This is a genomic window from Flexivirga caeni (assembly GCF_003724155.1).
GTDB lineage: Bacteria > Actinomycetota > Actinomycetes > Actinomycetales > Dermatophilaceae > Flexivirga > Flexivirga caeni.
In genome coordinates, this window is the sequence record NZ_RJJQ01000005.1 from 1 (window position 1) to 113,863 (window position 113,863).

Annotated in this window: 106 protein-coding genes, 1 other RNA gene and 1 pseudogene (1 of these 108 cut by a window edge); 61 read left to right on the forward strand and 47 right to left on the reverse strand. The window is 69.1% G+C overall.

What is annotated here, in order from left to right; genetic code table 11:
• Positions 1–80: 80 nt before the first annotated feature.
• Together EFY87_RS06825 and EFY87_RS06830 are read left to right on the forward strand one after the other, a co-directional pair.
• Positions 81–548 (forward strand): hypothetical protein, encoded by a 468-nt coding sequence (locus EFY87_RS06825; RefSeq protein ID WP_123270734.1) that lies wholly within the window; start codon positions 81–83, stop codon positions 546–548.
• Between the two features lie 150 nt (positions 549–698).
• On the forward strand, positions 699–1,370 hold the full coding sequence (locus tag EFY87_RS06830) for a phosphotransferase family protein (protein ID WP_245988514.1): 672 nt from the start codon (positions 699–701) through the stop codon (positions 1,368–1,370).
• A 24-nt stretch (positions 1,371–1,394) separates the two neighbouring features.
• Here EFY87_RS06830 and EFY87_RS06835 read toward each other — a convergent pair whose 3' ends face one another.
• Positions 1,395–2,018, reverse strand: coding sequence for a TMEM165/GDT1 family protein (locus EFY87_RS06835; RefSeq protein WP_123270883.1), 624 nt, complete (start codon positions 2,016–2,018; stop codon positions 1,395–1,397).
• 235 nt (positions 2,019–2,253) lie between these two features.
• Here EFY87_RS06835 and EFY87_RS20860 point away from each other — a divergent pair, with 235 nt between their 5' ends.
• The 3 genes from EFY87_RS20860 to EFY87_RS06850 are packed head-to-tail and all read left to right on the forward strand — an operon-like array spanning position 2,254 to position 5,728.
• A complete protein-coding gene (locus tag EFY87_RS20860; RefSeq protein ID WP_245988515.1) occupies positions 2,254–4,047 on the forward strand; it encodes a biotin--[acetyl-CoA-carboxylase] ligase in 1,794 nt (597 codons plus the stop codon).
• 10 nt (positions 4,048–4,057) lie between these two features.
• On the forward strand, positions 4,058–4,735 hold the full coding sequence (locus EFY87_RS06845) for a response regulator transcription factor (RefSeq protein WP_123270736.1): 678 nt from the start codon (positions 4,058–4,060) through the stop codon (positions 4,733–4,735).
• A gap of 6 nt (positions 4,736–4,741) precedes the next feature.
• Positions 4,742–5,728, forward strand: coding sequence for a sensor histidine kinase (locus EFY87_RS06850; RefSeq protein ID WP_245988516.1), 987 nt, complete (start codon positions 4,742–4,744; stop codon positions 5,726–5,728).
• A gap of 36 nt (positions 5,729–5,764) precedes the next feature.
• Here EFY87_RS06850 and EFY87_RS06855 read toward each other — a convergent pair whose 3' ends face one another.
• Positions 5,765–6,283: a GtrA family protein gene (locus tag EFY87_RS06855; RefSeq protein ID WP_245988517.1), complete on the reverse strand. Its 519-nt coding sequence runs from the start codon at positions 6,281–6,283 to the stop codon at positions 5,765–5,767.
• A 60-nt stretch (positions 6,284–6,343) separates the two neighbouring features.
• Between EFY87_RS06855 and EFY87_RS06860 the strand changes: the two genes are divergently transcribed.
• Together EFY87_RS06860 and purE are read left to right on the forward strand one after the other, a co-directional pair.
• Entirely contained in the window at positions 6,344–7,519 is a 1,176-nt protein-coding gene (locus tag EFY87_RS06860; RefSeq protein WP_123270737.1) for a 5-(carboxyamino)imidazole ribonucleotide synthase, read from the forward strand.
• Positions 7,516–8,046 carry a 5-(carboxyamino)imidazole ribonucleotide mutase gene (gene purE, locus EFY87_RS06865; protein WP_123270738.1) on the forward strand — a complete coding sequence of 177 codons (531 nt, stop codon included), beginning with the start codon at positions 7,516–7,518 and terminating at the stop codon, positions 8,044–8,046. The genes EFY87_RS06860 and purE overlap by 4 nt, the downstream gene beginning before the upstream one ends.
• Here purE and EFY87_RS06870 read toward each other — a convergent pair.
• A complete protein-coding gene (locus EFY87_RS06870) occupies positions 8,043–9,224 on the reverse strand; it encodes a nucleotide sugar dehydrogenase (protein ID WP_123270739.1) in 1,182 nt (393 codons plus the stop codon). The genes purE and EFY87_RS06870 overlap by 4 nt on opposite strands.
• A gap of 55 nt (positions 9,225–9,279) precedes the next feature.
• On the opposite strand from EFY87_RS06870, the gene EFY87_RS06875 reads away from it, so the two are divergent.
• The 5 genes from EFY87_RS06875 to EFY87_RS06895 all read left to right on the forward strand — a co-directional run bounded on the left by EFY87_RS06875 (position 9,280) and on the right by EFY87_RS06895 (position 12,769).
• Positions 9,280–10,290, forward strand: coding sequence for an LLM class F420-dependent oxidoreductase (locus EFY87_RS06875; protein ID WP_123270740.1), 1,011 nt, complete (start codon positions 9,280–9,282; stop codon positions 10,288–10,290).
• Positions 10,291–10,324: 34 nt separating this feature from the next.
• On the forward strand, positions 10,325–11,494 hold the full coding sequence (locus tag EFY87_RS06880; RefSeq protein ID WP_123270741.1) for an acyl-CoA dehydrogenase family protein: 1,170 nt from the start codon (positions 10,325–10,327) through the stop codon (positions 11,492–11,494).
• Positions 11,495–11,601: 107 nt separating this feature from the next.
• Positions 11,602–11,832 (forward strand): hypothetical protein, encoded by a 231-nt coding sequence (locus EFY87_RS06885; RefSeq protein ID WP_123270742.1) that lies wholly within the window; start codon positions 11,602–11,604, stop codon positions 11,830–11,832.
• Complete coding sequence (locus EFY87_RS06890; protein ID WP_123270743.1) at positions 11,829–12,233, forward strand: type II toxin-antitoxin system VapC family toxin; 405 nt, start codon at positions 11,829–11,831, stop codon at positions 12,231–12,233. Before EFY87_RS06885 ends, EFY87_RS06890 begins: the two co-directional genes overlap by 4 nt.
• A gap of 239 nt (positions 12,234–12,472) precedes the next feature.
• Positions 12,473–12,769, forward strand: coding sequence for a hypothetical protein (locus tag EFY87_RS06895; protein ID WP_148043273.1), 297 nt, complete (start codon positions 12,473–12,475; stop codon positions 12,767–12,769).
• A gap of 174 nt (positions 12,770–12,943) precedes the next feature.
• Here the strand turns inward: EFY87_RS06895 and EFY87_RS06900 are convergent, their stop codons facing one another.
• Positions 12,944–14,155, reverse strand: a complete 1,212-nt coding sequence (locus EFY87_RS06900; protein ID WP_181445461.1) for an LCP family protein — start codon at positions 14,153–14,155, stop codon at positions 12,944–12,946.
• Between the two features lie 94 nt (positions 14,156–14,249).
• Between EFY87_RS06900 and EFY87_RS06905 the strand changes: the two genes are divergently transcribed.
• Complete coding sequence (locus tag EFY87_RS06905) at positions 14,250–15,200, forward strand: glycosyltransferase family 2 protein (protein WP_123270887.1); 951 nt, start codon at positions 14,250–14,252, stop codon at positions 15,198–15,200.
• A gap of 14 nt (positions 15,201–15,214) precedes the next feature.
• On the opposite strand, the gene EFY87_RS06910 is transcribed toward EFY87_RS06905, so the two are convergent.
• From EFY87_RS06910 to EFY87_RS06920, 3 genes are read right to left on the reverse strand one after another with little or no spacing between them, the layout of a single operon-like run.
• Positions 15,215–15,841: a CoA transferase subunit B gene (locus tag EFY87_RS06910; RefSeq protein WP_123270745.1), complete on the reverse strand. Its 627-nt coding sequence runs from the start codon at positions 15,839–15,841 to the stop codon at positions 15,215–15,217.
• The gene (locus EFY87_RS06915) at positions 15,841–16,614 is read right to left on the reverse strand and encodes a CoA transferase subunit A (protein WP_123270746.1); all 774 of its coding nucleotides are present in this window, start codon (positions 16,612–16,614) and stop codon (positions 15,841–15,843) included. The genes EFY87_RS06910 and EFY87_RS06915 overlap by 1 nt, the downstream gene beginning before the upstream one ends.
• A 10-nt stretch (positions 16,615–16,624) precedes the next feature.
• On the reverse strand, positions 16,625–17,221 hold the full coding sequence (locus tag EFY87_RS06920) for a TIGR03089 family protein (protein WP_123270747.1): 597 nt from the start codon (positions 17,219–17,221) through the stop codon (positions 16,625–16,627).
• A 41-nt stretch (positions 17,222–17,262) separates the two neighbouring features.
• Between EFY87_RS06920 and EFY87_RS06925 the strand changes: the two genes are divergently transcribed.
• On the forward strand, positions 17,263–18,009 hold the full coding sequence (locus EFY87_RS06925) for a hypothetical protein (protein WP_148043274.1): 747 nt from the start codon (positions 17,263–17,265) through the stop codon (positions 18,007–18,009).
• Positions 18,006–18,944, forward strand: coding sequence for a DNA-3-methyladenine glycosylase family protein (locus tag EFY87_RS06930; protein WP_123270749.1), 939 nt, complete (start codon positions 18,006–18,008; stop codon positions 18,942–18,944). Before EFY87_RS06925 ends, EFY87_RS06930 begins: the two co-directional genes overlap by 4 nt.
• 1 nt (position 18,945) lies before the next feature.
• Here the strand turns inward: EFY87_RS06930 and EFY87_RS06935 are convergent, their stop codons facing one another.
• A complete protein-coding gene (locus EFY87_RS06935; protein ID WP_123270750.1) occupies positions 18,946–19,965 on the reverse strand; it encodes a coenzyme F420-0:L-glutamate ligase in 1,020 nt (339 codons plus the stop codon).
• A complete protein-coding gene (gene cofD, locus EFY87_RS06940; protein ID WP_123270751.1) occupies positions 19,962–20,930 on the reverse strand; it encodes a 2-phospho-L-lactate transferase in 969 nt (322 codons plus the stop codon). Before cofD ends, EFY87_RS06935 begins: the two co-directional genes overlap by 4 nt.
• 210 nt (positions 20,931–21,140) lie before the next feature.
• Between cofD and EFY87_RS06945 the strand changes: the two genes are divergently transcribed.
• From EFY87_RS06945 to EFY87_RS06955, 3 genes are read left to right on the forward strand one after another with little or no spacing between them, the layout of a single operon-like run.
• Complete coding sequence (locus EFY87_RS06945) at positions 21,141–21,404, forward strand: WhiB family transcriptional regulator (protein WP_123270888.1); 264 nt, start codon at positions 21,141–21,143, stop codon at positions 21,402–21,404.
• Between the two features lie 59 nt (positions 21,405–21,463).
• Entirely contained in the window at positions 21,464–24,649 is a 3,186-nt protein-coding gene (locus tag EFY87_RS06950; RefSeq protein WP_148043275.1) for a glycosyltransferase, read from the forward strand.
• Positions 24,646–26,058, forward strand: coding sequence for a DUF5719 family protein (locus tag EFY87_RS06955; protein ID WP_148043276.1), 1,413 nt, complete (start codon positions 24,646–24,648; stop codon positions 26,056–26,058). The genes EFY87_RS06950 and EFY87_RS06955 overlap by 4 nt, the downstream gene beginning before the upstream one ends.
• A 9-nt stretch (positions 26,059–26,067) precedes the next feature.
• Here the strand turns inward: EFY87_RS06955 and EFY87_RS06960 are convergent, their stop codons facing one another.
• Both EFY87_RS06960 and EFY87_RS06965 read right to left on the reverse strand, forming a co-directional pair.
• Positions 26,068–26,901 carry an SDR family oxidoreductase gene (locus tag EFY87_RS06960; protein ID WP_158607536.1) on the reverse strand — a complete coding sequence of 278 codons (834 nt, stop codon included), beginning with the start codon at positions 26,899–26,901 and terminating at the stop codon, positions 26,068–26,070.
• Position 26,902: 1 nt separating this feature from the next.
• Positions 26,903–27,295 carry a metallopeptidase family protein gene (locus EFY87_RS06965; protein WP_123270755.1) on the reverse strand — a complete coding sequence of 131 codons (393 nt, stop codon included), beginning with the start codon at positions 27,293–27,295 and terminating at the stop codon, positions 26,903–26,905.
• Between the two features lie 78 nt (positions 27,296–27,373).
• On the opposite strand from EFY87_RS06965, the gene EFY87_RS06970 reads away from it, so the two are divergent.
• From EFY87_RS06970 to EFY87_RS06980, 3 genes and pseudogenes are all read left to right on the forward strand, one after another.
• Positions 27,374–27,733 (forward strand): DUF3499 domain-containing protein, encoded by a 360-nt coding sequence (locus tag EFY87_RS06970; protein WP_245988518.1) that lies wholly within the window; start codon positions 27,374–27,376, stop codon positions 27,731–27,733.
• Positions 27,734–27,744: 11 nt separating this feature from the next.
• Positions 27,745–29,151, forward strand: a pseudogene (locus EFY87_RS06975) (phosphomannomutase/phosphoglucomutase); the annotation flags it as partial.
• Between the two features lie 247 nt (positions 29,152–29,398).
• Positions 29,399–30,580: an SIS domain-containing protein gene (locus EFY87_RS06980; RefSeq protein ID WP_123270757.1), complete on the forward strand. Its 1,182-nt coding sequence runs from the start codon at positions 29,399–29,401 to the stop codon at positions 30,578–30,580.
• On the opposite strand, the gene EFY87_RS06985 is transcribed toward EFY87_RS06980, so the two are convergent.
• On the reverse strand, positions 30,480–31,814 hold the full coding sequence (locus EFY87_RS06985) for an MFS transporter (RefSeq protein WP_123270758.1): 1,335 nt from the start codon (positions 31,812–31,814) through the stop codon (positions 30,480–30,482). The two genes, EFY87_RS06980 and EFY87_RS06985, sit on opposite strands and share 101 nt — an antisense overlap.
• A 208-nt stretch (positions 31,815–32,022) precedes the next feature.
• Between EFY87_RS06985 and mtr the strand changes: the two genes are divergently transcribed.
• The gene (gene mtr / locus EFY87_RS06990; protein ID WP_123270759.1) at positions 32,023–33,393 is read left to right on the forward strand and encodes a mycothione reductase; all 1,371 of its coding nucleotides are present in this window, start codon (positions 32,023–32,025) and stop codon (positions 33,391–33,393) included.
• Between the two features lie 18 nt (positions 33,394–33,411).
• Here the strand turns inward: mtr and nagB are convergent, their stop codons facing one another.
• From nagB to EFY87_RS07005, 3 genes are all read right to left on the reverse strand, one after another.
• Complete coding sequence (nagB, locus tag EFY87_RS06995; RefSeq protein WP_123270890.1) at positions 33,412–34,203, reverse strand: glucosamine-6-phosphate deaminase; 792 nt, start codon at positions 34,201–34,203, stop codon at positions 33,412–33,414.
• A 23-nt stretch (positions 34,204–34,226) separates the two neighbouring features.
• Positions 34,227–34,544 carry an NUDIX hydrolase gene (locus EFY87_RS07000; protein WP_158607537.1) on the reverse strand — a complete coding sequence of 106 codons (318 nt, stop codon included), beginning with the start codon at positions 34,542–34,544 and terminating at the stop codon, positions 34,227–34,229.
• Between the two features lie 129 nt (positions 34,545–34,673).
• Entirely contained in the window at positions 34,674–35,108 is a 435-nt protein-coding gene (locus EFY87_RS07005) for a protein-tyrosine phosphatase family protein (protein ID WP_123270761.1), read from the reverse strand.
• Between the two features lie 407 nt (positions 35,109–35,515).
• On the opposite strand from EFY87_RS07005, the gene EFY87_RS07010 reads away from it, so the two are divergent.
• Together EFY87_RS07010 and EFY87_RS07015 are read left to right on the forward strand one after the other, a co-directional pair.
• On the forward strand, positions 35,516–36,901 hold the full coding sequence (locus tag EFY87_RS07010; RefSeq protein WP_158607538.1) for an HNH endonuclease: 1,386 nt from the start codon (positions 35,516–35,518) through the stop codon (positions 36,899–36,901).
• A gap of 36 nt (positions 36,902–36,937) precedes the next feature.
• Positions 36,938–37,747 carry an acyl-CoA thioester hydrolase/BAAT C-terminal domain-containing protein gene (locus EFY87_RS07015; RefSeq protein WP_123270763.1) on the forward strand — a complete coding sequence of 270 codons (810 nt, stop codon included), beginning with the start codon at positions 36,938–36,940 and terminating at the stop codon, positions 37,745–37,747.
• A 35-nt stretch (positions 37,748–37,782) separates the two neighbouring features.
• Here the strand turns inward: EFY87_RS07015 and EFY87_RS07020 are convergent, their stop codons facing one another.
• Genes EFY87_RS07020 through EFY87_RS07030 form a run of 3 tightly spaced genes read right to left on the reverse strand, consistent with a single transcriptional unit; the run spans position 37,783 to position 39,626 of the window.
• Positions 37,783–38,223: a GNAT family N-acetyltransferase gene (locus EFY87_RS07020; RefSeq protein ID WP_123270764.1), complete on the reverse strand. Its 441-nt coding sequence runs from the start codon at positions 38,221–38,223 to the stop codon at positions 37,783–37,785.
• 25 nt (positions 38,224–38,248) lie between these two features.
• Positions 38,249–39,244, reverse strand: a complete 996-nt coding sequence (locus EFY87_RS07025) for a phosphotransferase (RefSeq protein WP_158607539.1) — start codon at positions 39,242–39,244, stop codon at positions 38,249–38,251.
• A 10-nt stretch (positions 39,245–39,254) separates the two neighbouring features.
• Entirely contained in the window at positions 39,255–39,626 is a 372-nt protein-coding gene (locus tag EFY87_RS07030; protein ID WP_158607540.1) for a nuclear transport factor 2 family protein, read from the reverse strand.
• A gap of 82 nt (positions 39,627–39,708) precedes the next feature.
• Here EFY87_RS07030 and EFY87_RS07035 point away from each other — a divergent pair, with 82 nt between their 5' ends.
• From EFY87_RS07035 to ahcY, 3 genes are all read left to right on the forward strand, one after another.
• Entirely contained in the window at positions 39,709–40,554 is an 846-nt protein-coding gene (locus EFY87_RS07035; protein WP_123270767.1) for an alpha/beta hydrolase, read from the forward strand.
• A gap of 29 nt (positions 40,555–40,583) precedes the next feature.
• Complete coding sequence (locus EFY87_RS07040) at positions 40,584–41,123, forward strand: DinB family protein (protein ID WP_123270768.1); 540 nt, start codon at positions 40,584–40,586, stop codon at positions 41,121–41,123.
• A gap of 101 nt (positions 41,124–41,224) precedes the next feature.
• Positions 41,225–42,661, forward strand: coding sequence for an adenosylhomocysteinase (gene ahcY / locus EFY87_RS07045; protein ID WP_123270769.1), 1,437 nt, complete (start codon positions 41,225–41,227; stop codon positions 42,659–42,661).
• Between the two features lie 153 nt (positions 42,662–42,814).
• Here ahcY and EFY87_RS07050 read toward each other — a convergent pair whose 3' ends face one another.
• On the reverse strand, positions 42,815–43,180 hold the full coding sequence (locus EFY87_RS07050) for a pyridoxamine 5'-phosphate oxidase family protein (RefSeq protein ID WP_148043277.1): 366 nt from the start codon (positions 43,178–43,180) through the stop codon (positions 42,815–42,817).
• A gap of 117 nt (positions 43,181–43,297) precedes the next feature.
• On the opposite strand from EFY87_RS07050, the gene mtrA reads away from it, so the two are divergent.
• The 6 genes from mtrA to EFY87_RS07080 all read left to right on the forward strand — a co-directional run bounded on the left by mtrA (position 43,298) and on the right by EFY87_RS07080 (position 49,850).
• Positions 43,298–43,981, forward strand: a complete 684-nt coding sequence (gene mtrA / locus EFY87_RS07055) for an MtrAB system response regulator MtrA (RefSeq protein WP_281276176.1) — start codon at positions 43,298–43,300, stop codon at positions 43,979–43,981.
• Positions 43,982–43,992: 11 nt separating this feature from the next.
• Positions 43,993–45,702: an MtrAB system histidine kinase MtrB gene (mtrB, locus tag EFY87_RS07060; protein ID WP_245988519.1), complete on the forward strand. Its 1,710-nt coding sequence runs from the start codon at positions 43,993–43,995 to the stop codon at positions 45,700–45,702.
• Positions 45,684–47,492 (forward strand): LpqB family beta-propeller domain-containing protein, encoded by a 1,809-nt coding sequence (locus EFY87_RS07065; protein WP_158607541.1) that lies wholly within the window; start codon positions 45,684–45,686, stop codon positions 47,490–47,492. The genes mtrB and EFY87_RS07065 overlap by 19 nt, the downstream gene beginning before the upstream one ends.
• A gap of 93 nt (positions 47,493–47,585) precedes the next feature.
• Positions 47,586–48,332 carry a ComF family protein gene (locus EFY87_RS07070; protein WP_123270772.1) on the forward strand — a complete coding sequence of 249 codons (747 nt, stop codon included), beginning with the start codon at positions 47,586–47,588 and terminating at the stop codon, positions 48,330–48,332.
• Positions 48,333–48,470: 138 nt separating this feature from the next.
• Complete coding sequence (gene hpf / locus EFY87_RS07075) at positions 48,471–49,112, forward strand: ribosome hibernation-promoting factor, HPF/YfiA family (RefSeq protein WP_123270773.1); 642 nt, start codon at positions 48,471–48,473, stop codon at positions 49,110–49,112.
• Between the two features lie 9 nt (positions 49,113–49,121).
• Positions 49,122–49,850: a response regulator gene (locus EFY87_RS07080; protein WP_245988520.1), complete on the forward strand. Its 729-nt coding sequence runs from the start codon at positions 49,122–49,124 to the stop codon at positions 49,848–49,850.
• Between the two features lie 5 nt (positions 49,851–49,855).
• Here the strand turns inward: EFY87_RS07080 and EFY87_RS07085 are convergent, their stop codons facing one another.
• Together EFY87_RS07085 and EFY87_RS07090 are read right to left on the reverse strand one after the other, a co-directional pair.
• Entirely contained in the window at positions 49,856–51,535 is a 1,680-nt protein-coding gene (locus EFY87_RS07085) for a GNAT family N-acetyltransferase (protein ID WP_123270774.1), read from the reverse strand.
• The gene (locus EFY87_RS07090; protein WP_123270775.1) at positions 51,528–53,228 is read right to left on the reverse strand and encodes a GNAT family N-acetyltransferase; all 1,701 of its coding nucleotides are present in this window, start codon (positions 53,226–53,228) and stop codon (positions 51,528–51,530) included. Before EFY87_RS07090 ends, EFY87_RS07085 begins: the two co-directional genes overlap by 8 nt.
• Before the next feature lie 268 nt (positions 53,229–53,496).
• On the opposite strand from EFY87_RS07090, the gene secA reads away from it, so the two are divergent.
• Positions 53,497–56,226, forward strand: a complete 2,730-nt coding sequence (gene secA / locus EFY87_RS07095) for a preprotein translocase subunit SecA (RefSeq protein WP_123270776.1) — start codon at positions 53,497–53,499, stop codon at positions 56,224–56,226.
• Between the two features lie 18 nt (positions 56,227–56,244).
• Here secA and EFY87_RS07100 read toward each other — a convergent pair whose 3' ends face one another.
• Together EFY87_RS07100 and EFY87_RS07105 are read right to left on the reverse strand one after the other, a co-directional pair.
• On the reverse strand, positions 56,245–56,787 hold the full coding sequence (locus tag EFY87_RS07100; protein ID WP_123270777.1) for an Rv3235 family protein: 543 nt from the start codon (positions 56,785–56,787) through the stop codon (positions 56,245–56,247).
• Entirely contained in the window at positions 56,784–57,578 is a 795-nt protein-coding gene (locus EFY87_RS07105; RefSeq protein ID WP_148043278.1) for a LysM peptidoglycan-binding domain-containing protein, read from the reverse strand. Before EFY87_RS07105 ends, EFY87_RS07100 begins: the two co-directional genes overlap by 4 nt.
• A gap of 139 nt (positions 57,579–57,717) precedes the next feature.
• Here EFY87_RS07105 and EFY87_RS07110 point away from each other — a divergent pair, with 139 nt between their 5' ends.
• A complete protein-coding gene (locus EFY87_RS07110) occupies positions 57,718–58,260 on the forward strand; it encodes a hypothetical protein (RefSeq protein WP_123270779.1) in 543 nt (180 codons plus the stop codon).
• Positions 58,261–58,278: 18 nt separating this feature from the next.
• Here EFY87_RS07110 and EFY87_RS07115 read toward each other — a convergent pair whose 3' ends face one another.
• Entirely contained in the window at positions 58,279–58,497 is a 219-nt protein-coding gene (locus tag EFY87_RS07115) for a helix-turn-helix domain-containing protein (protein WP_123270780.1), read from the reverse strand.
• 190 nt (positions 58,498–58,687) lie between these two features.
• Between EFY87_RS07115 and EFY87_RS07120 the strand changes: the two genes are divergently transcribed.
• Positions 58,688–59,371, forward strand: coding sequence for a CpaB family protein (locus EFY87_RS07120; protein ID WP_123270781.1), 684 nt, complete (start codon positions 58,688–58,690; stop codon positions 59,369–59,371).
• Complete coding sequence (locus EFY87_RS07125) at positions 59,371–60,705, forward strand: CpaE/TadZ family protein (protein ID WP_123270782.1); 1,335 nt, start codon at positions 59,371–59,373, stop codon at positions 60,703–60,705. Before EFY87_RS07120 ends, EFY87_RS07125 begins: the two co-directional genes overlap by 1 nt.
• A gap of 35 nt (positions 60,706–60,740) precedes the next feature.
• Here EFY87_RS07125 and EFY87_RS07130 read toward each other — a convergent pair whose 3' ends face one another.
• Together EFY87_RS07130 and EFY87_RS07135 are read right to left on the reverse strand one after the other, a co-directional pair.
• Positions 60,741–61,421, reverse strand: coding sequence for a hypothetical protein (locus tag EFY87_RS07130; RefSeq protein WP_123270783.1), 681 nt, complete (start codon positions 61,419–61,421; stop codon positions 60,741–60,743).
• Positions 61,418–61,939: a SigE family RNA polymerase sigma factor gene (locus tag EFY87_RS07135; RefSeq protein ID WP_123270784.1), complete on the reverse strand. Its 522-nt coding sequence runs from the start codon at positions 61,937–61,939 to the stop codon at positions 61,418–61,420. The genes EFY87_RS07130 and EFY87_RS07135 overlap by 4 nt, the downstream gene beginning before the upstream one ends.
• 114 nt (positions 61,940–62,053) lie before the next feature.
• On the opposite strand from EFY87_RS07135, the gene EFY87_RS07140 reads away from it, so the two are divergent.
• The 3 genes from EFY87_RS07140 (at position 62,054) to EFY87_RS07150 (ending at position 69,470) form a co-directional block, all read left to right on the forward strand.
• Positions 62,054–63,469: a WS/DGAT/MGAT family O-acyltransferase gene (locus EFY87_RS07140; protein ID WP_123270785.1), complete on the forward strand. Its 1,416-nt coding sequence runs from the start codon at positions 62,054–62,056 to the stop codon at positions 63,467–63,469.
• The gene (locus tag EFY87_RS07145; RefSeq protein ID WP_123270786.1) at positions 63,466–63,876 is read left to right on the forward strand and encodes a DUF6912 family protein; all 411 of its coding nucleotides are present in this window, start codon (positions 63,466–63,468) and stop codon (positions 63,874–63,876) included. The genes EFY87_RS07140 and EFY87_RS07145 overlap by 4 nt, the downstream gene beginning before the upstream one ends.
• An 89-nt stretch (positions 63,877–63,965) precedes the next feature.
• Entirely contained in the window at positions 63,966–69,470 is a 5,505-nt protein-coding gene (locus tag EFY87_RS07150) for an ATP-binding protein (protein ID WP_281276177.1), read from the forward strand.
• Between the two features lie 90 nt (positions 69,471–69,560).
• Here the strand turns inward: EFY87_RS07150 and EFY87_RS07155 are convergent, their stop codons facing one another.
• Positions 69,561–70,052, reverse strand: a complete 492-nt coding sequence (locus tag EFY87_RS07155; protein WP_123270788.1) for a DUF2505 domain-containing protein — start codon at positions 70,050–70,052, stop codon at positions 69,561–69,563.
• 19 nt (positions 70,053–70,071) lie between these two features.
• Complete coding sequence (locus tag EFY87_RS07160; protein ID WP_123270789.1) at positions 70,072–70,644, reverse strand: hypothetical protein; 573 nt, start codon at positions 70,642–70,644, stop codon at positions 70,072–70,074.
• A 145-nt stretch (positions 70,645–70,789) separates the two neighbouring features.
• On the opposite strand from EFY87_RS07160, the gene EFY87_RS07165 reads away from it, so the two are divergent.
• Both EFY87_RS07165 and EFY87_RS07170 read left to right on the forward strand, forming a co-directional pair.
• Positions 70,790–75,679: an NAD-glutamate dehydrogenase gene (locus EFY87_RS07165; RefSeq protein WP_123270790.1), complete on the forward strand. Its 4,890-nt coding sequence runs from the start codon at positions 70,790–70,792 to the stop codon at positions 75,677–75,679.
• Between the two features lie 19 nt (positions 75,680–75,698).
• Complete coding sequence (locus EFY87_RS07170) at positions 75,699–77,177, forward strand: sensor histidine kinase (protein ID WP_123270791.1); 1,479 nt, start codon at positions 75,699–75,701, stop codon at positions 77,175–77,177.
• A gap of 140 nt (positions 77,178–77,317) precedes the next feature.
• On the opposite strand, the gene EFY87_RS07175 is transcribed toward EFY87_RS07170, so the two are convergent.
• Complete coding sequence (locus tag EFY87_RS07175; protein ID WP_123270792.1) at positions 77,318–77,566, reverse strand: WhiB family transcriptional regulator; 249 nt, start codon at positions 77,564–77,566, stop codon at positions 77,318–77,320.
• 332 nt (positions 77,567–77,898) lie between these two features.
• Here EFY87_RS07175 and EFY87_RS07180 point away from each other — a divergent pair, with 332 nt between their 5' ends.
• Complete coding sequence (locus EFY87_RS07180; RefSeq protein WP_148043279.1) at positions 77,899–78,276, forward strand: hypothetical protein; 378 nt, start codon at positions 77,899–77,901, stop codon at positions 78,274–78,276.
• Positions 78,277–78,282: 6 nt separating this feature from the next.
• Here EFY87_RS07180 and EFY87_RS07185 read toward each other — a convergent pair whose 3' ends face one another.
• The 5 genes from EFY87_RS07185 to EFY87_RS07205 form a co-directional block, all read right to left on the reverse strand.
• The gene (locus tag EFY87_RS07185) at positions 78,283–79,065 is read right to left on the reverse strand and encodes a hypothetical protein (RefSeq protein WP_123270794.1); all 783 of its coding nucleotides are present in this window, start codon (positions 79,063–79,065) and stop codon (positions 78,283–78,285) included.
• Positions 79,062–79,898: a hypothetical protein gene (locus EFY87_RS07190; protein WP_148043280.1), complete on the reverse strand. Its 837-nt coding sequence runs from the start codon at positions 79,896–79,898 to the stop codon at positions 79,062–79,064. The genes EFY87_RS07185 and EFY87_RS07190 overlap by 4 nt, the downstream gene beginning before the upstream one ends.
• Complete coding sequence (locus EFY87_RS07195; RefSeq protein WP_123270796.1) at positions 79,891–80,628, reverse strand: hypothetical protein; 738 nt, start codon at positions 80,626–80,628, stop codon at positions 79,891–79,893. Before EFY87_RS07195 ends, EFY87_RS07190 begins: the two co-directional genes overlap by 8 nt.
• Positions 80,629–80,804: 176 nt before the next feature.
• Positions 80,805–82,358 (reverse strand): MFS transporter, encoded by a 1,554-nt coding sequence (locus EFY87_RS07200; protein ID WP_123270797.1) that lies wholly within the window; start codon positions 82,356–82,358, stop codon positions 80,805–80,807.
• 185 nt (positions 82,359–82,543) lie between these two features.
• Positions 82,544–83,179, reverse strand: coding sequence for a TetR/AcrR family transcriptional regulator (locus EFY87_RS07205; RefSeq protein WP_123270798.1), 636 nt, complete (start codon positions 83,177–83,179; stop codon positions 82,544–82,546).
• 228 nt (positions 83,180–83,407) lie between these two features.
• Here EFY87_RS07205 and EFY87_RS07210 point away from each other — a divergent pair, with 228 nt between their 5' ends.
• Both EFY87_RS07210 and EFY87_RS07215 read left to right on the forward strand, forming a co-directional pair.
• A complete protein-coding gene (locus EFY87_RS07210) occupies positions 83,408–84,805 on the forward strand; it encodes an FAD-binding oxidoreductase (RefSeq protein ID WP_245988522.1) in 1,398 nt (465 codons plus the stop codon).
• Complete coding sequence (locus EFY87_RS07215; RefSeq protein WP_123270799.1) at positions 84,802–86,088, forward strand: class I SAM-dependent methyltransferase; 1,287 nt, start codon at positions 84,802–84,804, stop codon at positions 86,086–86,088. The genes EFY87_RS07210 and EFY87_RS07215 overlap by 4 nt, the downstream gene beginning before the upstream one ends.
• A gap of 7 nt (positions 86,089–86,095) precedes the next feature.
• On the opposite strand, the gene EFY87_RS07220 is transcribed toward EFY87_RS07215, so the two are convergent.
• A complete protein-coding gene (locus EFY87_RS07220) occupies positions 86,096–86,539 on the reverse strand; it encodes a hypothetical protein (RefSeq protein WP_123270800.1) in 444 nt (147 codons plus the stop codon).
• A 189-nt stretch (positions 86,540–86,728) separates the two neighbouring features.
• On the opposite strand from EFY87_RS07220, the gene ssrA reads away from it, so the two are divergent.
• The 4 genes from ssrA (at position 86,729) to EFY87_RS07240 (ending at position 91,711) form a co-directional block, all read left to right on the forward strand.
• Positions 86,729–87,096, forward strand: a transfer-messenger RNA (tmRNA) gene (ssrA, locus tag EFY87_RS07225).
• 187 nt (positions 87,097–87,283) lie between these two features.
• Positions 87,284–88,807 carry a Re/Si-specific NAD(P)(+) transhydrogenase subunit alpha gene (locus EFY87_RS07230; RefSeq protein WP_123270801.1) on the forward strand — a complete coding sequence of 508 codons (1,524 nt, stop codon included), beginning with the start codon at positions 87,284–87,286 and terminating at the stop codon, positions 88,805–88,807.
• On the forward strand, positions 88,804–90,228 hold the full coding sequence (gene pntB, locus EFY87_RS07235; protein WP_123270802.1) for a Re/Si-specific NAD(P)(+) transhydrogenase subunit beta: 1,425 nt from the start codon (positions 88,804–88,806) through the stop codon (positions 90,226–90,228). The genes EFY87_RS07230 and pntB overlap by 4 nt, the downstream gene beginning before the upstream one ends.
• 64 nt (positions 90,229–90,292) lie before the next feature.
• The gene (locus EFY87_RS07240) at positions 90,293–91,711 is read left to right on the forward strand and encodes an NAD-dependent malic enzyme (RefSeq protein ID WP_123270803.1); all 1,419 of its coding nucleotides are present in this window, start codon (positions 90,293–90,295) and stop codon (positions 91,709–91,711) included.
• A 9-nt stretch (positions 91,712–91,720) separates the two neighbouring features.
• On the opposite strand, the gene EFY87_RS07245 is transcribed toward EFY87_RS07240, so the two are convergent.
• Entirely contained in the window at positions 91,721–92,365 is a 645-nt protein-coding gene (locus EFY87_RS07245; RefSeq protein WP_123270804.1) for a TetR/AcrR family transcriptional regulator, read from the reverse strand.
• Between the two features lie 20 nt (positions 92,366–92,385).
• Positions 92,386–92,631, reverse strand: a complete 246-nt coding sequence (locus EFY87_RS07250; RefSeq protein ID WP_123270805.1) for a hypothetical protein — start codon at positions 92,629–92,631, stop codon at positions 92,386–92,388.
• Positions 92,632–92,862: 231 nt separating this feature from the next.
• Between EFY87_RS07250 and EFY87_RS07255 the strand changes: the two genes are divergently transcribed.
• Genes EFY87_RS07255 through EFY87_RS07265 form a run of 3 tightly spaced genes read left to right on the forward strand, consistent with a single transcriptional unit; the run spans position 92,863 to position 95,921 of the window.
• On the forward strand, positions 92,863–94,977 hold the full coding sequence (locus EFY87_RS07255) for a DEAD/DEAH box helicase (protein ID WP_123270806.1): 2,115 nt from the start codon (positions 92,863–92,865) through the stop codon (positions 94,975–94,977).
• 44 nt (positions 94,978–95,021) lie between these two features.
• A complete protein-coding gene (locus tag EFY87_RS07260; protein WP_123270807.1) occupies positions 95,022–95,591 on the forward strand; it encodes a YqgE/AlgH family protein in 570 nt (189 codons plus the stop codon).
• A 21-nt stretch (positions 95,592–95,612) separates the two neighbouring features.
• Positions 95,613–95,921 carry a DUF3039 domain-containing protein gene (locus EFY87_RS07265; protein ID WP_123270808.1) on the forward strand — a complete coding sequence of 103 codons (309 nt, stop codon included), beginning with the start codon at positions 95,613–95,615 and terminating at the stop codon, positions 95,919–95,921.
• A 31-nt stretch (positions 95,922–95,952) separates the two neighbouring features.
• Here EFY87_RS07265 and EFY87_RS07270 read toward each other — a convergent pair whose 3' ends face one another.
• Both EFY87_RS07270 and EFY87_RS07275 read right to left on the reverse strand, forming a co-directional pair.
• Positions 95,953–96,369 carry a type II toxin-antitoxin system VapC family toxin gene (locus EFY87_RS07270; RefSeq protein ID WP_123270809.1) on the reverse strand — a complete coding sequence of 139 codons (417 nt, stop codon included), beginning with the start codon at positions 96,367–96,369 and terminating at the stop codon, positions 95,953–95,955.
• On the reverse strand, positions 96,363–96,614 hold the full coding sequence (locus EFY87_RS07275; RefSeq protein WP_123270810.1) for a type II toxin-antitoxin system Phd/YefM family antitoxin: 252 nt from the start codon (positions 96,612–96,614) through the stop codon (positions 96,363–96,365). The genes EFY87_RS07270 and EFY87_RS07275 overlap by 7 nt, the downstream gene beginning before the upstream one ends.
• Before the next feature lie 125 nt (positions 96,615–96,739).
• On the opposite strand from EFY87_RS07275, the gene EFY87_RS07280 reads away from it, so the two are divergent.
• Entirely contained in the window at positions 96,740–98,494 is a 1,755-nt protein-coding gene (locus EFY87_RS07280) for a DEAD/DEAH box helicase (RefSeq protein WP_123270811.1), read from the forward strand.
• A gap of 6 nt (positions 98,495–98,500) precedes the next feature.
• Here EFY87_RS07280 and EFY87_RS07285 read toward each other — a convergent pair whose 3' ends face one another.
• Positions 98,501–98,977, reverse strand: coding sequence for an Lrp/AsnC family transcriptional regulator (locus EFY87_RS07285; RefSeq protein WP_123270812.1), 477 nt, complete (start codon positions 98,975–98,977; stop codon positions 98,501–98,503).
• Positions 98,977–99,366 (reverse strand): GntR family transcriptional regulator, encoded by a 390-nt coding sequence (locus tag EFY87_RS07290; RefSeq protein ID WP_245988524.1) that lies wholly within the window; start codon positions 99,364–99,366, stop codon positions 98,977–98,979. Before EFY87_RS07290 ends, EFY87_RS07285 begins: the two co-directional genes overlap by 1 nt.
• Positions 99,367–99,491: 125 nt before the next feature.
• Here EFY87_RS07290 and hppD point away from each other — a divergent pair, with 125 nt between their 5' ends.
• The 3 genes from hppD (at position 99,492) to EFY87_RS07300 (ending at position 102,102) form a co-directional block, all read left to right on the forward strand.
• A complete protein-coding gene (hppD, locus tag EFY87_RS07295; RefSeq protein ID WP_123270814.1) occupies positions 99,492–100,697 on the forward strand; it encodes a 4-hydroxyphenylpyruvate dioxygenase in 1,206 nt (401 codons plus the stop codon).
• A gap of 104 nt (positions 100,698–100,801) precedes the next feature.
• Positions 100,802–100,933 (forward strand): hypothetical protein, encoded by a 132-nt coding sequence (locus EFY87_RS21115; RefSeq protein ID WP_281276179.1) that lies wholly within the window; start codon positions 100,802–100,804, stop codon positions 100,931–100,933.
• Positions 100,934–100,938: 5 nt separating this feature from the next.
• Complete coding sequence (locus tag EFY87_RS07300) at positions 100,939–102,102, forward strand: cation:proton antiporter (RefSeq protein ID WP_123270815.1); 1,164 nt, start codon at positions 100,939–100,941, stop codon at positions 102,100–102,102.
• An 18-nt stretch (positions 102,103–102,120) separates the two neighbouring features.
• Here the strand turns inward: EFY87_RS07300 and EFY87_RS07305 are convergent, their stop codons facing one another.
• Entirely contained in the window at positions 102,121–102,606 is a 486-nt protein-coding gene (locus EFY87_RS07305; RefSeq protein WP_123270816.1) for a hypothetical protein, read from the reverse strand.
• A 375-nt stretch (positions 102,607–102,981) separates the two neighbouring features.
• Between EFY87_RS07305 and EFY87_RS07310 the strand changes: the two genes are divergently transcribed.
• Positions 102,982–104,688, forward strand: a complete 1,707-nt coding sequence (locus EFY87_RS07310; protein WP_123270817.1) for an APC family permease — start codon at positions 102,982–102,984, stop codon at positions 104,686–104,688.
• A gap of 100 nt (positions 104,689–104,788) precedes the next feature.
• Entirely contained in the window at positions 104,789–105,673 is an 885-nt protein-coding gene (locus EFY87_RS07315; RefSeq protein WP_123270895.1) for an RDD family protein, read from the forward strand.
• Here the strand turns inward: EFY87_RS07315 and fahA are convergent.
• A complete protein-coding gene (fahA, locus tag EFY87_RS07320) occupies positions 105,670–106,866 on the reverse strand; it encodes a fumarylacetoacetase (protein ID WP_123270818.1) in 1,197 nt (398 codons plus the stop codon). The two genes, EFY87_RS07315 and fahA, sit on opposite strands and share 4 nt — an antisense overlap.
• A gap of 10 nt (positions 106,867–106,876) precedes the next feature.
• A complete protein-coding gene (locus EFY87_RS07325; RefSeq protein WP_123270819.1) occupies positions 106,877–107,674 on the reverse strand; it encodes a hypothetical protein in 798 nt (265 codons plus the stop codon).
• 72 nt (positions 107,675–107,746) lie between these two features.
• On the opposite strand from EFY87_RS07325, the gene EFY87_RS07330 reads away from it, so the two are divergent.
• Positions 107,747–108,976, forward strand: a complete 1,230-nt coding sequence (locus tag EFY87_RS07330; protein WP_123270820.1) for a homogentisate 1,2-dioxygenase — start codon at positions 107,747–107,749, stop codon at positions 108,974–108,976.
• A gap of 15 nt (positions 108,977–108,991) precedes the next feature.
• Here EFY87_RS07330 and EFY87_RS07335 read toward each other — a convergent pair whose 3' ends face one another.
• Positions 108,992–110,338, reverse strand: coding sequence for a ClC family H(+)/Cl(-) exchange transporter (locus tag EFY87_RS07335; protein WP_123270821.1), 1,347 nt, complete (start codon positions 110,336–110,338; stop codon positions 108,992–108,994).
• Between the two features lie 67 nt (positions 110,339–110,405).
• Between EFY87_RS07335 and EFY87_RS07340 the strand changes: the two genes are divergently transcribed.
• Positions 110,406–110,870 carry a MarR family winged helix-turn-helix transcriptional regulator gene (locus EFY87_RS07340; protein WP_123270822.1) on the forward strand — a complete coding sequence of 155 codons (465 nt, stop codon included), beginning with the start codon at positions 110,406–110,408 and terminating at the stop codon, positions 110,868–110,870.
• 107 nt (positions 110,871–110,977) lie between these two features.
• Positions 110,978–112,822 (forward strand): bifunctional metallophosphatase/5'-nucleotidase, encoded by a 1,845-nt coding sequence (locus EFY87_RS07345; protein ID WP_123270823.1) that lies wholly within the window; start codon positions 110,978–110,980, stop codon positions 112,820–112,822.
• Between the two features lie 101 nt (positions 112,823–112,923).
• On the opposite strand, the gene EFY87_RS07350 is transcribed toward EFY87_RS07345, so the two are convergent.
• Positions 112,924–113,688, reverse strand: coding sequence for an SCO family protein (locus EFY87_RS07350; RefSeq protein WP_123270824.1), 765 nt, complete (start codon positions 113,686–113,688; stop codon positions 112,924–112,926).
• A gap of 56 nt (positions 113,689–113,744) precedes the next feature.
• Positions 113,745–113,863: the 3' portion of an isochorismatase family protein gene (locus EFY87_RS07355; RefSeq protein ID WP_123270825.1), read on the reverse strand. The gene runs 445 nt beyond the window's last position; 119 of the gene's 564 nt are visible here — the last part of the coding sequence; the start codon falls outside the window, past its right edge; it ends in the stop codon at positions 113,745–113,747.

Below are 113,863 nucleotides of genomic sequence, written 5' to 3' on the forward strand. Positions count from 1 at the left end.
ACGCCTGGATCAACAAACCACCCGAGGAAGAACAGGAGGACCAACAACCAGCTGCTTAAGAACCGCTGGCCCCAAACATCTTGACAAATTCCGCCGAGGCGGACCTGGACCACGACACCGCATACACCCCCGGCGCGCAAACCCCGGCGGCTGGTGGGACGCACCCGCAGAACCTGCACGCCGCGCACCGGGGGCATCACCAAGCGAAAACAGGCCGGTTCTGGACCAGTGCGCAGCATGAGGATGCGTCGATCACCTGGCGAACCCTGACCCGGCGGGTGACCACGACCCCGTCCGATCACCACCGCCCAGAAAATCACCACCCGCCCCAGGTGAGTGAGATTGAGCAGGGATTCGGCATCCGCCTCGCGCTGCTGCGCGAACCGGACCTGCACCGGACCGTGTTCACCGACATCGACGACATGCGGGTGCTGACCGAGGTCATCGAAGAACAGCAACCGGACCGGCGGCTGATCCGCGGCAAGATCCAGTACGGCCGCTGCTACGGAGCCCGCGTCGAGTACCCCGAACCCCCACCACCCTTCTAACGACGGAACGCCCGGGCGATGCGCGCAGCGTGGCAAGGTGACGAAGTGCTCCGATTTAGCCATGCCGAGACTGTCGCTGCGGGCTCGCGATTGCTCGGGAGGAAGCTGCGGTTGCTGCGCGTGCTCACAGGCGGGTAGGACGCCGTCGCCGTGCTCACCACCGACGGTGCGGATTCCTATGTCATCCGGGCGTTTCCGCGCTCGTCGCTCGCCGTGGCGCACGAGCTCGAGGTCCTCGAACGACTGTATCCACTGGGCGAGCTGGTCCCGCGTCAGGTGGCACACGGGCGCGACGACGGCATACCGGTCATCGTCACCACAGCGCTCGGCGGGCACCACCCCGACCCGGACCTGCCGCCCGAGACAATCGCGGTGCAGATGGCCGACGCTCTCGCAAAGGTCCACCGTCTCGACGGGACCGGATTGCGGACGGAACCGCACACCGACGCGGCCGGCGAACGCGTGCTCACGCACTTCGACTTCTGGTGCGGCAACGCGCTGTGGGATGGCGATCGGCTGGTCGGCCTCGTCGACTGCAGTGGTGCGCGCCTGGCGCCCCGCGGCGTCGACGTCGCCTGGTGCCGACAAGACCTGGTCTTGCTCGGGTCACGCGACGCGGCCGACCTCTTCTTGCGGACCTACGAGGAGCGGTCCGGCCACGCCGTCGATGACATCCACGCATGGGACGTGCGGGCGGCCACCCAGGCCGGCCCAAGCGTCGAATCGTGGGACGTCAACTATTGCGGCATCGGTCGCACCGAACTCACCTCGGCTGTGCTACGCGAGCGGTTCGACGCCTGGACGGCCTCACTGCGCGGGTGATCTCGCCGCGATCCACCCCGCCCCTCACCCCCGCGCAGCCGACACGGCACTCAGCGCACCGAGCCCCACCATGACGGCGGCGGCGACCCGGGTGATCCAGGTGATCGGCAGCCAGCGCAGCAACGTCCGCCCACCCAGGATGGCGAGCAGGCCCACGGCCCACAAGCCCAGCGTGGCACCGATGCCGACGGACACCGGATCGTGATATTTCGCCGCGAGATTCGCGGTCAGGATCTGCGTCAGGTCGCCCCACTCGGCGACAAAGATCACGCCATACCCGAGCGAGGCGACCTTGACGAACCCGGCGCCGTCGAACCGGCCCGACGCCGCACCACCCGACTCCGCCTCGGCCTCGCCTGCAGCATCGACGTCCTCCGGGTGCGCTCCCTCCCGCCAGATGAGCCACGCACCGAGCAGGAAGAGTATGGCGACGAGCGCCTCCAGCAGCCGGCCCGGCAACAGGTGCAGCAACTCCCCGGCGCACACGGCGATCACCACATGCGTGAGGAAGGCCGCCGCGATGCCGGTGAACACCCACGGCCACGGGAAACGGGTGCCGAGCACCAGCCCGGCGACGGCGCTCTTGTCGGGCAGTTCGGCTACGAAGGCGAGCACGAAGACGGTGGCGATGATGCCGAGGTCGAACACGGGAGTTCCTGATCGTCTGGCCGGCCCGGCGCATCCGAAAAAGGACGAGCACGTCGAACCGGCAGCGGGTAGCTGGCATGGTTCGAACGTCTCGTCCGGTCACCGATGGCGACCCCGGACACCGGGCGGCGCGCCGCCAGTATGTCGACATCCGGTCGAGGGACTACTCCCGTTCGCAGGCGAGACTACCGGACGGTCATCGATGGGCTCAGGGCTGACCACTAACCTTGATGGGGTGAGCCATTTCCTCGATCGTGCCGAGATCAACGAGCGGCTCGCCGACAGCCCGTGGCAGGACGTCGACGTGGCCCCCGAAGTGGCGTCGACCAACGACGAACTCATGCGCGACGCCCGTCCGTGGCGCGCGCTGGTCACCGACAACCAGACCCAGGGACGGGGCCGGCTCGACCGCAGCTGGGTCGTGCCGCCCGGCCGGTCGATCGCGCTCTCCGCGACCTTGCCGCTGCCCCAGGATCCCGCCCGGTGGGGCTGGGTGCCGTTGCTCGTCGGCGTCGCCGTGCGGCGCGCGGTGCGCAACCTCACCGGTGCGTCGATCGGGCTGAAGTGGCCGAACGACGTGCTGGCCCGCCCGGACGCGCGCCAGCCCTGGGCGAAGCTGGCCGGCATCCTGTGCAACGCGACGGGCGGCGCGACGCCGACCGTCGTGGCCGGCATCGGCATCAACGTGCACCAGGAGCTCGATGAACTCCCCATCGACGCCGCAACCTCGCTGCGCCTCATCGGCCACGACGTCCGCTGCGAGGACCTCGTGGTCGGGGTGCTCCGCGAACTCGCGATCGTGCAGCAGGACTGGGACAGCACCGAACTCGACGATCTCTACCGCGCCGCGTGCGTGACGATCAGCCAGCACGTCCGGGTCGAGCTGTCCGGCGACGATGCCGTCATCGGCGAAGCCATGGACATCGACGCGATGGGCCGCCTCGTCGTCGACACGCCCGGGGGTCCGGTGCCGCACGCCGTCGGAGACGTCATACACATCCGTCCCGGCGACCACCGTCCGTCCGCCCCAGACAGCAATCCGCAGGAACGCGCCGCCTTCGTGGACTCGCTGGAGCAGCGGCTCCTCGGCGGGCCGCGCACGCTGCGGCGCGAGGACGTCGCCCGTGAGGCCGGGGTTAGCACCGACGAGACCCGTCGGCTCTGGCGGGCGCTCGGTTTCGTCAACGCGCGCGACGAGGACGTCGTGTTCACCGAAGCCGACGTCCGGGCGATGCGTGCGGTGGACCGCAGCGTCCGCGACGGTGAGCTGGACGAGGAGACCGTGCTCGGCCTGGCACGTGCGGTGGGCCGCTCCACCGACCGGCTCGCCATGTGGTCGCTGCAGGTCATCACCGACATGATCGTCGACAGCGACAGTCTCGGTGTGGACAGTCGCACCGCGCGCATCGCCGCCGAACGCGCCGTCGAGGTCGCGGACGACCTGAGCCCGCTGATCGATTACGTATGGCGCCGCAGTCTCGCCGTCGCGATCTCTCGACTGATCGCCGACTCCGAGCCGGAGTCGCACATCGGGGTGACCCGCACGATCGGTTTTGCCGACCTGGTCAACTTCACCCAGCTGGTCCGGCAACTCACCGAGCGCGAACTCGCAGCACTGGTGCAGCGTTTCGAGGCGCTCGCTTCCGACGTGATCGCTGCCCACGGCGGCGCGATCATCAAGACCGTCGGTGACGAGGTGCTCTTCTCGCACACCACGGTCGAGGGGGCGGTCGCGATCGCCTTCGACCTGCTCGACCAGGCGGCCGCCGACGATCTGGTCCCGCGGATGCGGGTCGGGCTGGCGACCGGACGCGTGCTGGCCCGGCTCGGCGACGTCTACGGCAACACCGTCAACCGGGCCGCCCGGCTCACCGGCGCCGCGGCCCCCGGCACCGTGCTGGCCGACACCGAGGTGGCGACTGCGCTCGCCGGCCGCAGCGACGTGCGCGCAGTCGCCCGGGAGGCGATTCACCTCGCCGGTATCGGACAGATCACCTCGTGGGTGCTATCGCGGCGCGCCGCCAACTAATATCGCCTCCATGACACGAGTGCTCCTCGCCGAGGACGACCCCGCCATCTCCGAACCGCTCGCGCGTGCGCTGCGTCGGGAGGGCTACGCGGTCGACGTTCGCGAAGACGGGCTGGCCGCTCTCGATGGTGCGCAGGGCGGTCCCGACCTGGTCATTCTCGACCTCGGCCTGCCGTCGATCGACGGGCTGGAGGTATGCCGGAGACTGCGCGGCACCGGCAGTTCCGTGCCGGTGCTGATCCTGACCGCACGCGCCGACGAGGTCGACACCGTCGTCGGACTCGACGCGGGTGCCGACGACTACGTCACTAAGCCGTTCCGGCTCGCCGAACTGCTCGCCCGTGCGCGGGCCCTGCTGCGCCGCACTCCGCCGGAGGAAACCGAGAGCGCACCGCTGGTGCGGCTCGACTCCGAGGCCAGGCGTGCCTTCGTCGGCGAAGACGAACTCCAGTTGACCGCAAAGGAATTCGAGCTGCTGCGGGTCCTGGTGCGGGAGCAGGGCAAGGTCGTCTCGCGCGAGCAGCTGATGCACGAGATCTGGGATACCGCCTGGCTTGGCTCGACCAAGACCCTCGATATGCATGTGTCCGTGCTGCGCCGCAAGCTCGGCGACGACGCCACCAGCCCGCGCTTCATCACCACCGTGCGCGGCGTCGGCTTCCGCTTCGAGCCGCCCGGCGGAGACTGATCGCCATTGCGCGCCAGACTCCTGCGGGCAGGCCCCCGGATCGCCGCGCCTGCGATCCTGTTCGTTCTGATTCCGGCGCTGATCCTCGTGCCCGGCTGGTGGCAGCGTGGGGTCCTGGTACTGGCCACGGCACTCGGTGCGGTCCTCGCATGGCGGATGACCAGGAAGGAAGCGGACCAGACCGCCGGTCCGATCGAGGAGCTGACCCGCCGGGCCGAGCAGGTTGAGGACGGTCCGGTCATCTTCGAGCCGATGCGCAGCGGCATCGATGAGATCGACCGGATATCACAGGTTTTCGAGGGGCGCGCGGCGGAGCTGACGGCCAACCTCGCCGCGGAGCGTGAGTTCGCCTCGGACGCCAGCCACCAGCTGCGGACACCACTGACCGCTCTGCTGATGCGGCTGGACGAAATCTCGATGAGCGACGACATCGAGCAGATTCACGAGGAGGCCACGGTCGGCATCGCGCAGGTCGAGCGGCTGACGACGGTGGTCGACAAGCTGCTGCAACGCGCTCGCGAGAGTCCGTCCGGGCCGTTGCCGACCATCTCCCTGGACTCGGTGATCGCCGAGCTGCAGCGCGAGTGGCAGCCGGCCTTCGCCGGCGCACGCCGCAGCGTGAAAGTCAGCGGCGAGCGAGGGCTGCAGGTCGTCGCGAGCCGCAACGGGTTGTCACAGATCCTCGCGACGCTGCTGGAGAACACCCTGCAGCACGGCACGGGTACGGTCGAGGTGATGGCCCGCCGCAACGGGCCGTCAGTCGTGGTGGAGGTCAGTGACCAGGGAAAAGGCGTCGACCCGGCCATCGCCCCGCACATCTTCAAACGCCGCGTGAGCACCGGCGGCACCGGGCTCGGTCTGGCGCTGGCGCGAGACCTCGCGGGGGCCAACGGCGGCCGGCTGGAGTTGCGCAGTGCGCAGCCTGCAGTCTTCGCGCTGTTCCTCTCGGAGGGCGAGGCCGCGCCGTCCGCGCTGCACCTGCCCGGCGTGTGAGGGCGGGCGCCATACGAGCGTATGGCGGTCGGCTCGTCAGACCGACTGCTCGCTGCGCCGGTCGCGCCGCTGTTCGTGCTCCAGCGGCTCGCTGATCGCCTCGCCGGCCGGCCGGTCGGTCACCGGCTCGTTGCGGAAGACGAACTTCTTGTAGGCCCAGAAGCGGAAGATCGTGCCCCAGCCGATGCCGATGATCGCATTGACGTTGAGCCACAGCTTGCCTTCCAGGCCGAGGCTGTAGTGCGCGAACGCCACCCAGATCGCGGACAGGCCGAGTGCGATGCCGTTGACGACGAAGAAGAGCAGGATCTCGTGATGCACCGGCCGGTTGCGCCGGTGCCGGAAGGTCCAGTAGCGGTTGCCGACCCAGGCGAACGCCGTCGCGACGGCGCCGCTGACGACCTTGGCCGCCGTGATCTTGCCCTGCATCGGACCGTCGATGAGCACGTTGTAGAGGCCCATGTCGATGACGATGTTGACGACGCCGACCACCCCGAACTTGGCCAGCTCACGCCACAGCGAGCGCACCAGGTCGACGATCTTCACCCCTATCACGCTGTGCAGCCTACGGTCCTGGCCCGGGGATTGTCTGGCTGGCCTCGGTAGGGTATCCGCGTGATATCCCCCAGGCGCGCTCCGGGCGGCTTCCCGGTGGTCGGCATCATCGGTGGCGGGCAACTCGCCCGCATGTGCCAGCCGCCCGCGGTCAATCTCGCGCTCACTCTCCATGTCCTTTCCGAATCTCCTGACGCCGCAGCGGCTCTCGTGGTTCCGTCGGCACCGGTCGGCTCGCATCTCGACGTCGGCCAGGTGCTCGCCTTCGCTCGCGACTGCGACGTGGTGACCTTCGACCACGAGCACGTGCCCGCCGAGGTGCTGCAGGCGCTGGTGGGCGCCGGTGTGCCGGTCCACCCGAAGCCGGAAGCGCTGCTCTTCGCCCAGGACAAGCTCGCCATGCGGGAGCGGCTGACCGATTTGGGCGTGCCGTGTCCCGCCTGGGTGCCGGTCCACGACGCCGCGGAACTCGCCGCCTTCGGCGACCTGCACGGCTGGCCGGTGGTGCTCAAGACACCACGCGGCGGGTATGACGGCAAGGGGGTCCGCGTGGTCTCCTCGGTGCAGGAGGCTGCGGACTGGCTGGCCCATGGGGAGGTGCTGCTCGCCGAGGAGTGCGTGCCGTTCACCCGCGAACTCGCCGTGCTCGCAGCCCGCAGCCCGTCCGGGCAGGCGGCGGTCTGGCCGACCGTGCAGACCGTGCAGACCAATGGCATCTGCACCGAGGTTCTCGCCCCGGCTCCGCAGCTGGATCCCGTTCTCGCAGCAAAGATTTCGCAGACCGCGCTGCTGCTCGCCGGTGAGCTCGACATCACCGGCGTCTTCGCGGTGGAGATCTTCGAGATCGCCGGAAAGGCTGGGACGGCACCGTCATACGTCGTCAACGAGCTGGCCATGCGGCCGCACAACAGCGGGCACTGGACGATCGACGGGTCGGTCACCTCGCAGTTCGAACAGCACCTGCGCGCGGTGCTCGACCTGCCGCTCGGCGAGGTGTCGGCTCGCGCGCCGTGGACGGTGATGGGGAATGTGCTGGGCGGCGACTATGACGAGCTCTATCCCACCTATCGGCACCTGCTGGCACGGGATCCCGGCCTGAAGGTCCACCTCTACGGCAAGGGTGTGCGGCCCGGCCGCAAGATCGGCCACGTCAATGTTTACGGCGACGACCTGGACGCGCTGCGGGTGCGGGCGCGGCACGCCGCCGACTACCTCGAAGGGACCGTGACCGAATGAGCGAATCTGCTTCTGCCGCACCCGCCGTCGGCATCGTGATGGGCAGCGACTCGGACTGGCCGGTGATGCGCGCGGCAGCCGAGGCGCTCGACGAGTTCGGCATCGACTACGAGGCCGACGTGGTCTCGGCACACCGCATGCCCGCCGAGATGATCGCGTATGGCGAGCAGGCCGCCGCGCGCAGCATCCGGGTGATCATCGCCGGAGCGGGAGGAGCGGCCCATCTGCCGGGCATGCTCGCGTCGGTGACGACGCTGCCGGTGATCGGGGTGCCGGTGCCGCTGAAGTACCTGGACGGCATGGACTCGCTGCTGTCGATCGTGCAGATGCCCGCCGGAGTGCCGGTCGCCACGGTGTCGATCGGTGGCGCCCGCAACGCCGGGTTGCTCGCCGCCCGCGTCCTGGCGTCCGCGCCGGACGAGGAGGGCGCGCGGCTGCGCGCGGCAATGCGCGACTTCCAGACCGACCTGCGCGACCAAGCGCACGCCAAGGGCGCGAAGCTGCGCGCCGAGGTGGCCGGGGCTTAGCTGTCGGATCCGAAAAGGTCTCGGGTGTATACCTTTTCGGGTACGTCCGCGAGATCTTCGGTGCGCCGGTTGGCGACGATCAGGTCGGATTCGCGCTTGAGTTCGTCGAGGTCATGGGTGACGCGGGAGCCGAAGAACTCCTCCTCGTCCAGCTCGGGCTCGTAGACGAGCACCTCGATGCCCTTGGCCTTGATGCGCTTCATGATGCCCTGCACGCTGCTGGCCCGGAAGTTGTCGGAGCCGGACTTCATGATCAGCCGGTGAATGCCCACGACCTTCGGCTCGCGGGCCACGATGTCGGCCGCCACGAAGTCCTTGCGGGTGGTGTTGGCGGAGACGATCGCGCCGATGAGCGTCTGCGGCACGTCGGTGTAGTTGGCCAGCAGCTGCTTGGTGTCCTTGGGGAGGCAGTAGCCGCCGTACCCGAACGACGGGTTGTTGTAGTGCCTTCCGATGCGCGGGTCGAGGCCGACGCCTTCGATGATCTGCCGGGTGTCGAGCCCGTGCAGCGAGGCGAAGGTGTCGAGTTCGTTGAAGTAGGCGACGCGCATCGCCAGGTAGGTGTTGGCGAAGAGCTTGATCGCCTCCGCTTCGGTCGACTCGGTGAGCAGCACCGGCACATCGGTATCCTCGGCGGCCTCGACGAGCAGGTCGGCGAAGCGCCGCGCGCGGTCACTCACTTCGCCCACGACGATGCGCGAGGGGTGCAGGTTGTCCCACAGTGCCCTGCCCTCGCGCAGGAACTCGGGGGAAAAGATGACGTTGCTGGTGCCGAGGCGTTTGCTGACATCCGCCGTGAAGCCGACCGGGATGGTCGACTTGATCACCATGGTCGCCGCCGGGTTCATCGCTGCGACGTCCGCGATCACGCCTTCGACCGTGGAGGTGTCGAAGTAGTTGGTCTCCGGGTCGTAGTTGGTCGGGGTGGCGATGACGACGAAGTCCGCCTCGTCATACGCCTCGCGCTTGTCGAGCGTGAAGCGCAGCGAGAGGTCCGTGGTCGCCAGCTGAGCCTCGATCTCGGCGTCGGTGATCGGGCTACGCCCCTGCTGCAGCAGCGCGATCCGTTCGGCGTCGATGTCGAAGGCGACGACGTCGGCGACCGAGCCGAAGAGGACTGCCATGGACAGGCCGACATAACCGGTGCCGACGACGGCGACCTTGGTGCGCGAAGACATGCGGCATACGCTACCGGCTGGCCGGAAAATCCCACTGCCGGAAGGCTGACATCACATGAAGTTCGGACTCTTCATCCCGCAGGGCTGGCGCTACGACCTGGTCGGCATCGACCCGGCGGATCACTGGTCGGTCATGAGCGACCTGGTGCGGTATGCAGATGCAACCCCTGCCTGGGAGTCGGTCTGGGTCTACGACCACTTCCACACCACGCCGCAGCCGTCCCAGGAGGCGACCCACGAGGCATGGTCGCTGATGGCCGGGTTCGCGGGCATCACCTCGCGGGTGCGCCTCGGGCAGATGTGCACCTGCATGAGCTACCGCCAGCCGACCTATCTCGCCAAGGTTGCCGCGACCATCGACCACATCAGCGGCGGCCGCATCGAGATGGGGATCGGCGGCGGCTGGTACGAGCACGAATGGCGCGCCTATGGTTACGGATTCCCCTCTGCCGGCGAGCGATTGGGCCGGTTGCGGGAAGGCGTGGAGATCTTCCGGCAGGCCTGGACGACCGGCTCCGCGACGCTGGACGGGAAGTACTACCAGGTCGACGGCGCGCTCTGCTACCCGCAGCCGCTGCAGACCACCAGCCCGGCGAACCGGATCCCGCTCTGGGTCGCCGGCGGCGGCCCGAAGGTCACCTTGAAGATCGCCGCGCAGTATGCCGACTACACCAACTACTTCGGGAACCCGGAGGAGTTCGCGGCGAAGACGGAGATCCTGCGCGGACACTGCCGGGACGTCGGGCGGGATTTCGAGGAGATCACCCTCACCGGCAACACCAACGTGATCATCGCGGACAACCAGGCGGAGCTGGACGACAAGCTGGCTGCGGTGGCGGACCGGATGATCGCCGGAGGTATGACGCAGGCCGACGCTCAGACGCACGTGGAGCGTTCGCTGCGGGGACAGGCGACCGTGGGCACGGCCGAGCAGGTGGCCGAGGGGTTGCGCACGATGCGGGACGCCGGGCTGACCTACGCGATCACCTACTTCCCGGATGCGGCATACGACCGGTCGACGATCGAACGCTTCGAGCGTGAGATCATGCCGGAGATCGATCGGTGAGCCAGACCGTAACTGATGAGCAGGAGCTTCAGCCGTGAGTTCTGACAGCGAATTCGACCTTTTCAGGACGTCCGAGGACCACGAGGCGCTGCGCGAAGCAGTGCGCGCTGTGGCCGAGGACAAGATCGCGCCGCACGCGGCGGAAGTGGACGAGAAGAGCGAGTTCCCGCGCGCCGCGCTGGAGGCACTCGTCGCGTCCGACTTCCACGCACCACACATCGCCGAGGAGTATGACGGGGTCGGCGCCGACGCGCTGGCGACCTGCATCGTAATCGAGGAGATCGCCCGGGTCGACGCATCGGCGTCACTGATCCCGGCGGTCAACAAGCTCGGCTCGATGCCGGTGATCCTGGCGGCGAACGACGACATCAAGCGCACCTACCTGCCGCCGGTCGCCCGCGGCGAGGCGATGTTCTCCTACGGCTTGTCCGAGCGAGAGGCCGGCTCGGACACTGCGTCGATGAAGTGCCGCGCCATCCAGGACGGCGACGACTTCGTGCTCAACGGCCAGAAGTCGTGGATCACCAACGCGGGGGAGTCGCAGTTCTACACCGTGCTCGCGGTGACCGACCCGGACGGCGAGCGCGGCCGCAACATCAGCGCCTTCGTCGTCGAGAAGTCCGACGAGGGTTTCGGGTTCGGCGAGAAGGAGCGCAAGCTCGGCATCAAGGGTTCGCCGACGCGTGAGCTGCACTTCGACCATTGCCGCATCCCGGGTGACCGGATGTTCGGCGAGCGCGGCGACGGGCTCAAGATCGCGCTGCGCACGCTCGACCACACCCGAGTGACCATCGGTGCGCAGGCGGTCGGCATCGCGCAGGGTGCGCTCGACTACGCGCTCGGCTACGTCAAGGAACGCAAGCAGTTCGGCAAGGCGATCGCGGAGTTCCAGGGTCTGCAGTTCATGCTCGCCGACATGGCGATGAAGCTCGAGGCGGCACGGCAGATGGTGTATGTCGCAGCGGCCAAGTCCGAGCGGGGCGACGCCGACCTGTCCTTCTTCGGCGCGGCCGCGAAGTGTTTCGCCTCCGACGTCGCGATGGAGGTCACCACTGACGCCGTGCAGCTGCTCGGCGGTGCCGGCTATGTCAAGGACCACCCGGTCGAGCGGATGATGCGCGACGCCAAGATCACTCAGATCTACGAGGGCACCAACCAGATCCAGCGGCTGGTGATGGCGCGCCAGCTACTCAAGCGCAAGTAGCGGCTGTCCGGGCGGCGTGGGCGATGGCGGACTGCGTATGCCGGCGCGGTGTTCTCTCCCGCTGCCCGCGCATGCGTTGTGCATGAATCCGGTCTATGGTGAAACGTATGGTCGGAGAAATCGTGCAGGTGCGCGATGTGCCCACCGAGGACGTCACGGAGTTGCGGACGCGGGCGGCGGCGCGTGGAGTGTCGCTGTCGCAATACTTGCGCGAGCTCATCCACGACGAGGTGTCTCGGCCGGCGATGGTCGATGTCGTTGATCGCATCGCCGCGCGTACCCCGATCGAAGTCGGCAGCAACGACGTGCGTGCGCACATCGCTGACGGTCGACGGTGACCGTTGTCGACGCGTCGATCGTCGTCCGGCTGCTGCAGGCCAGGGCCGCCGATCAGGGTTTGCGCGCACGGTTCGCTCGCGAGCGTCGGCTCCATGCGCCGGCGCTTGTCGATGCCGAGGTCACCTCAGCTTTCCGCGGGCTGCTGCTGTCCAGCAGGAGTTACGCGATCACGTCCAGCCGCGCAGCAGACATCCTGGAGGACTACGCCGACCTCCCGCTGGTGCGTCATCCGATGCTGCCGCTGCAGGCCAGAGTGCTGAAGTTGCGTGACCATTTCACGGCACACGACGCGTTCTATGTTGCCCTTGCCGAAGCACTGGACTTGCCACTGCTGACCGACGATCGGAAGTTTGCCGGTGCTCCTGGACATCACGCGACCATCGAGACGTGGCAGCGGTGAGCTTACGTCGGGCGCCGTGACGGAACTCGTGTGCGGCATACCGACTCCGGAGTGGGCGCAAGAGCGGTGGCCAGGCTGATTCGCGCCCGCGCAGTTGCCGTTCGTTGTCGACGCGTTGAGCGACTCGCAGCGGGCCGCGCTTCCGGCGCCTCTGGCTCACCCGGGGTGAATTCGACGGACTACCAACGGCATTGGGGCGTCAGTTGGTTTCCGCTCAGCGTGGCGAACACGAGGTTTGGGTGCACGGGCCCCGTGGCGGATTCGGGCCGTGGTGGGCCGAGGCGCTCGATGGCCGCCTCGATCCGATCGCCGAGTTCATCGAGCGCGACCGCGATCCGAGTCGCCACGCGGAAGTGAGCGAGGCGACCTGGGAAGGGGCTGGCGCCATACTCCCAGGGGCGCACGAACTGGCAGGCACGTTCGCCGAGAAGTCCGGCCCGAACTGCTTCGGCACCGTGATGGCGGCGGCCGGGGCGGAGGGCGCGACAGCGACGGCGTGGTCCAGCGGCAGACCCGCGAACCCGGCTGGCGGCTGAGCCGGCACCGGATCCTGACGTAAACCTCGACCGTCGAGGGTTGCGTACGCCCGGGGCGGCCCGCGGGGGCGGATCGAGCGGACCCCGAACGGATCGAGAGGACCCAAAATCCGGTGCGGATTTCGGGTCCCCTCGATGCGGTGTGGGTCCTCTCGATGAAGAGAGGTGGGAGCGTCAGTCGCCCGCGGGCGCGGTGACCGGCCGGTCGTTCCGCAGGTCGTCGAAGAGCTGGGTGGCGCGTGTCTTGTCCCACTCCACCGTCGACTGGCCGTCGACGAAGTAGTTGGGGTTGGCGACGGGCACCTGCACCGAGACGCCGTTGGTGGTGATGCCCTTGAGAGTCCACATGATCTTCAGCGCGCGAATGGGCGACATACCCTTGTCGACCGCGAGACCCTGGGCTGCCGAGTCGCCGATGCTCTTCAGCCGCCACGGCACCAGCACGTTGGAGGGCGAGGCGATCTTCTTCATCAGCGCCGCCAGGAACTCCCGCTGGTGCTCCGCGCGGGCGAGATCGCCCAGGGCGAAGGCGTGCCGCGATCGCACGTAGCCGAGCGCGTTGTGACCGTTGAGGTTCTGGCAGCCCTTCTTGAGGTCGATGTGCGCGTAGGAATCCTTGACGTTCTTGGGAATGCACATCCGCACCCCGCCGACGGCGTTGACGACACCGGCAAACCCGCCGAAGCCGATCTCCAGGTAGTTGTCGATCCGCAGCCCGGTTGCCTGCTCGACCGTCTGGATCAGCAGCTTGGGCCCGCCATAGGTGAACGCCGAGTTGATCTTGCCATGGCCGTGCCCGGGGATCGACACCCACGTATCGCGCTGGACACTCACCAGGACGGGCTTTCCACTGCCCTGGTGCAAGATCATGATCGAGTCGGTATGCGGGGCGCCGGCGGACACGTTGCTGCCGCCGGTGCCGAGGGCTCGGCCCTCGGCCGAGGTCAGACCGGCGCGTGAATCCGAGCCGACGAGAAGGGTGTTCGTGCCCTTGCCGGCCGACGGACGGTTGCCCGTCGGGAACGCGTCGACCTTGGCTACCTTGCCCCAGGCGGACAGCCCGGCCCAGACCAGCAGCCCGGCCCAGATGGCCACGATCACCACGAGAACCACCAGCACCCGCAGCCAGGTCCGCTTCCGGCGCCGCGGTCGTGCGGGCATCGGGCGCGCGCCCGGCTGTGGCCCGCGGGGTCCGGGACCTCCCGGTCCGCGGTCCTGCGGGTAACTCCGTTGGCCGGCCGGCATCACCCGGGTGGAGTCCCCGCCGTATGCCGGGCGGACCGGGATCTGCTGCGGCTCCTCCGCGGGGCGGCGGCGCGGGGCACGGCGCGGCGCGCCGGCACCCCTGCGGGTGTCGATCGTGATCGGCTCGTCGTCCTCGGGCATCGCACGAGGGTAACCCGCAGCACTGAGGACGCCGTGTAACCTGCCACGCGTGCCAGCACCCGACTCGCAACCGACCGACGGCATTTCGGTGATCATGCCGATCCTCAACGAGGAACGGCACCTGGCAGAGTCGGTGACTGCGATCCTGGCGCAGGACGTGCCCTGCCCGATCGAGGTGGTGCTCGCGCTGGGCCCGTCCAGCGACGCCACGGACGTCGTCGCCGAAGCGCTCCACCACGCCGACTCGCGCGTGCGGCTCGTCCGGAACCCGAGCGGGCGCACCCCTGACGCGCTCAATGCTGCGATCGCGGCCTCGTCATACGACGTCATCGCCCGCGTCGACGGCCACGGCATCCTGTCCGACGGCTACCTCGCGACCGCGCTGCGGACGCTTGAGGACACCGGCGCCGCCAATGTCGGCGGCATCATGGACGCCGAGGGCACCACCGACTTCGAGCGCGCGGTCGCCGTGGCGATGAAGTCGAAACTGGGGGTCGGCGGCGCGAAGTTCAAGCTGGGCGGCGCCGCCGGACCGGCCGAGACCGTCTATCTCGGGGTCTTCCGGCGCTCGTGGCTGGACCGGGTGGGTGGGTATGACGCCCGGTTCACCCGGGCACAGGACTGGGAGATGAACTTCCGCATCTGCGCGGCGGGCGGGCTGGTGTGGTTCACGCCGGACCTGACCGTGACCTACCGGCCGCGCGGATCGGTGCGTGCGCTGGCCCGGCAATACCGGCAGTACGGCCAGTGGCGTCGTGTCGTCGCGCGCCGGCACCCGGGCTCGATCAGCGCGCGCTACCTCGCTCCACCCGCAGCCGTCGCGGCGATCGCCGTCGGCACGGTCGGCGGCTTCGTCTGGCGGCCGCTCTGGGTCATCCCCGCCGGGTATGCAGGGGCGGTCACCATCGGCGGCCTCGCGATCTCCGCCGGCTCGCCGCCGGCCGTGCGGTTGCGGGTGCCCGCAGTGCTCGCCACGATGCACCTCACCTGGGGATTCGGCTTCCTGACCAGCCGGATCCGGATCGCGGACGGGCCCAGCGACTGAACTGAGCTCTCGGCTCAGTTCAGCGGTGCGCCGGTGGTGGCGCGTACTTCGTCCTCGGTGACATCGGGTGCGGTCTCGATGAGTGCGAGGCCGGCGGGGGTGACGTCGATGACTGCGAGGTCGGTGATGATGCGCTGCACGACTCGCTGACCGGTGAGGGGGAGGGTGCATTCGGGCAGGATCTTCGGCGAGCCGTCCCGGGCGACGTGTTCCATCAGCACGATGACCTTCTTCGCGCCGTGGACCAGGTCCATCGCGCCGCCCATGCCCTTGATCATCTTGCCGGGGATGGTCCAGTTGGCGATGTCGCCGGTCGCGGAGACCTGCATCGCGCCCAGGATCGCGGCGTCGATCTTGCCGCCGCGGATCATCCCGAAACTCGTCGCGGAGTCGAAGATCGACGCGCCGGGGCGCAGCGTGACGGTCTCCTTGCCGGCGTTGATCAGGTCGGGGTCGACGGCGTCCGCGGTCGGGTACGCGCCGAGGCCGAGCAGGCCGTTCTCGGACTGCAGCACCAGCTCGACGTCGTCGGGCACGTAGTTGGGCACGAGTGTCGGCAGGCCGATGCCCAGGTTGACGTAGTCGCCGTCGGACAGCTCCGCGGCTGCCCGGGCGGCCATCTGGCTGCGGGTGAGCGCCATCAGCTCGCCTCCCTCGTCGTGGTCTTCTCGATGCGTTTGTCGGTCGCCTGCTCGGGGGTCAATGCGACGACGCGGTGCACGTAGATGCCCGGTAGGTGGATCTGGTCGGGGTCCAGCTCGCCGGGTTCGACGAGCTCTTCGACCTCGGCGATGGTGACCTTGCCGGACATGGCGCACAACGGGTTGAAGTTGCGGGCGCTGGAGTGGAAGACCAGGTTGCCGTGCCGGTCGCCTTTCGCCGCGCGGACCAGGGCGTAGTCGGCGACGATCGCCTCCTCGAGAACGTAGGGTTTGGTGGTGCCGCCGAAGTCGAACTCGCGGGTCTGTTTCTCCGGCGACGCCAGCTGCACGGAACCGTCCTCGGCATACCGCCACGGCATCCCGCCGTCGGCGATCTGGGTGCCGACCCCGGTGGCGGTGTAGAAGGCCGGGATCCCGGCGCCGCCGGCGCGCAGCTTCTCGGCAAGGGTGCCCTGCGGGGTGAGTTCGACTTCGAGCTCGCCGTCCAGGTATTGCCGGGCGAACTCCTTGTTCTCCCCGACGTATGACGCGACGATCCGCCGGATCCGCTTGTCCTGCAACAGGATGCCCAGCCCCCAGTCATCGACGCCGCAGTTGTTGGAGATGACCTCCAGGTCGGTTGCCGAACCCTGGTGCAGGGCCTGGATCAGCACGGTGGGGATCCCGCACAACCCGAACCCGCCGACCGCGAGTGACGCACCGGAAGGGATGTCGGCGACGGCCTGCGCCGCCGAAGAGACGACTTTGTCCATGTGACGGAGGCTACAAGACGATGTTTACAGCCTCGGCAGCGCGCACGGCATCACGTGCCTGCGCGTCGGCACCGCGCACGACCAGCACAGAGCAGCCGTGCCCGATCAGCCCGGCGGTGAGGGCAGCTATCTGGTCGGCGGTCTGGTCGCCGAGCAGCACCCGCGACTCGGCGGGCAGGTCGGCCGGGAGTTGCGCGGCCCCGGTGGGTTCAGGTCCTGCCGGCGGTGGCATCGCGTCCGACATCGCCTGCAGCGGACTGCGCGCCAGGGCTGCGGCGGGCTCGGCCAGGTCTGCGGCATCGGGCTGGCCGACGAGCCCCACCACCGCGTCGGCATCGGTGCCGGGGATGACCGAGAGACCGCGTGTCCAGGCGGCCAGCGACCAGTAGATCGCGCGCCAGTGATCGCCCGGGATGGTCAGGCCCAGCACATCGCCGGGTGCGAGCGCCATCTCCAGATCGAGCCAGTTCGCCGCCTTGGCAACCCAATTGGCAAGGGTCTTGCCCGACAGGTCGATGCGTTCGCCGCTGTGCGCGTCATACCAGGTGAGCCGGGGGCGGGACAGATCGCCGGAAAGAAGCGCGGCGCGCAGCTCGTCGGAGTTCACGCTGGCGAGCCTAGACGCGGCCGAGAGGTTAGAGTCGAAGGGTGAGGGTTCACTCGTCGGCAGCTCGCATCTCCGGATCTCCCGCGGTGCAGCGCGCGGTCGGTCGCGCTCGGCAAGCAGCACGTGACACGGCGGCGAAGCTGCCCCGCCCCGCCGAGCAGAAGGTCTCGCTCAAGGCGACCGATTTCACGGGAGTGCGCACGACCGGCCTGCTGCTGGACGGTGACGAGGCGAGTCTGGCTCGCAAGGCCGCGCGGCGCCTCGGCCTGGCGCGCACGCTCGACGACACGAGCGCCTGGGCGGCGTTCGGAGCCGTGGCGGCATTGCTGCGCGTGGTCGACGACGGCAACCGGCGGTCCGTGGTCGTCGACACCGCGGGTCCGCGGTCGGTGTTCAGCCGCTGGGTCACCAAGATCGGTTTCGCACCCGTGGCAGTCGACGTGATGCGCCCGGAGGTGGTGGGCGACGCGATCGACGCCGGCTCGGTCGACCTCGTGGTGCGGTTGCACCCGCACTCCAGCGACCCGCTCACGGTTGACGAGGACCTGGCGCGTGGCACGGCGGCGCTGCGTCGTGGCGGGCTGATCATGATCACGCTGCGCCTCGGCCCGCGCGAAGCAGGCGGAGTCGCGGTCGCCGACCTGCGCTCGCTGATCGCCCGCGCCGACGAGCAGGGCCTGTCGCTGGTCGGCGACATCCCGCTCGAGGAGGGTCGCCAGGCCAATGTCGTCGCCGCGGGGGAGAGCGGCAACTTCGGGCTGGCGCTGCTGACTTTCCGGCGACGGTGAGCCCGTCCGGTCCACTCACGGCCGACTTCGCGCCCGGCCGCCCGGTGCCCCTCGGCGCCATCGTCGGGGTCTTCCAGCACGGGTCGGGCGACCCCGCCTTCCGCACCGACGCCCATGCCGTATGGCGGGCCGCCCGCACACCGGACGGGCCCGTGACGCTGCGCCTGCACCGCGAACCGGCCGGGACGGGTGACCGTGTCGTGGGACGGGCTTGGGGCCCGGGTGCGCAGTGGCAGCTGCAGCGGTTGCCGGAACTGCTCGGCGGTGCGGACGACCCGGCCGGGTTCGAGATCCACCACGAAACGCTGCAGCAGGTCGCCGCAGCCGAAAGGCACTGGCGCATCGCGAGATCCGGGCTCGTGATGGACAGTCTGGTGCCGGCGATCATCGAGCAGCGGGTCACCGGGAAGCAGGCGTTCGGCGCTTACCGGCAGTTGGTGCGCCGGTATGGCGAGACCGCCTCAGGCCCGGCGGACAGGATCGCCGCACTGCGGCTGGTCGTGCCGCCGAGTGTCGAGGCGTGGCGGCGCATCCCGAGCTGGGAGTGGCTGCGTGCCGGTGTCGACGCGAGCCGGTCGGACACCGCGCAGCGGGCGCTGTCGGTGGCGGCCCGGCTCGAGGAATGCTGCAATCTGCCGCGCGAAAAGGCCTGGCAGCGCTTGCGATCGGTGCCCGGCATCGGAGTCTGGACGGCCGCCGAGACCATGCAGCGAGCCGCCGGAGATGCCGACGCTGTCAGCTTCGGTGACTACCACGTCGCGAAGGACATCGGGCACGCGCTCGTCGGGGTCCCGGTCGACGACCGGCAGCTGGAGGCGCTGCTGCGGCCCTACGCGGGCCACCGCTATCGCGTCCAGCACCTGGTGACGGCCGGCCGGCTCGGAGCGCCGCGCCGCGGGTCGCGCCTCGCCATACCCACGCACCTGCCGGGGTGAGTCAGCCGGCGGTGAGCGTGACGTCAGTGGCGTCGCGGTGTGCGGTTGCCGACACGCGCTCGCCGGCCAGCGCAACCTCCAGACGGGCCCACACGCGTCCGAGGGCGACCGGGTCGCCGCCCTGCAGCCGTATGGCGAGGGCCGCTCCGCGTGCCGCCAGCTCCACCTCGACCGCGTCCCCGGCGCTGAGTGCGACTCGGACAGCGCGAGAAACCTTCTCGTGCAACGGTTCCGGGGCGACTGACTCGATGCCCGCCTCGGTCGCCGACGGAGTGCCCGGCGCGACGCCGAGAGCTGCGCGCACGGCCTCGGCGCGGCCGAGCCCGAACCAGTCGGACGGTCCGGTGCGCACCAGGCCGCAAGCACCCGGACCGTCCTCGGCCGTCACGTAGGCCGCCAGCCCGGACACCAGCGCCACCGGCACCCGGTCGACCTTGCCCTTCACCAGATCGGCAGCGGACGCCACTTCGTCGGCGATGTTGCGGATCGTCACCGCGAGGTCCCGGCCGGCGGTGTCCGGCAGCCCGCGCAGGTCGTCGATCGGCCGCAGCCCGGCCGCGCCGAGCGCGAAGTCGGTAAGCCCGGCACGCCAGGCGCGGCCCGACGTGTCGGACAGCAGGACTGCGAAATCCGCGGGGCGAGAAAGGAGTCCGGCGAGATGGGCGCGCAACTGCCGCGCGACGGCGTCGGCGTCGTCCGGCAGCAGCAGCAGTCGGTCGTCCCCGGCGTTCGACGCGTCGATGCCTGCCCCGGCCATCACCGGCCCAGCCGTGGCGTGCACCACGCGGGTGATGCCGCCGGACTCGGTCGCCCGCTCCGCCACGACCGCGCGGGCCTGGCGCAACACCAGGGCCTCGCGATCGGCCGATGCGGCATATAGCCCGAGCCACTTGGAGACGATTTTGCTGGTGACCACCAGGATGTCGCCGGGCTCGGGCCGCACCAGACCGGCCAGTAGTGCGGGCAGATCGACCTCCGGGGTCACCTCGGTCGTGAAGCCGACGGGTCGGATCGTGATCATGCGCGCAATGACAGGCCGAGTTCGATTGCCTCCGAGGCCATTTCGGCGGCAGCATTGACATCGGTCATCAGCAGCGGGATCGCCCGCACGGCGATCTGCGCACCTGCCATTGCAGCCTCGTCGGCCTTGTCGACCAGCCAGCCGTCGAGGAAGTCGGCATAGAGACCAGCAACGCCGTCGGGCGTGACCGGCACGCCGATCGCGGACAGGCAGGCGTCGGCGTGACCGCGCACCGGCGCTCCGCCCACCAGGGGGCTGACGCCCACGACGGGCGCCTGCGTGCCGCGCAGCGCGTCACGCACACCGGGCACCGACAGGATGATGCCGATCGACACGACCGGGTTGCTCGGCGGCAGCACCACCAGGTCGGCGGTGCGGATCGCGTCCAGGACACCCGGCGCCGCGACCGCCTTGTTGAGCCCGGCCACCACGAAGCGTTTCGCGGGCAGCGCGGCCTGGTGCTGCACCCACCACTGCTGGAAGTGGATCGCGCGCTCGCCGTCGCCGTCGTCGACCACCACGTGCGTCTCGACGGGCGTGTCGGTCATCGGCAGCAGCGTCACCCCCCCGGCGGGCAGACCCCACCGGCCGGCCAGGCGCCGAGTCACCTCGCTGAGCGTCATACCCTGCCCGAGCCACTGGCTGCGGGCGATGTGCGTGCCGAAGTCGCGGTCGCCCAGGCCGAACCACTGCGGTCCGACCCCGTATGCCGCGAGCTCGCCCTGCACCGCGAAGGTCTCGTCGGCCCGGCCCCAGCCCTGCGACTCGTGGATGCCGCCGCCGAAGGTGTAGAGGAGCGTATCGAGGTCCGGGCAGACGCGCAGTCCGAAGAGGGTGATGTCGTCGCCGGTGTTGCCGATGACCGTGAGGGAGTGCGGGCCGTCCGGCCATCCGGCCAGGTGATGGAGGAGGCCGCGCAGGAATCGGGCTCCGCCGACTCCGCCGGCGAGTGCGGTGATGCGCATCGCTCCATCGTCGCATGCGCCACCGGACCGCTCGCAGCGCCCGGCGGGCAACTGAAGTCGCCGCTCGAAGACGGCGAAAAGCGTTGCGGTCCCGACGTCTCACGCGCCTCCCGAGCAATTTGCGGGCTTGACGGATCTGAATGACACGCGTGTAATTAGCCCATCACGTCAGGCGAATGAGGAGGAGGAGCCGTGCAGGAGTTCACGCTTTTGACTTTTCTGCACGAGGGGCTCGAGCAAGTAGAGGACGAGACAGCGCTTTCGTGGCAGGAGCGCGCGTTGTGCGCGCAGACCGACCCCGAGGCGTTCTTCCCTGAGAAGGGTGGATCCACCCGAGAGGCCAAGAAGGTCTGCATCGGTTGCGAGGTCAAGGCCGAGTGCCTCGAATACGCACTCGCGCACGACGAACGCTTCGGCATCTGGGGCGGTTTGTCCGAGCGTGAGCGCCGGAAGCTGAAGAAGCGGGCGGTCTGACCACGATCGACGCCCGGGCCACCCGGCACGCAGCCGAGCTGACCAGTGCCGGGTACTTGGTGACGGATGAGGACACCACCAGCCTCGCCGTCACCGCACTCCTCGTCGTGCAGCACAGTGATCATCCACGGCTGAACGACACCCTCGATTCCCTCCTCACCGCCACCCGCCGTCCCGAGCGCCTGGTCGTCATCGATGCGACGCCAGGCCGCTGCCTGCCCGAGCTGCTGGCCGACCACCCCGCGATCGGCTCCGCCGACTGGGCGATCTCGGTGGTCACCGTTCCGGCCGGCACCCCGTTCGCCGAGATCATCGACACTGCGGTGACCGCACTTCCCGATCCCGGTGAGGACACGGTCGTCCCGCTGCGCTCGCGCCGCCGGGCCCGCCGTCACCCGGTCCGCCCGCGTGACCGCGACGAATGGCTGTGGCTGCTGCACGAGGACAGTGCCCCTGCGCCGGATGCGCTCGCCCAGCTGGTGACCGTCGCGTCGGCGAGCGACCGCATCGGCATCGCCGGCTGCAAGATCCTGGACAGCGACGACCCTCGCCGGCTGGTCAACGTCGGCATCGACCTGACTCGCACCGGCCGGCACGTCGGCTCCAGCATGCAGGGCGAACCCGACCAGGGTCAGCACGACGGACGCCGTGACGTGCTGGCCGTCAGCAGCGCGGGCATGCTCATCCGGCGGGACGTCTACCTGAGCCTCGGCGGTTTCGACCCGGCCTTCGACGGCGACGGCGACGGCCTCGACATCTCCTGGCGTGCGCACCTGATCGGCCGCCAGGTGATCGTCGTCCCGCGGGCCCGCGCCCATCAGGACCTGGTGGGCAAGGACAGCGACGTCGACCGTCCCGCGCCGCGCAGCCCGCGCACCATCCGCCGCCACCGGCAGGTCGCCCTGGCGCGGTGCTCCCTGCTCGGGCTGCCCTTCATGGCGCTGTGGATCCTGGTCAGCTGCACGCTGCTCTGCCTGCTCATGCTGGTGCTCAAGCGGCCGAGGCGAGCCTTCGCCGAATTCGCTCAGGCGACAGCGCCGCTCGGGGTCGCCCGCATCGTCGGCGCACGCTGGCGATTCGTCGGGCGAGCCACGACCCGGCGCCGCAACCTGCGGGGCGTCTTCGTGCCGTGGCGCGGCGCCGTCGAGCACGCGCTGACCTCCGTCGGCGACGCGATCGTGCTGGAGCCCACCCGCCGGGACATCCCGCAGACCGAGCCGGTCGAGACCGGCCCGGTCGGCGACGACGCGGAGTCCATGCCGGTGCTGTCTGGTCGCCAGGGCGTATGGCGCAACCCCGGCCTGTGGCTGGTGCTGGCGTTGCTCGCCGCAGCCGCCGTGAGCTGGCGTGACCTGATCACCGGGGGTGCGTTGCGGGGCGCCGGCAACGGCCTGACCGGCGGTGCCTTGCAGCCCTTCACCACCAATGCCGACGGCGTATGGCGGATGTGGCGCGACGCCTGGACCGGCCCGGGACTGGGTGCTGCTGCGACGCCCACGCCGTACCTCGTCGTGCTCGCGCCACTCGCCTGGGTCGCGCAGCAACTACCCGGTGTGCACGGCTCCGCGTCGGGTGCAGCGGTCGTCGCCTGGCTGCTCGTGCTGGCGATGCCGCTGTCCGGCCTGACCGCTTACCGCGCCGGACGCGTCGCGACCCACGCCCGCTGGCCGCGCGCTGCCGCAGCGCTCGCCTGGGCGAGCCTGCCGACGCTGACGACCGCTGTCGCGGGCGGCCGGCTGGGTCCGGTCGTCGGCCACATCCTCTTCCCGTTCGCGCTGGCCGGCTGCTTCGAGATCGCGCGCAGAAGGGCGAGCACGCCGGTCACCTGCGGCACCATCGCGGTGATCGCGGTGATCGGCGCGTTCGCACCGCCGCTGATGGTCCTGACGACGGTGATCGGCGTCGTGCTGCTGGTGATCGGCCCGGGCTGGGCCCGGCTGCGCGGGCTCGCGGTCGCGGTCGTCCCCTGGGCGCTGCTGGGCTGGTGGACCCGGTCCCTGCTGACCGATTGGCGACCGGTGCTCGCCGGACCGGGCGGCCTCGACACCGTGCATTCGACCCCGCCGTGGCATCTGCTGCTGCTCCAGCCGGGCGGCCCCGGCTCCTACTGGCTCTGGGCCGGGCTGCCGGTGCTGGCGCTCGGTGCCGCCGGGCTGGTGCGCACCGGGTTCGGGAAGGCCTCGACCGGCCTCGCGCTGGTCGGGCTGCTGGGCCTGGCGGCGGCTCTCGCGGCGAGTCACCTGCACCTGGTGCGGTGGTCCGATGGCGTGCGGACACCGTGGAGCGGTCTCGGACTCGACATCTTCGCCGCGGCCCTGATCGGCGCCGCACTGCTGGGTTTGCGCGGCGTGCTCGCCGAGCGGCCCGACCGCGGACCGCTCGCGAGGCGCCGCCTGGCGGTCGGTGTCACCACCGGCGCCGGGGTGGTGTTCGCGGCCGTGACGGCGCTCGCGGCCTGGCAGGGCACCCCCACCCCGTCGCTGGGCGCAGCACCGGCAGCGCCGTCGAGCGTGGTGTCCGCGCAGCTCACCGGGCCGAGTGCGGTCCGCTATCTGCAGCTGACGATCGCCGGCTCCGGCACCATCACCTATCAGCTGACCGGTCGCGAGACCGGCGCGCCCGCGACCGGCTTGCGCCAGCCCGTGCCGAGCGGCGGGCCGCTGACTGCGGCAGCGGCCCAGACCCTGCTGGAGCCCGACCGTGCGTCGCAGGCAGTCGCCGGATTGCGTTCATTGGCAGTGGGTTTCGTCGTCGTTGACGGTCCGGGCAATCGCGCGCCGGTGACCGCGATCCTGCAACAGGCCGCCGGGCTGACCCAGGTCTCCGGCGCCGCACGTGCGGCCGTATGGCGGGTTGACCCGGCAGCCTCGCCGGGCGGAGAAGTCGTGGCCAGCAGCAGAGTGTGGCTGTCACTGCACGGCTCTCCGGTCGGACAGCTGCCGTCGACCACCGCGCATGCCCGCTCCACCACCCGGCTCCCGGCCGGGCCGGCCGGACGCTATCTGGAGATCTCCGAGGGTCCGGGCTGGCGCGAGCTCGGACGCGTGACCATCGACGGGCATCCCGTGCCGGCCGTCGTGCGCGATGGGCTGCTGAGTTATCCGATGCCTGCGTCGGGCGGCCGGCTGGTCATCGACCCCGGTGTGGCGCATCGCCGGATCGCCCTCGGTCAGGGCGCCCTCGGCGCCCTCGTGCTCTTCCTCGCCATACCATTCGGCAACCGGCGGTCCCGGAGGATGTCATGAACCCCTGGGGAGTGGTGCGGGTGACGGTCGCCGCCCTCGCCGGCGCGGGTCTGGTCTGGGGCGCCACGCAGGCGACCGGCACGGCGGACGCCACGCGGCCACGCGACGTCCGGGCCGTCACCGTCGACAACACGTCCGGTCTGATCACTCAGCAGTCGCTGACGTGCACCGGCGCCGACGTGGTCGGCACACTGGCGGTTGCGTCGATGCCGTCGGGCTGGGTCAAGGCGTCGGGCCAGCGCGGCAGGCTCGAAGCGTCGGGCGTCACCGGACAGTTGTCCCTGCGGCCCGGCGGCACCGATGCGAGGGCACTCCTGTCGGGCACCGCCGGCCGGGTGGTTGCCAGCGGTGGGCTGGCAGCCGGTCTCGTCGCCGGGCAGTGGCAGCTCGACCGCGGCGCCTCGGCGCGCGGCCTGATGGTCAGCAGCTGCCCCGCTCCGGTGCAGAGTGGCTGGTTCTTCGGCGGTGGCCACGACGCGGGGCGGGTCGCCCGGCTGATCCTCGTCAATCCGGCCGAGACCCCCACCACGGTCGACGCGGCGGTGGTGGGCGCGTCCGGCACCGATCGCGCGGCGAGCGTCCAGGGCGTCGTGCTCGCGCCCGGTGAACGCAAGGTCGTCACGCTCGGCGACTTCGGTGGCGACCTGGCTGCCGCGGCGGTGCACGTCTCCGCGTCCGGGGCGGGCGTGGTCGCGTCGCTGACCGACGTCTGGCTCACCGGCGAGACACCCGTGGGCGAGAGCACGTCCGCCGATCCGGAGTCACCGGCGAAAGACATTCTGATCCCTGGGGTTTCGTCGACCAGCGCCACTCCGGTCGTCCGTCTTGCGGTGCCGGGTTCCGCGCCGGCGATCGTGCGGGTGCGGGTGATCGACGGTTCGGGTGCGGTGGTCGCCGACCGGGTCCAGACGGTCGCCGGCGGCACCGCTGCTGCGGTCGACCTCACGGGGCTGAAGACCGGCAGCTATGCCGTGCGGGTGACCGCGGATGAGTCGGTGGTGGCCGCGGCGTGGAGCCGCACGGCCAGCCATGGCACGACCGACATGGCGTGGTCGACGGCCGCGCCGTCGCTGACCGCACCGGCTGGTCTCGCGCTGCCCTCGGACATCCCGAGCGGGTCGGCGAGCCTGATGCTCGTGGCGACGGCGCCGGCATCGGTGGACGTGCTGACCGTCGGTGCGTCGGGTGCCGACAGCACCCGGGCAGTGACTGTTCCGGCGAATCAGCCGGTCGTCATACCGCTGCGGGACGCGGTCGCCGTCTGGCTGCGCCCGACCGGCCAGGGGGCGCTGCACGCGGCGGTCACGGTCACCGGTCACGACAAGTCCGGCGGCTACCTCGCGAGCGTGCCGGTGCAGCCGGCGATGCTCACCCAGGCGACGGCCCGGCTGCTGCCGGCTCGCGGCTGAACCTTCCCGTCACCGACTGTTCTGCCTGCCGGCCAGCCAGCGAGCGTATGGCGCGCCACCCCGGATCGCCTCGGGCCCGGGCAGATTCGACCCTTCCGCGAAGCGGCGCATGGTGCCGCCCAGTGCCGGCAGGCGCACGACGCGGGGAGCGCGCCGGCCCTCGACATGTGCGGTGAGGACCGCCAGCTCCCGCGCCGAGAGCACCTCGGGCCCGGCAAGCTCCAGGACACCTGGCGGCTCTTCGTCGAGCGCCAGGTCGACCAGCTGGGTTGCCAGCCAAGCGGATTCGACCGGCGCAAACCGCAGCCCCTGCACACCGACGCCGAACCCGGCGACCTGGCTGCCGACCAGTCGGTGCACGAGTTCATGCACCTGGGTGGCGCGCGCGGTCACGTGCGGGCAGCCGGAGTCGGTCACGACCGTCTCGGCCGCGGCCTTGGCACGGTAGTAGGGGAGCGGGTTGTCCCAGCAACCGACGATCGAGACGTTGACCAGCCGGGCGTCCGGATTGTGCTGCGCCAGCGTCATACACAGCCGTCGCGTGCCGTCGACGTCGACCTCCTGACTGTGCCGCGCATCGCTCGCGCAGTGGATGACGGTCTGCACTCCGTCGACCGCTTCGGCGAGGCCGGCGCCGGTCGTCAGGTCGCCGACGACCTCGCGGACCTCGTGCGGTGACCGACCCGGCGATCGGCTCAATACCGTTGTGGGCACACCGGACCGGAGCAGTTCGCGGACCACCTGCGAGCCGATCGTGCCCGTGCCGCCGGTGACCAGCACCGGCTGCCGGGCGATGCCGGGAAGGCCGGGCACGAAGCGGGGCGGGTCGGTCGCCTGCGACATGTCAGTCCTCCAGGTCGTCCGGATGTATGCCGATGACGTGTGCCACCTGTTCGGCCAGCACATCCCACACCAGATCGGCGAGTTCCCCGTCCTCGGACGCCCGTGACTCGATCGGGCGGCGATAGAGGACCACCCGGGCGGCGGTGCCGCGCCTGGCCGCGAAGGCGCGGCCTAAGGCGAGGTCGGCCTCCCAGGGCGGCGGGTCGGTGGCAGGCACGTCCTCGACCGCGAACTCGATGTCGTCCAGTTTCCGCTTCAGCCGGCGTTCGAGGCTTTCGACGCCGTCGAGCACGAGCTCGTCGAACTGGGCTGAGCGGCTGCGCATCGCCGGCACGGGCGGCCAGGCGAGCGGACCCCGGAAGCCACGGCCGTGCCGTTCGCTCCGGGAGTTCATGCCCCAACCCTAAGCCAGCGACGGCCGCGCGGCGCGCCGGAGGGCGACCCTCGGCGCGGTGGCCTACAGTCGAACATCGTGACCGGTCCCAGAGTGAAACGCCTGTGTTCTCGCACCGCCTGCAAGTCGCCCGCAGTCGCCACTCTGACCTATGTGCACGCCGATCAAACCGCAGTCCTCGGGCCGCTGGCGACCTACGCCGAGCCGCACACCTACGACCTGTGCGCCGACCACACCACCCGGCTGACGGCGCCGCGCGGCTGGACCGTCGTGCGGCTGGCGATCGATCTGAGCGAGCCGGAGCCCACCCCGGACGACCTGCTTGCCCTCGCCGACGCGGTGCGGGCCGCTGCCGCGCCGCCGCCCGCTCCCGCGGCGCCGGTGAGCAGCGGACGGCCGGTGCTGACCGTCCTCCCCGGCCTGGACCCGTCCCGGTAGGCTGCTCACTCGTGACTGCACCCCGGCTCGCCGACTTCTGCAAGGCGTATGACGTTCGCGGGCTGGTCCCCGACCAGTTGAACGAGGAGGTCGCGACCGCGATCGGTGCCGCGTTCGCCGAGGTGGTTGCCGCACCGGACGGTGCGAGCGCGGTGGTCATCGGGCACGACATGCGGCCGAGTTCACCCGCGCTGTCGCTGGCGTTCGCGCGCGGCGTCGCGTCGACCGGCCTCGACGTCGTGCAGATCGGGCTCTGCTCGACCGACGGGCTCTACTACGCGAGTGGCTCGCTCGGCCTGCCTGGCGCGATGTTCACCGCGAGCCACAACCCGGCGCAGTACAACGGGATCAAGTTGTGCCGATCGGGCGCGCGACCGGTGAGCAAGGTGACCGGCCTCGCCGAGATCACCCGGCTCGCGCAGGGCCGGCTGGACTCCCCGGCACACCGTGCTGCTGCAGCTGCCGAGGGTGAGATTACCGATCGCGATCTGCTCGGCGACTATGCGGCGTTCCTGCGCGGCCTGGTCGACTTGTCGGGCAGCCGCCGGCTCAAGGTCGTGGTCGACGCGGGCAACGGCATGGGCGGCTACACCGTGCCGGCCGTGCTCGGCATGGACGGGTTGCTGCCCGGGTTGCCGGTCGACGTCATACCGCTCTATTTCGAGCTGGACGGCACCTTCCCCAACCACGAGGCGAACCCGCTGGAGCCGGAGAACCTGTGTGACCTGCAGCGGGCCGTCGTCGAGCAGGGCGCGGACGCCGGCCTCGCCTTCGACGGCGACGCCGACCGCTGCTTCGTGGTGGACGAGCGCGGGGAGCCGGTCAGCCCGTCCGCCGTGACGGCACTGGTCGCGACCCGGGAGATCGCCAAGGCCGGTGAGGGCGCGCGCATCGTCTACAACCTGATCTCGTCGCGTGGGGTGCCCGAGATCATCGCGGAGTACGGCGGCGAGCCGGTCCGCACCCGCGTCGGGCACTCCTTCATCAAAGCCGAAATGGCCTCGCACCAGGCTGTTTTCGGCGGGGAGCACTCGGCGCACTACTACTTCAAGGACTTCTGGTATGCCGACACGGGCATGCTGGCCGCGATGCATGTGCTGGCGGCGCTGGGGGAGCAGGACGAGCCATTGTCGGCGCTGGCCGCGGCATACAGCCGGTATGCCGCCTCGGGCGAGATCAACTCGCGCGTGACCGACGGCGCGGCCGCGACCGAGCGGGTCCGCGCGTGGGCGGAGCGCCACGGGGACGTCACGGCAGACCTGCTCGACGGGCTGACACTCACCCATGACGCCGCGCCGATGTGGTGGCTCAACGTGCGCGCGAGCAACACCGAGCCGCTGCTGCGCCTCAACGTCGAGGCGGCGGACCGTGCCACCATGGAGTGGGTGCGCGACGGTGCCCTGCAGCAGATCCGCGAAGGAGAGACTCCGATGACTGCCAGTGCCGAACTCGGCGGCGTGATCGACCCGTGGTTGCGCGAGATCCTGCGGTGCCCAGTGGGGCTCCATGAGCTCGTCGACGCGACGGGCCCTGATGGCGGCGCCGAGTTGCAGTGCGCGGCCGACTGCGGAGGGCCGGGCCAGCGCCGGGGCTATCCCATCGAGGGCGGCGTCCCGGTGCTGTTGGCGGACGAATCCAGAGTGTTCACAGTCTGATCCGGCTGACATGCCCTACCTGGACGAGGCGACCCTCGACGACCCGGACGAACTGGCCCGACGCGATTCACGAGACTCGCTGCGCGCGCTGGCGACGGCGGGCGCGCAGGTGCGGGAGGCGGTCACGCTGTCCGAGGAAGGCGGAGTCGAACGCGTCAGTTATGGCGAGCGTCCCCGGTCGGTCGTGGTCGCGGCGCTGGGCGGCAGCGCGGTGGTGGCCGACGTGCTCGAGATGCTCGCCGAACCTTCGTCGCCCGTGCCGGTGACGGTGCGCCGCAACCTGCCGCTGCCGGGCTGGGTCGGCCCCCTCGACCTGGTCATCGCGGTGTCGCTGTCCGGGCGGGCGGAAGGACCGGTCGCAGTCGCCCGCGAGGCAGCGCGGCGTGGCTCCGCGCTGCTCACGGTGGGCGCCGAGGACTCGCCACTGGCCGAGCTCAGCCACCGCGCTCGCGGCGTGCACATCGGGGTCGGCCGAGGTCGCGCGTCGTCGCGAACCTCGTTGTGGTCGTTGCTGACTCCCGTGTTGATGGCCGGCGACGCACTCGGCCTGATCGACGTCCCGCGGTCGGTGCTGCCCGAGGTCGCCACGCGCCTCGATGAGCAGGCGGAGGCGTGCCGCCCGTCGTCCGAGGCGTTCGTCAACCCGGCGAAGCTGATCGCCGTGCAGGCTGCCGAGACCGTGCCGGTCGTGCTGGGCGACGGTGCCCTGGCCGGGGTGGCGGCACGTCGTGCGGCCGCCATGCTGGCGCAGACCGCGCGGATCCCGGCCACCTGGGGAGAACTGCCCGACGCAGCATCGCAGGTCGTCGCGTGCTTCGACGGCCCGTTCACTGCCGGAGGTGGCGTGGGCGCTGCAGCCGCCCGGCAGGCGGACATCTTCGCCGACCCGTTCCTCGATGCTCCGGCCCAGCCGAAACTGGGTGTCATGATGCTGCGCGACGCACCCGTGCAGCCGCCCAGCCCGGAGAGCGACGCCGCGCAGGCACTCACCGAGGCCGTGCTGACCACCGCGAGGGCCGCAGGTGCTCACGTGATCGAATCCACCGCAACGGCAGGGCATCCGGTCGCGCGGCTGGCCGAACTGATGGCGCTCACCGACTTCGCGGCGACCTATCTCGCACTCGGGCTCGGCGTGGACCCCGCCGTGTCGCCGCACGTCGCCGATCTGCGCGATCGCACGTCCGGGGCCTGATCAGGCGCCGGCCCGGCACCCGGCGGATGACCACCGCGTCCACAGCAGCGATTGCGAGCAGCACCACGGCGGTGATCACGAAGACCGCGCGCAGGCCGAGATGAGCACCGACATACCCACCCATCAGCGGGCCGGCGACCTGCCCGACGTACTGCGCCGACACCGAGAGACCGAGCACCCGGCCGACGACGTGGTCCGGCACCCGGTGCCGGATGGCGGCGGTGATGGCCGGCAGCAGGCCGCCGAGCGCGGCACCCATCAGCAGACGCAGGATCGCCAGCACGAGGACGTTGGGCGCGGCCGACTGCGCGAGCAGCAACAGGCCGGCGATGGTGAGTGAGCCGACGATCACGGTGAGATGACCGATGCGGTCGCCGAGTCTGCCCAGCCTGGGCGCCGAGACGATGCTGCCCGCGGCGCCGAGCGCCATGATCGCGCCGGCGGCGAATGACGCATGGCTGGTGCTGTGCAGCAGCTGCGCGACGAAGACGGTGATCGTGGGCTCCACCGACATGGTGGCGAAGAGCAGCAGGCTCGACGTGACGAGGAGCATGGCGACGATGGTCGGCTGCGGGAGCTGCGGCCAGGTCCGTTCGCGCCGGGTCTCCTTGGCGCGTGGCGGTTTCCGGTCCTCGTGCAGCAGCGTGGTGGTGGCCACGAAGGCGAGGAAGATGAGGCCGCCCGCCACGAAGAAGGTGGTGCGCACCCCGACGAGCTCAGGGGCGAAACCGCCGAAGAGCGGTCCGACGATGTTGCCGGCCATGACGCCTCCGGACAGGATCCCGAGGGCCCAGGCGCTGCGTTCCTTGGGGGTCTGCGCGGCGACTAGGATCGTCGATCCGGACGCATATCCGCCGAGCAGCCCGGTCAGGAGCCGGAGCGCGACCAGCTGCCAGACGTTCTGCGCCAGGCCGATGCACGACATCACGATCGCCATGCCGAGGCTGGCGCGGATGAGCATCGACTTGCGGCCGAAGCGGTCGCCGAGGGCGCCCCAGACCGGTGCGGTCAGTGCGGCGGTGAAGAAGGTCGCGCTGTAGGCGATGCCGGACCAGCGCAGCACGGATGCCTGGTTGTGCACGCCGAGTTGCTCGACGAAGATCGGCAGGTAGGGCACCAGCATGGTCATCGCCACGATGGTGGTGAACGAACCGCCAACGCACACAAAGAGATTGCGTCGCCAGTGGGTGTTCTCCAGGACGCCCGGCGGCGCGATGCTGGTCTGTTCACCCATGACCGACAGCGTGCTCCAGGCGCGGCGTTCGCGGCAGCGGGTGTCCGAATAATGGTCAATATGTCCACGATTCAGACACACTCCGTCTATTGACCGGCACACAAACCCATCGAGCGGCACAGAAAAACGGCGCGAATTGCTGTACCTCTCGATGCGTTGCTGTGCCTCTCGATGCGGGGAGAGTCGCGGTCCGGCATACGCTGGGCCGGTGACGCATTTCGACCTGGCCATCATCGGCACCGGCTCCGGCAACTCCCTGGTGACACCGGACTTCGACGACAAGCGGGTAGCGGTGATCGAGGAAGGCCTCTTCGGCGGCACCTGCCTCAACGTCGGGTGCATTCCGACCAAGATGTTCGTGTATGCCGCAGAGGTCGCCGACACGATCCGCGGCTCGGCGAAGTACGGAGTGGACGCGACCCTGGACGGTGTGCGGTGGCGTGACATCCGGGACCGCGTGTTCGGCCGCATCGACCCGATCGAGGCCGGGGGCCGCGAATACCGCGAGAACGGACCGAACACTACGGCGTACGAAGGGCATGCGGAGTTCGTCGGCCCGCGTGAACTGCGGGTGCAGGTCGGCGATGCGGTCGAGACGGTGACAGCGGACCAGATCGTCATTGCCACGGGTGCGCATTCCGTGGTGCCCGAGGTGATCTCGCAGTCCGGCGTGCCGTACCACACCAGCGACACCGTGATGCGCATGGACGAACTCCCTTCGTCCATGGTGATTCTCGGCGGCGGATTCATTGCCGCGGAGTTCGCGCACGTCTTCGGCGCTCTCGGCGTGGACGTGAGCATCGTCACGCGCGGTCCGCGGATGCTGCGCGCCGAGGACGACGAGATCAGTGCGGAGTTCACCGCGCTGGCGGCGCAGCAATGGGACGTGCACCTGAGCGCCAAGGTTGTCGGGGCCAAGAGCTCGGAACGCGAGGTGGCGTTGGAGCTCGACACCGGCGAGCTCGTGGCAGGTGAGGTGTTGCTGGTGGCAACTGGACGCCGCCCCAACACCGAGCGCCTCGGCCTCGAAAACGCCGGTGTGGCAACGGAGTCCGACGGGCGGGTGCGGGTCGATGAATTCGGTCGTACCACCGTCGACGGGGTGTGGTCGCTCGGCGACGCCAGCTCGGCATACCAGCTGAAGCACGTCGCGAATCACGAGGCACGTGTCGTCGCGCACAACCTGGTGCACCCGGAGGATCTGCGCGCGTTCGACCACCGTTTCGTGCCATCGGCGGTGTTCACCCACCCGCAGATTGCGTCGGTCGGTATGACGGAGGCGGTCGCGCGAGAGAGCGGACGCGAGATCACCATCAAGGTGCAGCGGTATGGCGACACGGCATACGGCTGGGCGATGGAGGACACCACGGGCATCTTCAAGGTGATCGCCGACCGGCAGACCCAGCAGCTGCTCGGTGCCCATGTGATGGGCCCGATGGCGAGCACACTCATCCAGCCGGTGATCCAGGCAATGAGCTTCGACCAGACCGCGCCCGACGTGGCACGCGGGCAGTACTGGATCCATCCCGCGCTCGCGGAGGTCGTCGAGAACGCTTTGCTCGGACTGGAATTCGACTGAGGTCTGGTCGCCCGGGGGTCAGTCGCGGTCGAACAGCTGCCAGTGCGGCTTGCTCCGGTAGGTGTAGCGGTAGTAGTCCGACAGCTTCAGCCCGGTGGCGGCCGCCTCGTCCACGATGACCGTCGCGTGTTCGTGGAGTTGCAGCGCCGACGCTGGCACGAACGAACTGAGCGGGCCCTCGACGGCGGCTGCGATGGCGTGGGCCTTGCCATCGCCCTGGGCGACGAGCAGCAGTTCCCGGGCGTCCAGGATGGTGCCCAGGCCTTGCGTCATACAGTGGGTCGGCACCTGGTCGAGTGAGTCGAAGAATCGTGAATTGTCTTCTCGCGTCTGCGGAGCCAGTGTCTTGACGCGCGTTCGGGAGGCGAAGGATGACGTCGGTTCGTTGAATCCGATGTGCCCGTTGGCGCCGATGCCGAGGATCTGGATGTCGACGCCGCCCGCGGCCGCGATCGCGCTGTCGTAGGACCGGGCGGCGAACTCCGGGTCGGCGGCCCGGCCGTCCGGCACGTGCACGCGATCCGGGTTGAAGCCGAGCGGCTCGACGACGTCCCGGCGGATCACACTGAGGTAGGACTGCGGGTGGTCGGCCGGGATGCCGAGGTATTCGTCGAGGGCGAAACCGCGGGCCAGGGCGAACGACAGCTCGCCGGCGTCGACCCGGCGCTTCAGGTCGGCATAGATGCCCTGCGGACTGGACCCGGTCGCGAGACCGATGACGGCAGTGGGCTTTTCGGTCACCCGTGAGGCGATCTTGGCGGCTGCGACGCGGCCGACCTCGGCCGCACTCGGCAGGATGATGACTTCGATGGCAATGCTCCGTTCAGGACGTATCAGTGCGCGACGGGGTCGGTCGGCGGGTGTGCTGCTTCGATGATGCCAGTTGTGGTCCGGCTGCCGAGCGCCGCGCCGAGCGTTGCCCACTCGGTGGTCGCCGGGGGCAGTGCGTCGACCGGGAACCAGCCGACCGCGTCGATCTCGTCGTCGTCCGGACTGGTTGGCTTCGGTGCGTCGTCGGGAAGCCCCGCGGCATACAGGATGCGGATGCCGTGCCGCTCGATGCCGTCGCGGGAAACGTAAGTGTTGGAATGGGTTCCGAGGATGGCGCCGAGCGTCGGGGTGAGCCCGGTCTCCTCCTCGCACTCGCGCACGGCGGCAGCGGCCCCCGGGCAGCGTCCACTTGCCCTGCGCGGGACCTTCGGCGACCTGATGGCAGAGGAGAATTCGGCCGTCGCGCACGCAGACGATATACGCGCAGACACGCACGCGACATCGTTCGGTCATTGCCGCTTCGCGAATTGCGCGACGTAGTGGGCCTGTTCGGGGGTTTCGATCGCCGCCGGGTCGTAGTGGGCACGAACGTGTGCGATGGCGTCGGCGGCCGTCATACCGTCGAGAACGGCGAGGCAGGCCAGGGCGGTGCCGGTGCGGCCGAGCCCGCCCATGCACGCGACCTCCACGCGTTCGTCGGCCGAGCGGTGCCAGGCGTCGGCGATCGCGTCGTCCGCCTCGCCGGGGTCGGTGGGTATGCCGAAGTCCGGCCAGTCGACCCAGCGGTGTTGCCACGGCACCCCGGTGACCGGGGTGCCGAGCAGGTAGACGCCGAAGTCGGGGTCGGGCGACAGCCCGGCGTGCGCGCCGAGCCCGCGGCCACGAACGCGCCGCCCGGACGGGAGCGTCAGCACGCGTTCGTCCGTCGCGTCCCAGGTGGTCATGGTTCAACCGTATGCCGTGAGCTGGCTCGTCGGGTGGTGCCCTGATCGGAGGAGCGGGATCGAGTCCGCGCCGAGCGGGGTAGTTACGCACCGAGCGGGGTACATCCACCGCGCGGATTCGCGTGGATATGTACCCCGGTCGGCGGTGAAGTACTCCGCTCGGCGGAGGATGGCTGGTTTCGATGGGTGGGCGGCCCAGGGCGGGCTCGCGTCGGCGTGCGCAACCCTCGACGGTCGAAGCTTCGGGACGCCTAATGCCGCGTCAGCGTACGCAACCTTCGACGGTCGAGGCTTCGGGACCCCCACCCCACGGCCTGTGCACAACCTGGCCGAAACGAGGGGGATGTGCACAACAAATTGTCGCGAAAACTGTTGCATTCAAACAGGATTCGGGTATACTCGAACACATGGACGACACCACCGGAAACAGCACAGGAGACGGCCGGGCCGTCTTCAGTACCGCTGTGGTGTCCGCGTTCCGCGAACGGCTGACCGCACCCATCACAGTGGGCAGCGACACGGACCTGCTGGCCGAACTACGGGCACTGGAGGAAGTGAAGAACGCGATCAGCGCCCGGCAAGCCCGGATCACCGTCCACCTGCACGAGCAGCAAACCTCCCGGGATGTTCCGCGCGGGATCGATGCCGCCGAAACCGCCCGCCTGGTCGGATCCCAAGTCGCACTCGCCCGCCGGTGTTCACCCCACCTCGGGTCCCGGCTGCTGGGTCTCGCCCGCGCCGTCGTCGAGGAAATGCCGCACACCCTGGCCGCACTCTCCTGCGGGGTGATCAGTGAATGGGACGCCACCACCCTGTGCCGGGAAACCGCGTGCCTTACGAAAGAGGACCGGGCCGTGGTGGACGCCGGGGTCGCCGACCAGTTGGGGGTGGTGAGTCACCGCCGCCTGGAAGCCACCGCCCGGGAACACGCCTACCGGGCCGACCCCGCCACCATCACCGCCCGGCGTGCACGGGCGGAAACCCAACGGCGGGTCACGCTGCGGCCCGCACCGGACTGCATGACCCAGCTCACCGCGCTCCTGCCGGTCAAGGACGGGGTCGCCTGCTACGCGGCACTCACCACCGCCGTCACTGAGTCCCGTGCCGACCCCGGCGACGACCGGTCCCAAGGGCAAGTCATGGCCGACACCCTGACCGAACGCGTCACCGGCCGGTCGCGCGCCGACGGGGTCGACATCCAGGTCAACCTGCTGATGCCCGTCGACACCCTGACCGGGGACACCCCAGCCCACCTACCCGGATACGGACCCATCCCCGCCGACCTCGCCCGCCAACTCGTGGACCACCCCGACACCGGCAAGGGCAAGGACACCAGGAAGGGCTCGGGCACCGGCACCAGCAAGGCCGTCCGGGTGCAGGTGCGCCGGTTGTTCACCCACCCCGGCACCGGCGACCTGATCGGCATGGAATCCCGGGCACGCACCTACCCCGGGTTACTCGCCCACCTCATCCGATTGCGGGATCAAACCTGCCGGACGCCGTACTGCAACGGGAAGATCCGCCACATCGACCACATCCGCTCCGTCGCCACCGGCGGCACCACCACCGAACGCGACGGCCAAGGACTCTGCGAACGCTGCAACTACCTCAAAGAACACCCCGACTACACCGTCACGGGCGATGCCGGAGAAACCACCACTTCGACCGGTGGCCTGGTCGCGACCAGTCACCCACCCTGTCCGCCCGGGCTACCGCCACCCACCCACTCATACTCCGAACGCACCCTCATCGACTTCATCTGGGTCGAGGGCATTTACCGAGAAGCCAGCTGAGCACGGCGGTCGGCTTGAGCTGACAGGGTGGGTTGCATGACACGGATTTCGGAGTCGGATCTCCACTGGGCGCGCGGCGGGAGCACCGGAGTGCTGGTGCTGGCGGGGTCAAGCGGACGACTTGACGTTGGACGAGCTGACGCACTTGCTGCAGCGGGCGCGACTGTCCTGGCGCTGCGCTGGTTCGGTGGGGTGGGGCAGCCGGCAACACCCTGCGAAGTCCCACTCGAAACCTTCACGGACGCCCTCGACCTGCTCGCCCGGGAGTGCGATCGCTTGGCGATCGTCGGGCTCTCGTATGGTGCCGAGGCTGCACTCCTGGTGGCGCTTCGTGACCCGAGAGTTGCGAGTGTTGTAGCGCTCGCACCGACAGATCTCGTGTGGGAAGGGGCGCATCTGGATGACGATGCGCCGCCACGAAGCAAGTGGACCTGGAAGGGCGCTCCCATACCCTTCGTCCCCGTCGACAGAGGCTGGGTCCAGGAGGCTAGACCGGCGTTCGCGCCGTACTACGAGCGAAGTCGGGCGACTGCGGACCCTGCCGTGATCGAAGCCGCGACCATTCCTGCGGAACGGTATGGCGGTGACCTGGTCCTGGTCGCCGGCGGCGACGATCACGTATGGCCAAGCGTGCCGGCTGCTCACGCCATTGTGCGCCGACGCGCGCGACACGGACTGGAAACCGTGCTTGTCGAGGACGCGAATGCGGTGCACCCGATCGTGCTGCCAGGAGAGACGCCACCGGACCCGACACGCCCCTATCAGGTTGGCGGAGATGAAGACGCGCCACAAAGACTGGGGGCTCTCGCATGGCCGGAGATCCAGAAAGCGTTGCTACTGAACTGATTACGCCGACGACAGCCACCGAGAAGCCAGCTGAACTACCCCGGCACGACCCGGTAGACGTTCGTATCCCGCAGCTCAAAACCCAGCCGTTGATACAGCCGGTTAGCTGCTGCCCGGTCCGGCCGTGACGTCAGATCGATCGTGCGCGCGCCGAGTGCTGCAGCCCGCTCGATTGCGGCGCGCACGAGATCGCTACCTGCGCCCGAGCCACGCGCATCCTCGGAGACCACGACGTCCTCGATCCAGGCTCGAACTCCTGTCGGGCAAGGGAACGTTGCGAGTGTGAGCATGCCGACGACGTCGGTCGAACGGACAGCGACGAACAGGTCGATCGCGTCGTGACTGACCAGATCGGTGAAGGCGTCATACGGCAACAGAGCGGCAGACGACGACAACTCTGAGATCAATCTCGTGACGGCGGAATGCAATTTGCGCGACGGGCGCGATACGTGCACGATCTCGACGGCTGCTGGCATGAGACCACCGTAGATCTTGGACCGGTCAGTCGATCGAAGACAGCCACCGCGGCAAGTCGGCCGCGATCGCGGTGCGGGCGGTGAGCGTGCGCAGCCCGCTCGCGGCCTGCTCCCGGGCCTCGGCGATCCGCTGCGGATCGGCCGGCAACAGACCCGACGCGATGCGAAGGCATCGGTCGAGCCAGTCGATGCTGATGCGCAAGTCAACCGCCAGCAGCCCCCCATCTGGCGGCGCCTCGTCCCCACCGGCCGCGGCGTATGCCGACAAGAAGTCCCCGGCCACGGCCGGGTCGGTCCAGTCGGCAAGGGACATTGCCGTGCGCAGCGCCTCCTCCGCCGACGCCCATGGCGCCGCAACATCCCAGTCAACCAGCCACGGGCCGCCACCGGAGAGCAGCAGATTCTTCTGGTCGACATCGCCGTGTGACATCACCGTCCGCTGCGACCGCGCCGGACGAGAGTCACAGCTGACCCGGACGAAATCAACTGCGCCCCAGACAGACTCAGCCGTCGCGGCAAGAGGGGAGCGCCGGCGCCGCAGCTCAGCCACCAACTGCGGCCAGCCCGAGCACGTTGCGGTGCTCGGTGCAGGAAAGATGTCGGTCCGGGTCGGCTCGACCCGTAGTGCGTGCATGGTCGCCAGGTCTCTCGCGACAGCCCGCGCGATCGGCATCGCAACCGGACCACCCGGACACGGCTCAGCATCGGCGATCCACTCGTGTGCCCGGAAGTGGCGTCCAGCGACCCTCACCACGGCCTCGCCCGACGGCGTCACCAGGAGCGCGGGCGCTCGGACTCCGGCCGCAATTGCCTTGCGCTCGAACGAAATAGCTTCGTCGAGCCAGAGTCGCCAGTGCGGGTCACCCCACGGATTCAGCAGCTCCTTCACCGCGACGTGCGCACCCGTCGTCCGCACCGACGACACCCGGTTGGACCACGCGCGGCCGACCTCATCAGTCGCCACGACCTCACCGGGTATGCCGAAGGCGCGTAGCACGTCGCCCAGCATCTCGGAGCCCATGCCGTCCTTCCTACTGCACGCGGGTCCCATCGGGTGGCGTCGCGTCGCAATCCGCCCACACCTCGACAAGCTCGGCGATGAGGCCGTCACGCTGCGTGATGAAGCCGGCCACCTGGAACTCCTCGTCGCTGCCTTGTGATCCTCCGACGACGCGAGCACGACACACCGCGCGGTTTCCGGAGGCGACCAGGTCGAGAAGCTCCAGCTGTTCGAAACCCGGATACTCCGCGTTGAACCGGACCCAGTCCGGACCGCCGAACTGCTCGCCGGTGTGCGCCAAACGGCATACGAACTCGGGATGCAGCAACCTGGCGAGCGCAGCCCAGTCGTGCGCGTCGATCCGGTCGCACAAGGCCCGAAGTAGTTCCTCTGCGGTCGCCATACGATGAACGTTAGGTGGCTGCGCCGACATCCCGAACGGCCGACAGTGGTCGGTCGACGAGCAGCACCGTAACCTCATGGGTATGACGGTCCGGATCCCGTATTTTCCGCTGCCGATTGACCAGTCCGACGTCACCTACGAGCACGGCCCCTACTCGGTGCGGCATGACGACGTGCAGCCAGGCATCACGTCGGAGTTCGTCCTGAACGACAGTGAGATCTACCCGGGTACCGAGCGAACCGTGTGGGTGCATCGTCCGGCGGACTCGTCCGCGGCGCCGTTGCCGGTGATGATCTTCCAGGACGGCTGGTGGTATCTCGACCCGGCCGATGGCGTCCGCGGGGCGATCGTTCTGGACAATCTGATCCACGCGGGGGCCATCCCGCCGATGATTGGCGTCTTCGTCGACCCGGGTGTCTTCCCGGACATTGACGATCCACGCAGGCGCAAGAACCGCAACGCCGAGTACGACGTCTTTGATGGTCGGTATGCAACCTTTCTGCTCGACGAGGTGCTGCCTCGCGTCCATGAGATTGCCCCGACCATCGATAACCCCACCGGGCGTGGCCTGTGCGGCGGGAGCAGCGGGGGCAACTGCGGTGTGACGGCCGCGTGGCACCGCCCGGACGCCTTCAGCAAGGTCATCGCCTTGGTGTCCAGCTTTGCGCAGATCCCTGGTGGCAATCCGTATCCGGAGTTGCTCCGGGCGACGGCCCGCAAGCCGCTGCGCATCTTCCTGCAGGAGAACCATCGCGACATTGGCTGGAACGAGCCGGAGGACAACTGGTTTGCCGAAAACCTCCGCACCGCAGCGGCACTCGCCGAAGCGGCATACGACTTCCGATTGGTGCTCGGCGAAGGTCCACACCTCGGAAACCAGGGCGGCGTGCTGCTGCCCGACGCGCTGCGCTGGCTCTGGCGCGACTGACGACGGCGCCGAAACCTCGAGGAGCACACATGACCGACACCATCGTCCCCGACGACAAGGACTGGACTTGGGTGATCGAACGCCGTTGTCCTGACTGCGGATTCGACGCATCGAAGGTCACCGGCGAGCAGCTCGGTGCGCAGATCCGGGCCGCCGCGGACCCGTGGGAGGACGTTCTCGCGAGGCCGGACGCCACAGTCCGCCGGACCCCGGGGAAGTGGTCCGATCTCGAATACGGCGCCCACGTGCGCGATGTATGCCGCGTCTTCGACGACCGCCTCACCCTGATGCTGACGAACGACGACGCCGTCTTCGACAACTGGGACCAGGACGCAGCGGCCGCAGCAGGCAACTACGCCCTGCAGGACCCGGTGTCGGTGGCGGACGCCATACACACGGGGGCCGGTGAACTTGCCGACGACTACGACGAGGTGCCCGACGACGCATGGCAGCGCCGCGGATTGCGCAGCAACGGCTCACACTTCACCGTGCTGACACTGGGGCAATACTGCCTGCACGACCTCGTCCACCACCTGCACGACGTCGGCGCAACTTCGCCGCACAGGTAGACTGCAGGTCGCACCGGCGTGGGTGATGACCCTTGCTCCGCAGCCCAGAAGGGCGCGCCGGCGAGGGAAGCCTGACAGCAACGCACAAGGAAGGGACACCCATGTCCTTCGACTTCAAGGTCAAAGATCTGAGCCTGCACGAGGCCGGACGTCACCAGTTGCGCCTCGCCGAGCACGAGATGCCCGGTCTGATGTCGCTGCGCGAGGAGTATGGCGCCAGCCAGCCGCTCAAGGGCGCCAAGATCGCTGGATCGCTGCACATGACCGTGCAGACCGCAGTGCTCATCGAGACGCTCACCGCGCTCGGCGCGCAGGTCCGCTGGGCCTCCTGCAACATCTACTCCACCCAGGACGAGGCCGCCGCCGCAGTCGTCGTCGGCCCGCACGGCACCCCCGAGGACCCGCAGGGTGTGCCGGTCTTCGCCTGGAAGGGCGAGACGCTCCCCGAATACTGGGACTGCACCAACCAGATCCTCACCTGGCCTGGCGGCGACGGCCCGAACATGATCCTGGACGATGGTGGCGACGCCACCATGCTCGTCCACAAGGGTGTCGAGTGGGAGGCGGCCGGGCAGGTCCCGGCCGCCAGTGACGAGGACTCCGAGGAGTTCGCCGTCTTCAAGGAACTCGTGCGCGGCACGCTCGCCGAGGACCCGCAGAAGTGGACCCGCATCGCCGCCCAGATCAAGGGCGTCACCGAAGAGACCACCACCGGCGTACACCGCCTCTACGAACTGGCCCAGTCCGGTGAGCTGCTCTTCCCCGCGATCAACGTCAACGACTCGGTCACCAAGTCCAAGTTCGACAACAAGTACGGCTGCCGCCACAGCCTCATCGACGGCATCAACCGCGCCACCGACGTGCTGATCGGTGGCAAGGTCGCCGTCGTCTGTGGGTATGGCGACGTCGGCAAGGGCTGCGCGGAGTCGCTCGCCGGCCAGGGCGCCCGCGTCATCGTCACCGAGATCGACCCGATCTGCGCGCTGCAGGCCGCCATGGAAGGCTTCCAGGTCGCCAAGCTGGAGAGCGTGATCGGCGAGGCCGACATCTTCGTCACCACCACCGGCAACTTCGACATCATCACTGCCGAGCACATGCAGCAGATGAAGAACAAGGCCATCGTCGGCAACATCGGTCACTTCGACAACGAGATCGACATGGCCGGCCTGGCCAAGGTGCCCGGCATCACCAAGACCGAGATCAAGCCGCAGGTGCACGAGTGGACCTTCGCGGACGGCCGCTCGATCATCGTGCTGTCCGAGGGCCGCTTGCTCAACCTGGGCAACGCCACCGGTCACCCGAGCTTCGTGATGTCCAACTCGTTCGCCAACCAGACCATCGCGCAGATCGAGCTGTTCACGAAGCAGGGCGACTACGACAAGCAGGTCTACGTGCTGCCCAAGCACCTCGACGAGAAGGTCGCCCGGCTGCACCTGGACGCCCTCGGCGTCGAGCTCACCGAGCTGACCAAGGCGCAGGCCGAGTACATCGGCGTCGACGTCGCCGGCCCCTACAAGCCGGAGCACTATCGCTATTGAGAAGACTCCTCGCAAGACTGCGGCCGGGTGCACTCACGAGTTCGTTGCACCCGGCCGCAGTCTTGGTCGTCGTCTTCTCGGGCGTCCGCTTGTCGTGCGGTCGCCTGGTCATGCCTGTTGCCGGGTCGCCGCTCGGCGAATCCCCGAACCGGCTCACAGGTGCCGGCAGTCGTCCTCGCAACCTCCGGGGGCGACCGGACCGTCCGCGTGCGCGGCCGGGCGGTGCAGCACCGCGCTCGTGGGCGCGAGCAGCAGCTCGGTGCCGGTGTCCTGCGCGTCGCCGTCCACGATGAGTGAGTAGCCGTGGTGTTCGGTCGGCGGGAACAGCAGGGTGATCGCCGGGTGGCTCTCGACGTTGAGCGCCGTATGGCGGCTGCGCGGCACGTGAAACACACCCTCCGCGAGCGTGACGTCAGCGCACACGGTGCGCACCTTCGTGCCGTCGGTCGACAGCACGTGCGCGCTGCCGAAGCCGGCAACCGTCTCGGCCAGCGCGTCCGGGTCCACTGCGATGCTCACGATCCCGACACTACTGCGCATCCGAGGGTGCGGCGCTGGAACAGCGTCACGACATACCCTTGGAGCGACGCCGCGACAATCGGGGATGTCCGGCCTGCACGCGAAAGGACCACACACGTGACCACTGGACGAGTTCTCGTCGTCGACGACGACCCATCGCTCGCGGAGATGCTCAGCATCATCCTCGAGGGCGAGGGCCTGGAGGTGACCGTCTGCGCCGCCGGCGACCTCGCCCTGCGTGCCTTCCGCGAGTCCAAGCCCGACGTCGTCCTGCTCGACGTCATGCTGCCGGGCATCGACGGCGTGGAGGTATGCCGGCAGATTCGCGCCGAGTCGACCGTCCCGATCGTGATGCTCACGGCACGCACCGACACCGTCGACGTGGTGCTCGGTCTCGAGTCCGGTGCGGACGATTACGTGACCAAGCCGTTCAAACCGCAGGAACTCGTCGCGCGTGTCCGCGCCCGGCTGCGGCGGGGCGACGACAACGCCGAGGCCGAGACACTGCAACTCGGCGACCTGACGATCGACGTGCCCGGCCACGTCGTCACTCGGGAGGGCAGCACCATCTTGCTCACCCCGCTCGAATTCGATCTGCTGGTGGCGCTCGCCCGCAAACCGTGGCAGGTGTTCTCCCGGGAGACATTGCTCGAGCAGGTGTGGGGCTACCGCCACGCCGGCGACACCCGGCTGGTCAACGTGCACGTGCAGCGGCTGCGCTCGAAGGTCGAGAACGACCCGGAGAACCCGCAGATCGTGCTCACCGTGCGCGGTGTCGGCTATAAAGCCGGGAAGGCCTGACGGGTCGCAGCTTGATCGAGCGAATCTGGCGCAGCATCGAACGTCTCGCCGTTCGGTGCGCTACTGCGGTCGCGCGCCTCTGGCGTCGCTCGCTGCACTTCCGGGTGGTGGTCATCACCGTGTTCCTGGGCACGTTCGTCGCGCTCGCGCTGGGCACCTACATGTACCAGCGCATCGCGACCGGCCTCACCGCACGGGCGACCAGCATCGGCGAGCAGCAGGCGCTCAACGAGCGCGACTACGCCCAGAGCCTGTTCAACAACGCGCCGCGCACGGACATCAACTCGCTGCGCGCCATCGGGCTGCAGATCGCGGCGCCCGTCACCGGCACCGGACGCGAATCGGATGGTGGGCAGCACGACCGGATCGTCATCATGCGGTCCGTGGACAACACGTTCCCGCCGCTGGGGATCATCTCGACCGAGTCGGGAGACGAACGCCTCATCCCGGCGTCGCTGCGGGCCGCGGTCCAGAAGGACCCGACGCACGCGCAACTCCAGATCGGCACGGCGCCCGTGAACGGCAAAATGATCCCTGCTGTGATCGTGGGCGCGCGGATCGTCATACCCAACGCGGGCAACTACGACTTCTATTTGGTCTCGCCGATGACCGCCGAGACCCAGATGCTCGGCATCGTGCGCACCAGCTTCCTCCTCGGCGGACTCGCGCTCACCCTGCTGCTGGCGGGAATTGCCTATCTGGTGACCCGCATGGTCGTCAGCCCGGTGCGCGACGCCGCCCACGTGTCGGAGCGACTCACCGCGGGGGCGCTCAACGAACGCATGCAGGTCAGCGGCGAGGACGACCTGGCACGCCTGGCGACCTCCTTCAATGCGATGGCCGACAGTCTGCAGCGGCAGATCCGCCAGCTGGAAGACCTGTCCAAACTGCAGCAGCGGTTCACTTCCGACGTGTCCCACGAGTTGCGGACGCCGCTGACCACGATCCGGATGGCGTCCGACATGATTCACGCCAGCCGCTCCGATTTCACGGCACCGGTCGCGCGCTCGGCCGAGCTGCTCAGCCGGGAGCTGGACCGTTTCGAAACCCTGCTGACCGACCTGCTGGAGATCAGCAGGTTCGACGCGGGCGCCGCCACCGCCAGCCATGAACCCGGTGACCTCCGGGACATCGTCGAGCGGGTGGTGGACGGATGCGAATCGCTCGCCGCCGCCCAGGGCGTGCGGTTGCGAGTGCACGCCCGGCGCCCGGCCGTCGCCCCGATGGACGCCCGCCGGATCGAACGGATCGTGCGCAACCTGGTGACCAACGCGATCGAACACGCCGAGCACAAACCGGTCGACATCACCGTGGCGGCCAACCCGACCGCCGTCGCGGTCGCCGTGCGCGACTACGGGGTCGGCCTGCGCGAGGGCGACGCGGAGCAAGTGTTCAACCGCTTCTGGCGTGCTGACCCCGCCCGCGCCCGCACCATCGGCGGCACCGGGCTCGGCCTGTCCATCTCCTTGGAGGACGCGCGCCTGCACGACGGCTGGTTGCAGGCATGGGGCGAGCCGGGCAACGGCGCGTGCTTCCGGCTCACCCTGCCGGTGCGTGCCGGCCAGCCGATCGTGCGCTCGCCGGTCACGCTCGCGCCGGACGATTCCAGCATCGGCATCGCGATGCCGAGGGGCAACAGCCTCACCATGGGCACCCCCGCCGCCGGCGGGCCGGTCGGCCACAGCGACCCGGGAGGCGAGCGATGGCGCTCCGCGCGCTGATCCGGGCCGGCGCGATCTCGCTCGCCGTGCTCGCGGCTGCCGGCTGCAGCGGGCTGCCGACCAGCAGCCGGGTGCAGGCAGGTCAGGCGATCGACAATCACCCGCCGGCAGTCGGCAACATCGAATATCCGCCGCCGGCACCCGGCGCATCGCAAGGTGAGATCGTCGAGGGCTTCCTCGATGCGACGGGCGGCGCCAACCCCAACTACGACCGCGCCCGCGAATACCTGACACGGGCCGCGAGCGCGGACTGGCAGCCGCACAGTGCCGTGGTGACCCTCGGCACGCCGGACACGTTGTCGACCGGGCCCGACACGATCACCGCGACCCAGACGGTGACCGGTCTGCTGGACAGCTCGGGTCACCTCACCGAACAACCCGCCGGCACCGTCAAGCAGGCCGGGTTCCAGCTTGCCAAGGTCAACGGCCAGTGGCGAATCTCTTCAGTTCCCAAAGGTTTTGGCCTCTGGATGAACGTCGTGCAGTTCAAGCGGGTCTACCAGCCGGAGGAGATCTACTACCCGGCTGCGAACGCAAGCACCCTCGTGCCCGACACCCGCTGGTATCCGCAGGTCGGCCTTGTCAGTTCGCTCGCCGCCGCCGTGCTGGAGGGGGCGCCCCCGTGGCTGCGCGGTATGACGCTCGAGCCGCTGCCGGCGGGAAGCCGGCTCACCGGCTCCTCGGTCTCCATCGACAACAACGGTGTCGCGACCGTCAACGTCAGCGACAAGGTGCTGGCGGCAACGCCGGAGCAGCGCACCGGTCTGTGGGCGAGCATGCTCGCGACTCTCACCCAGGTCAGCGACGTACGGCGGGTGGTGGTCGTCGTGGACGGCGCGCGGCTGCAGTCGACCGACCTGCCCGACGCACCGTCCGTGCCCACCGACGTCGGCTACACCGTGGTCAGCGGCAATCCGGCACAGCTGATCGCCCGCACCAGCCCGACCACGCTGCAGTGGACCGATCCGGACGAGTCGATCGGCACGGACGTGCGGGAGCACAACCAGTTCAAGACCCAGCCGACGCTGCCGACGATCTCGCGCAACTGGTACCGCATCGCGGCCTCCGCGGACGGCAGCCAGCTCGCGGCGATCGACGGCGCCAACGCCACCCTCGGCCGGTGGGTGAACGGCCGGCAGACACAGATCAGCGGTTTCGGCACCGGTCTGGTCACCCCGAGCTTCAGCTCGGCGAAGTCGTTGACCGGCAGCACCGTCAACGAGCTGTGGGTCGCGGGGGAGTCGGTGCCGGCCAACCGCAGCGGCAAGGCCGACGACGCAACGATCTGGGCGCTCGACGAGAGCCTGCCGCTGGACGACGCACAGCCGCAACCGGTCAGCGCACCCTGGTTGCGGGGTATGACGATCCGGGCGATCAGGGTGTCTCCGGACGGCGAACGCATCGCCGTGGTCGCCCAGCCGCCGAAAGGCCCCACGCAGGTGCTGGTCGCGGCAATCGTGCGTGACAAGAAGGGTCACGCACAGTCGCTGACCACCCCGCTGCGTGTTGCTGCGTCGCTCACCAACGTGCTGGACGTGGGCTGGGTCGATTACGTCACGCTGGCGGTGCTCGACAGCGACTACCAGAACACGGTGCAGGTGACGAACGTGCCGATCGGGGGGCTGAGCAGCAGTCTCGGCGACGCGCCGGGCGGGCAATACCTGGTGGCATCGGGCGGCGGGGCCAGCAGCATCTACGTGGAGACGGTGCGCGGCACGGTCGTCACCAAGGTCGGCGCGACCTGGCAACGGGTCGGCGGGCTGACCGCCGTGGTCGCGGCCGGCACCTGACGGCGTGCACAGGGGTCGCGTGCCGCGCGCTCCGTGCACAGTGAAGCCGGCCGGATCTGTCGCCGGCTGACCAGATCGTCCGAAGCTGGGGCAGTGAAAAGCGCTGCGCTGCAAGCGATCTGCGACCTCGCACTGCCGCGCACCTGCGGTGGGTGTGCGACCCCGGGCTGCGCCCTGTGTCCCGTATGCCGTGGCGCCCTCGACGAGATCGCCGCGCGGGTGGCGGCCCCCGCCATACCCGATCCGTGCCCGGAGGGCTTCCCGCCGACCTGGTCCCAGACGGCGTATGACGGGCCGGTGGCGCACCTGGTGCGCGCCCACAAGGACCACGGTCGCCGCGACGCCGGGCCACGGCTCGGCGCGCTGCTGCGCTGTGCGCTCGCCGAGTTGCTGACGCAGGACCAGCACTGCGTGGACGCACTGCTCGCCGGTGAACGGTTGCTCGTCTGCCCGATGCCCAGTCGCCCGGCAGCGACCCGTGAGCGCGGGCGGGAGCCGGCGATCGAGCTGGCCCGGCGCGCGACGCACGGCGTGCCGGACCTGCGGCTGGGTCGGTTGCTGCGGGTGAGCGGGCACCGGCGGGACCAGGCCGGGCTGACGGCGCTGCAACGCTCGGCGAACGTGCGCGGCACGATCGCTCTCTCGGCCGCCGGCCGGCGGCTCGTGCCGGGGCGTGTGTGCATCGTCCTGGACGACATCGTCACCACCGGCTCGTCGCTTGCCGAGGCCCGGAATGCGTTGGTGTCAGGGGGTGCTCGGCACGTCGTCGCGGCGACGATCACCGCGACGCAGCGGCGCGCCGGGGACCACCCGTTTACGCACGAGGGCTCGGTGGTTTAACGTCTGTGCATGGAGCACATGGTGCGCGCGACCCCGTGTCGGGCACCGCTCCGCCTGTCCTCCTGCAGGAGGTGGTCGACCGGCCGTTAGGGATGCCAACCCGCCTCACGCCATGCAGTCGAGACTCAGGAGTGCACCATGGAGATCACCGTTACCGGACGTCATGTCACGGTTCCCGAGCGCTTTCGTCGACACATCGAGGACAAGCTGGGCAAGGTTCCCCAGCTCGACCCACGGGTCAGCCGATGTGACGTCGTTGTCACGCACGAGGCCAACCCGCGACAGGCCAAGGAAGCGGAGCGCATAGAGATCACCTGCCACGCCAAGAGGTCGATCATTCGCGCGGAGGCGAGTGCGGATGACGTCTACGGCGCGCTCGACATCGCCATGACGCGCCTCGGCGAGCGCTTGCGGCGCGTCAACGACAAGCGCCGGGTCCACCGGGGCCGCAAGCAGCCGACCTCGGTGCACGAAGCGACCGCGGCCCTCGCCGTACCGTCCGAGGAACAGGCGGCGCCGGATGCGCCACTGCCCGCTCACATCGCCCGGGTCGGAGGAGACGAGGACTGCCCGATCCAGTTGCGCGAGAAGGTCCACGCGAGTGCGCCGATGGGTGTCGACCAGGCGCTGAACGAGATGGAACTCGTCGGGCACGACTTCTACCTTTACCACGATGCAGACACCGGCAAGCCGAGCGTGGTCTATCGTCGTCGAGGCTGGTCCTACGGCGTCATCCAACTCGATGTCGTGGACGAGGCCCCCGCAGCGAGCACCGCGTGATGACGAGACGTGACTGAACTTTCCGAGCAGCGCAGCGGGGCCGGCGAGACGCCGGCCCCGCTTGCTGCGCACCCCGGCGGTATCCGGGTGGTGCTGGTCGAGGACTACGAGATCTACCGTCACGGGTTGCGGATGATCCTCGAGCTCGAGGACGACATCGTGGTCGTCGGCGAAGCCGGCAGTGCCGCACAGGCAGTGCGGGAGACGATCGAGCTGCAACCCGACGTGGTGGTGCTGGACATCTACCTGCCGGACGGCAGCGGCATCGAGGTGTGCCGCCAGATCTCCGAGCGGCTGCCCGACACCCAGGTGCTGATGCTCAGCGCCTCGGAGGACGATGCCGACCTGCTGGAGGCGGTGAAGGCAGGTGCGCTCGGCTATCTACTCAAAGACGTCGCGCCCGACACGCTGGCACGTTCCATCCGGGCCACTGCCGCGGGTCGCGCCGAGGTGTCGGCCAGGCTGGCGCCGGCGCTGATGAGCGGGCTGTCCGCGGTGGTTCGCGGGGCCCCCGCCGGAGGTGCTGGCCGCATCGACGAGCTCACCGCCCGCGAACGCGAGGTGCTGACGCTGCTCGCGCGTGGCTGGTCCAACCGCCGGGTCGCCGAAGAGCTTTTCATCGCCGAGAACACCGTCAAGAACCACGTACGCAGCATCCTGGACAAGCTGCAGCTCGGCAGCCGCACGGAGGCCGCGACGTATGCCGTGCGCAGTGGCCTGGTCGACGAGCTGCACTGAGCAGCTCACCCCGGGTCGCCGGCGAGTCGCTCGAAGAGCAGCAGATCCGTCACCGATCCGTCGCCGAGCACCTCGGCCTGCCGCGCCCTCCCGTAGCTCGTGAACCCGGCTCGCCCCGCCACTCCCTGCGAGGAGATGTTGCCGTCGGCAATGCCGATCCGGAGCCGGCGCAGCCCGAGCCCGCCGGACGACTCGGCCAGGAACGCGTAGGTAGCGACGGCACCGACGGCGGCCGTGGCCAATCCGCAGCCACGGGCGTGCGCGGCCAGCCAGTAGCCGATCTCGGCGTTGCCGTCCTCGACGTTCTGCACCCCGATCACTCCCACGAAGTCGTCACCCTCAGGCCGGCAGATCACCCACCAGCACCCGGGGCCGGGCAGGTCAACCCACCGCTTGGCCGCGATGTATGCCGCGGCACGCTCGGCCAGGCCTGCGGCCGGCATCGCCAGCCAGTGCCGCACCACCGGGTCGGCGAAGGTGGTCGCAATGGCGTCGGCGTCTCCCGTGCGCAGCGGGCGCAGCCGTACGTCGGGGAAGTCCAGCACCGGCGGCGTGACCGCGCGCTGAGCCGCGCGGTCGTCGGTGGCCAGCAACTCGAAGTAGGCGCCGTCGGTGATCCGGCCGTCCGCGGCGGTATAGGCCTGGCGGTCGGTGCCCCACTGACGAAAACCCGCACGGCGCAACGCGGTTTGCGAGGCGATGTTGTCGAGATCGGTCTCGGCATACAGGCGGGTGAGGCCGAGGCCGCCTTCCTCGGGCGCCGAAAACGCTTGCAGCACAACGGCTTCCAGCGCTTCGGACAGCGCACCCCGTCCGCGGCCGGCGGGCAACAGCCAGTAGCCGACCTCGGCCTGGCTGATGGTGCCCTCGCCGATGTTGAAGATCGAGACGCTGCCGAGTGCGGCGTCGGTCGCGGCGTCGGCGATGCACCAGCCGACCGTCCGCGCTTCGTCGATGAAGCCGCGCTGGCGGGTCAGCCAGGCGGGGAACGTCCCCCGGGAGAGGTGCGCGCCGGCCGGCAGGTAGTGCACCATCCGCTCGTCCGGGTGTTCGGGCAGATGCGCGACGTCGTCGTCGCGCCACGGTCGCAGCCGGACGGTGCGCAGCTCGACGGTCGGTATGACGCGCGGCGAAACCCGTTGCGCGTCAACGTCGTCGGATGCCAGCAACTCCCAGTTGAGCGCGTCCGCCGGCGGCCCGTCACCTCGCGAGAGCACTGCTCGCTCGATGCCCCACATGCGGAACCCGGCGCGACGCAGCACCCGCGCGGAGGCCAGATTACCGGCGGTGGTGCCGGCCTGCAGCCGGCGCAGGCCGACCTCGCCGAACGCGTGCTTGCGCACGAGTTCGACGGCCGCGCCCATCAGCCCGCGACCGCGCGCGTGGGGGTAGAGCCAGTAGCCGAGTTCGCCGTTGCCGCGGGTGAACGGCGTGTTGAGGTGGGCGAGCTGGATGTAGCCGAGCGCCTCGTCGGTGTCCGGGTCGGCGACGCACCACGCGAGCAGTTCGCCGGACGCGATCCGCTCGCGCCGACGGCAAAGCCAGCCGGCATACGCCTCAGGATCCGGTTGCAGGTCGGTGACGATCTGAGTGCGACTGACCTCGTCAGGCACCAGCACGACATCGTCGTCGCGCCACGGTCGCAGCCGGATGCCTTGTGCGGCAAGCACTTTCGGCTCACGCATCGGCTGCCCGGTCCTGGTGTTCCGATGCCAGGAGCTCGAAGTAGGCACTGTCGGTGACGCTGCCGTCCGCTGTGACGAATGAGCCGTGGTCTTGCCCGTACTGCCGGAAGCCTGCCGTGGCGAGCGTCAGCATCGACGCGTGATTGCCGCCCACGGTCGCAGCGTCGAGCCGGAACAGGTCGAGACCCTCAGGCGAGAAGGCATGGTCGACAACGGCTTTCAGCGCTTCGCTGGTGTAACCGTGGCCACGGGCTGCGTCATACAGCCAGTAGCCGACGGTGCCGCTGCGGCGCGGGCCGCCGAGACCGCGGATGCTCACTGAGCCGAGCGGCCGGCCGGTCATTGCGTCGGCGATGCACCAGGTCACTGCGGTGCCTTTGAGATCGTCGAGCCGGCTCCTGGCCAGCCAGTGGTCGTATGCCGCGGCGGGTGGTCGCGGCTCGATGCCCATCGCGGCGGCGCCCTGCGCGTCCGGCGCCGGCTCCTGCCCGGGTGCATCTCCCTCGCCCCAGGCACGCAGCACCAGCCGCTCGGTCCGCAACGTCGGCAGCGGTATGGCGCGAGCCCGCTGCGCGTCGCGGTCGTCCGTGGCGAGCAGTTCGAACTCCGTCTCGTCGCTCCAGCTCCCGTCGTCATACACGGGCAGGCCGGTGACGGTGCCGATCGCCCGGAAGCCGCTCTCCCGCAGCACGCGCTGCGACGCGAGGTTCTCGACATCGACGTTCGCGCCGATCCGGCGGAGCCCGAGCCCGCCCTGGTCCGTCGGCGAAAATGCGTGTGCAACAACAAGATCCAGCGCGGTCGAGACGCGTCCGGCGCCGCGTACCGAGGGTTGCAGCCAGTAGGCGAGCATGGCGCTGCCGGCGAGCATCGGCACATTCATCCGGTGCAACTGGATGCCGCCAAGAGCACGGTCGGTCGCTGCGTCGGCGATGCACCAGCAGATCGCTTCGCCGTCGGCCATCCGCTCGCGCTTCACCAGCAGCCAGTCGGCGAAGTCGTCTGTTGCCGGTGCGGTGCCGAGCATGAACCGGGTCAGGTCCTCGTCCAGCGGCTCGTCGGGAACGTCCATGTCGGTCCACGGCCGCAACCGGATCCCATTGCCCTCCAGCACTTCCGGCTGGTGCCAGGGATGCGCGGGTGCGCCGGTCCAACCGTCCCGGCATACGTGCCCGAACCACAGGTCCTGCGTCTGGCCGAGGCCATTCGTCGCGCTGTCCGGCCAGCTACCGTCCACGGTCATCCCGAGCTTCCAGGCGACCCGGCGCGACGCCCAGTTGCCGCGTCCCGCCCGCCAGATCACCGTGCGGGCACCGAGATCCCCGAACGCGTGCTGGACCACCAGCCGGGCGGCGGCGCTGAGGTATCCGTTGCCGCGCGTGTCCGGGTGTCCGTTGTAGCCCACCTCGAACGCTGCGGCGGACCGGCGGTGCAGACTGACCGACCCGGCATACCGGCCACCGGCTTCGACGGCCCAGGTGCGCACCGAACCCTGCGCCCACTGGTCGGCGACGGCCGCGAGGAACCCGTAGGCCTCGGCCTCGCCATACGGCTGAGGGAGGTTGTGCAGCCAGCGGGCGGACTCGCCGTCCTGGCAGTTGCGGACGATCGCGGGCACGTCCGGCTCGGTGTGCGCGCGTAGCCGCACGACGCCGTCGCTGAGCACGGGCACGTCATCGGGGAAGACCGGCATGGCGACAGCCAATCACGCGGTACCGGGGAGTGCGACGCGTTTTGCGGGGTGGGAGCGTCCCGAAGGCGCGACGGTCGAGGGTTAGGGACGGGAAACCGGGGTGGGGGCGTCCCGAAGGCGCGACGGTCGAGAGTATGGGACGGAAACCTCCGCCGGACGCCTGAGCGCGGCCGGGAACCCGGCACCCCCTCTCGACCATTACCATGGGTGAGTCTGTCTACACGTCGAGACGTCCGCCCCCGGGCGTCGTTCAACTTCGGAGTTTTCGTTGCCCAAGGTCGTTGAGAAGGTCCTGCGTGCCGGTGAGGGTCGCACCCTCAAGAAGCTGCAGGCCTACGCAGCACAGGTCAATCTGCTGGAGGACGACTTCGCCGGGCTGACCGACGCGGAGTTGCGCGAGGAGACCGACAAGTTCAAGAAGCGCCTCGCCGACGGCGAGACCCTGGACGATCTGCTGCCCGAGGCGTTCGCCGCGGTCCGCGAGGCCAGCAAGCGCACCATCGGCAAGCGGCATTTCGACGTGCAGCTCGCCGGCGGGGCAGCGCTGCACCTGGGCAACGTGGCGGAGATGCGCACCGGTGAGGGCAAGACCCTCGTCGCGACGCTCCCGTCATACCTCAACGCGCTGACCGGCAAGGGCGTGCACGTCATCACCACCAACGACTACCTGGCTGAGACCCAGGCGGAGCAGATGGGCCGCGTGCACCGCGCCCTCGGGCTGGAGACCGGCTGCATCCTGTCGTCGATGACACCCGACGAGCGTCGCGTCGAATACGCCAAGGACATCACCTACGGCACCAACAACGAGTTCGGCTTCGACTACCTGCGCGACAACATGGCGTGGTCGGATGAGGAGCTCGTGCAGCGCGGCCACAACTACGCGATCGTCGACGAGGTCGACTCGATCCTGATCGACGAGGCCCGCACCCCGCTGATCATCAGTGGCCCGGCCGACGAGGCGACCCGCTGGTATGTCGAGTTCGCCAAGATCGTCGAGCACCTGAAGCGCTCGCCGAAAAAGGAGAACTCGCTGCCGGGGGATGGCGACTACGAGGTCGACGAGAAGAAGAAGACCGTCGGCCTGCTGGAGTCGGGCATCGAGATCGTCGAGGACCTGCTGGGCATCGACAACCTCTACCAGGCGGAGAACACGCCGCTGATCGGCTACCTGAACAACGCCATCAAGGCCAAGGAGCTGTTCAAGAAGGACAAGGACTACGTCGTCATGAACGGCGAGATCCTGATCGTCGACGAACACACCGGCCGCATGCTCGCCGGGCGCCGCTACAACGAGGGCATGCACCAGGCGATCGAGGCCAAAGAGGGCGTCGAAATCCAGAACGAGAACCAGACACTCGCCACCGTCACCCTGCAGAACTACTTCCGCATGTACGACAAGCTTGCCGGTATGACGGGCACCGCCCAGACAGAGGCGGCCGAGCTCTACCAGATCTACAAGCTGGGCGTCGTGACGATCCCGACCAACAAGCCGATGATCCGCAAGGACCAGCCGGACCTGATCTACCGCACCGAGAAGGCGAAGTTCAAGGCGGTCGTCGACGACATCGTCGCTCGGCACAAGGAGGGCCAGCCGATCCTGGTCGGCACGACCAGCGTCGAGAAGAGCGAGTACCTCTCGGAACAGTTGCGTCGCAAGGGAATCCCGCACGAGGTCCTCAACGCCAAGCACAACGAGAGCGAGGCCGCGATCGTCGCGCAGGCCGGCCGCAAGGGCGCGGTCACGGTGTCGACGAACATGGCCGGCCGCGGCACCGACATCATGCTCGGCGGCAACCCGGAGTTCATCGCGATGGCGGCGCTGAAGCGCAAGGGGCTCTCGCCCGAGGAGACCCCGGAAGACTACGAAGCGGCCTGGGACGAGGCGCTGGAGAAGGCCGAGAAGGCCGTCGCGAAGCAGCACGACGAGGTCGTCGAGCTGGGCGGGCTCTACGTGCTGGGCACCGAGCGGCACGAATCGCGCCGCATCGACAACCAGCTGCGCGGTCGCGCCGGTCGCCAGGGCGACCCCGGGGAGAGCCGCTTCTACCTGTCGCTGCAGGACGACTTGATGCGGCTCTTCAACGCTGCGATGGTCGACCGCTTCATGCAAACCGCCAAACTCGAGGACGATGTCCCGATCGAGTCCAAGATGGTCAGCCGGTCCATCGCGAGCGCACAGAGCCAGGTCGAGAGCCAGAACTTCGAGATCCGCAAGAACGTCCTGAAGTATGACGACGTGCTCAACCGGCAGCGCGAGGTCATCTACAGCGAGCGTCGCAAGGTGCTGGAGGGCGAAGACCTCGAGGACCAGGTCCGGCACTTCATCAACGACACCGTCGACGCGTATGTCGACGGCGCCACGGCCGAAGGTTTCTCCGACGACTGGGATCTCGACAAGCTGTGGGAGGCGCTGCACGAGCTCTACCCGGTGTCGATCACCGAGAGCGAGATCGAGGAGGAGGTTGGCGGCCGTGCCGGGCTGCAGGCGGACCTGCTCGCCGAGGAGCTTCGCTCCGACGCCCAGCACGCGTATGACGCGCGCGAGCAGGAGCTCGGCGACCGCGTCTCCCGCGAGGTCGAACGCCGCGTCGTGCTGACCGTGCTGGACCGCAAGTGGCGCGAGCACCTCTACGAGATGGACTACCTCAAGGAAGGCATCCACCTGCGGCAGTACGCCCAGCGTGACCCGCTGGTCGAATATCAGCGCGAGGGCTTCCAGCTCTTCGGTGCGATGAACGACGCCATCAAGGAGGAGTCGGTTCAGCACCTCTTCCACGTGCAGGTCGACCCCGAGGAGATCGCGGCGTCGCTGCCGCAGCCGAAGGAGAAGATGACCTTCGTCGCACCGGGCGAGGACGGGTCCGCGACCGCGCACGAGGTGGACGACGCCGGCCGCGTCGTCGGCGAGGACGACTCTGACCTGCCGCGTGCGCAGCGCCGGGCGAACAAGAAGGCCAAGAAGAAGTCCGCCCGGCAGAAGGCCAACTCGCGCAGCTGACGAACTCGCGATCGCCGGTCAGCCGAGTTCCATCGCGGTGACCAGCCAACGGCCGTCGACGCCGACCAGGCGCAGCGCGAGCGCGCGCACCCGGCCGTCGTGTTGCACGACCACACTGGCTTCGACGACACCGTCGTCGGGTTCGCAGATGTGCACCCGGCGCACCAGTGAGCGATGCAGCGGTCGCGCGCCGCGGCGCTTGGCGATGGTCGCGCGGGCGGTGACCCGTTCGCGAACCAGGGGGCTGACCCATCGGGCGATCTGGTTGGTGGAGCGGACTCCCGTCATACATTCCAGGAGGGCGCCGGCCAGCCGGTGCACCCACGCGCGCGGCTCGGGCAGCTGGCCGGCCGTGGTCGGCTGTGGTCCGAACTCGGGGTCGGTGCGATCGTCGCCCACGAGCACCCGGAGCGCCGGTTGCGAGTAGTGGCGCCGCCTGCTGCGTGCCGCTGTCACGACCTCGTCGTAGAGCACGTCGACGGCGTGCTCGTCGAGGGGCGGTGGCGTCCAGCCGGAGGCGGGTCGCAACTCGAGCGGGTGGGCAATCGCGGTCGTGGTCATCGCGCGCTTCCTTCCACGACGTGGTCGGGGGACTGCAGCCGGATGCCGATCTGCAGCAGGTCGGGATCGGCACCGATGAGGTGCCGGTTGGCGGCATACCAGCGCGGCCACTCGGCGGCGACAGCCCGCGCGTCGGCGTGCGGGCCGAGCTGGGCGGCCGCGATGGACCACAGCGTGTCGCCGCGGTGGACCACCACCTCGCCGGAGTCGTCGGAGACCGTCTTGCCGGTGATCAGCGGCGCGCAGTCGCGAGCCACTTGGTCGGTGCGGGCCGGGCGATCGGGCACCCAGCCCGGTGACGGGAGCTGCGCATCGCACGAATCTGACGTAACGGCAGTGGTTTTCGGCGCCATAGCAGCCGAGACGGTTGTGGGCGCGGTCGCAGCCGGCGGTGCCGGCGCGGCGAGCGCGGGCGCCGCAGTGGACAGCGCCGACAGGGTGGTGATCGCCAGCAGTATGCCGGCCAGCCGCCCGACCAGAGGCCCGGTCGGACGTGGCGCTGTGCCCGGGCCGCCGGGCGGGATGTTTCCGCGTGACGGGCGCAGCACGGTTGCCGTCGCGAGCGCGACCAGCACCGCGGCCCACAGCACGGCGAGCACCAGCGCGGCCCACAGCAACACCGGCACGGCGTCGATGGTGCGCACCGCGCTGCGCCGGCCCAGCCGGAAGACCTCGTGCTGTAGGCCGAGCCACGCGCACCAGGCAGCCCCGGACAGCACCAGGACGACGACGGCGCCTACCACGGCGGCTCGCGCCCGATGTCGCCTGTCCACGCATTCGTCAACCGGCATCGGATGCTCCTTTCGGCGTGGATTACCTGCACTCAAAAGTACCGAAAATGTCATAAACGACATCAACAGACATTAGCTGCACCTAAACACATGCAGGCGCGGTTGTCCATGCCTTGCGGCCTCCGGTTACGGTTACGGCGTGCGATGGCAGGACTTGTTCGCGGATCTCGAGGCGCAGTTGCTCGCCGAGCAGCGGCGCGAGTTGCACGCGGAGATCGCCGACCGCACCCGGCGCGAGCGGGCCGAGGTCACCGTGCTGGATCGTGCGGCGCGTTCGGTCGGCAGGACGATCACCGTGATCACCGGAGCCGGCCCGGTGCGGGGCGTGCTGGACGATCTCGGCAAGGACTGGCTACTCCTGCAGGAGCACGGCCGTCACGCAGCGCTGCTGCCGGTGGCCGCGATCACTGCGGTGGTCGGCCTTGCCGGGCACAGCGACGACGATCGCGGCATGGGCCGGCGCTTCGGGGTGGGTGTGGCGCTGCGCGCGATCGCGCGCGACCGGGCTCCGGTGGCGATCCACGATGCCGCCGGAGGTCTCGCCACCGGAACCATCGACAAGGTCGGCGCGGACCACCTCGACCTGGCCGAGCACCCGGCGGATGCGGTGCGGCGCACCGTTGCGCTGACCGGACACCGGGTCGTGCCCTTCGCGGCCATCGCGATCGTGCGGCGCGCCTGAGCCGGAGATCGCCGCGGGTCAGACCTCGTCGTCGGCGAAGTCGCCCGCCGCGACATGCGCCCGCGCGTCGGCATACTGCCGCTGGATGAAGGCCTCCAGCTCGGTCAGCTCGATCCGCCAGGACTTGCCCACCTTGATCGCCGGCAGCTCGCCGCTGGTCACCAGGCCGTAGGCCTGCCGCGAAGAGATGCTGAGCGTCTCGGCGACGTCGGCGATGGACACGAAGCGCGCTGGCACGGGTGGCTGCCCTCCTGGGTCGGTCGTATGGCGAGGCCGGTCCCATTGTGGCGCATTGCCCCACGGCTGCCGCGGATCCCTGTGGATAACGCCCCCAACGGGCCGGAGAACTCTCTACAGTGCGAAGAACCTGAAAAATTTCAGAACGACTCCTGCGAGCTTCGTTCGCGGGCGGTGAAGGGGAGCACACGTGGAGACTCGACGCTCAACCGGCGAGGAACTGCCGAAACCAGCGGCCCGGCGGCTGCAGCGTCCGTCGTGGAACGACAGCCGGCTGGTCGCCGGCGTGCTGCTGGTGCTGGTCGCGACCATCGGGGGCGCTGCGGCTCTGCGTCACTACGACAGCTCGATCGAAGTCCTGCAGGCGACCCGTCCGCTGGTGCCGGGTCAGCAACTGCACGACTCCGACCTGCGTCCGGTGAAGGTGCGCATCGACCGCGCGAGCAGCACCTACCTCGGAGCGGACGAGGCGCTGCCCAAGGGCGAGGTACTGCGCGAGGTGCGCACCGGGGAGCTGGTGCCCCGGTCGGCGGTCGGCAGCGGAGCGGCAGTGCACTCGAAAGCCGTTGCGGTTCCCGTGGATTCGGGGCAGGTCGCGACCCTGGTCAAGGGGTCGGTCGTCGATCTGTGGGTGTCGCGCAAGAAGACGGGGGAGACCGGCCGGGATGCGTACGACGCGCCGGACCGCCTGCTGCAGCGTGCGGTCGTCGCGCGCGTGCCCAGTGCCGGCGGTGGGTTCTCGGTCGCCTCCGACAGCGGTGCGGTGCACGTGCTGGTGCCCGACGAGAACATCGCCGAGGTGCTCGGCGCGATCAACCAGGGTGCCAAGGTCGACCTGGTGCCGGCCGCCGGCTCCCCGTTGAAGGGCAGCTGATGGCAACCGCGGTGGTGACCGCCATCGGAGCGGCTCACGAGGCGGCCGTGGCCGCGACCATCGGGCGGGTGACCGGAGTGCGGCTGGTCCGGCGCTGCGCCGACGTGGCCGATCTGCTCGCCGTCTGTGGCGCCGGGCGCGCCGACGTCGCCCTCGTTTCCGCGGACTTCGCGGACCTCGACCGCGGCGCGATCGCGACGCTGCGCGGCGCGGGCACCGGGCTGGTGGGCGTACACGGGCCGAGTGCGGTCGAGGAGCGGGAAGTGTTGCGGCAGTGGGGTGTTCCGACACGGCTGCGGACCGACGCGACCCCGGCGGAGTTCGCCGCCGCAGTGTCGGTGGCTGCCGACACGGGTGACAACCCGGCGGAGCAGCAACTCCCGGCCGAGCGGCGTGAGGAGAGCGACGCGGACCCGATCGGCGAGGAGCTGGCAGCCATGACGAGCGGTTCGTCATACCTGCCGCACAATCCGTTCCTGGAACCGGAGCGCGAGGAGCGTTCCGCGGCGCCGGTCGTGGTCGTGTGGGGTCCGCCCGGTGCTCCGGGCCGCACCGTGCTCGCGGTCAATCTGGCCGGCGAGGCCGCCCGGCTCGGGGTGTCCACCGTGCTTGTCGACGCGGATACGCACGCCGCGTCCGTTGCGCAGCATCTCGCGCTGCTCGACGAGGCGCCCGGCGTGGCCGCGGCCACCCGGCTCGCCGACTCGGGTCACCTCGATGTGCGGTCGCTGGCCGCGTCGTGTCCGCAGGTGAGTCCTGGGCTGCGCGTGCTGACCGGGCTGCCGCGCGCCGACCGGTGGCCCGAGATCCGGGACGATTCGCTGACCGCCGTCCTGGAGCAGTGCCGCACCCTGGCCCGGCTGGTGGTGGTCGACGTGGCGGCGCCGCTGGAAGAGGACGAGGAACTCAGCTATGACACCGCCGCGCCGCGGCGCAACGCCGCGGCCCTTGCCGCACTGCGGGCCGCGACCACGGTGATAGCCGTCGGTGCTGCCGATCCGGTCGGTCTGCAGCGCCTGGTCCGCGGGCTGGAGGACTTGCGAGCGGTCCGCCCGGACCCGCCGCTCGTGGTCGCCAACAAGGTCCGGGCGGCGGCGGTAGGCACCGGCCCGGAGCAGCGGGTCACCGACGCCCTGCAGCGGTTTGCCGGGGTGGCGCAGAGCCGCACGATCCCCGACGACCGGCCGGCCTGCGACGGCGCGCTGCTGGCCGGGCGGCTGCTGGCTGAGCATGCCCCGGGCTCGCCGGCCCGCAAGGCGATCACCTCTCTTGCCGCCGACCTGACCGGCGTGGTCGCCACCACCCGGCGGGGCTGGTTCGCCGCGCGGCGCTGAGCACGGCCCGTCAGGGACGCATCGGGATGTGCGGCTCAACCCAGTGCGGGCGACCCATCGTGCCCGGCCGGGACCGTCCCGGCCGCGATCTTCAGCAGCTCTGCGGCGTCGGCTCCCGTCGTGCCCTGCACCACCAGGTATCCCTTGCCGTATGACGGGGTCAGGCTGCCGATGACCGGTGTCGGCGAGCCGTCCGCGGATCGCAGGGTGGTCACCCGGAACCGCTTGCCGTCGAGCGTCCGCACGATGCCGGTCTGCGGGAGCGGCTGTGCGGCGGACTCGATGGCGATCTTGCCCTCGAAGTCCTGCACGGTGGTGTGCGGCGATCCGTCGGTGTGCACCAGCACCAGGGACTCCGGGGTCCAGCCCTGCACCTTCCAGCCCGGCGGCACATAGTGCAACTCGAACGGCCGGGCACCCAGGGAGCCCCGGAACGGCGCTGCGGTCCTTGCACGTGCCGGGTGCGGCGACCGCGCGGTCGTCGTGGGATGGGATGCGGCGGCCGGTGCGACGCGCTCCGGTGTGGCCGCGCTGCGCGTGATCACGAAACCGCCTGCACCGCTGACGAGAAGCGCCGCAGCGCAGACTCCTCCCGCCATACCGGCGCGACGGCGGCGCAGGGCTGCACGACCGCGAGCGATGTCGGAGTCGACGGGGACGACGTGCGCGGCAGCGGGTTCCGCTGCCCGGTCGAGCAGCTCGGCGAGGTCGGTCATGAGGTTCCTCCATGGTGCGTGGTGTCGGTGTGGACGTCGGCGAGCCGGATCCGCAGGGTCGCGAGCGCCTTGGCGCTCTGCGACTTCACGGTGCCTTCGGAGCAATGGAGCAGGGTCGCCGTCTGTTCGACGGATTGGTCCAGCAGGTAGCGCAGGACGATGACCGCGCGTTGTCGCGGCGGCACCGCCGCGAGCGCTGCCAGCACCGTTGCCCTGGTATCTGCATCGGGCGCGGGTACACCGGTTTCCGCCGGTAGGGAGCCCGTTCGCTCGTGCCGTCGCCAGGCGCGGCGTGACTCGTCGATGAAGGTGGTGGTGAGGATCCGGTAGCTGTAGGTGAGCGGACCGGTTCCCCGGGCGACGCGCGGCCAGTGGACATAGAGCTTGGTGAGTGCCTGCTGGACCAGGTCCTCGGCGTCTTGTTCGTTCCCATAGGTGAGCAGCCGGGCCGCGCGTTCCAGCCGGCCGCGGTTGGCGGTCACGAACTCGGTGAAACCCACATCGCGTTCACTCGTCATACACGCTGCTCCTCCTTCGGCCCGCACCTGGCGGCGCCGATCGCGTCGTCCCCCCCCCCATGAACGGGGGCGGCACGCACCCAGGTTGCCCTCCCGACGTGAAAACATGACCTCGTGGCCGACCGACTGAGCGCGCTCGATGCGTCGTTTTTCTACCTGCAGGACCGTTCGACGCCGATGCATGTCGGCTCGGTGCTGATCTTCGAACCGACCGGAGGCGGATTCGACTACGAACAGCTGGTCGGCCTGGTCAGCAACCGCATCGCGTTCGTGCCGCGGTACCGGCAGAAGGTGCGCCAGCTACCGGCGCGGCTGCTGCCGCCGATGTGGGTCGATGACGACGAGTTCGATGTCAGCTACCACGTGCGCCGGTCGGCGCTGCCCAAACCGGGCACGGCAGAGCAGCTCGAGGAGTTCGTCGGCCGGGTGCAGGCGCGGCCGCTCGACCCGGACCGGCCCCTGTGGGAGCTCTACCTCGTCGACGGGCTCGCCGGCGGCCGGTTCGCCATCGTCACCAAGACGCACATCGCCCTGGTCGATGGCATCCACGCGATCGACATCGGCCAGATCATCGTCGACCCGGAGGCCACTCGCGAGCACCCGATCCCGCAGACGTGGCGGGCGGCGCGGCCACCGAACGCGCTGGAGCTGGTCGCAGCCGTCGCCGGAGACGTCGCGCGCAACCCGCGCAGCGCCGGCCAGTTGCTGGCCGGAGGGATCGGCGGGGTCGTGTCCGGCGCGGGACGGCTGACTCGCAGGGGCGTCTCCGGCGCGGCCTCGGCGACCGGCGTGCTCGCGCGGATGGCGGCGAGCCCCGCGCCCGACAGCGTGCTCAACCGCACGGTGAGCGCCCACCGCAGGTTCGTGATGGTCTCGACCGGCCTGGATACCTATCGCCGGGTCCGCGCGCAATGTCCCGAGAGTGTCACCGTGCACGACGTCGTGCTCGCGACCATCACCGGGGCGCTGCGGGGCTGGCTGCTTGCGCGCGGTGAAGCGGTGCCCGGCGCCGAGACGGTCCGCGCGCTCGTCCCCCTCAGCGTCGAGCACGAGGACGGTGAGGGCGAAGAGGTGTCGCCGATGTTCGTCGACCTGCCAGTCGGCGAGGCGCGCCCGATGATGCGGCTGCACCAGATCGCCTACGCGACGGCGGCCCAGCTGGAAGGCGGCGGGCCGGCCGTCGACGCTGCCTCGATCGCCGGTCTCGCCGGTTTCGCGCCGCCGACGTTGCACTCGCTCGGCGCTCGGCTCGGCAACGCCATGTCGCGTCGCATGTTCAACCTGGTCGTCACGAACGTGCCCGGCCCGCAGCGCGTGCTGTATGCCGGTGACGCTCCGATGGTCGAGAGCTACCCCGTCATACCGCTGCCGAAGGGGCAGACCCTGTCGATCGGCCTGACGTCATACAACGGGCGGGTCGACTTCGGGCTGACCGCCGATCGCGACGCGATGCCCGACCTCGAGCTGTTTGGCCAGTGCCTGGCCGACGCGCTCGCCGAGCTACTGGACGAAACGGAGACACGCCCATGAGGGTCTACCTGCCGCTGGACGTCGACGACCTGGAGGCGTTGCACCGGACGCGAGTGCTGCCCGCCGGCGCCCGTGCGGCGTTCGCGGTGACCGACCGGCTGCGGGCCGCGGCGCCGGCGGAGGACCTGGAAGGCCTGGAATATCTCGCGACCCAGGAGGCCGCGACCGCCGCGGCTGCGCGCGGGGGGCGAGTGGTCGCCGCGGTGGACATGCGCGACGAACACGTCACGGATCAGCCGGATGGTGAATCCCCTTCTGCTGTGCGGGTTTCCGGCGAACTGCCGCAGCAGCATGTCGCCAGTTTCCACGTGCTGGACCCCGCCGGCGAGCGCGACGTCGACGCCGACCTCGAGCTGTCCTGGTATGACGCGACCGAACTCGCCCTGGTGCTGGAAACGGTTTCCTGATGGGGTCTGCCCGACCACGCTGAGGGGGAATCCGAAACAATTCGGTGCGGGACTGTGGAGTAACCGCCGGAAGATGGCAAAGTCTCACTGTGCAATCCGTCCCCCGAACTCTGAACCGCATCGCCATCGTCAACCGTGGAGAGTCCGCCATGCGGCTCATCCACGCGGTGCGCGACGTCAACGCCCGGCGCGCCCTCGAAGGCGACAGCTCGCCGCTGCAGACCATCGCGTTCCACACCGATGTCGATGCTGGTGCCGCCTTTGCCCGCGAGGCCGACGAAGCTCACCTGATCGGTGCTGCCGCTGACCGGCCCTACCTCGACCTGGCCGCGCTGGAGCGGGCACTCGTCGACGCCCGAGCCGATGCCGCGTGGGTCGGCTGGGGATTCGTCGCCGAGGACCCCGCGTTCGCGGAGCTGTGCGACCGGCTCGGGGTGACGTTCATCGGCCCGTCCGCCGACGCGATGCGCCGGCTCGGCGACAAGATCGGCTCCAAACTGATCGCCGAGGAGGTCGGCGTCCCGGTCGCGCCCTGGAGCCGCGGCGGGGTGGACACGCTGGACGAGGCGCTCGAAGCCGCCGAACGCATCGGCTATCCGCTGATGCTCAAGGCGACTGCGGGCGGCGGTGGCCGCGGCATCCGCAAGGTCTCCGGGCCGGCTGATCTGGAGGACGCCTACCAGCGCACCCGCGACGAGGCGGAGCGCGCGTTCGGCTCCGGCGTGGTCTTCCTGGAGAAGCTGGTCACCGGCGCACGGCACGTCGAGGTGCAGGTCATCGCCGACGGTCAGGGCACCGCGTGGGCGGTCGGGGTGCGTGACTGCTCGGTGCAGCGTCGCAACCAGAAGATCATCGAGGAATCCGCCTCGCCGCTGCTGGATGCCGACCAGTCCGGTGAGCTGAAGGCCAGCGCCGAGCGCCTGGCACTCGCGGTCGACTATCTGGGGGCCGGCACGGTCGAGTTCCTCTATCACCCGGCCGAGCGGACGTTCGCATTCCTGGAGGTCAACACCCGGCTGCAGGTCGAGCATCCGATCACCGAGACCGTCACCGGCCTGGACCTGGTGGCGCTGCAGCTGCAGGTCGCCTCGGGACAGCCGCTGCGCGGTGAGCGCCCGGTGGAGCGCGGGCATGCCGTCGAGGCGCGGCTGAACGCCGAGGATCCCGACCGTGATTTCGCGCCGGCGCCCGGTCGCATCGCGCGACTGGAACTCCCGGCCGGCCCCGGCATACGGGTCGATACGGGTGTCTCCGAAGGTGACACGATCCCGGCCGATTTCGATTCGATGATCGCCAAGATCATCGCCCACGGTGCCACCCGCGACGAGGCGCTGGCCCGGTTGCGGCGCGCGATGGACGAGACGACGGTGATCATCGAGGGCGGCGTCACCAACAAGAGCTTCGTGCTCGAACTGCTGGCTCAGCCCGAGATCACCCGTGGCACGCCGGAGTGGGCCGACACCGGGTGGATCGACCGGATGCGCGCCACGGGCCGCCTTGCCGATCACCCGCACTCCGGTGTCGCGCTGGTCGCCGCCGCGATCGAGGGGTATGCCGAGAGGGAACGCGCGGAGATCGCGGGCTTCCTGGACACGGCACACGGTGGCCGTCCGCAGGTGCATCACGACCCGGACGGCAGCACCGAGCTGAAGCTGCGCGGCGAGACGTTCTCGGTGGCGGTGCGCCGGGTCAGCCCCTCCGACTACCGCGTCAGTGTGACCGCCGGTGCGCAGACCCGCACGGTGGACGCGTCGCTGGTGCGCCTGGACGACGTGCACAGCCGGCTGCTCGTCGACGGCGAGCCGTTCCGGGTGTCGAGCGCCTCGCACGGCCCAACGCAGCTGATCGAGGTCAACGGTGTCACCCACCGGATCAGCCGCGACGAGGGCGGCGTGATGCGCGCGCCCGCGCCGGCGCTGATCGTCGCGACCCCGGTCGCCGTCGGCGACGAGGTCAGTGCCGGCGATCCGGTGCTGGTCCTGGAGTCGATGAAGATGGAAACCGTGCTCCCCGCGCCGTTCAGCGGGCGCGTACGCGAGTTGCTGGTCCGTCCGGGCACCCAGGTCGAGACGGGCGTGCCGCTGGTGCGGCTCGAGCCCACCGGCGAGGCGGAGGAGGAGGTCGCCGAGGTCACCGCCACCGACCTGGGGCTGCCGACCGACGAGCGGGTCCGCACCAAGGCCGAGCGCGACGCCGCCGCGATGAGCACGTTGCGCTCCGCGCTGATGGGGTATGACGTGGGCCCCGCCCAGCGTCTCGTCACGCTGCGCCGCTACCTGGACGAGCGGGACACCACGGCGCCGCCGAGCGCCGACGAGCTCGGCCTGCTGGAGATGTTCGCCGACTTCGCCGAGCTGAGCCGCAACCGGCCGGCCCGCGACGAGGCGCATGTGGAGCTTCGGGTGCACAGCTCCCGCGAGCATTTTCAGACCTATTTGCGCAGTCTCGACCTGGCGCGCGGCGACCTGCCGGATTCGTTCCGCAGCAAGCTGCTTCGCGTGTTGCGCCACTACGGCATCAGCGACCTTGATCGCACGCCGGCGCTGGAGGAGGCGCTGTTCCGCATCTTCCTCGCGCAGCAGGAGGTCAGCGACGTCGATATCGCGGTGCAGCTGCTGCGCAGCTGGCTGTCGGTGCCCGCACCGACCGACGCGGGCGGAGCGCGGGCGCTGCTCGAAGACGTCGTGCGCGCCACCCAGCGCCGGTTCGCCGTGGTCGGAGACCTGGCCAGGTCGGTGCGCTTCGGCTGGTTCGACCAGCCGATCGTGGACGTCGAGCGCTCCAGCGTGCTGGGAGGCGTGGCCGACGAGATCGCCGCGCTCGCCGACCCGGCTGCCCCGGAGAGGGAAGCGCGCATCGAGGCGCTCACCGCCATACCAGAGCAGCTCGTGGGGTTCCTGCGCGACCGGCTCTACGCCGACCCCAGCGCGATTGGCAACGCGTCCGAGCCGATGCTGGAAGTGCTGATCCGCCGGCACTACCTCGAGTACGACCTGCGTGACCTGCACGCCGGCCGGGTCGGCGCGCGTCCGACGGCGCGCGCCGAATACCAGTCGGAGCGCCACGGCCGGACACGCGTGGTGGCCACGGTCGGCGACATCGCGCAGGTGCGCGACGGTTCGCTGGCGTCGGACCTGAACCACGAGCCGTCCGCCGGTCACGACACGGTGTTGGAGATCTACCTGCGCTGGGCCGACCAGCCCATGCAGGCGGACGCCGTGCGCGACGCGCTGCTGGAGTTGTTGCGGGCGCAGCACTTCGCGCAGGTTCCGCGCCGCGTCTCGTTCGCGGTGTGCCCGCCCGCGCCGCGGCCGGTCGACTACTTCACCTTCCGCCCCGACGGCGACGGCGGCTGGTCCGAGGACGACCTGGTGCGCGGGATGCACCCGATGGTGGGGCGCCGGCTCAACCTGTGGCGGCTGCGCGAGTTCGACGTACGCCGCCTGGACGCACCCGACGACGTGCTGTTGCTCGACTGTGTGGCGCGCAGCAACCCGTCGGACCACCGGCTGATCGCGCTGGCGCAGGTGCGGCAGCTCGCGGTGGTGCGCGACGAGGAAGGCAACGTCGTCGCGCTGCCGCACGCGGAGCGGGCGGTCGAGAACTGCCTGGAGGCGATCCGCCGGGTGCGTGCGTCCCACGGGCGCGGGCGCAACCCGCTGGACGTCAATCATGTCTGGGTGACCGTCTGGCCACCGGTCGAGGCGGACGTCGCGCAGTTGGCGGCGCTGCAGTCCAAGATCACGCCGCTCACCGAGGGTGCCGGCATCGAAGAGGTGCTCGCGCAGGGACGGGTCGAGGACGGGCAGGGCAACCTGGTGCCGATCGCGATCCGCTTCCACGCAACCCCCGGGGCCGGGGTTTCCGCCGAGATCACCGAGCCGCCCACCGAGCCGCTCGCACCGCTCGACGACTACGCCGGCAAGGTCTTGCGCGCGCGTCGCCGTGGTTTGGTCTACCCCTACGAACTCGAGCAGAACCTCGCTGGCGCAGGCAGTTTCGTGGAGTACGACTTCGATGAGCAGGGTCAGCTCGTACCAGTTGACCGGCCCCGCGGCCAGAACACTGCAGGCATCATCGTCGGCGTCGTCAGCACGCCGAGCGACCTCTACCCCGAGGGCATCACCCGCGTGGTGCTCGCCGGCGACCCGATCAAGTCGCTGGGTGCGCTTGCCGAGCCGGAGTGCAGCAGGGTCGTCGCGGCGATCGACCTCGCCGAGCGGATGCAGGTGCCGGTCGAATGGTTCGCCGTCTCCGCCGGTGCGCGGGTCTCGATGAGCAGCGGCAGCGAGAACCTCGACTGGGTCGCGGTCGGCTTGAAGCGCATCGTGGAGTTCACGCAGGCGGGCGGCGAGATCAACATCGTCGTCGCGGGCATCAACGTGGGCGGTCAGCCGTACTGGAACGCCGAGGCGACGATGCTGATGCACACCAAGGGCATCCTGGTGATGACTCCGGACAGCGCGATGGTGCTGACCGGCAAGCAGACGCTCGACTTTGCCGGGAGCGTCTCCGCCGAGGACAACTTCGGCATCGGCGGTTACGACCGGGTGATGGGCCCGAACGGCCAGGCGCAGTATTGGGTGCCCGATCTGGCCGGTGCGCTCGGCGTGCTGATGCGGCACTACGAGCACACGTATGTCGTTCCGGGAGAGCCCGGTCCGCGTCGCGCGGCCACCGGCGACCCGGTCGACCGTGACATCTCCACCAGCCCGCACGACGGCGACTTCGACACCGTCGGCGACATCTTCTCTGCGGAGTTCAACCCCGACCGCAAGCGGGCGTTCGACATCCGCAGCGTCATGCGCGCCGTCGCCGACAGCGACCACTCGATGCTGGAGCGGTGGGCCGGTATGGCGGACGCCGAAACCGCTGTCACCGTTGACGCTCGCATCGGAGGGTTCCCGGTCAGCCTCATCGGCATCGAGTCCAAACCTGTTGCACGACAAGGTTTCCCGCCCACCGATGGTCCCGACACCTACACCGCGGGGACGCTCTTCCCGCGGTCGTCGAAGAAGGTCGCGCGCGCAATCAACTCGGCGTCCGGCAACCGCCCGGTCGTGGTGCTCGCCAACCTGTCGGGTTTCGACGGGTCACCGGAGTCGATGCGCAACCTGCAGTTGGAGTATGGCGCCGAGATCGGCCGGGCCATCGTCAACTTCGAGGGCCCGATCGTCTTCTGTGTCATCTCCCGCTATCACGGCGGCGCGTTCGTGGTCTTCTCCAAGCGGCTCAACCCGCAGATGACGGTGCTTGCTGTGGACGGCTCGTTCGCGTCGGTGCTGGGGGGTGCGCCCGCGGCTGCGGTGGTGTTCGCCTCGGAGGTCGCCAAACGTGCTGCGGCAGACCCTGCGCTGGCCGAGTTGCAACAGCGGATCGACGGTGCGCAGGGAGCCGAACGTGCAGCGTTGATCGTCGAACTCGACGATCTGCAGGCCAGCCTGCGCGCAGCGAAGATTGCCGAGATCGCCTCGGAGTTCGACAGCGTTCACGACATACATCGAGCCGTGCAGGTCGGCTCGGTCGACGAAGTCGTCGCCGCCTCCGAGTTGCGCCCGAAGATCGTCGAGACCCTGGTGCGTGCCCTCGGCTGAGTGCGACGGGGCGCGGGCAGGGGACGTGTGGGCGGCGCCGACACCCCGCACCGCCGACACCCCGCACACGCGCCCACACCCCGCGCGAAGTCAGCCGGCCAGATACTTCGCACCCGTCTCGGCTTCGATCCGCACGCCGCTGGAAATTGCTGGGGCGGAAGCGGATTCGACTTTCGAACCGAAGAGCGGGATCCGGGCTCGCAGGTCTCCGGAGACCACCATCGACGTGTGGTCGCCGTCCGGGGTCATCCGGATCTGCCCGGTGTAGTCGATCGGCAGTCCGCTGATCGACACGGTGAGGTCGGCGCTGCGGACATCGTCGGCGTCCGCAGTGCCCCACCGCTGAATCTCGACGATCCGCAACGTCTTGCCGATGAGTCGCGAAACGTTGTCGGGTAGCCCGTCGGTCGACATCTCGCGGTGCGTCTCGATCACGTCTCCCGGAGGCTGGGCATCGATGGTTACCGAATGGGTGAGCGCCCCGGTCGCTGCGCACTTGGACTCCTGAAACGCCGGGTCCAGCAGCATGGCGAACACCCGGTCTGCGGGCGCGTCGTAGGTCCAGGTCTCCTCGATCTTCATGCCGGAAGCGTACTGATCCCTACCCGGGCAGCGTGGCCGCCGCGACGATTCGCGTGGCGTGTTCGGCTCGTACGACGCGGCCCAGCACCTGATCGGCCTGACCTGTGACGTCTTCGGCGAGGCGCCGCGATTCGGCGCGGAGCGTCTCGGCCAAAGTTCGCAGCGCCACGGACAGCCTGCTCAGGGCGTCGGCAATGTCGTTGCCGTGCTTGCGAATCGGCTCGTCGAGACCACATGCCGCGGTCCGGCGGATCGCTTCCGCGACGCGGTGCAGCTCAGTGGCCGCGTCCTCCAGGCTGGCGGCATCCGCCGGTATGGCGCCCGCCCGCACCTGCTCGGCCAGCCGCTTGCTGGCGCGTGCCGGGCGACTCGTGGCCGGGTCCGGCAGCACCGCGTCGAGGTGGGCGCTCACCGGGGCGCGCGGCACGCGCAATTCGGCGAGTTCGTCGTGCCAGCGCAGCAGCTCCTCGGCGGCTCGCTCGATCGCGTCAGCACACGCCTCCGCCGTCTCGAACTCCGCGGGATCGGTCTGGATGCTCAGCAGCCGCGGCACGAGGAGGGCAACGCCTCGGGTCCGGTCGCTGGTCTGCATCCCCGGCAGACTAACGCGGTGCGGGGCGATGCGCGAAAGGTGTGATGCCAACCGCGTGACAGGCAGGCACCTCGTGGTGTGCCCGCCTGTGGCGTGGGACACCCCCGGGACTACCCTCGGCCGTGGGCGACAACGAGGTCGTCCGATGAGTCTCAGGCGAGGGCCGAAGAACACCATGTCCGTGGACACCGTTACCCGTTCAGAAATCCTGCGTGAGTGCGCGGGGAAGCAGCCGGGGGGCACCCCGCAGTGGCTTCTCGAGCGTTACTACCGACATGTGGCCGACGAGGACGTCGTCGGCTACGGACCGGAGCGGCTGCGCGGAACTCTCGCATCGCACCTGCAGCTCGCGAGCGATCGCGCACCCGGCACGACGAGGGTCCGGATCGTCCATCCGAGTCTCGAATCGGACGGCTGGACCTGCCCTTACGCGATCCTGCAGATCGTCACCGACGACATGCCGTTCCTCGTCGACTCCGTCATCTCGGAACTCACCCGGCACGACCGCAGCGTCCACGCCGTGATCCACCCGCAACTGTTCGTCCAGCGCGACGCCGGTGGCGCCCTGCAGCACGTCTACGACACCGACACGGTGCCGGAACCGACCGAGGCCGGTATGGCGCCGGCCAGTGAGTCGTGGATGCACTTCGAGATCGACCTTGGCGTCGACGACGCGGCCGATGCCGCGCTGGTCGCCGACGTCGAGCGCGTGGTCGGTGACGTCCGCGTCGCGGTCAACGACTGGTCGAAGATGCACGACGAGTGCGAGCAGATCATCGCTGCCCTGGACTCGGAGCGCCCCGTGTCGGTGCCCGGCGCGGCGGTCGACAAGGTGCAGGGTTTCCTGCGCTGGCTCGCCGACAACCACTTCACCTTCCTCGGCTACCGCGAGTACACCCTCGACACCGTCGACGGCGAGGACGTGCTGCGGGTCAAGCCCGGCACCGGCCTAGGCATCCTGCGCTACGACAAGCCGTCCTCGCGGTCGTTCAGCAAGCTGAGCCCGCGAGGCCGGGCGACGGCTCGCCAGCCCCAGCTGCTGACCATCACCAAGGCCAATTCCCGTGCGACCGTGCACCGTTCGTCGTTCCTGGACTACATCGGCATCCGCACGTTCGACGAGCAAGGCAACGTGATCGGGGAGAAGCGTTTCCTCGGCCTGTTCACCTCCAGCGCCTACACCGAATCGGCCCGGCGGGTGCCGGTCGTCCGCGAGCGGATCGCCAAAGTGCTGGCGCGGACCGGATACTCACCCGACAGTCACTCCGGCAAGGACCTGCTGGAGGTGCTGGAGAACTACCCCCGCGACGAACTCTTCCAGACCTCCAGCAACGAGCTCTACGAGATCTCGACCGCGGTGCTGCGCCTGCAGGAGCGCCGCCAGGCGCAGATGTTCCGCCGGGTCGACGAGTTCGGCCGGTTCGTGTCCGTCCTGGTCTACCTGCCGCGCGACCGGTACAACACCGGTGTCCGGCTGCGCATCGAGCGGATCCTGCGGGACGCCTACCAGCCCGAGGCGGTCGACTACACCACCCGCATCGCGGAGTCCGCGCTCGCGCTGATCCACTTCGTCGTGCGCCTGGTCCCGGGATCGGACGTGCCCGAGGTCGACGAGCAGGAGTTACAGGAGCTTGTGCTGGAGAGCAGCCGCACCTGGGGTGAGCGGCTGGGCGCCGTGTCGTTGGAGGAGGACGGCGAGGACGCGTCCGCGCGGGTCATGAGCCTCTACTCGCGCGCCTTCCCCGAGGCGTACAAAGAGGACTTCACGCCGCGTCAGGCGATCGCCGATCTGCGGCGCATCGAGGCGCTGGAGTCGGACGACCACACCCTGCTGACACTCTACCGGGAGCCGGGCGCGGACTCCCGGGAGCGCCGGTTCAAGTTGTTCCGCCGCAACCCGGTGGTCCTGACCGACGTGCTGCCGGTCTTCACGCACCTGGGCGTCGAGGTCACCGACGAGCGCCCCTACTCGATGCAGCGCGCCGACGGCGTCGTCGTCCACGTCTACGACTTCGGGCTGCGGGCCGGTGGCCCGGATGTGTGGGGTACGGACGAGCGCAGCACCGCCGACGTGCGGGAGCGCTTCCAGGAGGCGTTCTCCGACGTCTGGGAGGGCGACAGCGAGAGCGACGGTCTGGGCGCCCTGGTGCTGCTGGCAGGGCTCACCTCACGCGAGGTGATGATGCTGCGCGCGATCGCCAAATACCTGCGTCAGATCGGCTTCACCTTCAGCCAGAACTACATCGAGCAGGCATTGCGCACCAATGTGCACCTGGCTCGCTCGCTGGTCGACCTGTTCGACGCGCGCTTCGACCCGGCCCAGCCGGATGGCGGTCGCGCGGACGCCGAGGCCGAGCTGGTGCAGCGCATCGAGTCCGCGCTGGACGAGGTCGCCAGCCTCGACCATGACCGGATCATTCGCACGATGATGGGTGTGATCCGGGCGGCGTTGCGCACCAACGTTTTCCAGCGCGATGCCGACGGGCGGCCGAGCCCGGTGATGAGCTTCAAGATCAACTGCGCGTCGGTGCCCGGGCTGCCGAGTCCGAAGCCGAAGTTCGAGATCTGGGTCTACGGCCCGCGCGTCGAGGGCGTGCACCTGCGCTTCGGCATGGTCGCCCGTGGCGGCCTGCGGTGGAGCGACCGTCCGGAGGACTTCCGCACCGAGATCCTCGGCCTGGTCAAGGCGCAGATGGTCAAGAACGCCGTGATCGTCCCGACCGGTTCCAAGGGTGGCTTCGTCGCCAAGCGGCTGCCCGACCCCAGTGACCGGGAGGCGTGGCTGGCCGAGGGCATTGCGGCATACAAGCTGTTCATCTCCGGCCTGCTGGACGTGACCGACAACCTGGTCTCGGGCGCCGTCGTGCCGCCGGAGAGCGTGGTGCGTCACGACGGCGACGACACCTACCTGGTGGTTGCCGCTGACAAGGGCACCGCGACCTTCAGCGACATCGCCAACGGCGTCGCGCAGTCCTACGGCTTCTGGCTGGACGACGCGTTCGCCTCCGGCGGGTCCGCCGGCTACGACCACAAGGCGATGGGCATCACCGCCCGCGGCGCGTGGGAGTCGGTGAAGCGGCACTTCCGCGAGATGGGCGTCGACACCCAGGCGCAGGAGTTCACCGTCGTCGGCGTCGGTGACATGAGCGGCGACGTCTTCGGCAACGGCATGCTGCTGTCCGAGCACATCCGGCTGGTGGCCGCCTTCGACCACCGGCACATCTTCCTCGACCCCGACCCGGTGGCGGCCACGTCGTATGCCGAGCGGCGTCGCCTGTTCGACCTTCCCCGGTCGTCGTGGGGTGACTACGACACCTCGCTGATCTCGGCGGGCGGCGGCGTCTACCCGCGCACCGCGAAGTCGATCCCGGTCAGTGCGCAGACCCGTCATGCGCTCGGCCTGGCCGACGACGTGACCCGGCTCGCACCGAATGACCTGATGCGAGCGATCCTGCTCGCGCCGGTCGACTTGTTCTGGAACGGCGGCATCGGCACCTACATCAAGGCGTCCAGTGAGACGGCCGCCGACATCGGCGACCGCGCCAACGACCAGATCCGGGTCAACGGCGGCGAACTGCGGGTGAAGGTCGTCGGTGAGGGCGGCAACCTCGGCGCGAGCCAGCTGGGCCGCATCGAGGCGGCCGAGCACGGCGTGCGGGTCAACACCGACGCGATCGACAACTCCGCCGGTGTCGACACCTCCGACCACGAGGTCAACATCAAGATCCTGGTCACGGACCTGATGCGGCAGGGCCGCTTCGACCTGGAGCAGCGCAACACGCTGCTGCACTCGATGACCGACGAGATCGCGGTGCAGGTGCTGCGCGACAACTACGAGCAGAACGTCCTGCTCGGCAACGCCCGGGCCCAGACGCACGCGATGCTGCCGGTGCACCAGCGGCTGATCCACTGGCTGGAGCAGCGCGGAGAACTCGACCGCGAGCTGGAGTTCCTGCCCAGCGACGCCGAGATCGCACGGCGTTCGAGCGCCGGCGGCGGGCTGACCTCGCCGGAGTTCTCGGTGCTGGTCGCCTACGCCAAACTGGCGATGAAGAACGATCTCGCGCACTCCGAGCTGACCGACGACCCCTGGTTCGCGGCGCTGCTGGCGTCATACTTCCCGGAGCCGGTCCGCGTGCGGTATGCCGCCGAACTCGCCCAGCACCCGCTGCGCCGGCAGATCGTCGTCAACCAGGTCGTCAACTCGATGATCAACCGTGGCGGCATCACCTTCGCATTCCGGGTCGGCGAGGAGACCGGTGCAGGCCCGGAGCAGATCGCCCGCGCGTTCATCGTCGCCCGAGAGGTCTTCGGCCTGCGGGAGTTCGTCACGCAGGTCGAGGAGCTGGACAACGTCGTGCCGACCCAGTCGCAGACGGCCCTCTACCTGGAGTTCCGCCGGCTGCTGGATCGTGCGACGCGCTGGCTGGTGCACAGCCGGCCGGCCCGGCTGGACATCACCGGCGAGATCGACCGGTTCGGCGCGGTCGTGCGGGAGCTGACCCCGAAACTGCCGCAGCTGCTGCAGGGTTCGGAGCGAGCCCGCTGGGAGTCGCGGCGCGCGGAGATGGGCGACGGCGGCGTGCCCACACAGCTGGCCGGCTGGGCGGCTGCCCTGCTGGACAGCTACTCGCTGCTGGACATCACCGAGCAGGCGATCAGCACCGACACTCCGGTGGCGGACGTGGCAGCGGTCTACTTCATGCTCTCCGAGAGCCTCGGCATCGACCGGATCCTGTCGGCGGTCTCGCGGCTGCCGCGCGACGACCGGTGGGATGCGCTGGCCCGCGGTGCGGTGCGTGACGACCTGTATGCCGTGCTCGACTCGTTCACCGCTGCGGTCATCGCGGACACGCCCGCGGACGAGAGTGCCGAGCAGCGGCTGGACCGGTGGGCGACGGAGAACTCCGAGTCGATCAACCGGGCCCAGCAGGCGCTGGTCGGCGTCAGCGAGCTCGACGAGGCAGGCCTGGCGCCGCTGTCGGTCGCGTTGCGCACGCTGCGTTCGGTGGTGCGGTCCGGGTCTGCGCGCTGACCCTGGTTAGGCTCGCCGCATGCCGTCGATGAACGACGTGCTGAGCCAGCACACCGAGCTGCACCGGTCCGCGTGGGACCGGCTGCACCTGCTGGTCAGTGACTGGCAGTTGCTGGCCGACCTGTCCTTCGCGGACCTGGTGCTGTGGGTGCTGACCCGCGACCGCAGCTGGGTGGCTGCGGCGCACGTGCGCCCCACGACAGGCGTCGGCGTCTTTGTCAACGACGTCGTCGGCAGCCGCATCGACCACGCGCGGGGGCGCACCGTCCGGCAGGCGTATGACGAGCGGCAGATCGTCCGGTCGCACTCCACCACGTGGCGCGACGACCTGCCCGTGCGCGAGGAGGCGATCCCGGTCGTGCAGGACGGCTGTGCGATCGCGGTGCTGACCCGCCATACCAACCTGGCCTCAATGCGCACGCCGAGCCGGCTGGAGGTCACCTACCTGGCATCCGCCGACGCGCTCAGCCGGATGATCGCGGCCGGGGAGTTCCCCGGCTCAGCGGCGCCCCCTGCCAACCGCCGCGGCGCGCCGCGCGTGGGTGACGGCGTGCTCCGCCTGGACGCGACGGGCAACGTGACCTACGCCAGCCCCAACGCCGTCTCGGCAATGCACCGGCTGGGGTATGACGAACAGCTCGTGGGGGTCCGGCTCGCCGCGGCCCTCGCCCGGGTGCTGCCCGAGCGCGGGACGGTCGACGAGGAGCTGATGACGGTCCTGACCGGCGCGCTCGCCCGGAGCACCGAGATCGAGTCACGCAGCGCACACGTAAGCGCGCGCGCGATCCCGCTCTCGGAGAACGGCCGGCGGATCGGAGCGATCCTGCTGGTCCGCGACGTCAGCGAGCTGCGGCGCCGCGAGCGCGAACTGCTCAGCCGGGAGGCGACGATCCGGGAGATCCATCACCGGGTGAAGAACAACCTGCAGACGGTCGCGGCAGTGCTGCGGCTCCAGGCGCGGCGACTGGACGACCCGCAGGCCCGTGCCGCGCTCGCGGGTGCGGTGCGGCGGGTGGGCACGATTGCGACCGTGCACGAGACGCTCAGCGGAGGCTGGGACGACACGACGCCGTTCGACGAGATCGCGGCCGGTGCGGTGCGGTCGGCGGTGGAGATCAGCAACCGGTCTCAGGAACGGGTCAGTGCCCGGCTGACCGGCAGCTTCGGCTCACTGCACGCCGACGACGCGACGGCCGTCGCCATGGTGATCGCCGAGCTGGTGCAGAACGCGATCGAGCACGGCTTCGCCGATCACGGCGGTCAGGTGGTGCTCGATGCGGTGCGCAGCACCGGCGACCAGGGTGAGGAAGTGCTTGCCGTGACCGTCACCGACGACGGCGCCGGGCTGCCGGACGGCTTCGACCCGGCCGCGTCAGGGCTCGGCATCCAGATCGTGCGGTCGTTCGTGCAGGACCTGCGTGGCGAGATCACCTGGTCGCGGGTGGAGCCGCACGGCACGCGCGTGTGCTTCGTAGCGCGGCTGCGGGACGAGACGTGAGTGCGGTTCTCCCGGATCGGTGTTTCCTGGTCGGGCCCCCGCGAAGTATCCGCGATCGCGGGCCCCGACGAAGTATCGGAGGAGCGAAGCGGGGGAGAACTTCGGTGGGTGCAGGGAAGCGGGGAGAACTTCGTTTGGGGTTAACCGGCGCGGCGGGCGCGGGCATTGCGGCGCTTGAGCGCGCGACGCTCGTCCTCGGACAGCCCACCCCAGACGCCGGCGTCCTGACCGGACTCGAGGGCCCACTTCAGGCAGGTGTCGATGACCTCGCAGCGACGGCACACCTGTTTGGCATCCTCGATCTGCTGCAAGGCGGGTCCGGTGTTGCCGATGGGGAAGAACAACTCCGGGTCCTCGTCCAGGCACGCAGCGCGATCGCGCCAATCCATGTGTTTCCGCTCCTTGCTTCAGGCGCACGTGCGGTCAGGCACGTGCGCCAACGAATGTGGTCGACTAGTGGTGATTGCCCGGTCGGGGTTGGCCCGCACCCGAGCACTCGCGATGGTGAACGAGTCTGTTGGGCGAGCTGCTGTCACGAGCTGCCAACGTCTGTGCGCCATACGTTGTTCCCAACCTTCACAGATGCGAACAACATTCCACAAGCACTTTGACCAAGAATTTCGCTCTCGAAGATGAGTGATCGGTCACATCCGCCCGTGGGATGACCCGGTTGGGGTCGGCCGGGGGCCGCGCCATACGGGTTCCTGCATAAGCTGTTGTGGTGACTGAGCACCCCTCGACGTGGCGCCCTCCCGCAGCCTTGATGGCCTTGCAGACCGTGGTCCTCGTGGTGCTGGCCGGCTCGCTCGTCGTGACCGGAGTGTCCGGCCACACCGATGACGGCGGTCGCGCGCTCACGGAGGCCGCCACGGTGCTGGCGCTGGCCGCCTGCAGTGCGCTGCTGGCCCTGGGCTTCTGGCGGGGCCGCAGCGTGGCGCGCACCCCGTCGCTGCTGTGGAACGCGCTGCTGGTGATCGTCGGCATCACCGTGGCGACCTCGGGTGCTCCGGCGATCGGCGTCCTCGTGGCGGTCGTCGGCGTGATCAGCTTCGCTGCGACGCTGCGGGTGCCTCGCTACGAGCTGGACGACGACGAGTGACCGCAGTCACATGCGGGCGGCGAGCAGCTGGAAGATCAGCGGCATCACCTGCTGTTGCATGATCTTGTCGGAGCCGAAACCGCTCGGATCGAGTGAGAAGAACCCGCCGAAACTCACGGTCAGTTGCATCGCGGTGCGGCCGTTGCCGATGACCACCAGGTAGGTCGACGTGAGCGAGTCGTTGGAGCTGGAGAAGGGGGCAGGCGTCATCCGCAGCCGCTGAGTGCCGAACGCGCCGTCGTCGTAGTAGATGTACCCGCTGCTCGGCTTCCCGCTGGACTGGGTCTGAACCGTGCGGTCGCTGGCCCGACTGCTGTCGTAGGCCGCCAGGATCGAACTCTCGGTGCCGACCTTATTGATCGTGATGCTGATCGTGTTGGGGTACTTCTTGGGATCGGAATCGCCCGGCAGCTGCGGGGTGACCACCAGCTTGGTCGGACCCTCCGGATTGAACGCGATCTGGATCGCGTCCGGGAAGACGCCGAGCAATTCCTTGATCGACAGCAGCCGCCCGGCGACCGGCCAGTCGGCCTGCGGCACCGCGCCGTCCTGCACCGGCGGGTCGTAGACCGGCAGGCTCTTGTCGAGGACGACCTTGCGCCCCTGCTTGTTGGCGACGACGACACCAGGGGAGTCTCCCGGGCTGGGCTTCTGTTTCAGGTACGGCCCGTTCGGCTGGGGCGCGGTCGAGGTCGCCGTGGTGGTCGCGCTGCTCCCGCTGCCACCCCCGCACGCGGCGAGGCTGCAGGCGGCCAGCACGCTGGCGGTGGCGAGGGCGAGACGTTTCATGCGGCTGCCTTTTCAGTGTCGGTGAATTTCGCCCCGAGCAGCTGCACCAGTGCCGGGACGATCGCCGTGCGGTAGAGCTTGCGGGACTCGAGGTAGTCGGAGGAGAGAGTGGTGAAGCCGATCCCGCTGAACCAGATCTCGCCGGCGACGTCGCCGTGCTGGAGCAGCACCTTGGTCGTCGTGCCGTCGGTGTATGCCGCGGCGACGCCGAGCGAGTTGTTGGCAAAGAAGGTGTAGAGGCCCGGCCGGATGCTCGAACGTCGCTGCGCCGCAACAAGATCCGCGGACCATTGCTTGCCGATCTGCTGCGGGAGGCCGAACCCGCGGATGTTGATCATCAGCTGGCTGCGATCGTCGTCCGGTTCGCCGGTGATGGTCAGTGCCAGGGTGCACTCGGTGGACTTCTTCGTCGAGCCGCCGCCCGGCAACGTGCCCTGTCGGCACTGGGTGGCTTTGACCGCGGTGAGCTCGGGCAGCACCTGCCGCAACTCGGCGAGGGTGAAGACCTCGGACGCCGACGGCCAGGTCGCGTCCATGGGCTTCTTCCCGGTGCGGTCGACCTGCACCGAGAAATGAGCCGACGGGGTGATGGTCGTCGCTGCTGTGGGAGTGACGCCGTTCGGCACGTTCGGTGGCGTGTATGGCGTGACGCTCACCTGCGGCGTCGCCGGTTTCGACCCCTTCGCCGGGTGTGTCGAGATGCTCGCGCCGGGCTTCGCGGGTGCGGCGCCGCCGGCGGCATACGCGGTCACGGCGGGCACAGCGACCGCGACAGCTGCCGCTGCCCCTGCGCACAGCATCGCGACCCGGCGTCGCCGTGAGGTCTCAGGCATATTTCCGGGGGAGGTGGTCGGCCAGGTCGTGCGCGAGGACGGGGAACACGCTGGTCATCAGGGTGGTGCTGGAGCTGTTCAGCGAGTTGAATCCGATGAACGTCAGATTGATCCAGGCAGCGATGTTGCCGTCGGAGACCAGCACGGAGGCATGGTTGTTGCCGAGGTAGTAGCTGCCCTTGGCGCCGAACGAACCCTGCGTGAAGTAGCGGTCGATGCTGGCCCGGTTCTTGACGTCCTTGTCGCGGACCGATGTCCACGCGGCTGTCACTCCGGACCCCGTCTTGTCGGCCCCGATCGCGATCAGGCTGACCGTGATCGAGTTGGTGAACCCGGTGTCGCCCTTCAGCGCGATGGACCAGCTGCACGAGGCGTTCTTGGCGGTCTTGGCCGTCCCGCTGGCCCCCTTGGTGCAGCTGCCCAGGGTCGCCGCTCTGGCACCGGGGATGGCGGCCTTCAACTGCTCGGCAGTGAGCACGGTGTCCGCGCTCGGCCACTGGCTGGTCGGCACGTTCGGGTCGTCCGTCTTCGCCAGGGTGAACGACCAGGTGTCGCCGGGGACCACGTTCGCGCTGACCGGTGCTGGACCGGCAACCAGACCCTCAGGAGTCGGCGCGCCCGAACTCCACGGCGGAGCCGCCTTGGTGCCGCCACTGGATCCGCTGCAGCCCGCCAGCAACCCGGCGGTGAGGACCGCGCAGGCCGCAACGGTCGCGCGTGCCGTACCCATCAATGCACATCCCTCGGTCGTTCGGCTCGGTCGATCGCCACACGGTGACGCCCATTATGACCCGACTCCCGGCCGAAACGTTCCATGCCCGGCGACCGGGTGCAGCAAAACCTGCCCCGGCCCGTAGGGGCAGGACAGGTTTCGCCACGTGCGGTCGCAGGGTCAGGCTGCCCGGTTCAGGCAACCACCACCGCGGCCTCTTCGGCCGCCAGTTGGGTGTGGCGGACATTGAGCAGACCGAGCACCAGCACGGTCGCGAAAAGCATCATGCCCGCGGCATACCAGAACGCGTGGGTCGAGCCGAAGGTCTGCACCTGCAGCGCCGCGTGGTGGGACGCCTGCGCGAGCTGTCCGTGTGTCGGCGTGTGACCGGATGCGGCCGCCTGGGCGATCGCCGCCTTGCCCGCCGCGGCGAGCTCGGTGCCCTTCTGGGTCGCGAAGTGGGTGAAAACCGTGGTCAATGCGGCGATTCCGACAGCTCCTCCGATTTGCTGCGCGGTGTTCAGCGCCGATGCGGCCGCTCCCGAGTCATCCCTGCGGACGCCGGCGGTCGCGGTCAGCGTGAGCGGGATGAACAGGAAGCCCATTCCGAAGCCCATCACGACGATCCAGGGGAGTAGGTGCAGTGCGTAGCTGCTGTCCGTCGAGAGGTGCGCGAAGCCGACCATCGCCGTCGTCGCGAGCAGGCCGCCGAAACCGGACAGCCACCGCGGGTCGACCCGGCCGGCCAGGTTCGAGGCGAGCCCGGCGGCGGCCACCACGCCCGCGCTGAACGGCAGGAACGCGAACCCGGTCTTAACCGGCGAGTAGCCGAGCACCTGCTGCACGAACAGGCCGAGGAAGAAGAACATCGCCATCATTCCGGCGCCGATGAGCAGCATCGACAGCAAGGAGACGCCGCGGGTGCGGTCCGACAGGATGCGCAGCGGCAGCAGCGGGTGACTGGCCCGGCTCTCCACAACGACGAAGAGGGCGAGCACGACCAGCCCCCCGATCAGCGGGAGGAGGGTCTGGAGGTCGCCCCACGACGAGCCCTGCTGCCCGGCGTGCGACAGCCCGTAGACGATGCCGAACAGGCCGGCCGTTCCGGTCACCGCGCCGGCCACATCCAGGCGGCCGTCACCGCTCTCCGACTCGACCAGGACCCGCGGCGCCAGGATCGCGACCGCCAGCCCGATCGGCACATTGATGAAGAAAGTCCAGCGCCAGTCGGCCTCGGTCAGCACCCCGCCGAGGATCATGCCGATGGCGGCACCGGCGCCGGACATTGCGGCGTACACGGCCATCGCGCGGTTGCGCTCGCGGCCCGCCTCGAAAGTGGTGTTGATCAGTGCCAGTGCGGCCGGGGAGGCCAGTGCGGCGCCGGCGCCCTGGATTGCGCGAGCGGCCAGCAGCAGGCCGCCGGTCGGTGCAATGCCGCCGATCAGCGACGCGATCGCGAAGACGGCAATGCCGAGGACGAACATGCGGCGGCGACCGAAGAGATCGCCGAGGCGTCCGCCGAGCAGCAGCAGGCTGCCGAACGCGAGCGCGTATGACGTGACGACCCACTGCACGCTGGACTGGGTGAAGTGCAGCGAGGTGAGGATGTGCGGTGTGGCGATGTTCACGATCGTGCCGTCGAGCACGATCATCAGCTGCGCCATCGCGATCACGATCAGCGCGATGGTGCTGCCGGACTTTCGATGGGTGGTTGCCTTCTCGGTCACCACGTCGATGGTCGAAGTCATCAGCGGTGGTCCTTCCCTGGTTGGGTGCGCCGGACATGGCGCAGGAGTGATCGGCCGGTGACCCGCGGGCGCAGGTTCCGGTGAATTGGGTGTGTGGGATCAGTCGGCCGCGCGTGCGGTCGTTGTCTTCATCAGGTATGACGAGCGGGGTCGCTCGATGTCGACAGTCAGAGCAAAGCCGGTCTTCAGGACCGTTTCGTTCCGCTGCCTTTCACGCTGGCCCGGCAGGCCGGGAGCAGCACGTCCTCGATCACCTTCGCGATGTATGCCGGATCCGGCATACAGCCCTGCGCCATGACGCGATAGGTGATCGCGGCCGGCACCATGGAGACGAGCAGGTCGAGATCGGCGTCCGGGCCGACTTCACCGCGCTGCTGCGCGCGGCGCATCACTTCCAGCAGGCGCTCGGTCTGCGGCGTGATGAAGCGGTCGCTCAGCACTGTGGTGAGTTCGGGATCACGATGGATCGCCGAGGTCACCGCGTTCATGACCTGGGTGATCTTCTCGCTGTAGTCGGGGTCGCTGCAGAATTGCGAGGTCAGGTCGCCTTCCAGGCTCCCGGTGTCCGGGAGCTCGCCCATGGCGGGCTGGGCGGTCGACTTCAGCTGCTCGACGGCCGAGACCACGAGCTCGGCCTTCGACGGCCATTTGCGGTAGAGCGTCGCCTTGCTGGCCCGCACCCGGCCGGCCACCGCGTCGAACGTGAGCTTGTCGTAGCCCACTTCGGTGAGCAGGTCGAGGACGCCTTCCAGGATCTCCGCCTCACGGTCGCCGGACACTCGCGGCTTGCTGCCGGCTTCACTGACCACCGAGGCGTTCATGGCATTTCCTTCCCGATGCGGAGTAGGTCTCCCAAGGCTAGTGCGCCCGGCCTTGATGGAACGAAACCGTTTCGTTCTATTTCAAGATAGACCTACCTGCGCGTGCAACGCAAACCGCCGCACCGCCCGACCGGGCTGTGGCGGCGCGCAATGGCCTGACGACATACCGGCGACACGGGAGGAGTAGGTTGCTGGGCGCGACCTGAAGAGCGACAGCGGAGGTAGACCTTGAGCGGGGCACGCGGCGAGATCGTGGGCTGGGAGAGGCATCGGGCGGCGGTCGACGATCTGCAGCGTCAGCTGGCGGCGATGCCGCCGGGCGCGCCGGTCCGGCTCGCCAAGCGCACCTCCAACCTGTTCCGGCCACGCGAGGCCAATCCCGTTCCCGGGCTTGACGTTTCCCGGTTGCACGGCGTAATCGAGGTCGATCCGCTGGCCGGCACGGCAGATGTGCAGGGTATGACGACCTACGAGGACCTGGTGGACGCCACGTTGCGCTACGGGCTGATGCCGTATGTCGTGCCGCAGTTGCGCACGATCACGCTCGGTGGCGCGGTCACCGGCCTCGGCATCGAGTCGTCCTCCTTCCGCAACGGCCTGCCGCACGAGTCGCTGATCGAGATGGACGTGCTCACCGGCGCCGGTGAGATCGTGACCGCGCGGGATGACAACGAGCACGCCGACCTCTTCCGCACCTTCCCCAATTCGTATGGCTCGCTTGGTTATTCGGTCCGCCTGAAGATCAAGCTGGAGCGCGTCGCGCCATACGTCCACCTGCGGCATGTGCGTTTCGGCACGCTGCGCGAACTCATCGACACCTTGCGCCAGGTGCTGCAGGACCGGACGTACGACGGTGAACAGGTCGACTTCGTCGACGGCGTGGTCTTCGCGCGGGACGAGAGCTACCTGGTGCTGGGGAGCTGGGCGAGCACTGCGCCATACACCTCGGACTACACCGGGCAGCAGATCTACTACCGCTCCATCCAGCAGCGCCGCGAGGACTACCTGACGACGCTGGACTACATCTGGCGATGGGACACCGACTGGTTCTGGTGCAACCGGGTGTTCGGGCTGCAGAAGCCGGCGATCCGCAGGCTGGTGCCGAAGCGCTACCTGCGCAGTGATGTCTACGGCAAGTTCATCCGCTGGGAGAACGCGCACGGCTTCTTCGCCCGCATCGACGCCAAGCGCGGCAAACTGCCTCGGGAGCGCGTGGTGCAGGACGTCGAGATCTCCGTCGATCGCACCGAGGAGTTCCTCGACTGGTTCCTGGACAACGTCCCGATCGAGCCGATCTGGTTGTGCCCGCTGGCGATTCGCGACCAGGACCACGGTGAGCAGCCGTGGCCGCTCTACCCGCTCAAGCGCGGCGAGAACTACGTCAACGTGGGTTTCTGGTCGACGGTGCCGATCACTGCAGGACGCCAGGACGGCGACGTGAACCGGGACATCGAGCGCGAGGTGCACGAACTCGACGGGCACAAGTCGCTCTACAGCGACGCCTATTACGACGAGGAGACCTTCTGGTCCCTCTACGGGGGTGACACCCTCGCCCCGGTCAAGAAGAAGTACGACCCCGACGGGCGGTTGCCCGATCTCTACACGAAGGCGGTGAAGCGGCGATGACACTTTCCATCGGCGAGATTTCCGACCGGATCTTCGGCACCGACGTGCCTTTCGCGGTCAAGGCGTATGACGGCTCGACGGGTGGCAACCCGCACGCCGTCGTGAGCATCGACATCGCGAACGAGCGCGCGCTGCGCTATCTGGCGACGGCCCCCGGGGAGCTCGGGCTCGCCAGGGCATACATCATGGGCGACCTGGTGGTCGAGGGCATCGACCCCGGTGACCCCTACGACTTCCTCGCGCTGTTCCTCGACGACTTCGGTCCGAAACGCCCGCCGATCAGCGAGCTGCCCGACGTCGCACGGTCGTTGGGGCTCAAGACGTTCCGCATGCCGGAGTTGCCGGCGCAGGAGGCCGTGCCGCAGTGGCGCCGCACTGTCGAGGGGCTGCGCGGGCTGCGTCACTCCCGCAAGCGGGACGCCGAGGCGATCCACCACCACTACGACGTCAGCAACGATTTCTACGAGCTGGTGCTCGGCCCGTCGATGGCCTACACCTGCGCGTGCTACCCGACGGCGGACGCGACGCTGGAAGAGGCTCAGGAGCACAAGTTCGACCTGATCTGCAAGAAGCTCGACCTGCGTCCGGGCATGCGGCTGCTCGACATCGGCTGCGGCTGGGGCGGCATGGTCAAGCACGCCGTCGAGCACTACGGCGTGACCGCGCTCGGTGTCACCCTGTCGGCCGAGCAGGCGTCGTGGGCGCAGCACAACCTGAAGGTGCACGGGCTCGACGATCGTGCCGAGGTGCGGTATGGCGACTACCGCGACGTCGCCGAGACCGGCTTCGACGCCATCAGCTCGATCGGGCTGACCGAGCACATCGGCGTGAAGAACTACCCGAGCTACTTCAAGTTCAACTACGACCGGCTCAAGGTCGGCGGCCGGATGCTCAACCACAGCATCACCCGACCGGACAACAAGGCCCCCGCGATCACCAAGGGCGGCTTCATCAACCGGTATGTCTTCCCGGACGGCGAGATCACCGGCGTCGGAACGATCGTCAGCCGCATGCAGGACCAGGGTTTCGAGATCCGGCACAGCGAGGACCTGCGGGAGCACTACGCCCGCACGACGCGCGCGTGGTGCAAGAATCTCTCGGCGCACTGGGACGAGTGCGTGCGCGACGCCGGCGAGCAGGTGTCCCGCGTGTGGGGCCTCTACCTCGCGGGAAGCTCGATCGGCTTCGAGCGCAACCACATTCAGCTGCACCAGGTGCTCGGCGAGAAGGTCGCGCCCGACGGCACCGGCTCCTACCCCCTGCGCCCGGACTTCGGCGTCTGACCGGGCGTCAGCCCTTGCGGGACACGCCCCACCGGCGTTGTGCGCTGTCAGACTGCACGAGATGCACCCACATCGAGGCGATCGAGAAGGGCAGCGCCACCAGGTAGGGGATCGCGGAGTCGGCGATGAACCCAATCGCGACGTTCAGCAGGACTGGCACGTCGGTGATGAGCAGTCGCCGCATGAAGCCGGTGAGGTATGCCGTCGGGCCCTCGCTGATCGACGCGACGGCCCGGTAACCGAAGCTGATCGCGACGAAGAAACCGGCGATGACCAGCAGCACCGAGAGGACGACATACAGGACGTTGGCCGATCCGACGCCGACCGTCACGCACAGAGCGACCGCGAAGAAGACGGTGGCGCCGATGATGGCCAGCGACATGGTCCGCACCGTTCGTTGCACGGCTGGTGGGGTGTCGCCGGTCTGCGGGATGCTGCTCTGCTCGTCCATGGGGCACGAGGCTACGGGAATCGGTTCGCGCCGCCGCACGTTAGCCCATATGCTCGGGGGCACAACTGAACAGTGACAATGGATCCTCAGCAACACCTGCACGAAGAACGAACACTAAGGTTCCGCTGACGATGCATGGGACGACCGAGGTACGAGGTCGAACCATGAGGAGGAAGCGGGACAGACAATGGGGGTGATCGGTTTCGACGCTGATCGCCGTCGCAGGGGAAGCGGGCCGAGGATGCACGGTTATCTCGCTAACGCTCCGTGCACAACCAATAGGTGCCAACTCCAAGCGCACCGACTTCGCCCTCGCCGCCTGAGCGAGCCTCGAAGTCCGTCAGCCTGAGCTAGTTCTCGACTCAGTGTCTGGCGTCAGCTAGAGAACTTGCTGCGTCGTCACGCCGGGGGGCGACGCGGGACTCTTACCCGGCTGGGCCTGTCAGGGAACGTGTGCGCGCGAGCCCTGGGGCCGAGAAAATCCGTAGCGCACTGCGCCCGGAGAAGCCTTGCCTCGCCGCCAGCGGACGCGGGTTCGATTCCCGCCACCTCCACGCGTGATCCATTGTCAGATCGGACGCCGCCACCCGGCACACGGGTGGCGGCGTCCGTGCTCAGGTAGCGGTGCAGTGGCCCGTCCTGACCGGACCTACCGGACGGGTCATTGGTGTTTGGCCGGTCGCGGGCGGGTTCCAGCCTCTACCATGGCGCACGGACAGTGCCGTCTGCGGAGAGGACGTCCCCATGCGCGTCGGAGTGGTCAAAGAGTCGCAGGTGGGTGAGACGCGGGTAGCTGCGACGCCGGGCACCGTCGGCCAATTGCGTTCGCTCGGTTACGAAGTCGTCGTCGAGCCGGGTGCGGGGGAGCGTGCCGGCTTCGCCGACGAGGCGTATGCCGAGGCAGGCACCGCACTGGGCGATCCGCTGGAGGCGGAGGTGGTGCTCGGTGTGAATGCGCTCGCGCCCGCCCAGCTGGACCGGCTGCAGCCGGGTGCCACGATCATCGGCATCCTCGGCCCGCGGACCAATCCGGACCTCGTGATGGATCTGGCGCGGCGGCCGATCACCGCGCTCGCGCTGGACGCGGCACCGCGCATCTCGCGGGCCCAGTCGCTGGACGTGCTGTCCTCAATGGCGAACATCGCCGGATATCGCGCGGTGGTGGAGGCGGCGCACGTGTTCGGGCGGTTTTTCACCGGTCAGGTGACGGCGGCCGGGAAGGTGCCGCCGGCGACCGTGCTGGTGTGCGGCGCCGGTGTCGCGGGGCTGGCGGCCATCGGCACTGCGGGGTCGCTCGGTGCGGTGGTGCGTGCGACCGACCCGCGTCCGGAGGTGGCCGATCAGGTGAAGTCGCTCGGCGGCGAATATCTGTCGATCGAGGATCCCGAGGTCGAGGTGTCCGCCACCGGCTACGCCAAGGAGATGGGGCAGGACTACCAGGCCCGGGAAGCGCAGTTGTACGCGCAGCAGGCCGCCGATGTCGACATCATCATCACGACCGCGTTGATCCCGGGCCGCCCGGCGCCCCGGCTGATCACGGCCGACATGGTGGCGTCGATGCGGCCGGGCAGCGTGATCGTCGACATGGCAGCCGCGTCGGGCGGCAACGTCGAGGGCTCCATGCCGGGCGAGGTCGTGCGGACCCCGGGCGGGGTGACGATCATTGGCTACACCGACCTCGCCGGGCGGCTGCCGGCGCAGGCGTCGCAACTCTATGGCACCAACCTGGTGAATCTGCTCAAACTGCTCACGCCCGGCAAGGACGGCCAGCTCGTGCTGGACGAGGACGACGTGGTGCAGCGCTCGATCCTGGTCTGCCGGGAGGGGGAGTCACGATGGCCGCCACCACCGGTGCAGGTCTCGGCGGCTCCGGCGCAGACTGCGGCGGCACCGGCCGTGGAGCGGCAGGTGAAGGCGCCGCTCACTGCCGGTCGCCGGCTCACGATGGTGCTGGTCGCGGCGGCGGTGGTGTTCGTGCTGCTCGCGATCTCACCCGCGGCGCTGACCGTGCACCTGACCGTGTTCGCGCTGGCGATTGTGATCGGCTACTACGTCATACGCAGCGTGCACCATGCGCTGCACACGCCGCTGATGTCGGTGACGAACGCGATCTCCGGGATCATCGTCGTGGGTGCGCTGCTGCAGATCGGGCAGCACAATACGGCGATCACGATCTTGTCGGCGGTGGCGATCCTGGTGGCGTCGATCAACGTGTTCGGCGGCTTCGCGGTCACTCGCCGTATGCTCGGAATGTTCTCCCGATCATGATCACCGTCGCATCGGCCGCGTCCGCGGCATACATCGTCGCCGCTCTGCTGTTCATCCTCGCGCTGGACGGGCTGTCCCGCCACGAGACCTCCAAGGTGGGCAACACCTTCGGCATCGCCGGTATGGCGCTCGCGCTCGCGGCGACGATCGCGCTCGCGATCGACCACCACATCGAGGGTTACGGCCTCGCGCTGCTCGTGATCGCGATGGTGATCGGTGCCGCGATCGGGTTGTGGCGTGCGCGCGTGGTGGCGATGACCGGTATGCCGGAACTCATCGCGTTGCTGCATTCCTTCGTCGGGCTGGCAGCGGTGCTGGTCGGCTGGAACGGCTACCTGCTGGTCGAGCACGACCCGCACGGCGCCGAGGCCGCGAACCTGAACGCGGTGAGCACGCTGGGGATTCACCATGCCGAGGTGTTCATCGGGGTCTTCGTCGGTGGCGTGACACTGACCGGCTCGATCATCGCTTTCCTGAAACTGTCGGCGCGGATCAAGTCGACGCCGCTGGTGCTGCCGGGCAAGAACCTGCTCAACCTGGGCGCGCTGGTGCTCTTCGTCGCGCTGACGGTGTGGTTCTGCGCGGACCCGCAGCTGTGGCTGCTGGTCGTCGTCACGCTGCTCGCGCTGGCACTAGGGCTGCACCTGGTCGCCTCGATCGGCGGCGGCGACATGCCGGTCGTGGTGTCGATGCTGAACAGTTACTCCGGCTGGGCCGCTGCGGCGTCGGGCTTCCTGCTGGGCAACGACCTGCTGATCGTCACCGGTGCGCTCGTCGGGTCCTCGGGTGCCTACCTGTCCTACATCATGTGCACGGCGATGAACCGGTCGTTCCTGTCGGTGATCGCGGGTGGTTTCGGCATCGAGGCGCCCACGTCGGCGGGCGCGGATCTCGGGACGCACCGGGAGACGAGCGTCGCGGAGGTGGCCGAGTTGCTGTCGTCGGCGTCGGCCGTGGCGATTGCGCCCGGCTACGGCATGGCGGTCGCACAGGCGCAGTATGCCGTGGCAGATCTGACAAAGGCGTTGCGCGACAAGGGAAAGCAGGTGCGGTTCGCCATACACCCCGTCGCCGGGCGGCTGCCGGGGCACATGAATGTGCTGCTCGCGGAGGCGAAGGTGCCTTACGACATCGTGCTGGAGATGGACGAGATCAACGACGACTTCGCCGACACCGACGTGGTGCTGGTGATCGGCGCCAACGACACCGTCAACCCGGCCGCGGCCGAGGATCCCGGATCGCCGATCGTCGGCATGCCGGTGCTGCGCGTCTGGGAAGCGGGCGACGTCGTCGTGCTGAAGCGGTCTATGGCGTCCGGGTATGCCGGAGTGCCCAATCCACTCTTCTACCGCGACAACTCGGCCATGCTCTTCGGTGACGCGAAGGAGCAGGTCACAGCAGTCATCGCCGGGCTGCAATGAGCCGCACCGACACACGGCGTGCCCCGGTGGCGCGTCCTCGGGGTGACCTACGAGAATGGCCCGCATGACCGCGCTGCCTTCCGTGTCCAATTCGATCACCGTTCGCGTCGACCTGCCCGGGCGGACCACCGCCGTCAGCGAACTCAGCGGTGCCGTCGAGCGCAACGGGGGGCTGGTGACGGCCCTCGACATCAACCATTCGGACAACGACCGGATGACGATCGACGTCACCGCCGCTGCGCGGGATGCCGACCATGCAGCCGAACTCGTGGCCGCGATGCGCGCGGTCGACGGTGTCGAGATCCGCAAGGTGAGCGACCGCACCTTCCTCGCCCACCTCGGCGGCAAGCTGAAGATCGAGTCGAAGGTGCCGATCCGCAACCGCGACGACCTGTCGATGGTCTACACGCCCGGTGTCGCGCGCGTCTGCCTCGACATCGCCGAAAACCCTGATGACGCAAGGCGATTGACCATCAAGCGGAACACCGTTGCCGTGGTCACCGACGGCACCGCGGTGCTCGGCCTGGGTGACATCGGTCCGCTGGCCGCGTTGCCGGTGATGGAGGGCAAGGCTGCGCTCTTCAAGCGCTTCGCCGACATCGACGCCTTCCCTCTGTGCCTGGACACCAAGGACACCGAGGAGATCATCCGCACCGTCAAGATCGTCGCGCCGGAGTTCGCGGGCATCAACCTGGAGGACATCTCGGCGCCGCGCTGCTTCGAGATCGAGCGCCGGCTGCGCGACGAACTCGATATCCCGGTCTTCCACGACGACCAGCACGGCACGGCGATCGTCGTGCTCGCCGCGCTGCGCAATGCGCTGCGGGTGGTCGGCAAGGAGCTGTCCGAGGTGCGCATCGTGCAGGCGGGTGCCGGTGCCGCGGGGACAGCCATCGCCATACTGCTGGCGGCCGCCGGCGCGAAGGACATCGTGCTGTCCGACATCCACGGGGTCGTCGAGCCGAACCGTCCCGACATCCTGGCCGCACCGGGCAGCGATCTCGCGAAGCTCGCCGCGGCGACCAACCCCGAGCACGTGACCGGCACCCTGAAAGATGCGGTCCGTGGCGCGGACGTCTTCATCGGTGTCTCGGCACCCAATCTGCTCACCGGCGACGACATCGCGGGTATGGCGGACGACGCGATCGTTTTTGCTTTGGCCAATCCGACGCCCGAGGTCGACCCGACGGCCGCTGCCGAACACGCGACCGTGGTCGCGACCGGACGCAGCGACTTCGCCAACCAGATCAACAACGTGCTGGTCTTCCCGGGCGTGTTCCGCGGTTTGCTCGACGCAGCGGCGACCAGCGTGACGATTGACGTCATGCTCGCCGCGGCATACGCGCTGGCCGATGTGGTGAAGCCGGAGCAGCTGAACCCGGCATACATCGTGCCGAGCGTCTTCCAGCCGGACGTCTCGAAGGTCGTCGCGCGTGCGGTGGCCGGTGCGGTGCGCGGCGACGAGAGTGACGCGACGGACTGAAGTCGCGACTCAGCCGTCGCGGCGGGTGCGTCGTGCCCCGCCTTTCAGCCGGGCGCTGACCGCGCGTCGCGCAACCGGTCCGAGTCCGTCGATCGTGTCGGCGAGCACCGCGAGTTGGGTCAGCGCATCGAGGGCGGCTGCGCCGCCGTCGGGATCGACCCCGTCATACAGCTCGAGGCCGATGAAGCTGGCGCACACGGCGCGGGCGAGACCGCGCGCTTCGGCGACGTCGGCCAGGACGGTTGACTCGAGCACGCGGTCGATGACCTGTTCGACCTCGGCGACCCACCGGTCCATCGAATAGCGCGCTGCGGCGGCCAGTTCCGGGTCGCGCTGGCCGCCGGCCATCAGCTGAGCCATCACGGCGACGTTGCCGGACGCCTGCTCGGTCTCGTGCAGTTCGCGGCCCACCTGCAACAGCGCGGACAGTGAGTCGACTTCTGCGAAGAGTTGCCGGTAGTGGTCGGCGCGCTCGTCCACCGCGTGCCGCGCTGCCGCAGTGAGGAGGCCGTCGAGGGTGCCGAAGTGGTAGAAGACCAGCGCCTGGTTGACCCCGGCACGGGAGGCGATGACCCGTGCAGAGGCCCCGGCGACGCCGTCGGTGCGCAGCACGTCGAGACTTGCGTCGAGCAGTTTGGTCTTGGTGTCGGTCATCGTGGCTGCCACCGTAGCGGCTATGCCGGGTGCCTCCGCGCGGGGAGCAGCCTGGCCGCCCACGGCCCGAGGCCCGAGCAGCCGAGGGCGATGGTGATCAGCGGTTTGACTGTCGAGGTGTTCGCCAGGACGGTGCTGCTCAGCCAGCACAGGACGATGACGGCGACGACGGCCGGCCCCGCGCGATGCAACCTCTCGATCGCGAGATGCTCGGTTGGGATGGGGGTGCGGTTCGCCGACGCGCAGCGCGATGCGACGAAGGTCACGCCGGAAGAGGCGCGCTCGTTTTGCGGCGGGATCGTCCGGTCCGATACTGTTGACGACGTTATTACGCGATCTTGCGTTCATTGCTGATTTTCCTTTTGTGAGCGCCGAGATCTTTCCGGCGCGAGGGACCCCTGAGCAGCGCGACACCCGCTTCGATGCGGGCGATGTGGCCTGTCCGTCCCCGCGGGGTGCGCTCAGCAGCGCCCGAACAATTCACGAAGGAATGACGCATGCCCAAGAAGGCAATGGATGGCAAGAAGGTGCGCTGGACGCGCGCCCAGAAGCTCGAGGCCAAGCGATCCGAAGTGCGCGCTCAGCGCGACGATCGCGACCGCGGTCAACGGCGCGACCAGGGCGCCGCGACGCGCACCGACCGGCGGGACCGCACTGACCGGCGCGAGGGTGCGCCGTCGGGCCGGGACCGCTACGAGCGCCGCGACCGCGCGCCGCGCCGGGACGGCGAGGACCGTGGCGCCGGCCGCCGCGACTACGCCGCGAGGGACGATCGGCGGGACTACAGCCGCGACGACCGGCGCAGCGACCGCAGGTGGAGCAACGACCGCGACGACCGCCGGTCCACCGATCGCCGCGACGACCGAGGCGGGGACCGCCCGGCGCGGCGCAGCTACCGCGACGACCGACGACCGTCGTATCGCGATGACCGGCGGGACGACCGCCGTCCGGCATACCGTGACGACCGCCGTGATGACCGTCGCTCGTCCTTCCGCGACGACCGATGGGACGAGCGCCGTGATGACCGGCGTCCGGCATACCGGGATGACCGCCGTGATGAGCGTCGCTCGTCCTTCCGCGACGACCGGCGGGACGACCGCCGTCCGGCATACCGTAACGACCGGCGCGACGACCGCCGCCCCTCCTTCCGCGACGACCGATCCGAGCGCCGCGACTACGACCGTCCCCGCCGGGAGGACCGCGCCACCGAACCACGGACTGCGCCTGTCCGCGAGCAGCGCTCCGCCGAGCCGATTTCGTTGGAGGGCAACGGTTTCGCCGCGCTGGAGCTGCCGGAGGTGCTGGTCGAGCGGCTCGCTCGCGACGGCATCACCGCGCCCTTCCCGATCCAGGTAGCGACGATTCCGGACGCCCTCGCCGGCCGCGACGTCCTCGGCCGTGGCCGCACCGGGTCCGGCAAGACCCTCTCCTTCGGGCTGCCCATGCTGACCCGCCTCGCCAAGGGCGGTAAGGCACGCCCCGGTCAGCCGCGCGCGATCGTGCTGGTGCCGACCCGGGAACTCGCGATGCAGGTCAGCGACGCGCTGCAGCCGCTCGTGCACATCATCGGGCTCCGTCACAAGCTGGTCGCCGGCGGTATGCCGTATGAGCCGCAGTTGTCCGCGCTCGAGCGCGGTGTCGACGTGCTGATCGCCACTCCGGGCCGGTTGATCGACCTGATGGAGCGCGGCGCGGCGGACCTGTCCCGCGTGGAGATCGCGGTGCTGGACGAAGCGGACCACATGGCCGAGATGGGCTTCCTGGAAGCGATCCAGCAGATCCTCGACCAGGTGCCCACGGACGGCCAGCGGTTGCTCTTCTCCGCGACCTTGGACCGCGGCATCGACACCGTGGTCGAGCAATACCTGACCGACCCGGTCGAGCACGCCACCGATGACGGCACCGCTTCGGTCGACACCATGGACCACCACGCGTTGCTGATCGAGCCGCGCTACAAGAAGGCCGTCACCGCCGAGGTCGCGAACCGTCCCGGCCGCACCGTGGTCTTCGTGCGCACCAAGCTCGGCGCCGACCGGGTCGCCGGTGAGTTGCGCGACCAGGGCGTGATGGCCGCGGCGCTGCACGGCGGACTGAACCAGAGCCAGCGCAACAAGGTGCTGGGCGCGTTCAAGGACGGCAAGGTGCCGGTGCTGGTCGCCACGGACGTCGCCGCGCGCGGCATCCACGTGGACGACGTCGGTGTGGTGCTGCAGGTCGACCCGCCGGCTGACCACAAGGACTACCTGCACCGGGCCGGTCGCACGGCGCGCGCGGGGGAGAAGGGCACCGTCGTGACCCTGGCGCTCCCGCATCAGCGCCGCACGATGCAGCGTCTCCTCGACGAGGCCGGTGTCGGCACGAGTCTGCAGAATGCGCGACCGGGCGATGACGTCATACGCGCCACGGGCGGCAGCACCCCGCAGGGTGCGCCGATCTCCGAGCAGGACCTGCAGCGCCTGATCAGCCCGCCGCGCGCGAGTCGCGGTGGCCGGTCCTACGGCGATCGCGGTCCCCGTCAGGGCGGCCGGGGCCGATATGGCGACCGGAACCGTCGTGACGGCAGCTCGTATGGCGGTCGTGACCGTTTCGGGCGCGGGCATTCGGCGCGCTGAGGACGGTCGGACGCAGGTGCGGGTCGGTCGCCCATAATGACCTGGTGACCGACCTGACCGGACGCCTGCTCGTCGCTGTGCCGCGGACCGAACCCGAGGTGACGGAGGGCGACGTCTTCGACCGGAGCGTGGTGCTCGTGCTGCATCACGACGAGAGCGGCACGCACGGGCTGATCCTGAACCGCCCGCTTGCCGCCGAGGTGGACAGTGTGCTGCCCGGCTGGCAGGAGCACGTCACCGGCCCGGACTGTGTCTTCCAGGGCGGGCCGGTGTCGCTCGACACCGCGCTCGCGCTTGCGTCGTCGAACGGCAATGACGACGAATCGCTCGGAATACGAACGCTTTTCGGTGACATGTGTCTGGTCGACCTGGATGCACCGCCGCCGATCGTCGCGCCCGTCGTGGCGGCGTTGCGCATCTACGCGGGGTATGCCGGCTGGGCGGCCGGTCAGCTGGAGGGCGAGATCGACGCGGGCATGTGGTTTGTGGTCGACGCGCAGACCTCCGACGCATTCAGCCTCGACCCGGCCGACTTGTGGGAGCGGGTGCTGCGACGGCAGCGGTCGGCCGTGTCGTTCGCCGCGACCTTTCCGTCCGACCCCGACCTGAACTGACGGAACCTACACTGAGGTCGTATGAGCACTGTTGACGAACCGGATCGGCTGTCCTCCCCGGAGAGCGCACCCAGCGTGCCCCGGACGACGACCGCGACGCTGGAGCGCACCGACGCCCAGGAGCAGCTGCAGGAGCCGGGCGACCATGAGCGCTTCGCGCACTACGTGCGCAAGGAGAAGATCATGGAGAGCGCGCTGTCGGGTGAACCGGTGACTGCGCTCTGCGGCAAGGTCTGGGTGCCGGGCCGCGACCCGGAGAAGTTCCCGGTCTGCCCGACCTGCAAGGAGATCTACGACGGTTTGCGCGCACCGCAGGATGGCGGAGACTGACTCCGAGGGGACTGACAGGCGTCCGGCGCGGTCACGTCCCAGGGTCGTCGGTCACCGGGTCTTCGACTCGAAACCCCAGCTCCCGAGCCACAGTTGCCATGTTGTGGTCGTGCGTCACCATCACGAGGTCTTCGATTCCGCTTCGGAGTGCCGAGCCCAGATGGATCGCGTCGAGAGTCTTGATGTGCGGAACGATCGCCTCCGCTTCCAGCAGTACGGCGTGGTCGAGGGGCAGAAGCGCGAGGTAGTCGAGTACCTCATCGCGCAGTGCCGGGGGCTGGCGGACTCGACGCAAGACACGCGTGACTTCGGTGCGCAGCAGCCTGGACGAGACGCCGAGGTGCTCAGGGGCCTCGTTCATCTGGTCGAACCATGCGGCAGCCGCGGGAGAGTCGTGCAAGAGAATCCGCAGTGCCACGGAGCTGTCGAGATAGTAGGCAGTCACCACTCGCCACTGACTTCGTCGAGCAACTCGTCCATCGACATTCCGTCAGGCAACTCCACCCGGGGAAGCTCACTGGTATGGGAGCGGCCGGTGCGCTTCGGCGGGATGAGTGTCGCCGACGATACGGACGGCACGATCCGCGCGACCTCGCGATTATGGCGGGTCAGGATGTAGACCTGCCCGGCCTCCACCTCATCGAGCATCCGGGTTGGATTCTGCCGAAGCTCACCCACGGAGATCGTCTTCATACAGGTAGCGTAGTCAAATTGTCTACTCATATCTACATGACGGCAACGGGTTCGCGCGTGTCCGGTCGGTCGCCGGGGTGTCCGCTCGGTGAGGGGTGCACTGGAGCAGTTAGCCTGGTCGGCCTATGAGTACCTCGGCCGCCTCGCACCTGTCACCGGCGTTCCCAGGGAAGGCGGCGTGGGGGACCGCGGGCAAACTGCGGGCCTGGCAGGCCGCGGCAGTCGAGCGCTACCTCACCGACCAGCCGCGTGACTTCCTCGCAGTCGCCACGCCGGGAGCCGGAAAGACCACGTACGCCTTGCGATTGGCCACCGAGCTGCTGCAGCGCGGCATCGTGCAGCAGATCACGATCGTGGCGCCGACCGAGCACCTCAAGACGCAGTGGGCTGATGCGGCGTCGCGGGTCGGCATACACATCGATCCGCGGTTCACCAACGCGCAGGAGGAGCATGCCAAGGGTTTCCACGGCATTGCGGTGACCTACGCGGGCGTGGCCAGCCGGCCGGCGCTGCACCGCATCCGCACCGAGCGCAAGCGGACCCTGGTCATCCTCGACGAGGTGCACCACGGCGGCGACACGAAGTCGTGGGGTGACGCGATCCGTGAGGCGTTCGAGTCGGCAACTCGGCGAATCTGCTTGACCGGCACCCCGTTTCGCTCCGACGCGGCGCCGATCCCGTTCGTGCGCTACGAGGAGGGACCCGACGGCATACGCCGCTCGGCCAGCGACTTCACCTATGGTTATGCCGACGCGCTGCGCGACGGCGTGGTGCGCCCCGTGCTGTTCATGGCGTATGGCGGGGCAATGCGCTGGCGCACCTCTGCAGGGGACGAGATCTCCGCCCGGCTGGGCGAACCGCTCACCAAGGACGCGACCGCAGCCGCCTGGCGCACCGCGCTGGACCCGACCGGCGCGTGGATCCCGGCGGTGCTGCGTGCTGCCGACAAGCGGCTGACCGAGGTCCGCCGGCACGTGCCGGACGCCGGGGGATTGGTCATCGCGTCCAACCAGACAGCAGCCCGTGCCTATGCGCGAATCCTCCACGAAAAAACGGGTGTTCGCCCGACAGTGGTGTTGTCCGACGACGCCGGCGCATCCTCGCGGATCGAGGAGTTCGCGGACTCGGAGGACCGCTGGATGGTGGCCGTGCGGATGGTTTCCGAAGGTGTCGACGTGCCGCGGCTGGCGGTGGGAGTCTTCGCGACCTCGACCTCGACGCCGCTCTATTTCGCCCAGGCAGTCGGCCGATTCGTGCGCGCGCGGCGCCGGGGCGAGACCGCGACGGTCTTCCTGCCGACGGTCCCGATCATCCTCGAGCTCGCGGCGACGATGGAGAAGGAGCGCAACCACGCGCTGGATCGCCCTGAGACCAATGAGGATTCGATCTGGGCCGAGGAAGAGGGCCTGATCGAGGAGGCCAACCGGGAGGAGAAGGCGTCCGGTCAGCTCGAGGGTACCTTCGAGGCGCTGGAGTCCGAGGCAGAGTTCGACCACGTGCTCTTCGACGCGCAACAGTTCGGCCTCGGCGCCGTGGCGGGCAGCGCGGAAGAGGAGGAATACCTCGGGCTGCCAGGGCTTTTGGAGCCGGACCAGGTCAGTAGCCTGCTGCGGCAGCGCCAGGACAAGCAGTTGCGAACCGGCCGGAAGCGTCCCGATGCGGACCCGCCGGTCGCGGCACACCGAGCGCTGGCGGCTCAGCGCAAGGAGCTGAACGCGCTGGTTGCGGCATACTCCACGAAGTCGGGCAAGCCGCACGCGCACGTGCACCACGAGTTGCGCGTGAAGTGCGGCGGGCCGGCGTTGGATCGCGCGTCCTCCGACGAGGTGAGCGAGCGAATCACCATGCTGCGCAACTGGTTTGTCGGCCGCAAGCGCTGAAAGACGTCAGGCCTGCTGTGCCGCGTCCTGCACGAGCGGCAGCGTGCGGTGCCCGACCAGCTCGGCCAGCGAGATCGTGGTGGACGCGTGCACCACGAGCCCGGTCTCGACGATCTGGTCGATGACCCGCTGCAGGTCGGCGTTGTCGGTGGCCACGACGCGCACCAGCAGGTCGCCGCTGCCGGTGATCGTGTGCACTTCGATCACCTCGGGGATGCCGGCGAGGTGATCGACGACCGCCTGCCGGCCCTTGCGCTGCTGGATCTGCAGTGTGCAGAAGGCAGTCACGGGATAGCCGAGCGCCGCCGGGGAGACCGTCGGCGCGAGCGAGGCGATCACGCCGCGTGCGATCAGCCGGTCGAGCCGGGCCTGCACCGTGCCGCGGGCGACACCCAGTGCGCGCGACGCCCCGAGCACCCCGATCTGGGGCTGCTCGGTGAGTAGCGCGATGAGGCGGGCGTCGAGCTCGTCGAGCCGCGGCATCACCGGCTCCCGGGGTGGTGCGCGGCCACGGCCGCCTCGACGAGGCGCACCGATTCCCGCGGATCGATGCCGTATGACGCTGCAGCCCGGACGTATTCGGCCGCGGCCTCGGCCGCGCGCTCCCGGTGGTCGTCACCGCTCGCGGCGATGAAGGTGCCCTTGCGGCCGCGAGTCTCGATGGTGCCGGCGCGTTCGAGCTCGGTGTAGGCCTTCGCAACGGTGCCGGGCGCCACGCCGAGATCGACGGCCAGCCCGCGCACCGTCGGCAGCCGGGTGCCCACCGGCATACTCCCCGAGGCCGCGGCCGCCGTCACCTGGGCGCGGATCTGCTCGTATGGCGGGGTCGGGCTGTCGTGGTCAACGCTGATCATCGGAGGCGTTCCGGTCATCTACACACGATAGCGACGGATCATATTGTCCAGCTTCCATCAAGATTGTCCGCACAGATTGTGCATGCTGAACAGCCAACTCCCGACCGATTGCGCGGTGACGTGACCTGCCCCACAGTATGCGTATGACGACCACAGTGAACCTCACGCCCGAAGAACTCGCTGCCGGACAGGACCTGGAGCAGCTCAAGCAGCTGGTCGGCCTAGTCGAGTACGACATCGACAAGGACCCGTTCCCGGTGACCGGCTGGGACGCGATCGTGTTCGTCTCTGGCAACGCCACGCAGTCCGCGCTGTACTACCAGAGCGCCTGGGGCATGCAGCTGGTCGCCTACAGCGGGCCGGAGACCGGCAACCGCGACCACAAGTCGTTCGTGCTCAAGAGCGGTTCGATCCGCTTCGTCATCAACGGCGCGGTCGACCCGGACAGCCCGCTGGTCGAGCACCACCGCAAGCACGGCGACGGCGTCGTCGACATCGCGCTGGAGGTGCCCGACGTCGACAAGTGCATCGCGCAGGCGCGCCGCGCCGGGGCGACCGTCGTGCGCGAGCCCGAGGACGTCACCGACGAGCACGGCATCGTGCGCATCGCCGCCATCGCCACGTATGGCGAGACGATCCACACGCTGGTGGACCGGTCGCGCTACGACGGCCCCTACCTGCCCGGGTATGTCGAACAGCAGTCGTCATACGTCCCCCGCGACGGCCAGCCGAAGCGGCTCTTCCAGGCGCTGGACCACATCGTCGGCAACGTCGAGCTGGGCAAGATGGACGAGTGGGTGGAGTTCTACAACCGCGTCATGGGCTTCGTGAACATGGCCGAGTTCATCGGCGACGACATCGCCACCGACTACTCCGCGCTGATGAGCAAGGTCGTCGCCAACGGCAACCACCGGGTGAAGTTCCCGCTCAACGAGCCGGCGATCGCCAAGAAGAAGTCGCAGATCGACGAATACCTGGAGTTCTACCGTGGCGCGGGTGCCCAGCACCTCGCGGTGGCGACCGGAGACATCATCGGCACCGTGGACGCGTTGCGTAAGAACGGTGTCGAGTTCCTCGACACCCCGGACAGCTACTACGAGGACGCGGAGCTGCGGGCCCGCATCGGCGAGGTCCGGGTGCCCGTCGAGGAGCTGCAGAGCCGCGGCATCCTGGTCGACCGTGACGAAGACGGCTACCTGCTGCAGATCTTCACCAAGCCGCTCGGCGACCGCCCGACCGTGTTCTTCGAACTGATCGAGCGCCACGGCTCGCTCGGCTTCGGCAAGGGCAACTTCAAGGCACTCTTCGAGGCGATCGAGCGCGAGCAAGACAAGCGCGGCAACCTCTGATTCACCGCCGTCATTCGCCGTTTCCAGCGCTCTCGGGGTGGTGTGGTCTAGCATCCGAGACAGGTGACTCACAGGGTCACGTGTTCCGCGGAAGGGGTCCCGGTATGGCGACGAAGAAGGGTTCCGCCGGGGCGACGAAGTCCGAGATGCGCGTCCGCTGGCTGGACAAGCCGGCGAAACACGACTACCCGCCAGCAGCGTCATGCCTTTCGCTGGTCGGGCTCGAATCCGACTGACGCACATGGGTTTTGCGGAGCTGGCGCTGATCTGCGCCGTCGCGTTGCTCGGCCCTGCGCTTGCGGTGACGCGCGGTGTGCAGCTGCCGGTCGTCATCGGCGAGATGTTTGTCGGCGTCGTGATCGGCCGGACCGGATTCCGGCTGGTGGACCCCGCCGGCAGCACGCTGACGTTCATGGCGCAGATCGGCTTCGCCCTCGTCATGTTCATCGCGGGCTCGCATGTGCCGATGCGGGATCCGGCGATGCGGTCCGGTGTGCTGCGCGGGGCGCTGCGGGCGGTCGGCTGCGGGGTGGTGGCCATGCCGCTCGGTTTCGGCGCGGCAGCGGTTTTCGGCACGGGACACGGCGCGCTCTACACCGTGCTGATCGCGTCCTCCTCCGCGAACATCATCATGCCCGTTCTGGATGGCGCCGACACCGCTGCGCCGGTGATCCAGCAGTTGCTGCCGCAGATCGCGATCGCGAACACCGCCTGCATTGTCGCTCTTCCGCTCGCCATGGACCCACCGCACGCGCTACGGGCGACCATCGGCGGCGCGGCCGTCATCGCAGCAGGCGGAGTGCTTTTCGTCATCCTGCAGAAGCTCGCGAAGTCCGGCGAAGAACGCCGCGCGCATGAACTGTCCAAGGAGCGCGGTCTCGCCCTGGAGTTACGGTTCTCCCTCACGGCGGTCTTCGGCATCGCTGCGGTGGCGGTCGCCACCCAGGTGTCGGTCATGCTGGCCGGTTTCGTCGCAGGCCTGGCGTATGCCGCTGTCGGAGAGCCGCGCCGGCTCGCGCACCAGCTGTTTGCGGTGACCGAAGGGTTTTTCGGGCCGATCTTCTTCGTGTGGCTCGGCGCTTCGCTCGACCTGCGGCAACTGGGCGCTCATCCGGACGCGATCGTCCTCGGGCTGGTCCTCGGAGCCGCGGGACTCGTCGCCCACGGGGCGCTCCTGCTGAGCCGTCAGCCGTGGCCGGCTGCGGCCATCACAGCAGGCAATCTCGGCGTGCCGGTTGCCGCCGCGGCACTCGGCCAGGCGCTCGGCATGCTCCGGCCGGGCGAAGCACCCGCGATGCTGCTCGGCGCGGTGGTGACGGTCATCACCACCGCCGCGCTCGCCGGTCCGGTGCGCCGCCTGGCTGCAGCGCAGACCACCGATCGTGCGAATCCGGCTGCGAAGTAGTCCTCTTCGGGCGAGTGGTCAGCTACCCGGCCGGTAGACCATCAGCCCGACGATCACGGCGAAGAGCAGACCGACGATGCCCCCGGAGGCCGCGACCCGCGCCGTCAGCGGCTTCAGGTCGAGGGTGCGCAGGGCCAGCCCGCCTTCCTGCGGGGTGGCTGCGGAAGCGGCGGTGAGCTGCTCGGCCGCCTTGTCCAGCGACGGAGTGACGACGAGCAGGGTGATCGCGACCCCAGCCAGCCACAACAGCAGCGACAACCAGATCCAGGTGTCGCCCATGCTGGCAATCGTCTTCCCGTGCCACTTCTGCGACATCAGGCCCATACCGAAGACCACGACCAGCACGGACGCTGCCGCGTAGATCTTGGCCATCCGCGACGAAGCGTGCAGGGCGGGAGCGTCCGCGTGCCGCAGACCTCGCGAGGCAGTGGTGACCGCGTGGGCCAACGGGCCGATAGCGAAAATCGCCGTGAGCAGGTGCAACAACAGCAACAGCTTCAACATGGACTCAGCGTACGCCGGACACGAAGCCGCGATCGCGTCCAGAGATCAACCAGCAACCAGCAACCAGTGGTGGTCCGCTGCCCGAACGCTGGCGAGGCTATAGGCATACTATGTCATATTTCCCAGCATATTCTCAGCAACTAGTGCATTTGTTAGAAGAACGTGAAAATTTTTGAAGTGCGCGATGGATTGTGGTTAATCACGACCCGTGCGGGTACTTTCGGTACTAGTGTCACGAAGGAGGAAGACAGCACAACTGGCGCGCCGACGTCACGGGTGGAGGTGTGTTTTCCGGCTCTCACATGACGAGCACACCCTTTAAAGGCCCATGGACTGTTCAGAGTCAACTTCAAGATCTGAAGGGAATACGCGACTATGAGCGTCGATACTGACCAACCTGAAACGTTAGTAGGGGATGATCCGCACCTCAAGAAGGAGTTCGGCACCATCGGCCTGCTCTTTACGGCCATTGGCTCGATCATCGGGTCCGGATGGCTGTTCAGTTCACTGCACGCGTCCAGCATGGCCGGACCTGCCGCGATCATCTCCTGGGCCGTTGCGACCGTCATGTTCCTGTTCATCGGGTACACGTACGCCGAACTGGGTGTGATGCTTCCCCGCAGTGGTGGTGTGGCGCGCTACCCGCACTACGCGTGGGGTTCGTTCGCCAGTTACTCGTTCGGCTGGGTCACGTGGCTGGCATGCGCATCGGTCGCGTCGGTGGAGGTCTCCGCGGTGCTGACCTATGCCAGTTCCTATCTGCATTGGCTGGAGCATGGCAATGGCACGCTGAAACCGGCGGGACTGGTTGTCGCGATCGTCCTGCTCGGCGTCTTCGTCCTGATCAACTTCTTCGGGGTCAGATGGTTTGCTCGCATCAACAATGTGCTCGTCTGGTGGAAGCTGGGCATGATCGTCCTGGTGATTGTCGCGGTGATGATCTCGGCTTTTCACAGCGGAAACTTCAGCGCACACACTGCCACGGGTAACGGTTTCGCACCGAAGGGTATCAAGGGGGCGATGGAGGCCATCCCGGCTGCCGGCATCGCATTCTCATTCCTCGGGTGGCGGCAGGGAATCGAACTTGCCGGTGAGACCGATAATCCCAGGCGGAATGTGCCTCTGACGCTGCTCGGGTCGCTGGTCATCTGCGGGATTCTGTACATCCTGCTGCAGGTCGCCTTCATCGGGGCACTCGACCCGTCGGCGCTGGTCCACCACGGCTGGGCGAACGTCGGCGACGCGATCAAGACCGGCAGTGACGCAGGCAACTTCAGCCCCCTCGCGGCACTGGCAACCTTCCTGGGCATGGGCTGGCTGGCCGGCCTGTTGTATGCCGACGCGTTCATCAGCCCCGGAGATACCGGGCTGATCTACGTCAGCGTCACCGCGCGCATGTCCTACGCCATGGGGCGCAACCGCAACGCCCCCGAGGTGCTGGCCAAGGTGAACAGAAATGGGGTGCCCTGGCCCAGCCTGATCCTCGCCTGGGTCGTGGGTTGCATCTTCTTCCTGCCGTTCCCGAGTTGGCAGTCGCTCGTCTCGATCGTCACCTCGCTCACCGTGCTCTCCTTCGGCAGCGGTTCGATCGCCCTACTGACCTTCCGCAAGCAACTACCCGATCTGGATCGTCCCTACCGCACGCGCGCCGCGTGGGTCGTCGGACCGCTCGCGCTCCTGGCGACCAACCTGATCATGTACTGGGCAGGCTGGGACCAGGTCTGGAAGATGATGGCTGCGGTGGCGTTGGGATACGTCTTCCTGGCGATCTTCCAGGCGATCGACAAGGGCAGAGCGCCCAAGCTGGAATTCCAGAACGGCTGGTGGGTGCTGGTGTGGTTCGCGGGCATTGCCCTGGTGAGCTACCTGGGCAACTACTCCGGTGTCAGCGGCAAGTCCAATGCCGGCGAGGCCGATTGGTATGGCTTCAACGGCGGCATCGTCGCCAACGTGATCCTGACGATCATCGTCTTCGCGCTGGCCTGGTTCTGTCAGCTGTCGCCGAAGCGGGCCCACGAGATCCTCGGCCCGGTCGACGGGATGGCGCCGACCGACGGCGCCGCACCGGCTGCCGGTCACTGACGTCCCCCGCAGGTGCCCCTTCCCCAGGGAAGGGGCACCTGCGCGTGACGGGCATGCCGCTGACGAGTGCCAATGCTGGTCAGTGAGAGGATCTGTGGCCATGACCGAACGCGCGTCGGGTTGGTATGACGACCCGGATGATCCCAGCCTGCTGCGCTACTGGGACGGCATCCTGTGGAGCGACCGCACGATGCCCAAGGTGAAGCCACACCTCGACGAGTCGCGCATCGGTGACCCGCGCAAACAGTGGGAAGAAGAGCAGGAACGGCTGCGCGCCGCCCAGCCCGGGGGATACCCGCAGGCCGGCCCGTCGAGATTCCAGCAGGGCCCTCGGCTGCAGCGCGGTGTCGGGCAGGGCCCCTCGCCATACGGCTATCAGCAGCAATACCAGGCACGTCCGGTCAAGATGACCCCCGATGGTGAGCCGACGGCGTCGTGGTGGCGCCGGCTGTTCGCCTATCTGATCGACAACATCCTGGTGTCCCTCGTCGCGGTGGTCATCTCGTGGAGCTGGCTGCAGCCGTGGATCAAGGTCATCACCGATTGGTATGACGCCGTGCTCACCGCCGCCAAGAACGGCGGCTCGCAGCCACCCGTGCCCAGTGCGCTCTACCATGTGCCCTGGCAGTTCCCGGTGGTGTCACTGCTGATCTACCTCGTCTACGAGATCGGGCTGGTCGCGTGGCGCGGCCAGACCATCGGCCACCTGATCTGCGGCGTCCGGGTGCGCGGCGCAGGGTCGGCCGCGAAGCCGGAGATCAACGCCGCCGTGATCCGTGCACTGGTCAAGGGCGTCAGCAACATCACCACGTTCATCCCGGTGCTGGGTTCGCTCGGTTCCGTGTTCAGCCTGGTCGACGGGCTGATTCCGCTCGGCGAGCGCAGCGCTCAGTCGATCCACGACAAGGCTGCCAAGACCTACGTCGTGCGTGCGCGGCCACCGAAGGTTCCGGTCGGCACGCTGCCGCCATACCCCGGCGGTTAACCGGCGGTCGACGGCAGGATCGTGCCGCTCACCTCGCCGAGGGCTATGCGGCCACCGGCCACACCCGGCGCGGTCGCGGTGATTGTCACCCGGTCCCCGTCCTGCAGGAAGCTGCGCGTCGTGCCGTCGGCGAGTTCGACCGGTTCGGCGCCGCTCCAGGCGAGCTCCAGCAGGCTGCCGCGCTCGTCGCGTGCGTCGCCGGACACCGTGCCGGACGCGAAGAGGTCGCCGTTGCGCAGGCTCGCGCCGCCCACCGTCAGGTGCGCGAGCATCTGGGCCGGGCTCCAGTACATCTGCTGGTATGGCGGCCGGGAGATCACCGTGTCGTTGAGGCGCACCTCGAAGTCGATGTCGAGCCCGAAGAGATTGGCGCCACGCAGGTAGTCCAGCGGCTGCGGATCCTGCTGCGGCAGAGGGATCTTCGCCGCAACGAGGGCCTCGAACGGGGTGACCCAGGCGCTGATGGACGACGCGAACGACTTGCCCAGGAACGGGCCGAGCGGCACGTACTCCCACGCCTGGATGTCCCGGGCCGACCAGTCGTTGAAGAGCGCCACCCCGAAGAGGTGCTCGGCCGCTGCGTCGGTCGGCACGCGCTCGCCGATGGCCGTCGCGCCGCCGACGACGAAACCGAGCTCCGCCTCGATGTCCAGGCGGACGCTCGGCCCGAAAACCGGCTCCGGGTCGTCCTTCCCCTTGCGCTGGCCGACCGGCCGGCGTATGTCGGTGCCCGACACCACGACCGTGCCTGACCGGCCGTGATAGCCGATCGGCAGGTGCTTCCAGTTGGGGGTGAGGGCCGCGCCGTCGGGGCGGAAGATCGAGCCGACGTTGGTCGCGTGCTGCTCGCTGGCATAGAAGTCGACGTAGTCGGCGACCTGCACCGGCAGGTGCAAGGTCACGTCCTCGATGGGTCGGGTCGCTCTGGCGACCAGGTCGCGCCGCCGGTCGTCCTGCAGGATCTGCTGCAACCACGAACGTGCTGCGGACCAACTCGAGTTTCCCTGGGCGAGAAAGGCGTTCAGTGAGTCTTGCTGAAAGCAGCGGGCCCACTTGCGCACATTGTCCAGCCCCGCCAGGGTGGCCAGCTGGATGATGTCGTCGCCCAGGCGGGTGACGACCTGCGCCTGGCCGTCTGCCGTGCTGGCGACACCGTAGGGAAGGTTGTCGATGCTCCAGAGGTCCTCGGACATCAGGGTCCTTTCAGATCAGGCCGAGCGCGGACAGGTCGTGGACGGGGTCGAGCACATCGCAACACCCGAAGCTGGTGAAGAAGTTCCGCACGCTCCCGGCGTCGGTCTCGGTCATCGCGGTGAGCGACGCCGATGCTGCGTCGGCGTCGCGGCCGTCGAGGGGCGCGGACACGTCACCGCCGGTGAGCGCGGCATGGGTGGCGAGCAGGACTCCGAGGAAACCGAACTGGTCCTCGCCGTCTGCGGCGTGCGCGATCGCGTGGTGCAGGCCACCGGTCAGCTTGAACGGCATACCCGTTCGCACGCATTCGGCGATGAACGCCGCGAGCTCGCTGGTCGCAGGAACCGGGGTGGCCGGGGTGGACCCGGTGCGCAGTTTGGCGATCACCTGCCCGTCGTGCTGTTCGATGTCCGGTAGCGACGCGAGGCCAGCGGCACCGGCGGGCACTTCGACCGCGACCGGCACCGCGAGTTCGAGCACCTGATCCCACCCCGGCACGGCCGCGACCTCGACGCCGGCGAGCGAGTGCCCCGTCGATCCGGCGACGCGCTCGGCCGCCGCGACCGTGTCCTCGACCGGTGTGTCAGGGCGGCCGACGACCGTGATGACCAGGGCGCTGTGGTCGGCGAGTGCGTCGTCGACCAGGCGTGGCGGCAGCAGTAGCGGGCCGACGAAATCGGCGGCCGGGGTGCCGCGCCGGGCGGAGCGACGCTCGATAGCCTGAGACAGTGAGTAGTTGCCGGGCGGAAAGACGGCCGCGTCGTCGATCAGCTGGGTGAAGAGTGCGCGCGGGGGCAGGCTGGCCATGGGTTCACCGTAACCAGCCATCCGGACCACCTGGGCCGCGCCCGCACGACGAGGTGAGAAGCGAGGAGAACAATGGCGTTCTATCGAGCACAGGGCGAGCTGCCCCGGCAGCGGCATACCGCGTTGCGCCGGCCTGACGGCGGCGTCTTCTACGAGGAGCTGATGGGGGAGGAGGGCTTCTCCAGCGACTCGTCGCTGCTCTACCATCGCGGTTTGCCGTCGGCGATCTCGGATGCGCAGCCCTGGGAGTTCACCTGGTCGCAGGAGACGCAGCCCAACCACCCACTGCTGCCGCGCCACCTGAAACTGCACGACCTCTTCGCCGCCGGCGAGACGGGCGCCGACGCCGTCACCGGGCGGCGGCTCGTGCTCGGCAACGGTGATGTGCGGATCTCGTATGTCGTGGCCGACGCGCCAAGTCCCTGGTATCGCAATGGGATCGGTGATGAGTGCGTGTATGTCGAGCGCGGCGCGGCGCGAGTGGAGACGGTCTTCGGCGCGTTCGACGTCGTCGAGGGCGACTACCTGATCGTGCCGCGTGCGACCACGCACCGGTGGCTTCCGGTCGTCGCAGGCGACGAGGGGTTCGCCGAGCCGCTGCGGGCCTACGCGATCGAGGGCAATTCGCACATCGCACCGCCGAAGCGCTACCTGTCGCGTTACGGACAGCTGCTGGAGCACGCGCCGTACTGCGAACGCGACCTGCGCGGACCCGAGGGCCCGCTGCTCGCTGAGGATATTGGTGCCGAATCATCCACTCCCACAGAGGTTTACGTGAAGCACCGGGTTGGCGGAGGGCAGATCGTCGGCACGATCTATACCTACCCCTACCACCCCCTCGACGTCGTGGGCTGGGACGGCTGCCTCTATCCCTATGCGTTCAACGTCGCCGACTTCATGCCGATCACCGGCAAGGTGCACCAGCCGCCGCCGGTTCACCAGGTCTTCGAGGGCACCAATTTCGTGGTGTGCAACTTCGTGCCGCGCAAGGTCGACTATCACGAGGCCTCGATCCCGGTGCCCTACTACCACTCCAATGTCGACAGCGACGAGATCATGTTCTATGTCGACGGCGACTACGAGGCACGCAAGGGGTCCGGCATCGGCAAGGGGTCGATCTCGCTGCATCCGGGCGGTCACGCGCACGGACCGCAGCCAGGCGCCTACGAGAACTCCATCGGAGTCCACGAATTCGACGAACTGGCGGTGATGGTCGACACCTTCCGGCCCATGGAGCTGGGCGAAGCGGGCGCGGTGGTGGACGACGGGTTGTACGCCTGGAGCTGGGTCGGCGGCCGCTGAACTCGACCCGGTCGCTCACGGCTGGGCGATGCCTTCGTTGGCGTGTGCTCCCTTGACCGCACGCGCGGTCAGCAGGTCGTAGATGCCGGTGGTGCGCATCGCCATGGCGAGGGTCATGGCGATCGCGCAGGCGCCCAGCGTCGGCGGCAGGAGTGTCGTGGTGCCGGTCATCTCGGAGGCGAGCACGATGCCGGTGACGGGCGCATGCACACTTGCGGTGAAGAACGCCGCCATACCGATCAATGCCAGCGCCGCCGGCTGTGGCGCGCCGGAATCGAAATGGCGGGCCACGAGTCCGAGCGCGAGCCCCAGATGGGTGCCGAGCACGAGCATGGGTGCGAACAACCCGCCGGGCGTGCACGCGGCGTAGGAGACCACGCCCAGCACCCAGCGCAGGGCGAACACCCCGATGACGGCGGCGAGCGCCCCGGTGCCGAGCAGGGCGTCCTGGGTGAGGTTGTCGCCGCCGCCGACGAGTGTTGGCGCGAGCAGCGCGAGTATGCCGACGCCGGCGCCGATGAGTGCGCCGCGGACCTCGGCGGGCCAGCGGCTGCCGTCCGCGATGCGCAGCGCGCGCATGATCCCGATGTTGTAGGACGCGCCGGCGAACCCGCACAGGAGACCGAGCAGCGCGATCCAGCCGGACTGGGAGAGTTGGGGATCCGGCAGGTGCGTGACGTGGAACTCGGTGCCGTCCGGGTTGAGCAGGTGCGCGCTGGCGAACCCCGCGGCGGACGCGATCAGGGTGGCGATGGTCGCCTTCGGGTCGAAGCGCTTGACCAGTTCTTCGAGCACGAACACGCCACCCGCAATGGGGGCGTTGAACGCGGTCGCCAGTCCGGCGGCAGCGCCACCTGCGACGAGCAGCCGCAGGTGTGTGTCCCGGTGCCGGGTCAGCTTGGCCACGATCACGGCGATATTGCCGCCCATCTGCACCGATGGGCCCTCCCGGCCGAGGGCGAGGCCGGCTCCGATCGAGAGCAGCCCCCCGGCATACTTCACCGGCAGGATCCGGAACCGGCCCGGCTCGGTGCGGCCCTCCACGACGGCTTCGACACGGGGTATGCCGCTGCCCTCGGCGTGCGGTTCGACCCGGCGCACCAGCCATGCCGCAACGGCGGTCGCGGCCGAGCAGCCGACGACGAACAGTGGTGCGGCCCACCAGTGGTGGTGGGTCCAGCCGGCCATTCCGGTACGGCGGTCGGACAGCCAGGTCAGCAGGAGCCGGAACGACGCGGCCGCCAGTCCGGTCAGCGCTCCGACCACGGCGGCGGCCACGGCGAAGCTCAACAGCTCGCTGCCGCCGTCCGAGCGGAGGGAAGCGGACGGGAAGGATCGTGCCAACCGCCGAGGTGTGACCATCTATGCATTATGCAATCAATGCGTACCGCATGAAAAATCCCCGCCACCTGTCGGGCATGATGTGTGTATGCGCAGCAGGGCCGATGAACTTGTCACGTCGTTGCTGACCGCGTCGCGCGCGCTGGTCGGGGTCTCCGCGGCGTCGCTGTCGACGGTCGAGCACACGGTGACGCTGCCGCAGTTTCGCACCCTGGTCGTCCTATCCCAGCAGGGCGGGAGCACGGTCGTCGGTCTGGCCGGCCGATTGCAGGTGAACCCGTCGTCGGCGCAACGCCAGGTGGACCGGCTGGTCGGGACGGGACTGGTGGCGCGGGCGGAGAACCCCGCTGACCGCCGGGAGTTGGTGATCACGCTGACCGCGGCAGGTCAGCAGGTTGTCGACGAGGTCACTCGCCGGCGCCGCACGGTGCTCGCCGCGATCGTGCGCGCAATGCCGCCCGAGCAGTACGACTCACTGATCGAGGGTCTGGAGTCCTTCACCCGGGCTGCGGGCGAGCCGGCTGCGACCGACGCAGCAGCACTCGGCTGGTGAGGTCGTTGCACTTTTTCCACCCACTCGGTGCCATCTGCCGGTAACGTCGGTCGGCTCGCGTGCGGGCACCCAGCCGCACTGACCCGTCCGACTCCGAAGGAGCACCTATGCATCCCGTCGTCCGAAATGCCACAGGCCGTCGGCAGTTGCTCAGCAGGACCGTCGTGGGAGGCGCCGGCGTCGTCGGCGCAGCGGGCGACCCGGCCGCCGACGCGGCGCCGAGCCGTAGCCGGCAGCATGAGCACGACCTGCGGCTGACGGTCCTCGGCACGACCGATCTGCATGGACACGTCTACAACTGGGACTACTTCAGGGACGCGGAGTATGACGATGCCGCGCACAACGACGTCGGTGCCGCCAAGTGCGCGACCTTGATCCAGGCGGTGCGTACGGAGCGCGGAGCCCGCAGCTGCATCACGCTGGACGCGGGGGACACGATCCAGGGCACTCCGCTGGCCTACTACTACGCCAGGGTCGAGCCGATCAGCGGGACCGTGCAGCACCCGATGGCGCTGGCAATGAACCAGATCGGGTATGACGCAGCTGCGCTGGGCAACCACGAGTTCAACTACGGCATGGACCTGCTGCGCACGTTCGAGCGCCAGTTGCAGCACCCGCTGCTCGGAGCGAACGCGCTGGACTGGACGACTGGGGAAGCAGTCTTTCCGTCATACACGATGAAGCGGGTGCACGTGCGCGGTCATCAGCCGGTGACCGTGGGCATTGTCGGACTGGTGACGCCCGGAGTCGCGATCTGGGACAAGGCCAATGTCGACGGCAAGGTGAAGTTCAACGGCATCGTCGAGCAAGCGCGGCTCGTCATACCGGAGGTGAAGCGCCATGGCGCCGACGTCATCGTGGTGTCGTGCCACTCGGGTGCCGACGCATCCTCGTCGTACGGCGATGCTCTGCCATGGCCGGAGAACGCCAGCACGCTGCTGGCGCAACAGGTTCCGGGGATCGACGCGATCCTGGTCGGTCACGCGCACGTCGAGATCCCGCAACGCTTCGTCACCAACGAGCAGACCGGCAAGCAGGTGCTGCTGTCCGAGCCGCTGTGTTTCGGTGAGCGAGTGACCGTGATGGACCTGAACCTGCGCAAGGTCGGCAGCCGGTGGACGGTCTCGACCGCTGCGGCCACCCTGCTCAACTCCAACGGTGCACCGGAGGACCCGGAGATCGCGGCGCTGCTCAGACCTGCGCACGAGAAGGTCCGCAGCTACGTGAACGGGGTGATCGGCGGTTGCACCGAGGCGCTGAGCGGCGCACGTGCGTGCGTCGAGGACACCGCCGCCGTGGACCTGATCAATCAGGTGCAGGCCGAGGCGGTCAAGGCCGGGCTGGCCGGCACGGCCGACGACCGGACGCCGGTGCTGTCCATTGCGGCGCCGTTCAGCCGCACCGCCGTCATCCCGGCCGGCGAGGTGACGGTGCGGGATGTCGCGGGTCTCTACATCTACGACAACACGCTGCTGGGCATCAGGTTCACGGGCAAGCAGGTGGGCGACTACCTCGAACACTCGGCGGCCTACTTCAAACAGATCAGTGGCTCCGGGCCGTTCGGCATGGACGAGGTCACCAACGCCGTGACCCCGACGGCGCCGAATGGCACACCCGACTACAACTACGACGTCCTCGGCGGCCTCGACGCGCCCCTGACCTACGACATCGACATCAGCGCCCCGCCGGGCAGCCGCATCCGCAACCTTGCGTATGACGGCAAGCCCGTCGGCGACGGCGACAGCTTCGTCGTCGCGATCAACAACTACCGCCAGTCCGGCGGCGGCGGATTCCCCGGTGTGACGACCGCGCCAGTCGTTGTCAACAGGCAGAACGAGATTCGCCAGTTGATCATCGACTGGGTGGCCGAGCACGAGGCCGTTGATCCGGCGACGTTCCACACAGTTGACTGGCGGCTGGTCTCGGGCAGCACACCGATCACGATCAGCTAGCGACTCGCAGCTGACCGAACTCTTGCGTGCAGCGGGCCGCATGCACATCCCGGCAGGTCAGCAGGTTGTCGACGAGGTCACTCGCCGGCCCGCGCCGGCCGTCACTGCAGTGACTTGATCACGGCCTCGGCCTGTGCCTGGGTCCAGGCGGTCGATGCTGGATGTTCGAGGCTGCTGATGCCCGAGCTGTCCATGAATTTCCGCAGCGCCTTGGGCACCGTGCCGGTGGGCGCGTACGGCGCGCCCTCCAGCACGAATCGCTCATGTCCGGCGGCATCCAGGAAGAACACCTCGTCGGAGTGCTGGACGTCATACGTCAGCGGGACGCCGGTGCGCCAGTTGCGCGGTGCGGGGCCTGGGTCCTCCTTGACCCGCTGTCGCCATACCCCGAAGTAGTTCCACAGCGTGTTGACGTTGCGGGCGCTGCCGGTCCATGCCTGCCAGTTGGCCGGCGGTGGGGCGAACAGGTTGCGGTAGGCCCGCAGCTGCGTCGTGGTGTCGCGACCCGGGTCGACCGTCAGGGAGATGAACACCGGGGAGTTCCGTGAGTCGCGGTGTGCCTCCGCCCGCGCGGTCTGCACGACGGTCGCGGTGTCGATCGGGCAGGTTTCCTGGCACAGCGTCATCACGTCCGACAGGACCACGACGTGGCCGGACAGTGCTGCCAGTGAGACGCGGGCCCCGCTGCTGGAGGTGAACGTCAGGTCCCGGATCGCCGCGGGGACGGCCGAGTTCAGCGGTGTGCCGATCCGGTCCCACGACGCGCTGCTCGACGGAGTGGCACGCGAATGGGAGGAACCGGACGAGCAGCCCGTCACACCTGCTAGGGCCAGCACCAGAACGAGCGTCGCACTCCATCGCCGCATGCCGCGATGGTCGCACGGCGAGTTGAACGTTTCCGTGGTGGGTTACCGATCCGTGCTCAGGCGACCTCGACGCCTGCAGCCGCGAAGTCGTCGAGCGCGCGCTGGGTGGACTCGGGTGCGACACCGGCGGTCAGCTCGGTGAGCACGCGGGCGGTGAAACCCGATGTCGCAGCGT

Coding starts and splice junctions, on each gene's coding strand:
- EFY87_RS07130 (WP_123270783.1), bottom strand. CDS start 61,421: ATGACCGACCTCGCCGAGCTGCTCGACCGGGCAGCGGAACCCGCTGCC.
- EFY87_RS07170 (WP_123270791.1), top strand. CDS start 75,699: ATGCCGTCGATGAACGACGTGCTGAGCCAGCACACCGAGCTGCACCGG.
- EFY87_RS07290 (WP_245988524.1), bottom strand. CDS start 99,366: ATGACCGGAACGCCTCCGATGATCAGCGTTGACCACGACAGCCCGACC.
- EFY87_RS07020 (WP_123270764.1), bottom strand. CDS start 38,223: ATGCCAGCAGCCGTCGAGATCGTGCACGTATCGCGCCCGTCGCGCAAA.
- EFY87_RS07090 (WP_123270775.1), bottom strand. CDS start 53,228: ATGCCGGTCTTCCCCGATGACGTGCCCGTGCTCAGCGACGGCGTCGTG.
- EFY87_RS06985 (WP_123270758.1), bottom strand. CDS start 31,814: ATGGGTGAACAGACCAGCATCGCGCCGCCGGGCGTCCTGGAGAACACC.
- EFY87_RS07315 (WP_123270895.1), top strand. CDS start 104,789: ATGACCGAACGCGCGTCGGGTTGGTATGACGACCCGGATGATCCCAGC.
- EFY87_RS07300 (WP_123270815.1), top strand. CDS start 100,939: ATGGGTTTTGCGGAGCTGGCGCTGATCTGCGCCGTCGCGTTGCTCGGC.
- EFY87_RS07340 (WP_123270822.1), top strand. CDS start 110,406: ATGCGCAGCAGGGCCGATGAACTTGTCACGTCGTTGCTGACCGCGTCG.
- EFY87_RS07145 (WP_123270786.1), top strand. CDS start 63,466: ATGAGGGTCTACCTGCCGCTGGACGTCGACGACCTGGAGGCGTTGCAC.
- EFY87_RS06870 (WP_123270739.1), bottom strand. CDS start 9,224: ATGTCTTCGCGCACCAAGGTCGCCGTCGTCGGCACCGGTTATGTCGGC.
- EFY87_RS07010 (WP_158607538.1), top strand. CDS start 35,516: ATGGACGACACCACCGGAAACAGCACAGGAGACGGCCGGGCCGTCTTC.
- EFY87_RS07345 (WP_123270823.1), top strand. CDS start 110,978: ATGCATCCCGTCGTCCGAAATGCCACAGGCCGTCGGCAGTTGCTCAGC.
- EFY87_RS07325 (WP_123270819.1), bottom strand. CDS start 107,674: ATGGCCAGCCTGCCCCCGCGCGCACTCTTCACCCAGCTGATCGACGAC.
- EFY87_RS07230 (WP_123270801.1), top strand. CDS start 87,284: ATGCGCGTCGGAGTGGTCAAAGAGTCGCAGGTGGGTGAGACGCGGGTA.
- EFY87_RS06965 (WP_123270755.1), bottom strand. CDS start 27,295: ATGAACTCCCGGAGCGAACGGCACGGCCGTGGCTTCCGGGGTCCGCTC.
- EFY87_RS07245 (WP_123270804.1), bottom strand. CDS start 92,365: ATGACCGACACCAAGACCAAACTGCTCGACGCAAGTCTCGACGTGCTG.
- EFY87_RS21115 (WP_281276179.1), top strand. CDS start 100,802: ATGGCGACGAAGAAGGGTTCCGCCGGGGCGACGAAGTCCGAGATGCGC.
- EFY87_RS07015 (WP_123270763.1), top strand. CDS start 36,938: ATGACACGGATTTCGGAGTCGGATCTCCACTGGGCGCGCGGCGGGAGC.
- EFY87_RS07280 (WP_123270811.1), top strand. CDS start 96,740: ATGAGTACCTCGGCCGCCTCGCACCTGTCACCGGCGTTCCCAGGGAAG.
- EFY87_RS06960 (WP_158607536.1), bottom strand. CDS start 26,901: ATGTCGCAGGCGACCGACCCGCCCCGCTTCGTGCCCGGCCTTCCCGGC.
- EFY87_RS07185 (WP_123270794.1), bottom strand. CDS start 79,065: ATGAAACGTCTCGCCCTCGCCACCGCCAGCGTGCTGGCCGCCTGCAGC.
- EFY87_RS06885 (WP_123270742.1), top strand. CDS start 11,602: ATGGTCGGAGAAATCGTGCAGGTGCGCGATGTGCCCACCGAGGACGTC.
- EFY87_RS07350 (WP_123270824.1), bottom strand. CDS start 113,688: ATGCGGCGATGGAGTGCGACGCTCGTTCTGGTGCTGGCCCTAGCAGGT.
- EFY87_RS07175 (WP_123270792.1), bottom strand. CDS start 77,566: ATGGATTGGCGCGATCGCGCTGCGTGCCTGGACGAGGACCCGGAGTTG.
- EFY87_RS06935 (WP_123270750.1), bottom strand. CDS start 19,965: ATGATCACGATCCGACCCGTCGGCTTCACGACCGAGGTGACCCCGGAG.
- EFY87_RS07030 (WP_158607540.1), bottom strand. CDS start 39,626: ATGGCGACCGCAGAGGAACTACTTCGGGCCTTGTGCGACCGGATCGAC.
- EFY87_RS07165 (WP_123270790.1), top strand. CDS start 70,790: ATGAGTCTCAGGCGAGGGCCGAAGAACACCATGTCCGTGGACACCGTT.
- EFY87_RS06915 (WP_123270746.1), bottom strand. CDS start 16,614: ATGGACAAAGTCGTCTCTTCGGCGGCGCAGGCCGTCGCCGACATCCCT.
- EFY87_RS07255 (WP_123270806.1), top strand. CDS start 92,863: ATGCCCAAGAAGGCAATGGATGGCAAGAAGGTGCGCTGGACGCGCGCC.
- ahcY (WP_123270769.1), top strand. CDS start 41,225: ATGTCCTTCGACTTCAAGGTCAAAGATCTGAGCCTGCACGAGGCCGGA.
- EFY87_RS07305 (WP_123270816.1), bottom strand. CDS start 102,606: ATGTTGAAGCTGTTGCTGTTGTTGCACCTGCTCACGGCGATTTTCGCT.
- EFY87_RS07025 (WP_158607539.1), bottom strand. CDS start 39,244: ATGGGCTCCGAGATGCTGGGCGACGTGCTACGCGCCTTCGGCATACCC.
- cofD (WP_123270751.1), bottom strand. CDS start 20,930: ATGCGCATCACCGCACTCGCCGGCGGAGTCGGCGGAGCCCGATTCCTG.
- EFY87_RS07195 (WP_123270796.1), bottom strand. CDS start 80,628: ATGGGTACGGCACGCGCGACCGTTGCGGCCTGCGCGGTCCTCACCGCC.
- EFY87_RS07160 (WP_123270789.1), bottom strand. CDS start 70,644: ATGCAGACCAGCGACCGGACCCGAGGCGTTGCCCTCCTCGTGCCGCGG.
- EFY87_RS07330 (WP_123270820.1), top strand. CDS start 107,747: ATGGCGTTCTATCGAGCACAGGGCGAGCTGCCCCGGCAGCGGCATACC.
- EFY87_RS07335 (WP_123270821.1), bottom strand. CDS start 110,338: ATGGTCACACCTCGGCGGTTGGCACGATCCTTCCCGTCCGCTTCCCTC.
- EFY87_RS07275 (WP_123270810.1), bottom strand. CDS start 96,614: ATGAAGACGATCTCCGTGGGTGAGCTTCGGCAGAATCCAACCCGGATG.
- EFY87_RS07215 (WP_123270799.1), top strand. CDS start 84,802: ATGACACTTTCCATCGGCGAGATTTCCGACCGGATCTTCGGCACCGAC.
- EFY87_RS07040 (WP_123270768.1), top strand. CDS start 40,584: ATGACCGACACCATCGTCCCCGACGACAAGGACTGGACTTGGGTGATC.
- EFY87_RS07310 (WP_123270817.1), top strand. CDS start 102,982: ATGAGCGTCGATACTGACCAACCTGAAACGTTAGTAGGGGATGATCCG.
- EFY87_RS07035 (WP_123270767.1), top strand. CDS start 39,709: ATGACGGTCCGGATCCCGTATTTTCCGCTGCCGATTGACCAGTCCGAC.
- pntB (WP_123270802.1), top strand. CDS start 88,804: ATGATCACCGTCGCATCGGCCGCGTCCGCGGCATACATCGTCGCCGCT.
- EFY87_RS07220 (WP_123270800.1), bottom strand. CDS start 86,539: ATGGACGAGCAGAGCAGCATCCCGCAGACCGGCGACACCCCACCAGCC.
- purE (WP_123270738.1), top strand. CDS start 7,516: ATGAGCGAATCTGCTTCTGCCGCACCCGCCGTCGGCATCGTGATGGGC.
- EFY87_RS07240 (WP_123270803.1), top strand. CDS start 90,293: ATGACCGCGCTGCCTTCCGTGTCCAATTCGATCACCGTTCGCGTCGAC.
- EFY87_RS07125 (WP_123270782.1), top strand. CDS start 59,371: ATGGCAACCGCGGTGGTGACCGCCATCGGAGCGGCTCACGAGGCGGCC.
- hppD (WP_123270814.1), top strand. CDS start 99,492: ATGACGACCACAGTGAACCTCACGCCCGAAGAACTCGCTGCCGGACAG.
- EFY87_RS07100 (WP_123270777.1), bottom strand. CDS start 56,787: ATGACCACGACCGCGATTGCCCACCCGCTCGAGTTGCGACCCGCCTCC.
- fahA (WP_123270818.1), bottom strand. CDS start 106,866: ATGTCCGAGGACCTCTGGAGCATCGACAACCTTCCCTACGGTGTCGCC.
- EFY87_RS06900 (WP_181445461.1), bottom strand. CDS start 14,155: ATGCCCGAGGACGACGAGCCGATCACGATCGACACCCGCAGGGGTGCC.
- EFY87_RS07200 (WP_123270797.1), bottom strand. CDS start 82,358: ATGACTTCGACCATCGACGTGGTGACCGAGAAGGCAACCACCCATCGA.
- EFY87_RS07265 (WP_123270808.1), top strand. CDS start 95,613: ATGAGCACTGTTGACGAACCGGATCGGCTGTCCTCCCCGGAGAGCGCA.
- EFY87_RS06955 (WP_148043276.1), top strand. CDS start 24,646: ATGAACCCCTGGGGAGTGGTGCGGGTGACGGTCGCCGCCCTCGCCGGC.
- EFY87_RS07105 (WP_148043278.1), bottom strand. CDS start 57,578: ATGCCGGTTGACGAATGCGTGGACAGGCGACATCGGGCGCGAGCCGCC.
- EFY87_RS06875 (WP_123270740.1), top strand. CDS start 9,280: ATGAAGTTCGGACTCTTCATCCCGCAGGGCTGGCGCTACGACCTGGTC.
- EFY87_RS07085 (WP_123270774.1), bottom strand. CDS start 51,535: ATGCGTGAGCCGAAAGTGCTTGCCGCACAAGGCATCCGGCTGCGACCG.
- EFY87_RS07205 (WP_123270798.1), bottom strand. CDS start 83,179: ATGAACGCCTCGGTGGTCAGTGAAGCCGGCAGCAAGCCGCGAGTGTCC.
- EFY87_RS06910 (WP_123270745.1), bottom strand. CDS start 15,841: ATGGCGCTCACCCGCAGCCAGATGGCCGCCCGGGCAGCCGCGGAGCTG.
- EFY87_RS07135 (WP_123270784.1), bottom strand. CDS start 61,939: ATGACGAGTGAACGCGATGTGGGTTTCACCGAGTTCGTGACCGCCAAC.
- EFY87_RS06845 (WP_123270736.1), top strand. CDS start 4,058: ATGACACGAGTGCTCCTCGCCGAGGACGACCCCGCCATCTCCGAACCG.
- EFY87_RS07155 (WP_123270788.1), bottom strand. CDS start 70,052: ATGAAGATCGAGGAGACCTGGACCTACGACGCGCCCGCAGACCGGGTG.
- EFY87_RS06905 (WP_123270887.1), top strand. CDS start 14,250: ATGCCGATCCTCAACGAGGAACGGCACCTGGCAGAGTCGGTGACTGCG.
- EFY87_RS07285 (WP_123270812.1), bottom strand. CDS start 98,977: ATGCCGCGGCTCGACGAGCTCGACGCCCGCCTCATCGCGCTACTCACC.
- EFY87_RS06980 (WP_123270757.1), top strand. CDS start 29,399: ATGCCCTACCTGGACGAGGCGACCCTCGACGACCCGGACGAACTGGCC.
- EFY87_RS07065 (WP_158607541.1), top strand. CDS start 45,684: ATGGCGCTCCGCGCGCTGATCCGGGCCGGCGCGATCTCGCTCGCCGTG.
- EFY87_RS07190 (WP_148043280.1), bottom strand. CDS start 79,898: ATGCCTGAGACCTCACGGCGACGCCGGGTCGCGATGCTGTGCGCAGGG.
- hpf (WP_123270773.1), top strand. CDS start 48,471: ATGGAGATCACCGTTACCGGACGTCATGTCACGGTTCCCGAGCGCTTT.
- EFY87_RS07005 (WP_123270761.1), bottom strand. CDS start 35,108: ATGACCACCTGGGACGCGACGGACGAACGCGTGCTGACGCTCCCGTCC.